The 114,116-nt window shown below is 71.7% G+C and carries 92 protein-coding genes, 8 pseudogenes and 2 riboswitches (2 of these 102 cut by a window edge); of the genes and pseudogenes, 67 read left to right on the top strand and 33 right to left on the bottom strand.

Going from position 1 to position 114,116, the window contains the following annotated elements:
* A protein-coding gene (locus tag BLV72_RS14035; RefSeq protein WP_093462608.1) for a serine/threonine-protein kinase crosses the window boundary here: on the bottom strand, window positions 1-1,791 show its 5' portion. The gene continues 72 nt to the left of window position 1, outside the view; 1,791 of the gene's 1,863 nt are visible here — the first part of the coding sequence; its start codon is at window positions 1,789-1,791; the stop codon falls past the left edge of the window.
* A 122-nt stretch (window positions 1,792-1,913) separates the two neighbouring features.
* On the opposite strand from BLV72_RS14035, the gene BLV72_RS14030 reads away from it, so the two are divergent.
* The 4 genes from BLV72_RS14030 to BLV72_RS14015 all read left to right on the top strand — a co-directional run bounded on the left by BLV72_RS14030 (window position 1,914) and on the right by BLV72_RS14015 (window position 5,951).
* A complete protein-coding gene (locus BLV72_RS14030; protein WP_093462607.1) occupies window positions 1,914-3,230 on the top strand; it encodes a PspC domain-containing protein in 1,317 nt (438 codons plus the stop codon).
* Window positions 3,227-3,523, top strand: coding sequence for a hypothetical protein (locus tag BLV72_RS14025; RefSeq protein ID WP_093462605.1), 297 nt, complete (start codon window positions 3,227-3,229; stop codon window positions 3,521-3,523). The genes BLV72_RS14030 and BLV72_RS14025 overlap by 4 nt, the downstream gene beginning before the upstream one ends.
* A gap of 212 nt (window positions 3,524-3,735) precedes the next feature.
* Window positions 3,736-5,013 carry an ATP-binding protein gene (locus tag BLV72_RS14020; RefSeq protein WP_093462604.1) on the top strand — a complete coding sequence of 426 codons (1,278 nt, stop codon included), beginning with the start codon at window positions 3,736-3,738 and terminating at the stop codon, window positions 5,011-5,013.
* A 134-nt stretch (window positions 5,014-5,147) separates the two neighbouring features.
* Window positions 5,148-5,951 (top strand): LuxR C-terminal-related transcriptional regulator, encoded by an 804-nt coding sequence (locus tag BLV72_RS14015; protein ID WP_093470333.1) that lies wholly within the window; start codon window positions 5,148-5,150, stop codon window positions 5,949-5,951.
* Window positions 5,952-5,979: 28 nt separating this feature from the next.
* On the opposite strand, the gene BLV72_RS14010 is transcribed toward BLV72_RS14015, so the two are convergent.
* Window positions 5,980-6,831: a helix-turn-helix transcriptional regulator gene (locus BLV72_RS14010; protein ID WP_093462602.1), complete on the bottom strand. Its 852-nt coding sequence runs from the start codon at window positions 6,829-6,831 to the stop codon at window positions 5,980-5,982.
* An 86-nt stretch (window positions 6,832-6,917) separates the two neighbouring features.
* On the opposite strand from BLV72_RS14010, the gene BLV72_RS14005 reads away from it, so the two are divergent.
* Entirely contained in the window at window positions 6,918-7,724 is an 807-nt protein-coding gene (locus BLV72_RS14005) for an SDR family NAD(P)-dependent oxidoreductase (RefSeq protein ID WP_093462601.1), read from the top strand.
* A 58-nt stretch (window positions 7,725-7,782) separates the two neighbouring features.
* On the opposite strand, the gene BLV72_RS14000 is transcribed toward BLV72_RS14005, so the two are convergent.
* Window positions 7,783-8,769, bottom strand: coding sequence for an SDR family NAD(P)-dependent oxidoreductase (locus tag BLV72_RS14000; protein ID WP_093462599.1), 987 nt, complete (start codon window positions 8,767-8,769; stop codon window positions 7,783-7,785).
* 232 nt (window positions 8,770-9,001) lie between these two features.
* Complete coding sequence (locus BLV72_RS13995; protein WP_093462598.1) at window positions 9,002-10,030, bottom strand: C40 family peptidase; 1,029 nt, start codon at window positions 10,028-10,030, stop codon at window positions 9,002-9,004.
* A gap of 334 nt (window positions 10,031-10,364) precedes the next feature.
* On the opposite strand from BLV72_RS13995, the gene BLV72_RS13990 reads away from it, so the two are divergent.
* The gene (locus BLV72_RS13990) at window positions 10,365-10,718 is read left to right on the top strand and encodes a hypothetical protein (RefSeq protein WP_093462596.1); all 354 of its coding nucleotides are present in this window, start codon (window positions 10,365-10,367) and stop codon (window positions 10,716-10,718) included.
* Between the two features lie 199 nt (window positions 10,719-10,917).
* On the top strand, window positions 10,918-11,634 hold the full coding sequence (locus BLV72_RS13985) for a L,D-transpeptidase (RefSeq protein WP_244320758.1): 717 nt from the start codon (window positions 10,918-10,920) through the stop codon (window positions 11,632-11,634).
* 83 nt (window positions 11,635-11,717) lie between these two features.
* Here BLV72_RS13985 and BLV72_RS13980 read toward each other — a convergent pair whose 3' ends face one another.
* Window positions 11,718-12,872, bottom strand: coding sequence for a C40 family peptidase (locus BLV72_RS13980; RefSeq protein WP_093462593.1), 1,155 nt, complete (start codon window positions 12,870-12,872; stop codon window positions 11,718-11,720).
* An 8-nt stretch (window positions 12,873-12,880) separates the two neighbouring features.
* A riboswitch (cyclic di-AMP (ydaO/yuaA leader) is annotated at window positions 12,881-13,050 on the bottom strand.
* Window positions 13,051-13,223: 173 nt separating this feature from the next.
* On the opposite strand from BLV72_RS13980, the gene pcrA reads away from it, so the two are divergent.
* Window positions 13,224-15,698, top strand: a complete 2,475-nt coding sequence (gene pcrA / locus BLV72_RS13975; RefSeq protein WP_093462592.1) for a DNA helicase PcrA — start codon at window positions 13,224-13,226, stop codon at window positions 15,696-15,698.
* 97 nt (window positions 15,699-15,795) lie between these two features.
* On the opposite strand, the gene BLV72_RS13970 is transcribed toward pcrA, so the two are convergent.
* Together BLV72_RS13970 and BLV72_RS13965 are read right to left on the bottom strand one after the other, a co-directional pair.
* A complete protein-coding gene (locus BLV72_RS13970; protein WP_093462590.1) occupies window positions 15,796-17,526 on the bottom strand; it encodes a M23 family metallopeptidase in 1,731 nt (576 codons plus the stop codon).
* A gap of 231 nt (window positions 17,527-17,757) precedes the next feature.
* On the bottom strand, window positions 17,758-18,552 hold the full coding sequence (locus BLV72_RS13965) for a lipase family alpha/beta hydrolase (RefSeq protein WP_093462589.1): 795 nt from the start codon (window positions 18,550-18,552) through the stop codon (window positions 17,758-17,760).
* 529 nt (window positions 18,553-19,081) lie between these two features.
* Here BLV72_RS13965 and icmB point away from each other — a divergent pair.
* Window positions 19,082-19,492, top strand: a complete 411-nt coding sequence (gene icmB / locus BLV72_RS13960; protein ID WP_093462587.1) for a coenzyme B12-dependent isobutyryl CoA mutase small subunit — start codon at window positions 19,082-19,084, stop codon at window positions 19,490-19,492.
* A 402-nt stretch (window positions 19,493-19,894) separates the two neighbouring features.
* Here the strand turns inward: icmB and BLV72_RS13955 are convergent, their stop codons facing one another.
* The gene (locus tag BLV72_RS13955) at window positions 19,895-21,586 is read right to left on the bottom strand and encodes a DUF5691 domain-containing protein (RefSeq protein WP_093462585.1); all 1,692 of its coding nucleotides are present in this window, start codon (window positions 21,584-21,586) and stop codon (window positions 19,895-19,897) included.
* Entirely contained in the window at window positions 21,583-23,031 is a 1,449-nt protein-coding gene (locus BLV72_RS13950) for an SWIM zinc finger family protein (protein WP_167746353.1), read from the bottom strand. Before BLV72_RS13950 ends, BLV72_RS13955 begins: the two co-directional genes overlap by 4 nt.
* Before the next feature lie 137 nt (window positions 23,032-23,168).
* Here BLV72_RS13950 and BLV72_RS13945 point away from each other — a divergent pair, with 137 nt between their 5' ends.
* The 8 genes from BLV72_RS13945 to BLV72_RS13910 all read left to right on the top strand — a co-directional run bounded on the left by BLV72_RS13945 (window position 23,169) and on the right by BLV72_RS13910 (window position 35,220).
* Window positions 23,169-24,323, top strand: a complete 1,155-nt coding sequence (locus BLV72_RS13945) for an ATP-binding protein (protein ID WP_208905627.1) — start codon at window positions 23,169-23,171, stop codon at window positions 24,321-24,323.
* The gene (locus tag BLV72_RS13940; protein ID WP_093462582.1) at window positions 24,320-26,827 is read left to right on the top strand and encodes a DUF5682 family protein; all 2,508 of its coding nucleotides are present in this window, start codon (window positions 24,320-24,322) and stop codon (window positions 26,825-26,827) included. The genes BLV72_RS13945 and BLV72_RS13940 overlap by 4 nt, the downstream gene beginning before the upstream one ends.
* A complete protein-coding gene (locus tag BLV72_RS13935; RefSeq protein WP_244320757.1) occupies window positions 26,824-28,146 on the top strand; it encodes a VWA domain-containing protein in 1,323 nt (440 codons plus the stop codon). The genes BLV72_RS13940 and BLV72_RS13935 overlap by 4 nt, the downstream gene beginning before the upstream one ends.
* Before the next feature lie 200 nt (window positions 28,147-28,346).
* Window positions 28,347-29,204, top strand: coding sequence for a hypothetical protein (locus tag BLV72_RS13930; protein WP_093462581.1), 858 nt, complete (start codon window positions 28,347-28,349; stop codon window positions 29,202-29,204).
* Window positions 29,205-29,301: 97 nt separating this feature from the next.
* Complete coding sequence (locus BLV72_RS13925) at window positions 29,302-30,663, top strand: hypothetical protein (protein WP_093462579.1); 1,362 nt, start codon at window positions 29,302-29,304, stop codon at window positions 30,661-30,663.
* 338 nt (window positions 30,664-31,001) lie between these two features.
* Window positions 31,002-32,174 (top strand): ADP-forming succinate--CoA ligase subunit beta, encoded by a 1,173-nt coding sequence (gene sucC / locus BLV72_RS13920; protein WP_093462578.1) that lies wholly within the window; start codon window positions 31,002-31,004, stop codon window positions 32,172-32,174.
* A gap of 21 nt (window positions 32,175-32,195) precedes the next feature.
* A complete protein-coding gene (sucD, locus tag BLV72_RS13915; RefSeq protein WP_059143572.1) occupies window positions 32,196-33,080 on the top strand; it encodes a succinate--CoA ligase subunit alpha in 885 nt (294 codons plus the stop codon).
* A 211-nt stretch (window positions 33,081-33,291) separates the two neighbouring features.
* Entirely contained in the window at window positions 33,292-35,220 is a 1,929-nt protein-coding gene (locus BLV72_RS13910; protein ID WP_143059775.1) for a cell division protein PerM, read from the top strand.
* Window positions 35,221-35,556: 336 nt separating this feature from the next.
* Here the strand turns inward: BLV72_RS13910 and BLV72_RS48745 are convergent.
* Window positions 35,557-36,311: pseudogene (locus BLV72_RS48745) on the bottom strand (hypothetical protein).
* Between the two features lie 329 nt (window positions 36,312-36,640).
* Between BLV72_RS48745 and purN the strand changes: the two are divergent.
* The 15 genes from purN to BLV72_RS13830 all read left to right on the top strand — a co-directional run bounded on the left by purN (window position 36,641) and on the right by BLV72_RS13830 (window position 54,961).
* Window positions 36,641-37,297 carry a phosphoribosylglycinamide formyltransferase gene (gene purN, locus BLV72_RS13900; protein WP_093462575.1) on the top strand — a complete coding sequence of 219 codons (657 nt, stop codon included), beginning with the start codon at window positions 36,641-36,643 and terminating at the stop codon, window positions 37,295-37,297.
* On the top strand, window positions 37,294-38,856 hold the full coding sequence (purH, locus tag BLV72_RS13895) for a bifunctional phosphoribosylaminoimidazolecarboxamide formyltransferase/IMP cyclohydrolase (RefSeq protein ID WP_093462573.1): 1,563 nt from the start codon (window positions 37,294-37,296) through the stop codon (window positions 38,854-38,856). Before purN ends, purH begins: the two co-directional genes overlap by 4 nt.
* A 122-nt stretch (window positions 38,857-38,978) precedes the next feature.
* Complete coding sequence (locus tag BLV72_RS13890; protein WP_093462572.1) at window positions 38,979-39,866, top strand: bifunctional methylenetetrahydrofolate dehydrogenase/methenyltetrahydrofolate cyclohydrolase; 888 nt, start codon at window positions 38,979-38,981, stop codon at window positions 39,864-39,866.
* The gene (locus BLV72_RS13885) at window positions 39,856-40,326 is read left to right on the top strand and encodes a DUF3017 domain-containing protein (RefSeq protein WP_244320756.1); all 471 of its coding nucleotides are present in this window, start codon (window positions 39,856-39,858) and stop codon (window positions 40,324-40,326) included. The genes BLV72_RS13890 and BLV72_RS13885 overlap by 11 nt, the downstream gene beginning before the upstream one ends.
* 401 nt (window positions 40,327-40,727) lie before the next feature.
* Window positions 40,728-41,804, top strand: a complete 1,077-nt coding sequence (locus tag BLV72_RS13880; protein ID WP_093462570.1) for a helix-turn-helix domain-containing protein — start codon at window positions 40,728-40,730, stop codon at window positions 41,802-41,804.
* Between the two features lie 280 nt (window positions 41,805-42,084).
* Window positions 42,085-43,074, top strand: a complete 990-nt coding sequence (locus BLV72_RS13875; RefSeq protein WP_059143564.1) for a malate dehydrogenase — start codon at window positions 42,085-42,087, stop codon at window positions 43,072-43,074.
* A gap of 162 nt (window positions 43,075-43,236) precedes the next feature.
* Window positions 43,237-45,003 carry a hypothetical protein gene (locus tag BLV72_RS13870; RefSeq protein ID WP_244320755.1) on the top strand — a complete coding sequence of 589 codons (1,767 nt, stop codon included), beginning with the start codon at window positions 43,237-43,239 and terminating at the stop codon, window positions 45,001-45,003.
* The gene (locus tag BLV72_RS13865; RefSeq protein ID WP_093470330.1) at window positions 44,990-45,454 is read left to right on the top strand and encodes a hypothetical protein; all 465 of its coding nucleotides are present in this window, start codon (window positions 44,990-44,992) and stop codon (window positions 45,452-45,454) included. The genes BLV72_RS13870 and BLV72_RS13865 overlap by 14 nt, the downstream gene beginning before the upstream one ends.
* A 1-nt stretch (window position 45,455) precedes the next feature.
* Window positions 45,456-46,250: a hypothetical protein gene (locus BLV72_RS13860; protein WP_244320754.1), complete on the top strand. Its 795-nt coding sequence runs from the start codon at window positions 45,456-45,458 to the stop codon at window positions 46,248-46,250.
* 214 nt (window positions 46,251-46,464) lie between these two features.
* Window positions 46,465-47,295 (top strand): serine/arginine repetitive matrix protein 2, encoded by an 831-nt coding sequence (locus BLV72_RS13855; protein WP_244320753.1) that lies wholly within the window; start codon window positions 46,465-46,467, stop codon window positions 47,293-47,295.
* Between the two features lie 224 nt (window positions 47,296-47,519).
* Window positions 47,520-49,022 carry an aldehyde dehydrogenase family protein gene (locus tag BLV72_RS13850; protein WP_093462562.1) on the top strand — a complete coding sequence of 501 codons (1,503 nt, stop codon included), beginning with the start codon at window positions 47,520-47,522 and terminating at the stop codon, window positions 49,020-49,022.
* A gap of 205 nt (window positions 49,023-49,227) precedes the next feature.
* Window positions 49,228-50,814 carry a GMC family oxidoreductase gene (locus tag BLV72_RS13845; protein WP_093462560.1) on the top strand — a complete coding sequence of 529 codons (1,587 nt, stop codon included), beginning with the start codon at window positions 49,228-49,230 and terminating at the stop codon, window positions 50,812-50,814.
* Window positions 50,814-51,914 (top strand): quaternary amine ABC transporter ATP-binding protein, encoded by a 1,101-nt coding sequence (locus tag BLV72_RS13840; protein WP_208905626.1) that lies wholly within the window; start codon window positions 50,814-50,816, stop codon window positions 51,912-51,914. Before BLV72_RS13845 ends, BLV72_RS13840 begins: the two co-directional genes overlap by 1 nt.
* Before the next feature lie 46 nt (window positions 51,915-51,960).
* Window positions 51,961-53,982: an ABC transporter permease gene (locus tag BLV72_RS13835; RefSeq protein WP_093462558.1), complete on the top strand. Its 2,022-nt coding sequence runs from the start codon at window positions 51,961-51,963 to the stop codon at window positions 53,980-53,982.
* 1 nt (window position 53,983) lies between these two features.
* Window positions 53,984-54,961, top strand: coding sequence for an ABC transporter substrate-binding protein (locus BLV72_RS13830; protein WP_093462556.1), 978 nt, complete (start codon window positions 53,984-53,986; stop codon window positions 54,959-54,961).
* A gap of 105 nt (window positions 54,962-55,066) precedes the next feature.
* Here the strand turns inward: BLV72_RS13830 and BLV72_RS13825 are convergent, their stop codons facing one another.
* Complete coding sequence (locus tag BLV72_RS13825; protein WP_093462555.1) at window positions 55,067-55,834, bottom strand: isocitrate lyase/PEP mutase family protein; 768 nt, start codon at window positions 55,832-55,834, stop codon at window positions 55,067-55,069.
* Between the two features lie 12 nt (window positions 55,835-55,846).
* Window positions 55,847-56,329 carry a carboxymuconolactone decarboxylase family protein gene (locus tag BLV72_RS13820; protein WP_093462553.1) on the bottom strand — a complete coding sequence of 161 codons (483 nt, stop codon included), beginning with the start codon at window positions 56,327-56,329 and terminating at the stop codon, window positions 55,847-55,849.
* Window positions 56,330-56,375: 46 nt separating this feature from the next.
* Between BLV72_RS13820 and pdxR the strand changes: the two genes are divergently transcribed.
* Together pdxR and BLV72_RS13810 are read left to right on the top strand one after the other, a co-directional pair.
* Complete coding sequence (gene pdxR, locus BLV72_RS13815; RefSeq protein WP_093462552.1) at window positions 56,376-57,932, top strand: MocR-like pyridoxine biosynthesis transcription factor PdxR; 1,557 nt, start codon at window positions 56,376-56,378, stop codon at window positions 57,930-57,932.
* Between the two features lie 309 nt (window positions 57,933-58,241).
* Window positions 58,242-58,526: pseudogene (locus BLV72_RS13810) on the top strand (glutathionylspermidine synthase family protein); the annotation flags it as partial.
* Between the two features lie 140 nt (window positions 58,527-58,666).
* On the opposite strand, the gene rocD reads toward BLV72_RS13810, so the two are convergent.
* Window positions 58,667-59,887 carry an ornithine--oxo-acid transaminase gene (rocD, locus tag BLV72_RS13805; RefSeq protein WP_093462551.1) on the bottom strand — a complete coding sequence of 407 codons (1,221 nt, stop codon included), beginning with the start codon at window positions 59,885-59,887 and terminating at the stop codon, window positions 58,667-58,669.
* A 32-nt stretch (window positions 59,888-59,919) separates the two neighbouring features.
* Window positions 59,920-60,017, top strand: a riboswitch (ZMP/ZTP riboswitch).
* Between the two features lie 39 nt (window positions 60,018-60,056).
* On the opposite strand from rocD, the gene BLV72_RS13800 reads away from it, so the two are divergent.
* Window positions 60,057-61,328, top strand: coding sequence for a serine hydroxymethyltransferase (locus BLV72_RS13800; RefSeq protein ID WP_093470328.1), 1,272 nt, complete (start codon window positions 60,057-60,059; stop codon window positions 61,326-61,328).
* A 305-nt stretch (window positions 61,329-61,633) separates the two neighbouring features.
* On the opposite strand, the pseudogene BLV72_RS46590 reads toward BLV72_RS13800, so the two are convergent.
* A pseudogene (locus BLV72_RS46590) lies at window positions 61,634-62,155 on the bottom strand (RNA polymerase sigma factor); the annotation flags it as partial.
* A gap of 76 nt (window positions 62,156-62,231) precedes the next feature.
* Here BLV72_RS46590 and trpS point away from each other — a divergent pair.
* Both trpS and BLV72_RS13785 read left to right on the top strand, forming a co-directional pair.
* A complete protein-coding gene (trpS, locus tag BLV72_RS13790) occupies window positions 62,232-63,245 on the top strand; it encodes a tryptophan--tRNA ligase (RefSeq protein WP_059143642.1) in 1,014 nt (337 codons plus the stop codon).
* Window positions 63,246-63,481: 236 nt separating this feature from the next.
* Complete coding sequence (locus BLV72_RS13785; protein ID WP_093462549.1) at window positions 63,482-64,078, top strand: 2'-5' RNA ligase family protein; 597 nt, start codon at window positions 63,482-63,484, stop codon at window positions 64,076-64,078.
* An 85-nt stretch (window positions 64,079-64,163) separates the two neighbouring features.
* Here the strand turns inward: BLV72_RS13785 and BLV72_RS13780 are convergent.
* Window positions 64,164-64,388, bottom strand: a pseudogene (locus BLV72_RS13780) (SDR family NAD(P)-dependent oxidoreductase); the annotation flags it as partial.
* 168 nt (window positions 64,389-64,556) lie between these two features.
* Here BLV72_RS13780 and BLV72_RS13775 point away from each other — a divergent pair.
* Complete coding sequence (locus BLV72_RS13775) at window positions 64,557-65,582, top strand: YihY/virulence factor BrkB family protein (protein ID WP_244320752.1); 1,026 nt, start codon at window positions 64,557-64,559, stop codon at window positions 65,580-65,582.
* Window positions 65,583-65,674: 92 nt separating this feature from the next.
* Here the strand turns inward: BLV72_RS13775 and BLV72_RS13770 are convergent, their stop codons facing one another.
* Window positions 65,675-67,108 (bottom strand): D-alanyl-D-alanine carboxypeptidase family protein, encoded by a 1,434-nt coding sequence (locus BLV72_RS13770; protein ID WP_425288373.1) that lies wholly within the window; start codon window positions 67,106-67,108, stop codon window positions 65,675-65,677.
* On the opposite strand from BLV72_RS13770, the gene BLV72_RS49785 reads away from it, so the two are divergent.
* Both BLV72_RS49785 and BLV72_RS13765 read left to right on the top strand, forming a co-directional pair.
* Complete coding sequence (locus tag BLV72_RS49785; RefSeq protein WP_043241427.1) at window positions 67,107-67,358, top strand: SCO4848 family membrane protein; 252 nt, start codon at window positions 67,107-67,109, stop codon at window positions 67,356-67,358. The genes BLV72_RS13770 and BLV72_RS49785 overlap by 2 nt on opposite strands.
* A 46-nt stretch (window positions 67,359-67,404) precedes the next feature.
* Window positions 67,405-68,703, top strand: coding sequence for a metallophosphoesterase (locus BLV72_RS13765; RefSeq protein WP_093462545.1), 1,299 nt, complete (start codon window positions 67,405-67,407; stop codon window positions 68,701-68,703).
* Window positions 68,704-68,739: 36 nt separating this feature from the next.
* Here the strand turns inward: BLV72_RS13765 and BLV72_RS13760 are convergent, their stop codons facing one another.
* The 6 genes from BLV72_RS13760 to BLV72_RS13730 all read right to left on the bottom strand — a co-directional run bounded on the left by BLV72_RS13760 (window position 68,740) and on the right by BLV72_RS13730 (window position 74,434).
* Complete coding sequence (locus BLV72_RS13760; protein WP_093462543.1) at window positions 68,740-70,089, bottom strand: VanZ family protein; 1,350 nt, start codon at window positions 70,087-70,089, stop codon at window positions 68,740-68,742.
* Between the two features lie 210 nt (window positions 70,090-70,299).
* The gene (locus BLV72_RS13750; protein ID WP_093462542.1) at window positions 70,300-71,091 is read right to left on the bottom strand and encodes a succinate dehydrogenase iron-sulfur subunit; all 792 of its coding nucleotides are present in this window, start codon (window positions 71,089-71,091) and stop codon (window positions 70,300-70,302) included.
* On the bottom strand, window positions 71,091-72,845 hold the full coding sequence (gene sdhA, locus BLV72_RS13745; protein ID WP_059143546.1) for a succinate dehydrogenase flavoprotein subunit: 1,755 nt from the start codon (window positions 72,843-72,845) through the stop codon (window positions 71,091-71,093). The genes BLV72_RS13750 and sdhA overlap by 1 nt, the downstream gene beginning before the upstream one ends.
* A 24-nt stretch (window positions 72,846-72,869) precedes the next feature.
* Window positions 72,870-73,340: a succinate dehydrogenase hydrophobic membrane anchor subunit gene (locus tag BLV72_RS13740; protein WP_037953443.1), complete on the bottom strand. Its 471-nt coding sequence runs from the start codon at window positions 73,338-73,340 to the stop codon at window positions 72,870-72,872.
* 5 nt (window positions 73,341-73,345) lie between these two features.
* Complete coding sequence (sdhC, locus tag BLV72_RS13735) at window positions 73,346-73,726, bottom strand: succinate dehydrogenase, cytochrome b556 subunit (protein WP_014061379.1); 381 nt, start codon at window positions 73,724-73,726, stop codon at window positions 73,346-73,348.
* A 156-nt stretch (window positions 73,727-73,882) separates the two neighbouring features.
* Window positions 73,883-74,434 carry a 2-oxo-4-hydroxy-4-carboxy-5-ureidoimidazoline decarboxylase gene (locus BLV72_RS13730; RefSeq protein ID WP_093462540.1) on the bottom strand — a complete coding sequence of 184 codons (552 nt, stop codon included), beginning with the start codon at window positions 74,432-74,434 and terminating at the stop codon, window positions 73,883-73,885.
* Window positions 74,435-74,689: 255 nt separating this feature from the next.
* On the opposite strand from BLV72_RS13730, the gene BLV72_RS13725 reads away from it, so the two are divergent.
* From BLV72_RS13725 to BLV72_RS13710, 4 genes and pseudogenes are all read left to right on the top strand, one after another.
* Window positions 74,690-76,336 (top strand): beta-N-acetylhexosaminidase, encoded by a 1,647-nt coding sequence (locus BLV72_RS13725; protein ID WP_093462539.1) that lies wholly within the window; start codon window positions 74,690-74,692, stop codon window positions 76,334-76,336.
* A 334-nt stretch (window positions 76,337-76,670) separates the two neighbouring features.
* The gene (locus tag BLV72_RS13720) at window positions 76,671-77,735 is read left to right on the top strand and encodes a DUF4328 domain-containing protein (RefSeq protein WP_093462537.1); all 1,065 of its coding nucleotides are present in this window, start codon (window positions 76,671-76,673) and stop codon (window positions 77,733-77,735) included.
* Between the two features lie 60 nt (window positions 77,736-77,795).
* Window positions 77,796-78,478: pseudogene (locus BLV72_RS13715) on the top strand (RNA polymerase sigma factor).
* Entirely contained in the window at window positions 78,478-79,623 is a 1,146-nt protein-coding gene (locus BLV72_RS13710; protein ID WP_093462536.1) for a hypothetical protein, read from the top strand. The pseudogene BLV72_RS13715 and the gene BLV72_RS13710 overlap by 1 nt, the downstream one beginning before the upstream one ends.
* 237 nt (window positions 79,624-79,860) lie before the next feature.
* Here BLV72_RS13710 and BLV72_RS13705 read toward each other — a convergent pair whose 3' ends face one another.
* Entirely contained in the window at window positions 79,861-80,760 is a 900-nt protein-coding gene (locus BLV72_RS13705; protein WP_093462534.1) for a L,D-transpeptidase family protein, read from the bottom strand.
* A gap of 135 nt (window positions 80,761-80,895) precedes the next feature.
* Here BLV72_RS13705 and BLV72_RS13700 point away from each other — a divergent pair, with 135 nt between their 5' ends.
* Window positions 80,896-82,485 carry an acyl-CoA mutase large subunit family protein gene (locus BLV72_RS13700; RefSeq protein ID WP_093462533.1) on the top strand — a complete coding sequence of 530 codons (1,590 nt, stop codon included), beginning with the start codon at window positions 80,896-80,898 and terminating at the stop codon, window positions 82,483-82,485.
* Between the two features lie 65 nt (window positions 82,486-82,550).
* A complete protein-coding gene (locus BLV72_RS13695; protein ID WP_093462531.1) occupies window positions 82,551-82,766 on the top strand; it encodes a hypothetical protein in 216 nt (71 codons plus the stop codon).
* Window positions 82,767-82,875: 109 nt separating this feature from the next.
* Here BLV72_RS13695 and BLV72_RS13690 read toward each other — a convergent pair whose 3' ends face one another.
* Window positions 82,876-83,592 carry a B3/B4 domain-containing protein gene (locus BLV72_RS13690; protein WP_093462530.1) on the bottom strand — a complete coding sequence of 239 codons (717 nt, stop codon included), beginning with the start codon at window positions 83,590-83,592 and terminating at the stop codon, window positions 82,876-82,878.
* 120 nt (window positions 83,593-83,712) lie between these two features.
* On the opposite strand from BLV72_RS13690, the gene BLV72_RS13685 reads away from it, so the two are divergent.
* Window positions 83,713-84,966: an alpha/beta hydrolase family protein gene (locus BLV72_RS13685; RefSeq protein WP_093462528.1), complete on the top strand. Its 1,254-nt coding sequence runs from the start codon at window positions 83,713-83,715 to the stop codon at window positions 84,964-84,966.
* A gap of 29 nt (window positions 84,967-84,995) precedes the next feature.
* Here BLV72_RS13685 and BLV72_RS46580 read toward each other — a convergent pair whose 3' ends face one another.
* Entirely contained in the window at window positions 84,996-85,142 is a 147-nt protein-coding gene (locus BLV72_RS46580; protein ID WP_107119206.1) for an SCO1431 family membrane protein, read from the bottom strand.
* Between the two features lie 131 nt (window positions 85,143-85,273).
* Here BLV72_RS46580 and BLV72_RS13680 point away from each other — a divergent pair, with 131 nt between their 5' ends.
* From BLV72_RS13680 to BLV72_RS13665, 5 genes are all read left to right on the top strand, one after another.
* Window positions 85,274-86,689 (top strand): amidase, encoded by a 1,416-nt coding sequence (locus BLV72_RS13680; protein WP_093462527.1) that lies wholly within the window; start codon window positions 85,274-85,276, stop codon window positions 86,687-86,689.
* Between the two features lie 81 nt (window positions 86,690-86,770).
* Window positions 86,771-86,902, top strand: a complete 132-nt coding sequence (locus tag BLV72_RS51045) for a hypothetical protein (protein ID WP_280143010.1) — start codon at window positions 86,771-86,773, stop codon at window positions 86,900-86,902.
* Window positions 86,903-87,159: 257 nt separating this feature from the next.
* Window positions 87,160-87,516 (top strand): hypothetical protein, encoded by a 357-nt coding sequence (locus tag BLV72_RS13675; RefSeq protein WP_143059773.1) that lies wholly within the window; start codon window positions 87,160-87,162, stop codon window positions 87,514-87,516.
* Window positions 87,513-89,600 (top strand): bifunctional polysaccharide deacetylase/glycosyltransferase family 2 protein, encoded by a 2,088-nt coding sequence (locus BLV72_RS13670; protein ID WP_093462524.1) that lies wholly within the window; start codon window positions 87,513-87,515, stop codon window positions 89,598-89,600. The genes BLV72_RS13675 and BLV72_RS13670 overlap by 4 nt, the downstream gene beginning before the upstream one ends.
* Before the next feature lie 17 nt (window positions 89,601-89,617).
* Entirely contained in the window at window positions 89,618-90,733 is a 1,116-nt protein-coding gene (locus tag BLV72_RS13665; protein ID WP_244320750.1) for an LCP family protein, read from the top strand.
* Between the two features lie 222 nt (window positions 90,734-90,955).
* Here the strand turns inward: BLV72_RS13665 and BLV72_RS13660 are convergent, their stop codons facing one another.
* On the bottom strand, window positions 90,956-91,213 hold the full coding sequence (locus BLV72_RS13660; RefSeq protein ID WP_093462522.1) for a DUF397 domain-containing protein: 258 nt from the start codon (window positions 91,211-91,213) through the stop codon (window positions 90,956-90,958).
* Window positions 91,210-92,022, bottom strand: coding sequence for a helix-turn-helix domain-containing protein (locus tag BLV72_RS13655; RefSeq protein WP_093462521.1), 813 nt, complete (start codon window positions 92,020-92,022; stop codon window positions 91,210-91,212). The genes BLV72_RS13660 and BLV72_RS13655 overlap by 4 nt, the downstream gene beginning before the upstream one ends.
* A gap of 116 nt (window positions 92,023-92,138) precedes the next feature.
* Between BLV72_RS13655 and BLV72_RS13650 the strand changes: the two genes are divergently transcribed.
* Complete coding sequence (locus BLV72_RS13650) at window positions 92,139-92,633, top strand: ATP-binding protein (protein ID WP_093462519.1); 495 nt, start codon at window positions 92,139-92,141, stop codon at window positions 92,631-92,633.
* On the opposite strand, the gene BLV72_RS13645 is transcribed toward BLV72_RS13650, so the two are convergent.
* The gene (locus BLV72_RS13645; protein ID WP_093462518.1) at window positions 92,569-93,405 is read right to left on the bottom strand and encodes an NAD(P)H-binding protein; all 837 of its coding nucleotides are present in this window, start codon (window positions 93,403-93,405) and stop codon (window positions 92,569-92,571) included. The two genes, BLV72_RS13650 and BLV72_RS13645, sit on opposite strands and share 65 nt — an antisense overlap.
* Window positions 93,406-93,515: 110 nt before the next feature.
* On the opposite strand from BLV72_RS13645, the gene BLV72_RS13640 reads away from it, so the two are divergent.
* The 4 genes from BLV72_RS13640 (at window position 93,516) to BLV72_RS13625 (ending at window position 96,052) form a co-directional block, all read left to right on the top strand.
* A complete protein-coding gene (locus tag BLV72_RS13640) occupies window positions 93,516-94,406 on the top strand; it encodes a LysR family transcriptional regulator (protein WP_167746352.1) in 891 nt (296 codons plus the stop codon).
* A 93-nt stretch (window positions 94,407-94,499) separates the two neighbouring features.
* On the top strand, window positions 94,500-94,742 hold the full coding sequence (locus BLV72_RS13635; protein WP_093462515.1) for a type II toxin-antitoxin system VapB family antitoxin: 243 nt from the start codon (window positions 94,500-94,502) through the stop codon (window positions 94,740-94,742).
* A gap of 2 nt (window positions 94,743-94,744) precedes the next feature.
* On the top strand, window positions 94,745-95,161 hold the full coding sequence (locus tag BLV72_RS13630) for a PIN domain-containing protein (RefSeq protein WP_093462513.1): 417 nt from the start codon (window positions 94,745-94,747) through the stop codon (window positions 95,159-95,161).
* Window positions 95,162-95,287: 126 nt separating this feature from the next.
* Window positions 95,288-96,052 (top strand): alpha/beta hydrolase, encoded by a 765-nt coding sequence (locus tag BLV72_RS13625; RefSeq protein WP_093462512.1) that lies wholly within the window; start codon window positions 95,288-95,290, stop codon window positions 96,050-96,052.
* Window positions 96,053-96,117: 65 nt separating this feature from the next.
* Here the strand turns inward: BLV72_RS13625 and BLV72_RS13620 are convergent, their stop codons facing one another.
* The gene (locus BLV72_RS13620) at window positions 96,118-96,849 is read right to left on the bottom strand and encodes a FadR/GntR family transcriptional regulator (protein WP_093462510.1); all 732 of its coding nucleotides are present in this window, start codon (window positions 96,847-96,849) and stop codon (window positions 96,118-96,120) included.
* Window positions 96,850-96,981: 132 nt separating this feature from the next.
* On the opposite strand from BLV72_RS13620, the gene BLV72_RS13615 reads away from it, so the two are divergent.
* The 4 genes from BLV72_RS13615 to BLV72_RS13600 are packed head-to-tail and all read left to right on the top strand — an operon-like array spanning window position 96,982 to window position 100,805.
* Window positions 96,982-97,494: a gluconokinase gene (locus tag BLV72_RS13615; RefSeq protein WP_093462509.1), complete on the top strand. Its 513-nt coding sequence runs from the start codon at window positions 96,982-96,984 to the stop codon at window positions 97,492-97,494.
* Between the two features lie 19 nt (window positions 97,495-97,513).
* Window positions 97,514-98,911, top strand: coding sequence for a GntT/GntP/DsdX family permease (locus BLV72_RS13610; RefSeq protein WP_093462507.1), 1,398 nt, complete (start codon window positions 97,514-97,516; stop codon window positions 98,909-98,911).
* A 37-nt stretch (window positions 98,912-98,948) separates the two neighbouring features.
* Entirely contained in the window at window positions 98,949-99,719 is a 771-nt protein-coding gene (locus BLV72_RS13605) for a glucose 1-dehydrogenase (RefSeq protein WP_093462506.1), read from the top strand.
* A gap of 54 nt (window positions 99,720-99,773) precedes the next feature.
* Entirely contained in the window at window positions 99,774-100,805 is a 1,032-nt protein-coding gene (locus BLV72_RS13600) for an L-idonate 5-dehydrogenase (protein WP_093462504.1), read from the top strand.
* A gap of 499 nt (window positions 100,806-101,304) precedes the next feature.
* On the opposite strand, the gene BLV72_RS13595 is transcribed toward BLV72_RS13600, so the two are convergent.
* Window positions 101,305-102,837, bottom strand: a complete 1,533-nt coding sequence (locus BLV72_RS13595) for an FAD-dependent monooxygenase (protein ID WP_093462503.1) — start codon at window positions 102,835-102,837, stop codon at window positions 101,305-101,307.
* 67 nt (window positions 102,838-102,904) lie between these two features.
* Between BLV72_RS13595 and BLV72_RS13590 the strand changes: the two genes are divergently transcribed.
* The 4 genes and pseudogenes from BLV72_RS13590 (at window position 102,905) to BLV72_RS13575 (ending at window position 107,410) form a co-directional block, all read left to right on the top strand.
* Window positions 102,905-103,561 (top strand): TetR/AcrR family transcriptional regulator C-terminal domain-containing protein, encoded by a 657-nt coding sequence (locus BLV72_RS13590; RefSeq protein WP_093462501.1) that lies wholly within the window; start codon window positions 102,905-102,907, stop codon window positions 103,559-103,561.
* A gap of 158 nt (window positions 103,562-103,719) precedes the next feature.
* Window positions 103,720-104,715, top strand: a complete 996-nt coding sequence (locus tag BLV72_RS13585) for a trypsin-like serine peptidase (RefSeq protein WP_093462500.1) — start codon at window positions 103,720-103,722, stop codon at window positions 104,713-104,715.
* Window positions 104,716-104,832: 117 nt separating this feature from the next.
* Window positions 104,833-106,247, top strand: a pseudogene (locus BLV72_RS13580) (CoA transferase).
* A 234-nt stretch (window positions 106,248-106,481) separates the two neighbouring features.
* Window positions 106,482-107,410: pseudogene (locus BLV72_RS13575) on the top strand (aminoglycoside phosphotransferase family protein).
* A gap of 22 nt (window positions 107,411-107,432) precedes the next feature.
* Here BLV72_RS13575 and BLV72_RS13570 read toward each other — a convergent pair.
* The 3 genes from BLV72_RS13570 to BLV72_RS13560 are packed head-to-tail and all read right to left on the bottom strand — an operon-like array spanning window position 107,433 to window position 111,018.
* On the bottom strand, window positions 107,433-108,635 hold the full coding sequence (locus tag BLV72_RS13570) for an acyltransferase family protein (protein WP_093462498.1): 1,203 nt from the start codon (window positions 108,633-108,635) through the stop codon (window positions 107,433-107,435).
* Window positions 108,632-110,041 carry a polysialyltransferase family glycosyltransferase gene (locus BLV72_RS13565; RefSeq protein ID WP_093462497.1) on the bottom strand — a complete coding sequence of 470 codons (1,410 nt, stop codon included), beginning with the start codon at window positions 110,039-110,041 and terminating at the stop codon, window positions 108,632-108,634. The genes BLV72_RS13570 and BLV72_RS13565 overlap by 4 nt, the downstream gene beginning before the upstream one ends.
* On the bottom strand, window positions 110,041-111,018 hold the full coding sequence (locus tag BLV72_RS13560; protein ID WP_093462495.1) for a glycosyltransferase family 2 protein: 978 nt from the start codon (window positions 111,016-111,018) through the stop codon (window positions 110,041-110,043). Before BLV72_RS13560 ends, BLV72_RS13565 begins: the two co-directional genes overlap by 1 nt.
* Before the next feature lie 223 nt (window positions 111,019-111,241).
* Here BLV72_RS13560 and BLV72_RS13555 point away from each other — a divergent pair, with 223 nt between their 5' ends.
* Together BLV72_RS13555 and BLV72_RS13550 are read left to right on the top strand one after the other, a co-directional pair.
* Window positions 111,242-112,567 (top strand): DUF6716 putative glycosyltransferase, encoded by a 1,326-nt coding sequence (locus BLV72_RS13555; RefSeq protein ID WP_208906025.1) that lies wholly within the window; start codon window positions 111,242-111,244, stop codon window positions 112,565-112,567.
* Window positions 112,568-112,941: 374 nt separating this feature from the next.
* A pseudogene (locus BLV72_RS13550) lies at window positions 112,942-114,116 on the top strand (cytidylyltransferase domain-containing protein) (it continues 42 nt past the right edge of the window).

Below are 114,116 nucleotides of genomic sequence, written 5' to 3'. Positions count from 1 at the left end.
GCCGCTCAGGTAGATCGCGTACTCCTTCTCGCCCTCCTTGCCGAAGCCGAGGTCGATCGCGCGGTACATCCGGACCTCGCCGCGGAACTTGAACTCCCAGATGGCGGCCGGCAAGCCCTGGTACTTCGTCTCCTGCAGCCGCAACCGCTCGTAGATCGGGTACTCCTTCTTGTCCTTGAACCCGACCTCGAGGTCCTCGAAGTGCTGGACCTGGTCACCGGAGGCGAAGTCCAGGACGTTGATCCGCAGGCCGACCAGCCCGTTGGGGTCGAGGTAGCGGACCTCCTGGGTGCGGTCGACCGTGTTGCCGTCGGGGTCGGACTTCTCCTGGCGGGACCAGCCGTCGGGGATGGGCAGCGAGAAGCCGAACTTCTTCTCGGTGACGATGTGGTAGCCGGACGGCGGGGTGTACGGCTTGTTCGCGGCGGACGACGGCGTGTCCGTGGCGGAGGACTGACCTCCGCCGTTCTTCCGGCCGTTGTCGTGGTCCAAGCCGAACAGATAGACGCCGCCCGCCACGGTCACGACCGCCAGGGAGGCCGCCACGGCCGTCCGTACCGCCTTACGGCTCTTGTGCGGCGGAGTGGGCATGGGCGTCGGGGTCGTCATCGACGGCGTCGACGCGGTGAACGGTGTGGACGTGGGCGGGGTGTGCTGCTGGCCGGGGATGTTCGCGGTGCCAGAGGTGTGCTGCGGGCCCGGCGTGTTCCCGGTGCCCGGCGGGGGGTGGTGCGGAAGCCGTGGGTCCGAGGGGTGCGGAGTGCTCGGTGTGTGCGGCGCGTTCGGCCCGCTCGGCGTATGCGGCGTGCTCGGTGTGTGGGCCGTGTGTGAATACGGGGTCGATGTCGTGGGCGGGTTCGGCGAGGCGGGCGAAGTGGTGCTCGTGGTCCCGCCCGTGGCCGCGCCGGGCTCCCGTCGCGTCGACAGATTCATGGTCGCGTCGAGCGGCGGCGTCGACAGCGATGTCGTCTCCGCCTCCGCCGCCGGCATCCGCAGCGCCCGTTCGGTCTCCTCCGCCGAGGGCCGCAGCTCCGGCTCCTTCGCCAGCAGGCGCTCGATCAGCGGACCCAGCGCCCCCGCCTGTTTGGGCGGGTCCAGCGGATCGACGGCGATCGCGTAACCCGTCTCGATGGCCGTGGCCTTGCGGAACGGCGGCCGCCCCTCGACCGCCTGGTAGAGCGTCGCCCCCAGCGCCCAGAGGTCCGACGCGGGGCCGGGCTTGCGGCCCCTGACCCGCTCGGGCGCGATGTAGTCGATGGAGCCGACGACCTCGCCGGTCTTGGTCAGTGTCGAGGTGCCGGTGGCCATCGCGATGCCGAAGTCCGTGAGCACGACCCGGCCTTCGGGGCCGAGCAGCACATTGCCGGGCTTGACGTCCCGGTGCAGCACCCCGGCCGCGTGCGCGGCGCGCAGGGCGGCGACCATGCCGCGGCCGATGCGGGCGGCCTCGTCGGGGGCGACCCGTCCGCCGTTCTTCAGCAGGTCGGCGAGGGTCGTGGAGGGCACGTACTCCATGACGATGCAGGGCAGTCCGTAGTGGTCCACCACGTCATGGACCACGACCACATTGGGGTGGGTGATGCGGGCCGCGCTGCGCGCCTCGCGACGGGTGCGTTCGTGCAGCGTCGTCAGCTCGTCCTCGGCGAGGTGCGGAGAGACGTAGAGCTGCTTGACCGCCACCTGGCGGCCCAGCAGTTCATCCTCCGCGCGCCACACCGTGCCCATGCCGCCCCGGCCGATCTTCTCGACCAGGCGGTAACGTCCGGCTATCAGGTGGCCTTCGTCCGACACCGCTGTCCCCTCCCACACGTTCGATGCGACACGATAGCCGCCGTGACCCTTGGGGGGATCTCAGGGAAGACCTAGGGGCATGCCGGATGTCGCGGGTACGGCCCTGTTGTCACCATGGAGGTATGACCGAAGCACCCACCGTGGCGGACGAGGCCGAGGCAGCGTCCGGTTCCCGCCTGTCACCGACGCCACTGCGGCGCAGTCGTGACCATAAGGTGATCTCGGGGGTGTGCGGAGGGCTCGGCCGGTACTGCGATCTGGACCCGGTGATCTTCCGGGTGGTGCTGTCGGTGCTGGGCGTCGCGGGCGGCCTCGGCCTGATCGTGTACGGCTTCTGCTGGCTGCTGATCCCGTTCCACGGCGAGGACGAGAACGAGGGGCGCAGGCTGCTCTCGGGGCGGGTCGAGGGCCCGGGGCTGACGGCGGTGCTGGTGGCGCTGGTGGGCTGCGGGCTGTTCCTGTCGATGCTCAACAACGGCGGCGTCATGTACTTCTCGTTCATGCTCGCCCTCGCGGCGGCCGGCGCGGGCTACTGGTCGCACCACCGCCGCCAGGCGGTGAGCGTGGGCGCGGTGGACCCGGCCACGGCCCAGGCGGTCGCCGACGCACCGCCCGAGACCAAGGCCCCGCCCACGCGCGGCGGCCCCGCCCCGTCCTGGTGGCGCGATCCGATCGTCAAGGACGGCACGACCGGGCCCCTCGGCTTCGCCGCGGGGTCCGGTGCCGGATCGCGTACCGGCTATCTGTGGGGGCCGGACGACGGCCCGTACGACAAGGCGGAGGCGAAGGCGGAGCGGGCCCGCCGGGTGCGGGACCGGGCGTCGATCGGCGGCTGGGCCTTCCTGGTGGCGGTCGCCGCCGCCGTGGTGGGGGCGCGGGCGGGGTGGTCCTCCCAGCCGCTGGGCACCAGCCTCGAGATCGGGTTCGCCTGTGCGCTGGGCGTCTTCGGGCTGGCCCTCGTCATCAGCTCCCGCTGGGGCCGCGCCGGTGGCGGCACGGTGTTCCTCGCGCTCCTTACGAGCGGGCTGCTGGCGGGCGCGGCGGCCCTCCCCGATTCCGTCACCCCCGACTGGGCCCGCCGCACCTGGGCCCCGACCTCCATGAGCTCCCTGCGCGGCGGCTATGAGCTGGGCGGCGGCGTCGCCGAGTTGAAGCTGGACCGCCTGTCCCTGGAGGCGGGCAGCACCGTCTCCAGCCGGGTGGAGATGGGCGCGGGCAAGCTGGCCGTGACGGTCCCGCGCGATGCCCGGGTGAAGCTGGACATCGAGGTCGGGATCGGCGACATCTGGCTTCCGGGCGAGAAGACCAACAACGTCGACATCGGGCCGGGCCGGGAGCGCAAGCTCACCCTGGGCCCGGCGGGCGGCGGTAAGGCCGAGGGGACGGTCTCGCTGAAGCTGGAGCTGGGGCTGGGCACCGTGGAGGTGAAGCGATCATGAGGCGCCATTCATTCGGTCGTTCGTTCGACCACTCGCTCGGTCACTCGGCCCCCGACCGGACCCGCCATGCGTTCGAGCCGGGCAAGCTGGTGGCCGGGCTGGCGATCCTGGGCATGGCCGCCGCGTACGGGATGGACGCGGCCGGAGAGTGGGACGTCCGCCCGGAGATCGCCCTCCCGGCGCTCCTGGGCGCCCTGTGCGTGGCGGCCCTGACCTCGGCCCTCACCTACGCCCTCCGCCGCCGGTCGCGGCGTGCGACGCCTGAGGAGGGTGTGGCCGAGAGCGGGGGCTGAGGGCGCCCGCGGGGGCGGTGGCCGGGCGCGTGTATGGGTGTGTGGGGATGTGTGTGGATGCATGGGGCCTATGTGGATGTGTTGGGGGGCTGCGGGGCGGGGCCCCGGGGCGCTGGGGTCGGGGCCCCGGGGAGGGGCCCCGGGGCCGGGTCGGGGAACGATCAGGGGCGACCCTGATGCCCACTGTCCGCCGGACGTGTGACGATCGAGCCATGACCGCCGCCGTGCCCCCTACGACCCCCGAGCCACCCCCGCGCAAGCTCTACCGCAGTGCCGAAGGCCGCCTGCTCGGCGGTGTGGCGCGAGGGCTCGCGGGGCATCTCGGGCTTCCGGTCCTGTGGGTGCGGATCGTCTTCGTCGCGCTGTTCATGGCGGAGGGGTTCGGCGCGCTCGTCTACGCGCTCTTCTGGTTCATCGTCCCGCTCGGCGTCGGCGGCGTGGAGACGATGACCACCCGCCCCCTGACCACGGTGGGCCCCGACGGCCGCCGCCGGATCCTGGCCCGCAGGCCGGAGCGGGGCCAGATCATCGCGCTGGTCGCGCTCTGCGTCGGCATGGGCATCTTCATCCAGGGCTTCCACCTCGGCCGCGCCAACACCTACATCTGGCCGCTGCTCCTCATCGGCGCGGGTGTCGCCCTCTTCTGGCGCCAGGCGGACAACGCGCGCCGCGCCCAGTGGGTCGAGCTCAGCCGCAGCAAGCGGGTCCTGCCGCTGGCCCGCGGCGCCACCGGGGTCGTGCTGGTGGCGGCCGGGGTGTCCGGGATCGTCGTCCTGCAGGGTTCGGCCAAGCATCTGGGGGCCGTGCTGCAGGCGGCCCTGGCCGTTCTCGTCGGCATCGCGCTGCTGGTGGGCCCGTATGTGGTGCGGATGACGCAGGACCTCTCCGAGGAACGGCTGATGCGCATCCGCGCGCAGGAGCGGGCGGAGGTGGCGGCCCACGTCCATGACTCCGTGCTGCACACCCTCACCCTGATCCAGCGGAACGCGGAGGAGCCCCGCGAGGTGGCCCGGCTCGCCCGCGCCCAGGAGCGGGAGCTGCGCGCGTGGCTCTACCGGCCGGAGGGCACCGGCAAGGACGAGGCCGAGGAGCCGGACACCCTCGCGGAGGCGGTGAAGAAGACGGCGGCGGAGGTCGAGGACCACCACGGCGTCCCGATCGAGGTGGTGGTGGTCGGCGACTGCCCGCTGGACGAGAAACTGGGCGCACAGATACAGGCGGCGCGCGAGGCGATGGTCAACGCGGCCAAGTACGGTGGCGACGGCGGGGCCGTCCAGGTCTTCGCCGAGGTCGAGGGGGCCACGGTGTTCATCTCCGTGCGCGACCGCGGCCCCGGCTTCGACGTGGACGCGGTGCCGGAGGACCGGATGGGCGTACGCGAGTCGATCATCGGCCGGATGCAGCGGAACGGCGGCACGGCCCGGCTGAGATCAGCGCCGGACGGGGGCACGGAAGTGGAGCTGGAGATGGAGAGGGCGGCGACGACATGACCGACGCGTATGGCCTGCCGGCCGGTAACCGAGGCGGCGAGGGAGGCCCCGCCGCGCCAGGTGGCATCCCGGCTTTCGGGGGCAGCTCGGCCTTCGGCGGACCTCGTGCCATGGGGGCCTCGGGTGGCGTGCCCATGGCGGGCGGCGCCTCCGCGGCGGGCGGTGTCCCCACGGGGGGCGGAGCTTCCGCGGCGGGTGGCGTTCCCGCGCCCGGTGGCGTTCCCGCGCCTGGGCCGGCCGGGGCCGCAGGCGCCGGGGCCGACGACGCCGCCGTGCCGCGCCGCGTGCGCGTCGTGCTCGTCGACGACCACCGGATGTTCCGTACCGGGGTGCAGGCCGAGATCGGCGAGACGGCCCGGACCGGCGTCGAGGTGGTCGGCGAGGCCGCCGACGTCGACCAGGCCGTGACCGTGATCACCGCGACCCGCCCCGAGGTCGTGCTGCTCGACGTTCACCTCCCCGGCGGGGGCGGCGTCGAGGTGCTGCGCCGCAGCGCCTCCCTGATGGCCGACCAGGAGCGCCCGGTGCGCTTCCTCGCGCTCTCCGTCTCGGACGCCGCCGAGGACGTCATCGGGGTCATCCGCGGCGGTGCCCGCGGCTATGTGACCAAGACCATCACCGGCACGGACCTCGTCGACGCGATCTTCCGGGTCTCGGAGGGCGACGCGGTCTTCTCGCCGCGCCTCGCCGGTTTCGTCCTCGACGCCTTCGCCTCCACCGACGCTCCGCCCGTGGACGAGGACCTGGACCGGCTCACCCAGCGCGAGCGCGAGGTGCTGCGCCTCATCGCGCGCGGTTACGCCTACAAGGAGATCGCCAAGCAGCTGTTCATCTCGGTGAAGACGGTCGAGAGCCATGTCTCGGCGGTGCTGCGCAAGCTCCAGCTCTCCAACCGCCATGAGCTGACCCGCTGGGCGACGGCCCGCCGCCTGGTCTGAGCGGGAAACGGGGGCGGACGGCGGCCGCTCAGCCCGGCACCTCCATGCGCTGCGTGCCGATCACCGACAGCAGCCGCAGGGCCTCCTCGGACGGTGAGCCGGGGTCGGCGGTGTAGATGACGACCCGCTGATCCCGGTCGGCGAGGTCCAGCACATCGCAGTTGACGGAGACGGGCCCGACGAGCGGATGGCGGAAGGTCTTGCACAAGGTGGGCCGGGTGCACACGTCGTGCGAGTCCCACAGCCGGGCGAACTCCTCGCTCCCGGCGCGCAACTCCGCCACCAGCTCGGTCAGTTCGGGGTCGTCGGGGTAGCGGGCGGCCGCGGCGCGCAGATTCTCGGCCGTGGCCCGGGCGAACTCCCCCGCGTCCGTCACCCCGTACAGCCGCCGCTCGTCCTGGTACGGCCCGAGGAAGGCGCGGCGGGCCAGGTTGCGGTCCCGGCGCGAGAGGGCGGAGAAGTCCTCCATCAGCGCGGCGGCCAGGTCGTTCCAGGCGATCACCTCGTACATCGCGGAGACCACGATCGCCGCCGCGTTCGGCAGCCGCCGCAGCAGATCCACGATGCTCTGCCGCACCTCCCGCGGGGGCCCGGCCGCGGGGCCCGGCGGGGCGCCCGCGAGATGGTGGAGATGGGTGCGCTCGGCGTCCGACAGGCGCAGGGCCCGGGCCAGCCCGGTCAGCACCTCGCGGGACGGACGCGGGGCGCGGGCCTGCTCCAGCCGCGCGTAGTACTCGGTCGAGATGAACGCCAGCTGCGCCACCTCCTCGCGCCGCAGCCCCGGGGTGCGGCGCCGCGTCCCGGCGGGCAGCCCCACATCGGCGGGGGCGATCCGCTCGCGCCGGCTGCGCAGGAAGGCCGCCAGTTCTCGTCTGTCCACGCCTTCAGTGTGCGGCGCGGCGATGGGCCCAGCCAGGTACTGCCTGTGCCTGGCTGGGCTCCGGCGCCCGCAGCAGGCTCCTCACCATGGACAACACACCGAGCACCACCCTCGACCCCTCGACCACCGCGGCCGGCGGCCTGCTGGCCGGCAAGGTCGCCTTCATCACCGGCGCCGGGCGCGGCATCGGTGCCGCCGCGGCGCGCCTCTTCGCCCGGGAGGGCGCCCGGGTGCTGCTGGCGGCCCGTACGGAGGCCGAGCTCAAGACCGTCACCGAGGAGGTCCGTGCGGCCGGTGGCACCGCGGATCACGTGGTGTGCGACCTGGCCGACGCGGCGAGCGTCCGCGCCGCCGTCGACCGGGCCGTGGAGCTGTACGGCCGGCTCGACGTGGCCTTCAACAACGGTGCGACGGGCCAGCGGCCGGGCCCGATGGACCAGTTGCCGGAGGCCGACTTCGACCACGTCTACGCCGTCAACCTCCGGGGCCCCTGGCTGGCCATGAACGCCGAGATCGCGGCCATCCGCGCCACCGCCGGAACGGGCGCCATCGTCAACAACACCAGCGTCGGCAGCCTCAGGGGCAACCCCGAACTCCCCGCGTACGGCGCCGCGAAGCGCGCGGTCAACAGCCTCACCGAGTCCGCCGCCATCACCTACGGCCCGGAGGGCATCCGCGTCAACGCCATCGCACCCGGGGCCACGCTCACCGAGATGATCCGCGAATGGGAGGCGGAATCCCCCGGCGTCGTCGAGCGGATCACCACCCACGCCCCGCTGCGCCGCGCCGCCGACCCGGACGAGATCGCCCAGGCCGCGGCCTGGCTCCTCAGCGACCGCGCCTCGTATGTGACCGGCGTGGTCCTCCCCGTGGACGGCGGTACCCGGGCCTGAGCTCGCCGGCACCGCCGGCCGGGTGCGGCAGACCGCCCGGGCCGCGCCCGGATGGGCCTCATCCGAGGCCGAACTCCGGCTCGACGCCCGTCAGGTCGCGGCTCGCCGACCACAGGCGGGCCGCGACCTCCGCATCCGCCAGATGGCCTCGGACGGGCCGGAGCCGGGGGGTGCCGCGGAGGCCGAAGATCCTCGGGGCCCATAGCTGTCCGCCGCTGACGGATGGGTCGAGGACCGCCCGTACGGCGGGCCAGGCGGCCGCCTCCTTGCCCTGGACAAGGATTCCGGCGGGCAGCCCGCGCAGCCGTTCGCCGGTCGTGGGGGCGTGGAGGGGCGGGCGGGGCGGGGTGAGGGAGTCGAGCGCGCCACCGGGGTGGGTGACCACGCTCCGCACCGGGCTGCCGGCCGTCCTCAGACGGCGGTCGAGTTCGAACCCGAAGAGCATCTGGGCCAGTTTCGACCGTCCATAGGTGCGGTCCGGCCGGTAGTCCCGGGTGCTTTCGAGGTCGTCCAGGTCCAGCCGCTCGGACGTGGCCGCGAAGCTGCCCGTGGTGACGACCCGGCCCTCGGGGGCGGCCGCGAGCAGCGGTGCCAGCCAGTGGGTCAGCGCGAAGTGCCCGAGGTGGTTGATCCCGAACATCGCCTCATGGCCGTCCCCGGTCTCACGGCGGCCCGGCTGGTCGAACTTCACCCCGGCGTTGTGGACGACCGCGTCCAGACGGTCCGAACGCAGGGCTTCCGCGGAGGCTTTGAGCGAGGCGAGGTCGGCGAGGTCCAGCCGGATATGACGCACCCGGGCGTCGGGGACCCGGGAGCGGATCGAGGCCGCGGCGGCGTCCGCCTTGTCCGCGTCCCGGCTGCCGAGGACGACGGTGGCTCCCGTACCGGCGAGCTGTTCGGCGACGAAGTATCCGATCCCCGCGTTGCCGCCGGTCACCAGAAAGGTCCTTCCCTCGGCACGTGGCAGCCGATGGACGTCCCAGGGCGCGGTCGTGGCTTCGTTCGGGGCTTCGGACGGGGCTTCGGAGGAGGCGGCGGAAGGCATACGGGGGCTCCTGGCGTTCGTGAGGGGCGGCGGGCCGGTGACCGAATGTGGCTGACGCGGCCAGATGTCAGCCTTACGGCCGCGACCGACGCCCCACCGACAGAGCGCCGTCAAACGGTGGCACTCGCCGACAGGCCCCCGTCAGCCGCCGTCTCCCGCCGACAAGTCAGGCATGGGACGGCTCCACCGGCGGGACGGCTCCACCGGCGGGACGGCTCCACCGACGGGACGGCTACGCCGGGCGGGCCGCCCCCGCGAAGGGCATGTCGGCGACGGAGGCCACCCGGACCGGGGCGCCCGGGCGCGGGGCGTGGATGATGCGGCCGTCGCCGATATAGAGGCCCACATGACTGACGCCGGAGTAGAAGAAGACCAGGTCGCCCGGGGCCAGTTGATCGCGTGTGACGCGGCGGCCGGCGTTGATCTGGGTGTAGGTGGTGCGGGGCAGGGCGACCCCGGCGGCGCGCCAGGCGGCCTGTGTGAGCCCCGAGCAGTCATACCCGTGCGGGCCGGTGGCGCCCCAGACGTACGGCTTGCCGAGGGCCGCGTAGGCGTAGGAGACGGCGCGGGCGGCGCGGCCCGCGGTGGGGGAGGCGATGGCGTCGGCACCGGCCTTGTCGCCGTCCTGGGCCGCCAGCAGGCGCTGCCGCTGCTCGAGGGTCAGCCGGTCGAGGAGGCGATCGGCGGCGGCGAGCCGTTGCTGGACGGTCCGCTTGTGGTGGGCGGCCGCCGTCTGGGAGGCGCGCAGAGCGGCGAGGCGGTCGGCCGCCTCGCCGCGGACCTGGCGTAATTTCCGCTCCTGACGGCCGACGGAGACGATCAGGGCGGCCTGGCGGCTCCCCGCGCGCTCGGCGAGCGAGGCGCGCTGAAGGTACTGGCCGGGGGAGGAGGACAGGGCGAGCTGGAGGGCCGGGGCGATCGTCCCCGAGCGGTACTGGGCGGTGGCGAAGGCGCCGAGGGCGTTGCGCGCGGCGTTGAGCCGGGTGGTGCGGCGGGCGGCCTGGTCGCGCAGCGCGTCCAGCGCCGCACGGGCCTTGTCGGCCTTGTCCTTGGCGCCGTTGTACCGCTCGGTGGCCTCCTCGGCCTGCCGCTGGTACGCATCGACCTTCGCCTTCACCTGCGCGGGGGTGAGGCGGTTCTCGGCGTGCCCGGTGCCGTCGAGGAGGGTGGCGGACGCGGCGCCGGTGAGGGCGAGGAGCGCGGCCGCGCGGGCGGTGCTGCTGGTGAGCGAGCGCTGCTTGGGCTTCCTGTGCGACGCCACTGCGGCGGTTCACCTGGTCTTTCTTGGGCATTCCAGGACATTCCGCTGATCCTGGACCCTCGTGGGGAGCGGACGGACAGGTGGCAGTCCGCCGTGAGGCGGGGACCCTCAGTTGACGGGAAGCGGACTGCCACCTGGAGGAGGAAGTTAGGCGGGAAACCGGGGGGCGTGCGGGGGATTGAACGGGAGTGCACGGATTTCGTCGCTCCCGTGACGGCGGCTGATCGCCCGGCGAGTGGGGTGGTCGGGAGTGTGGGGCGGCCGTGACCGAAGCGTCGATAGGGGCCCACCCGAGTGCCGGGTGATGATATGCGCGCGGTTAGTCTCCGGAGCCATGGACGTACTCATTCACGTGTTCGTCGGCCTGCACATCGTCGGCATCGGCGCGCTGCTCGGCGGCTTCTTCTCGCAGCTCAAGGCGATGGGCACGGGCGAGGCCCGGATGACCCCGGCGATGCTGCACGGCGCGCTGACCATGCTGGTGACCGGCGCGGCGCTGGTCGGGCTCAATCAGGCCGACGACAACAGCGTCGACAACATCAAGATCGGTGTGAAGCTGGCGCTGCTGATCGTGGTCCTCGGCCTGGTGTATGTGAAGCGCGACGAGGAGAAGGTAGAGTCTGCCGCCTTCGGCGCGGTGGGTGCCTTGACAACGGCAAATATTTTCATCGCCGTGCTGTGGACCTGACGAGCTGATCATCTGAGGTAATCACGAGACAATTCCGACACCTTTTCGACACGATCCTGAGGCAACCGTTTGCACTCGTGAGCTGTCCTGGTAAAGAGCGAGGCAGTCGAGAGGAGTGGCCATGGGGGCAGTGGGGGCAGTCAGAAGCAGGCATGGTGGGCGTGGCCGACGCGCGGGCCTCGTGCTGGGGCTGGCGGGGATGACGGTGCCGCTCGCGGTCGCCGTCGCCGGTCCCGCGCAGGCTCAGGCACGGCCGGCCCAGGCACGGCCGCTGGGCAGGTCGGCCGGATCGGTGACACCGGCGACCATGGCCGCGTCATCGTGTACGACCAGCGTGGGGCCGTACCAGAGGCAGGCCGAGCGGTTCCTGGGCCGCCCCGTGGACGGGCGGCAGTCGCGGGCGGACTGTCTCGCGATCCAGAAGTTCCAGGTCAACCACGGCATCAGCCCGACGATCGGCTACGCGGGCCCGATCACCTGGGGCGTGATGAGCCTGATCAACACCCAGAAGGCGGCCGGACACAACCCGAACGCGGCGAAGAAGTGCCCGACCAACAAGGGCCGCATCGCCTGTGTCGACCTCACCCGGCAGCTCAGCTGGATCCAGGACGGCTCCCGGCTGGTCTACGGGCCGGTGCCGGTGCGGTCCGGGCGGAACGGCTTCGAGACCCGCACCGGGCTGAAGAAGATCTACTGGCGGAACATCGACCACTGGTCGACGCTCTACAAGGTCGCCATGCCCTACAGCCAGTTCTTCGACGGCGGTCAGGCGTTCCACTCGATCGCCGGGAGCGTATGGTCCCCGCCCGGCTCCCACGGCTGCGTCAATATGCGCACGGGCGAGGCCAAGAAGTACTGGAGCCTGCTGAAGAACGGCGACGACGTGTACGTCTACGGGCGCAAGCCCGGCACGTGAGCCGATGAGGTGACGGATGCCGCTGCCCGGGGCCCCGGCCCCGGGCAGCGGCACGCCAAGGGCCGTGCGGCCCCCGTGCCGCCCTACGCGGGCCGCACGCTCCCGTAGATCGGCATCTCGGTGATCGGCGCCTTCTTCACCACATCGCCCGGCTTCGGCGCGTGGATCATCATCCCGTCGCCGATGTAGAGGCCGACATGGCTGATGTCGTCGTAGAAGAAGACCAGATCGCCCGGCTGGAGTTCGGACGTCGAGACGCGCGTACCGGCCTTCACCTGGTCCCAGGTGGTGCGCGGCAGCGAGATCCCGGCCGTCTTCCAGGCCGCCTGCGTCAGCCCTGAGCAGTCGAAGGAGCTGGGGCCGGTCGCGCCCCAGACATACGGCTTGCCGAGCTGCGACTTCGCGAAGGCGATGGCCTGGGCCGCCTTGGAGCTGTTGGCCGGCGCCGAGGGCGTCGTCGAACCGGAGCTGCTGTCTCCGTTCTGCTGCTCCTGCTTCTTGCGCGCCGCCTCCTGGCGCTGCTTCTCGGCGAGCGCGGCCGCCTTACGGCGGGCCTCTTCCGCCTTCTTCTTCTCGATCGCCGCCAGCCGCGCCTTCTCCTTGGCGGTCAGATTCGCCAGCAGCCGCCGGGCCTCGGTCAGCTTGTCCTGGACGGTCTTCTTCTGGGTCTTCAGCTGCTTCTGCGACGCGGTCAGCGAGGCGAGGCTCTCGCTGGCCTTACCGCGCTCCTTGGCGGCGCTCGCCTGCTGCTTCTGGAAGTCGTCGACGGCCTGCTTCTGCCGACCGGTCAGCCGGTCGATCAGATGCGACTGGTCGAAGACGTCCTGCGGATCGTTGGAGAACAGCAGGGTCGCGGCGGAGCGGGCCATTCCGCCGTCGCGGTACTGGGCGGCGGCGTAGGCGCCGAGCGTGCGCCGCGCCTCGTTGAGCTTCTCGGTGCGCTCGGCGACGGAGTCCAGCAGCTTGTCGACCTTGCCCCGCTGCTGATCGGCCCGCTCCTTGGCGGCGTTGTAGCGCTGGGTGGCGCTCTCCGCCTGGTGGTAGAGGGTGTCGACCTTCTCCTTGACCTTCTCGATCGACGGGGCGGCCGGCTTGGGGTCGCCCGGCGCGGCGTTGGCCGTCTGGGAGAGGAGGGTGACGGATGCGAGAGCGGCCGTGGTGAACCCGACGGCCGTACGGCGGCCGTGACCGGTGAGCGGGGCCGGTATTCGGCTCCGCGGCTTGCGGTGCGACGCCAAGGGAGGCGACTCCTTCCGTGGACCGCCTACCGGGTTAGCTGTCGGGTTCGGGCGGTACGGAAGGTTGCCCTACGGCCGTGTCCGGGCGGCACCTGCGTGCCACGCCGTTCGGGCCGATTCACCCCGGTGTTGCGTTGTCGGGTCCCCGGCTCCGGGCGCCCTACGGCGGTGCCGGACTCGGCGGAGGCCGCCCGTGCCGACGTGGTTCGCCGACGGATCTTCCGGGCCGCCTGACGCAGGACGGTAGCCAACACGTGGGGCTCCTGTGAAGACTGGTGGCCGTTTTGCCCGAAACCGTTTCGTGATGTTCGGGCATCGGCTGTCAGTGGGGCGGCCTAGACTCGGGGAGCGATGAGCAGCCTCTTTGACGACAGCTTCCTGGCGGACCTCGGGCCTCCTTCGAACGAGGAGCCACCGCCGCCGCCCGAGGATTCGGCGCACCCCGGCCCCGACGGTGCCGAGGACGTGCCGCATCACCTGTTCAGCGGCGGCTTCGACGCGCCCGTGCCCCGGGAGGCCCATTACCGGGACGGCGCGGCGCGGCCCGTCGTGGACCCGTCCGCCCTGCTCGAGGGGTTGAACGAGCAGCAGAGAGCCGCCGTGGAGCACACCGGCTCGCCGCTGCTGATCGTCGCGGGCGCCGGCTCCGGCAAGACCCGGGTGCTCACCCACCGCATCGCCTATCTGCTCGGCGCCCGCGGGACGCACCCCGGCCAGATCCTCGCCATCACCTTCACCAACAAGGCGGCGGGCGAGATGAAGGAGCGGGTGGAGGAGCTCGTCGGCCCGCGGGCGAACGCCATGTGGGTCTCCACCTTCCACAGCGCCTGCGTCCGCATCCTGCGCCGCGAGTCCAAGAAGCTCGGCTTCACCTCATCGTTCTCGATCTACGACGCCGCCGACTCCAAGCGGCTGATGTCGCTGGTCTGCCGGGATCTGGATCTCGACCCCAAGCGGTTCCCGCCGAAGTCCTTCAGCGCCAAGATCTCCAACCTGAAGAACGAGCTGATCGACGAGGAGACCTTCGCCGGACAGGCGACGGACGGTTTCGAGAAGACGCTGGCCGAGGCGTATGCGATGTACCAGGCGAGGCTGCGCGAGGCCAACGCGCTGGACTTCGACGACATCATCATGACCACGGTCAATCTGCTCCAGGCGTTCCCGGACGTGGCCGAGCACTACCGCCGCCGCTTCCGGCACGTCCTGGTGGACGAGTACCAGGACACCAACCACGCGCAGTACACCCTCGTGCGCGAGCTGGTGGGCACGGACACCGAGGAGACCACGGCCGCCGAGCTGTGCGTGGTGGGCGACGCCGACCAGTCGATCTACGCCTTCCGGGGCGCCACGATCCGCAACATCCTCCAGTTCGAGGAGGACTACCCCACCGCGCGGACGATCCTCCTCGAGCAGAACTACCGCTCCACCCAGACCATCCTGAGCGCGGCCAACGCGGTCATCGAGCGCAATGAGAACCGCCGCCCGAAGAACCTGTGGACCGAGGCCGGCGCCGGGACCGAGATCACCGGCTATGTGGCCGACACCGAGCACGACGAGGCCCAATTCGTCGCCGACGAGATCGACCGGCTGACCGACGCGGGCGACGCCAAGGCCGGTGACGTGGCGGTCTTCTACCGGACCAACGCCCAGTCCCGTGTCTTCGAAGAGATCTTCATCCGGGTCGGGCTGCCGTACAAGGTCGTCGGCGGCGTGCGCTTCTACGAGCGCAAGGAGGTCCGGGACGTCCTCGCCTATCTGCGGGTGCTGGCCAACCCCGAGGACTCCGTCCCGCTCCGCCGGATTCTGAACGTGCCCAAGCGCGGCATCGGGGAGCGCGCGGAGGCCATGATCGACGCGCTGGCGCTGCGCGAGAAGATCACCTTCCCGCAGGCGCTGCGCCGGGTCGACGACGCGTACGGCATGGCGGCCCGCTCGGCCAACGCCGTCAAGCGGTTCAACACGCTCATGGAGGAGCTGCACACCATTGTGGAGTCCGGGGCGGGCCCGGCGACCGTCCTGGAGGCGGTGCTGGAGCGCACCGGCTATCTGGCCGAGCTCCAGGCGTCCACCGACCCGCAGGACGAGACCCGGATCGAGAACCTGCAGGAGCTCGCGGCCGTGGCCCTGGAGTTCGAGCAGGACCGCGGCGAGGAGAACCCCGGCACCCTCGCGGACTTCCTGGAGCAGGTCGCGCTCGTCGCCGACTCCGACCAGATCCCCGACGAGGACACCGACGGCTCCGGCGTGATCACGCTGATGACGCTGCACACGGCGAAGGGCCTGGAGTTCCCGGTCGTCTTCCTCAGCGGCATGGAGGACGGCGTCTTCCCGCATATGCGGGCGCTCGGCCAGACCAAGGAGCTGGAGGAGGAGCGGCGGCTGGCCTATGTGGGTATCACCCGGGCCCGCGAGCGGCTCTATCTGACCCGCTCGACCATGCGCAGTGCCTGGGGCCAGCCCGCGTACAACCCGCCCTCCCGCTTCCTGGAGGAGATCCCGGACCAGTATGTCCGGTGGCGGCGCACCGGGCCCGCCACCCCGTCGGCGTCCATGGGCGGCGTCGCCTCGACCCCGCCGTCGGGGCTGTCGTCCAGTCTGTCGTCGTCGCGTTCGCGCACCGGGGGCAGCGGGTTCGCGACCCGGCGGGCCAAGGAGCGTCCGGTGGTCGCGCTGGCCATCGGCGACCGGGTCACCCATGACTCGTTCGGGCTCGGCACGGTGGTGGCGGTGAAGGGCAGCGGGGACAACGCGGAGGCGACGATCGACTTCGGCGAGGAGAAGCCGAAGCGGCTGCTGCTGCGGTACGCACCGGTGGAGAAGCTGTAGCTCTGGCGGCTGGCCGAAGCACTGAGGCTGGAGCGCGCCGGCGGCGCGCTCCAGCGGTCAGGATCCGGGTCGGGGGCGGGGCCGGTCCCGGAGCCGGTCAGGTCGGGTCGAGACCCTTTCCGCGCAGCCAGGGCAGCGGGTCGATGGCCGAGCCACCGCCGGGGTGGACCTCGAAGTGCAGATGGGGGCCGGTGGAGTTCCCGGAGTTCCCGGAGTACGCGATGGTCTCCCCGGCCTTGACGGTGCCGGAGCGGATCTTGGCGCTGCTGAGGTGGCAGTACCAGGTCTCCGTGCCGTCCGGGCTGGTCAGGACGACCATGTTGCCGTAGGCGTCGTTCCACTGCGTCGTCACGGTGCCGTCGGTGGCGGCCATCACGGGCGTCCCGTAGCTCACCGGGAAGTCGATGCCGGTGTGCACGGACATCCAGTTGATACCGGCCTGGCCGAACATGGCGCTCAGACCGTGCTGGGCGACGGGCACCGCGAACTTCGGGCGCAGCGCCTCCTTGCGCGCCGCCTCGGCGGCCTTGCGCTTCTTCTCGGCGGCCTGGCGCGCCTGGAGGTCGATCCGCTCCTGGGTGCGGCTGGCGCGGTCGCGGAAGTCGTCGGCGCCCTCCCGGACCCCGGCGAGCTGGGAGTCCAGCTTGCTGTTGGCCACGGAGGGCTTCACGGGGGCCGCCGCGGTGTCGGGGGCGGCCTGAGTGGTGGACTCGTCCTTCTTGTCGCTTCCCACGCCGCTGACCGAGGCGGCGGCCACGGCGGTGACGCCCAGGGCGCAGACGGAGGGGACGGCGACGGTGAGGAGCGCGGAGCGCTTGGGACGGGGCGAGGGGGTACGGCGGCGGCCGCGGCTCGCCTCCCGGCGGGGGGAGGGGGCGGATTCCCGCACGGCCGCCGCCTCGGGTTCAGGTTCCGCTTCGGGGGCCGGATCGTACGACTGGTCGGGCTCGTGGACCGGATCGAAGACGGCGGTGTGCTCGAAGCCGCCGGTCTGCTCGAAGGCGTTGGCCTCGTAGGCGTTCGACTGCTCGAATGCGCCGGTCTGGTCGAAGGAGTTGGGCTCGAACACGGCCGTCTGCTCGAAGCTGTTCGCCTCGTGTTCGGGCTGGTGCTGATCGAACCCTGTTTGGTCGAACCCTGTTTGGTCGAGCCCGGGGTGGTGGTCCAGCCCCTGCTGGTCGAAGCCCGCGTGGTCGAGCCCCGGCTGGGTCAGCCCCGAGTGGTCGTAATGCTGCCCCTCGTCCACGGTCCCGTAGGCGGTGGTGTCCCAGAACTGGGTCTGGCCCGTGTCCACGCCCGAGGTGTACGCCTCGGCCTCGTACCCCGCGCCTTGGTCCCACTGTTGGCCCGGCATCTCGGTGTGGCCGGTGGCGCCCGTGTCCCACGCGCCGATGTCCCACTGGGCGCCGGTTTCGGCGTCCTGCTGGGCGGGGATACCGGTCGGCAGGTGATAGCCGGCGGCGGCCCACATCGCGGTGGTGTCGTAGGAGCCCGAGTCGTACTGAGTGGTGTCGTAGTGGGCCGTGTTGTAGTGACCCGTCTCGTACGACCCGGTCTGCTGCTGGTCGACCGCGGCCCACTGCGAGGCGTCGTACTGACCGCTGTGGGCGCCCTGCGCGTCGTCGTACGCGCCCGGGAGCGTGCCGAAGAGCGGGTCGCCGTCACCGTAGGCCGTGGCCAGGTGGGCGAAGCTGCCGGTGGAATAGCCGTCGTACCCGGCGTAGCCGTGCGCTGTGTCCTGTCGCTGACCGTAGGCCTCGTCGTACGGATACGAGGCGTCAGGAGCGGGGACGGTCGGAGGGGCCCCCGACGGGTGACGGTCGTTCACCACCAACTTCTCTTTCGCCTCGGCTGCAGGAGAATTAGCGGCGACTGTACCCGGCGGTACGCGGCAGCGACAATCTTCCGTGAGTTTTGAGCAGCACGGCAAAGGGCATTTGGCCGTCTTTCGGCTGACTGTACGCAGTTCCTTGGCCGGGTGTTCGATTGGCGTTCGGCAATTTCGGGCCCGCTGAACTACCGCGAGGGGCTTTGTGCCGCCGTTCGGCGGTCCCTCGTCTCATGCCACCGAGACCGTGCCGGAGGCGTCCGTCGGCGCCTCGTCGGCGGCATCCAGGGCCTCGCGGATCCGTATGGCCACGGAGGAATGCACCGCCAGGGCGAGATGTCCGATTCCGTTGACGCGGATGTTCTGCGAGATCACATCCGGATGGTCTATCCGGGCCGTCTCCGCCGGGATCATCAACTGATCCACATCGCTCCAGAAAGCGATGAAACGCGTACGGCAATCAGGGGCAGGTTGCCGCAACTCCGTTATCACCTCGGAGTCCGGGCACATCTGGCGCACGAGTGGATGTGCGGACAACAAGGGCGCGATACGGGTGCCGCTGTGCGGGGTGCCGAGCGTCACCAGGGTGTGGACGCGGGCGTCCCCGCCCAGACGCTGGACGTAGTAACGGGCGATCAGACCGCCCAGGCTGTGCCCGATGACATCCACCTGGCCATGGCCGGTGCGGGCGCAGACCTCCTCGACGTGGCGGCCGAGCAGCGCGGCGGCGGTGCGCAGGTCGCACAGCAGCGGCGAGTAGTTGAGCGCCTCGATGTGCAGCCGTCCGTGGCGGCCGAGCGAGCGGCGCAGCGGTACGAAGACGGACCGGTTGTCGATGAAGCCGTGGAGAAGCAGGACGGGTCGGCGGGCCCGGCCGCCCGTGGGCAGGCACGCCGCCGCGCCGGGCGGCGGCGGAGCGGGCGGGCGCTCCTGGCGCAGCCCGGTCGGGTAGAGCAGCAGATGCCCGGCGAGCAGCGCCAGGTCGAGGGCGATGGCCCGGAGCTGCCGGATCTGTACGAGGCCCATGGCGGCCGACCTCCCGCAATGCGGCGCACAGGAGGCGGCTGGAGGCTCCCCCCCGTATGCCCTCATGGGCAGCCGGTCGTTTCGGTCGCGGTCATGGCCCCAGTCCTGAGCCCCGGTCATGAGTCCTGGTCAGGGCGTCGGTCAGGGCGTGGGTCATGGCGACTTCGGCCATGCGGTGGCCCGATGTCCTCCGGCACCGCACGGGGAAGGGTGCTGTGACCGCATGACGCAGGACCGCCCGTCGCACCGCGGCGCCATGCGGCTCTCGACGGCGCTGCGCGGTGCGACGGTCCCCGCTGCGGCTCCCCTGGTGTGGCCGGCCCGAAGCGTATGCGGCCTCCGCGCGGTGGATGCGCGGCGTGCGCGGATGCGGATGCGGGTACGGGTGCGGCCTTCAGTGAACGTGTCCCACGTGTGATTTCCCCCTCGCGGCGCGCCGCGAAACTGCCGGGTAGGGGATGCTGGAGATAACGTTCGTTCACGTCGATGCGGGCGAGGGCTCGAAGGGCTCGAGGGCTTGGAGGCTGCGATGGGTGTGACCGGTCCGATCCGTGTGGTGGTGGCCAAGCCGGGGCTGGACGGCCATGACCGCGGGGCGAAGGTGATCGCGCGGGCGCTGCGCGACGCGGGCATGGAGGTCATCTACACCGGGCTCCACCAGACGCCCGAGCAGATCGTCGACACCGCGATCCAGGAGGACGCCGACGCGATCGGGCTCTCCATCCTGTCCGGTGCCCATATGACCCTGTTCGCCAAGGTGCTGGAGCTGCTGCGGGAGCGCGAGGCGGAGGACATCAAGGTCTTCGGCGGCGGGATCATCCCCGAGGCGGACATTCCCCCGCTCAAGCAGCAGGGCGTCGCGGAGATCTTCACCCCGGGCGCGACGACGACGGCCATCGTGGAGTGGGTGCGCGAGAACGTCCGCCCGGTAGCCGCCTGACCTGCCGGTTTGCGGCAGGGCGGGCGTGGGGCGTACGGCGCTGGGTCGTCCGGTGGTGGGCAGTGTGCGGTGCCGGGCTGTGCGGCGCTGGGCCGTGCGGTGCCGGGCCGTTGCGCGTCGGCCGTACGGCGCCACGTTGTGCCGCGGTGCCACCTGGCCGCGTGGGGGTGAACGTCTGGCTCCCAGCCCGCAGCCTGATGCCTGCAGTCCGCAGCCTGATGCCTGGACCAGCCTCCGAGCACCTGGGCCACGGAGCATGACCGGCTCGGGCACGGCAGGGCCCCGCGCACGACCGGCGGTCAGGGCATCCCGGGCCCCGAGCACGCGGGAGGCCAGGGCATCCGCGGGCCCCGGGCACGTCGGAGGCCAAGGCACCCGCGGGCCCCGGGCCCGCTTCGCGGGTCACTCCGGTTCGAGCTCGGCTTGCATGGCCGCTCTCAGCCGGAGCGTGCCCACCAGCCGCTGGAACGCCTCCGCCCAATAGCCCCCGGCCCCCGGCGCCGCCCCCTCCGACTCGTCCGGTATCGCCGTCAGCACCTCGAGCCGATCCGCTTGCGTCGGGTCCAGACAGCGCTCGGCCAGGCCCATGACCCCACTGAAGCTCCACGGGTAGCTGCCGGCGTCCCGTGCGATGTCCAGTGCGTCGACGACGGCCCGGCCCAGCGGCTCGGCCCAGGGCACCGTGCACACCCCGAGCAGCCGGAAGGCGTCGGACAGGCCGTGGGACGCGATGAACTCGGCCACCCACTCCGCCCGCTCCCGGGCGGGCAGCGCGGACAGCAGCTTCGCCGGGTCCCGCCAGGCGGCGGGCGCCGCCTCCCCGGCGGTGACCGGCGCCACCGCCGGGGTGCCGAGCAGCGCGCGGGACCACTCCGCGCTGCGCTGCCGCACCGCGGCCCGGCACCAGGCCGCGTGCAGATCCGCCTGCCAGCCGTCCGCGACGGGCAGCGCCACGATCTCGGCGGCACCGCGTCCGCCGAACCATGCGCTCCAGCGGTCCAGCGGGGTCGCCTCCACCAACTGGCCCAGCCACCACGACCGTTCCCCCCGGCCGGAGGGCGGCTTGGGCACGATGCCGTCGCGCTGCATTCCGCTGTCGCACTCGTCCGGCGGCCGGACGGTTATCCATTCGGCGGCGGTCACCTTGTCAGTGGTCGGCTCGCCGGTGGCAAGCTCGCCGCCGGTCAGCTCACCGTCGGTCACCTCGTCGGTGGTCAGCGACACACAGCCCCGCGACCGCTCGGCCATGCGCGCGGCGAGCGCGGAGCCGGGGAGTGCGGAGAGCAGCTCGGCGGCGGTCGCCCGGACGTTCCGGCTGCGGTCGGACAGCGCCTGTTCGAGGAACGGCTCATCGGACGGGGAGAGGTCGTCGCGCAGCGAGTCCAGGAACATCAGCCGGTCCTCGGCCCGCTCGGTCGACCAGGTGCCGCTGAGCAGGGCCAGCCCCGCCGCCGGGTCGCGGTGGCGCGCCGCCGCCAGCAGTGACACCCGCTCGGCGAACAACCCCTCCTCCCACAGCCGCTGTTCATCCTCCGGGCCGGTGGCCGCCCCGGACGGCTCCGGGAGCGCTGTGGAAGCCCGGCCCGCCGTGCCCCGCAGCGCGAATTTCCACTCCGGGTTGAGCCGGGCCAGCCACAGCGCGCGCGGACCGCCGAGCGTCAGTGCCTCGGGCCGCAGATCGGTGCGGGCACGGGCCGCGTCGAGAAGCGCCGGGAGCAGCGCGTCGGGCACGCGATAGCCGTGGTGATTGGCCAGGGCGAGCCACTGCGGCAGCAGCTCGGCGAGGTCGGGCGCGGAGCGCGGACCGCCGCGCCCCGGCGCCGAACGGTCGGCGAGCAGCATCGCCAGCCTGCTGCGGGCGGCCGTGGGCAGCGCCGGACGCGGATCCCCGGGCGCCCGGCCGGGCCCCGGCCGGGCGGGCGCGGGCCGCAGCCCGGCCCGCCGCCGCACGGTGCTGAGCGCGGCCGCGTCCAGCAGGGCGGACGGTACGTCCTGCCCGGGGCGCGGCGCGACGGGCGGGGTGCGCCGCTCGGTGCCGAGCAGCGCGGCCGCGACGAGGTCGTCCCAGGACGCGGTGGTGGTCGTAGTGGTCAACGGATGCCTCCCTGCGCTGCCGTGTCGAGAAGCGAGACGGGGGTGGGGTCCCAGGCCGTGAGGGGAGAGAAGCCGCGATGGCCGCACTCGCCGAAGACGGTGACCGGGCCACCGCCGGATATGGCCATCAGCTGCCATAGATCGGTGCGCCCCGCACAGCGCGGATCGACGGGCAGCGCCGAGCCGCTCCGCTCATCCGCCAACTGCCATCCGCTGTCCCCCGGGACCGGCACCACATCGGCGAGCACGACCGGCCAGCCGTCCAGCCACGGATCCTCCCCGAGCGCCGCCCCATAGGCCGCGAGCGCGGTGTCGACATCGCACCCCTCGGGGGCAGAAGGCGCCGAGGAAGACGGGGCATGCGGCAACTCCTCGTGCCGGGTGCCGATCGCGGCACGCAGGGGCCGGGCCGCCGGGTAATACGTGAGGTCGGCGTCGAGGACCAGGCCGGTGGGCAGGGCGAGCTCCGGGGACTGGCCGGGGGCGCTGAAGGAGAGCAGCAGCGCCATACGGTGTGTGCGCTCGCCCCGCAGCCAGATCCTGCGGGTGGTCAGCCTGCCGTCCGTGCCGTCCTGGCGGCCCAGGACCAGCCAGCGGTCCCGGATCGGCTCCCCGGTCGCCAGCAGCTCGGCCACCGGCGTGGTGAGGCCCACGCGGGTGCGCGTGGTGGCGGCCAGCTTCTCCGGGAGGCGGTCCAGGTGGAGGAAGCCCTGGTTGAGGAGGTGGGCCAGCGCGCACTCCTCCAGCAGCCGGGCGGGCCACCCCGGACCGGACGACGGAATCGCGGCCAGCTCCCGCACCCGGGTCTCGAGACCCGGAGCCTGAGCGTCGACCATCCGGGCGGCCGTCTCGTCCCACGCCCCGTACCCGGCACGGTCGGCGGAGGCCAGACCGTCGCGGAGCAGATCGGCGAGCCGCCGCTCCAACTCCGTGGCGCCCGCGGCGATGCGCTGGGCCCGCCGCTCGGCGCGGCGGCGGGCCGCCTCCGGATCGGCCGCGCCTCCGCTCTCCCCTTTCTCCCCTCTCCCCGGCCCGTCCGCCGTCTCGCCGCCGCGGCCCGGGCCCCCATCCCGGGCCGCGGCGGCGAGCTTCCCGGCCCGCTCCCGCCGGTCGCCGAGCCACTGCTCGGCCCACTCCGGTGGCTCCCCGCCCCCGGGCACGCCCCCCTCGCCGGACGCCCACAGCAGCAGCAGGCCCAGCGCGTGCTTGCACGGGAATTTCCGGCTCGGGCAACTGCAGCGATATCCGGGCCCGTTCAGATCGACGATCGTTTGGTACGGCTTGCTGCCGCTGCCCGAACACAGCCCCCACACCGCCTGGCCGTGCGCCCCCGCGCCCGACCATTGGCCGGCCGCGGCGAGCTTGCCGCCCGCCGTGCGTGACGTGGCGTCAGGAGCCAGGGCCAGCACCTGCTCCGCCGTCCAGCGTTCCCCCTGCGGATTCATGTCTGCGACGGTACGGGCACCCACTGACAATCGCCCTGACCTGGGCGTCAGTTGACCGGGGCCCGGTTGTCAGTGGGGTGGTGCAGGGTGGTTCACACGTCCGGAAACGGAACGAGGAAACAAGTCGTGGGGGAGCTGTGACCGTCACTGTGCCCGGAACCGAATCCACCGACAGCAGCGGAGCGGCAGGGCCCACCGAGGCCGCCGGAGCCGCGGAAGCGCTGCGTCCACACGCGGAGGACGCCTTCGCCGACGAGCTGAGCGCACTGGCCGCAGCCGACGACCGTCCGCGCCCCGCGCGGTGGCGGCTCTCGCCGTGGGCGGTCGCCACCTATCTGCTCGGCGGCACGCTGGCCGACGGCACCGTGATCACACCCAAGTACGTGGGCCCGCGCCGCATCGTCGAGGTCGCCGTCACCACCCTCGCGACCGACCGCGCCCTGCTGTTGCTGGGCGTGCCCGGCACCGCCAAGACATGGGTCTCGGAGCATCTGGCGGCCGCGGTCAGCGGTGACTCGACCCTGCTGGTCCAGGGCACCGCCGGGACACCCGAGGAGGCCATCCGGTACGGGTGGAACTACGCCCAGCTCCTCGCCCACGGCCCGAGCCGCGACGCGCTCGTGCCGAGCCCGGTGATGCGCGCGATGGCGGAGGGCATGACCGCGCGCGTGGAGGAGCTGACCCGCATCCCGGCCGATGTGCAGGACACGCTGATCACCATCCTGTCCGAGAAGACGCTGCCGATCCCGGAGCTGGGGGAGGAGGCCCAGGCGGTCCGCGGGTTCAACCTGATCGCGACCGCCAACGACCGCGACCGCGGGGTCAACGAGCTCTCCAGCGCCCTGCGCCGCCGTTTCAACACGGTCGTGCTGCCGCTGCCCGCGACCCCGGAGGACGAGGTCGACATCGTCTCCCGCCGCGTCGCCCAGATCGGCCGCTCGCTGGAGCTCCCGGAGCTCCCGGAGGGCGTCGAGGAGATCCGCCGGGTGGTCACGGTCTTCCGCGAGCTGCGCGAGGGAGTGACCGGCGACGGCCGTACGAAGCTCAAGTCGCCCTCCGGCACGCTGTCCACGGCCGAGGCCATCTCCGTGGTCACGGGCGGCCTCGCCCTCGCCGCCCACTTCGGCGACGGCGTGCTGAGGGCGGGCGATGTGGCCGCGGGCATCCTGGGCGCGGTCGTCCGCGACCCGGCGGCCGACCGCGTCATCTGGCAGGAGTACCTGGAGACGGTGGTCCGCGAGCGCGACGGCTGGAAGGACTTCTACCGCTCGTGCCGAGAGGTGACCGCATGACGGGCGCCCCGCGGGCGCGGGCCGCCGGCCCGCTGCTGCTGGGCGTGCGTCATCACGGGCCCGGGTCGGCGCGGGCGGTGCGGGCGGCGCTGGAGGCGTGCGCACCGCGTGTGGTGCTGATCGAGGGGCCGCCGGAGGCGGACACGATCGTGCGGCTCGCCGCCGAGAAGGACATGCGCCCGCCCGTCGCACTGCTCGCCCATGCCGCGGACGACCCGGGGCGCGCCGGATTCTGGCCGCTGGCCGGGTTCTCCCCGGAGTGGGCGGCCATCCAGTGGGCGCTGGCCCACGAGGTCCCCGTACGGTTCATCGACCTCCCCGCGGCCAACTCGCTGGCCATGTCGGCGAAGCAGACCCCGGCGGCCGCACCCGCTCCGGCGGGGCCGCTCGAACCGGCCGCCCCGCTCGAACCGGTGGACCCGGGCGACCAGGCCGCTCCGGGCGCCGGCTCCGCCGAGCGGCTGCGCGTCGATCCGCTGTCCGTTCTCGCCGAGACGGCCGGATACGACGATCCGGAGCGCTGGTGGGAGGACGTCATCGAGCACCGCGGCACCGGCGGCGCGGGGGCGTTCACGGCCGTGGCGGAGGCCATGGAGGCGCTGCGCGCCGAGTACGGGCACGGTGGGCACGAGGACGACGCCGTGCGCGAAGCCCATATGCGGCTGCGGCTGCGCGAGGCGCGGCGGGAGTTCGGGGACGAGGTCGCCGTCGTCTGCGGGGCCTGGCACGTACCGGCGCTGGGGGAGCGGACCACCGCGACCGCCGACCGGAAGCTCCTCAAGGGGCTGCCCAAGGTCAAGGCCGAGATCAGCTGGGTGCCGTGGACGCACAGGCGGCTGGCCCGGCACAGCGGATACGGGGCGGGCATCACCTCGCCTGGCTGGTACGACCACCTCTTCCACGCCCCGGACCGGCCCGTTGAGCGCTGGCTCACCAAGGTCGCCGGGCTGCTGCGGGCCGAGGACTTCGCGGTGTCCTCGGCCCATGTCATCGAGGCCGTAAGGCTCGCCGAAACGTTGGCCGCCATGCGCGGACGTCCGCTCGCCGGGCTCGCCGAGACCCTCGACGCAGTAAGGGCGGTGATGTGCGAGGGCTCCGATGTGCCGATGGCGCTGGTGTGGGACCGGCTGGTGGTCGGCGATGTCCTGGGCGAAGTGCCCGAGTCGGCTCCGGCGGCGCCGCTCCAGCGCGACCTGACGCGCACCCAGCGCTCACTGCGGCTCAAGCCCGAGGCGCTGGAGCGCGAGCTGGAGCTGGACCTGCGCAAGGAGACCGACGCCGGGCGCAGCCGCCTGCTGCACCGGCTGCGCCTGCTCGGGGTCGACTGGGGCAGCCCGGCCGTCTCCCGCGGCAGCACCGGCACCTTCCGGGAGACCTGGCGGCTGCGGTGGGAGCCGGAGCTGTCGGTGCGGATCGCCGAAGCCGGGGTGTGGGGCACCACAGTGCTGTCGGCGGCCACCGCCAAGGCGGAGACCGAGGCCCGCAGCGCCAAGGGGCTCGCCGAGGTGACCGAGCTGGCCGAGCGCTGTCTGCTCGGCGCGCTCTCCGGGGCCCTTCCCGTCGTGATGCGCTCGCTCGCCGACCGGGCCGCGCTCGACGCCGACGTCGGCCATCTCGCCCAGGCCCTGCCCGCTTTGGTGCGTTCGGTGCGTTACGGGGACGTACGGGGCACCGACACCGCCGCGCTCGGCGAGGTCGCGGTGGGGCTGGCCGAGCGGATCCTGGTCGGGCTGCCGCCCGCCTGCGTCGGCCTCGACGCCGACGGCGCCGCCGAGATGCGCGGTCATATGGAGGCCGTGCACCGGGCGATCGGACTGCTGTCGGAGTCGGAGTCGGAGCCGGAGACCGGGATACAACCAGAGGCAGGGACCGGGACAGAACCGGAGACCTGGCCGGCGGCAGAGGCGCAGCCGCAGCCGCGCGCGGCCGGGTCCGGCGCCGCCGGTGGCCTGCGGGGGCGCTGGGCGGCCATGCTGCGTTCCCTCGCCGGGCGGGACGGCACCCCCGCCACTCCCGGGCTGATCCGGGGCCGCGCCGCGCGGCTGCTGCTGGACGATGCCCGGCTCGCCGAGGACGAGGCGGCCCGGCTGATGGGGCTCGCGCTCTCGCCCGGCACCGAGCCGCCCGAAGCGGCCTCCTGGATCGAGGGGTTCATCGGTGGCGGCGCGGGTGGCGGCATGCTGCTCGTCCACGACGAGCGGTTGCTCGGCCTGGTCGACCGCTGGCTGATCTCCGTTCCGGCCGAGGCGTTCACCGACGTCCTGCCCCTGCTGCGGCGCACCTTCTCCGCGTACGACACGGGCGTGCGCCGCACCCTGGGCGAGCTGGTCCGCCGGGGCCCCGCGGCCGAGGGGCACTCCGGCGGCCAAGGCGCCCCCGCCGCGCCCGGCTTCGGCCCCGGGCTGGACCCGCACCGCGCGGCGGCCGTCGTCCCGACGGTGCGCCTGCTGCTGGGCCTAGACCCGGACCCGCACGGCAACGACACCATGGAGGCAGCCCGATGACACACGGCGACCCTCACGGCGACGGCGACCCTCACGGCGATCCCGGCCTTCATGCCGACGCCGGCCTTCACGGCGACGCCGACCACGACCACGACCACAACCCCGGTCGCGGCCAAGGCGATCAGGAACGGCTGCGGCGCTGGCGGCTGGTGCTCGGCGGCCAGGGCGCCGACGGCACCGGCTGCTCGCTCAACGGGACCGACACCGCCATGGACCGCACCCTCGAGGCCCTCTACGGCTCCGGAGGCGGTGACGGCCACGGCGGCGGTGGCACGGTCGCCGGGCGCAGTGGCGGCCCTCAGGGCGCGGCGAGCGGTGCGCGCTCCGGCGGGCTCGGCGGCTCCGCCCCCCAAGTGGCCCGCTGGCTCGGCGACATCCGTACGTACTTCCCCACCTCCGTCGTCCAGGTCATGCAGCGCGACGCCATCGACCGGCTGGGGCTCGCCGCCCTGCTGCTGGAGCCGGAGATGCTGGAGGCCGTGGAAGCGGACGTCCACCTCGTGGGCACCCTGCTGTCCCTCAACAAGGCGATGCCGGAGACGACCAAGAACACCGCTCGGGCCGTCGTCCGTAAGGTGGTCGAGGATCTGGAGAAGCGGCTGGCCACCCGCACCCGCGCCACCCTCACCGGAGCGCTCGACCGCTCCACCCGGATCAGCCGCCCCCGCCACCGGGACATCGACTGGGACCGCACCATCCGGGCCAACCTCAAGAACTACCTGCCCGAGCACCGTACGGTCGTCCCCGAGCGGCTCATCGGATACGGGCGGGCGGCGCGCGGGGTGAAGAAGGACGTGGTGCTGTGCGTGGACCAGTCGGGGTCGATGGCCGCGTCCGTGGTCTACGCCTCGGTCTTCGGCGCCGTGCTCGCCTCGATGCGTTCCCTCGCCACCCGGCTGGTCGTCTTCGACACCTCCGTGGTCGACCTGACCGATGAGCTCGACGATCCGGTGGACGTCCTCTTCGGCACCCAACTCGGCGGCGGCACCGACATCAACCGGGCGCTGGCCTACTGCCAGTCGAAGATCACCCGGCCCGCCGACACCGTCGTCGTCCTCATCAGCGACCTCTACGAGGGGGGCATACGCGAGGAGATGCTGGGGCGCATCGCCGCGATGAAGGCGTCCGGGGTGCAGTTCGTGACGCTGCTCGCGCTGTCCGACGAGGGGGCGCCGAGTTACGACCGCGAGCACGCGGCGGCGCTCGCCGCGCTGGGCGCGCCCGCCTTCGCCTGCACCCCCGATCTCTTCCCGGAGGTGATGGCGGCGGCCATCGAACGACGCCAACTACCCATACCGGACATGATGATCCATCCGTGATCCGGGGCTTGCGCCGACCCCTGTGGGTCGTGCAAGGATCAACCCCGTCGCCCAGGACGTGAATCCAACCATCCGGTTAGCGATGTCGTCCTGCTCAGTGCGGCCTCAAAGCCATATCGCCACGCTTACGTGCCCGTTGTACGCCTCGTAGGTACGCCCCGTACTCAGGGAAGGCCCCGCTCGTGTCTGTCGTGTCCGCCATGCCTGTCACCGTGCGCCTGCCGCGCACGGTGGCCGCGCGGCGGGCGCTGCTGGCGGCGCTCTTCCTCGGCGGCTTCCTGGCCCTGGCGTTCCTCTTCGGCGGCAGCGCTCACGCCGCCGAGCGGAGCGGACAGGGCGCTGCCGGCGGCACGTCGGCCGGCCGTCCCGCCGTCTCCGGGCTGCTCGACCCCTCGGGTGTCGAGCGGGCGCGGCAGCAGGTGGAGCGGCACGCACCGCCCGTGGTCGGGCGCACCACGCACACGGCACAGGATGTCGTACAGAAGACCGTGCGGCCCATCCAGGAGCCGGTCGAGCGGGAAGCGCAGAAGATCACCAAGCCGATCGACGATCTGGTCGGCGACGCCACGAACGGCGAGCTGCCGGTGCGGCTGCCCGGCGTCGGCCTCGGTGAGGCGATCGGCCTGGGCTCCCCTGGCTCCGGGGCGAATCACGGCCCGGCCGCCGAGCACCACGCGGCCAAGGCCGAGCCGGTGACCGTGCACAAGGCGGCGCCCGCCGCCGCGAAGCCGATAGGGCCCGTGGCCCACACCCCGGCCGTCACCACGCACCATGACGCGGCCGCCTCCCACGCCGGGCACGGGCCCGTCGTCCGGGTGGCAGCCTCCGGCACCGGTCCGGACGGTGGCGCCCCGGCGCCGCTGCCCCTTCCGCGGTCCCCGCTCGGGGCCACCTCCCAGTGCACCGGCGACAGCGGCGCTTCCCGTGGTGGGAACACCCAGGCCGCTCTTCCGCCGTCCGGCGCGGCGTCGTTCGGGCTGAAGCCCGGCACGGTCCGCGCGGAGAGCTCGGCGCCGACGCGCGAGCGGTTCAACGAAGTCCTCGAATTCCCCGGCTAGGGCAGACCTCACCCCCGTCTGTAGAGACCTGCCGCGCGGGGGCGGGTCAGGTCTGCCCGTCCGACACCCCTCTTGACTTCGAAGGACTTCCTCCACCATGCGCAACAACGTTCGCCGCTCCATCCTCGTAGCCGCTGCCGCCACCGGTATCTGGGCCTTCGGTTCCGCCGCCGCCAGCGCCGCCGAGAACCCGGCCGTTCCCGCCACCGACGGTGTCACCAGCACCGTGGACGGCCTCACCAAGACGGTCGACGGCGTGACCGGTGGCGTGGCCGACACCTCCAAGGTCACCGACACCGCGAAGAAGACCGTGGACGGCGCCGCCTCCACCGTGGACGGCGTCACCGCCCCCGTGCGGGACCGGGTCCCCGGCGCCGCCAACCTGCCGCGGGTCTCGGACGTCACCAAGACCGTCGAGGGCACCACCGACGGCCTCACCGGCGACGCCGCCAAGCCGGAGAAGGTCGTCAAGAAGGCCCACAAGGCCGTCAAGGGCCTCGAGAAGACCGTCAAGAAGACCACCGACCTCGACCTGCCCACCGGCGAGGTCCCCGGCGTGGTGCCCAGCCTCCCCGGCCTCGGCTCGCTGCCGACCCTGCCCGACACCTCCACCCTGCCCACCGGCTCGCTGACGGACGTCGAGGGCGTCACGGGCAAGCTGCCCGTCCAGCTCCCCGCCACCCCGAAGCTGCCCGCCGCCCCGGGTTCGGCCAATGACCTGCTCGCCAGCCTCTCCGGCGCCGGCATCCGCCCGGAGGAGCTGACCGGCAAGGTCCAGGGTGCCGTCGGCACCACCACCAAGCCGGTCGTCGACGGTGTGGCCTCGGACGTGCTGCCGCCCGCCGTGCACCGCATCGTGGTCAAGGTCGTCCCGGTCGCGCAGCGGACCGTGGGTGACACCGGCGCACTGGCCGGCGACGCCGTGGCCCGCACCACCCCGTACGTCGGCGTCGTGACCGGCAGCGCCCAGGGCTTCGCGCTGGGCACCGTCTCCAACGTGGTTCCGGCCGCCCAGGACACCGCCGACCGCCTGGTGCCGGTCGTGGTGAGCGTGCCGTCCACCGCCATCCCGTTCGCGCAGGACCTGGCGGGCACCACCGTGCCGTTCGCCCAGGACCTGGCCCTGGGCACGGGCGCGGACGCCCAGACCACCGTGGGGAACGTCGCGGACGGTGCGCTGAGCCTGCTCCCCGCGCTGCCCACCGACCTGGCCGACGCCGCCAACATCCCGGCCCTCCCGGTCCTGCCCGCCGACCTGCCGACCGTTCCGGCTGACCTGCCGCAGCTCCCGGCCGAGCTCCCGCAGCTCCCGGCCGACCTGCCGACCGTTCCGGCTGACCTGCCGCAGCTCCCGGCCGAGCTCCCGCAGCTCCCGGCCGACCTCCCGCAGGTTCCGGTGGACCTGCCCTCCGTCCCGGCCCAGCTGCCGACCGTTCCGGGCACGCTCCCGACCGTCTGATCGCCCCGGCGGGCGTACGGCGGTCACGCCATGAAGGCCGGAAATCAGTAAAACCGTAAGGCGAGCGTCATCGACCGGGCAGCCCTCGTTGGGGAGGGGGCTGCCCGGTTGTCGTATGGAGATAGATGGAAACGGTCGCGATCTGTGACCGTAATCACCGCTCCAGTGTGATCTGCGATTTAGGGCCGCACGTCCTGCGGAGATAACCTGCGAGACGGACATGCCGCGTACCCGGCGAACGTGTGCCGCCCTCGTTACAGATCGCGTCCTCACGCTGCCCCCGCGGCACGCCCGCGCAGATAACGACCGCGATATCCATGGAAAAGGGACGGACGCGCGTGGACCTGTTCGAATACCAGGCGAGGGACCTCTTCGCCAAGCACGGTGTACCGGTGCTGGCCGGTGAAGTCATCGACACGCCTGAGGCGGCGCGCGAGGCAGCTGAGCGCCTGGGCGGCCGCGCGGTCGTCAAGGCGCAGGTGAAGGTCGGCGGCCGCGGCAAGGCCGGTGGCGTCAAGCTGGCCTCCGACCCGGCCGACGCCGTGGAGAAGGCCGGCCAGATCCTGGGCATGGACATCAAGGGCCACACGGTCCACAAGGTGATGCTGGCCCAGACCGCGGACATCAAGGAGGAGTACTACGTCTCCTTCCTGCTGGACCGCACCAACCGCACTTTCCTCGCCATGGCCTCCGTCGAGGGCGGCGTGGAGATCGAGGTCGTCGCGGAGCAGAACCCCGAGGCGCTCGCCAAGATCCCGGTGGACGCCATCGAGGGTGTGACCCAGGAGAAGGCCGCCGAGATCGTCGCCGCCGCGAAGTTCCCGGCCGAGATCGCGGACCAGGTCGTCGAGGTCCTGCAGAAGCTGTGGGTTGTCTTCATCAAGGAAGACGCGCTGCTCGTCGAGGTCAACCCGCTGGTCAAGACCGAAGACGGCAAGATCATCGCGCTGGACGGCAAGGTCTCGCTGGACGAGAACGCCGCCTTCCGCCAGCCGGAGCACGAGGCGCTCGAGGACAAGGCCGCGGCCAACCCCCTCGAGGCGGCCGCGAAGGCCAAGGGCCTCAACTACGTCAAGCTCGACGGCGAGGTCGGCATCATCGGCAACGGCGCGGGTCTGGTCATGTCGACCCTCGACGTCGTCGCCTACGCCGGTGAGAACCACGGCAATGTGAAGCCCGCCAACTTCCTCGACATCGGTGGTGGCGCCTCCGCCGAGGTGATGGCCAACGGTCTCGAGATCATCCTCGGCGACCCGGACGTCAAGTCGGTCTTCGTCAACGTCTTCGGTGGCATCACCGCCTGTGACGCCGTCGCCAACGGCATCGTCCAGGCCCTGGAGCTGCTGAAGTCCAAGGGCGAGGACGTCTCCAAGCCGCTGGTCGTGCGCCTCGACGGCAACAACGCGGAGCTGGGTCGCAAGATCCTCACCGACGCCAACCACCCGCTCGTTCAGCAGGTGGACACCATGGACGGCGCGGCCGAGCGTGCCGCCGAGCTGGCTGCGAAGTAAGGGACGAGGTCACCAGAAACCATGGCTATCTTCCTCACCAAGGAAAGCAAGGTCATCGTCCAGGGGATGACCGGGTCCGAGGGGCAGAAGCACACCCGTCGGATGCTTGCCTCGGGCACCAACATCGTCGGTGGCGTGAACCCCCGCAAGGCCGGCACCACCGTTGACTTCGACGGCTCCGAGATCCCGGTCTTCGGCTCCGTCAAGGAGGCCATCGACGCCACCGGCGCCGATGTCACGGTCATCTTCGTCCCGGAGAAGTTCACCAAGAGCGCGGTCATCGAGGCGATCGACGCCGAGATTCCGCTCGCCGTCGTGATCACCGAGGGCATCGCCGTCCACGATTCGGCGAACTTCTGGGCCTACGCGGGCAAGAAGGGCAACAAGACCCGCATCATCGGCCCGAACTGCCCGGGTCTGATCACGCCGGGTCAGTCGAACGCGGGCATCATCCCGGCCGACATCACCAAGCCCGGCCGGATCGGTCTGGTGTCGAAGTCCGGCACCCTGACCTACCAGATGATGTACGAGCTGCGGGACATCGGCTTCTCGTCCTGCGTGGGCATCGGCGGTGACCCGATCATCGGCACCACCCACATCGACGCCCTCGCCGCCTTCGAGGCCGACCCCGACACCGACCTGATCGTCATGATCGGCGAGATCGGCGGCGACGCCGAGGAGCGGGCCGCGGACTTCATCAAGGCCAACGTCACCAAGCCGGTCGTCGGCTATGTGGCGGGCTTCACCGCGCCCGAGGGCAAGACGATGGGCCACGCGGGTGCCATTGTCTCCGGCTCCTCCGGCACCGCTCAGGCGAAGAAGGAGGCCCTCGAGGCCGCGGGCGTGAAGGTCGGCAAGACCCCGTCCGAGACCGCGCGCCTGGCGCGCGCCGCCCTGGCCGGCTGACGCCGCCACGGCTCGACGCCACGGGCCCGCACCACCCTGGGTGGTGCGGGCCCGCGCCGTTCCCGGGGCGACGGATACCCGGGGGGCGGACATCGGCAAGCCACCCATCCGTCCCACAGCACCATAAAAGACGCATAAGCGGACTAGCCGCGACACGGCGACCAAACCCTTGATGTGAGGATGAAACGGCTGTTATTGGCAGCATGGTCACGTGACGCAAACGACCGATCGCAGTCCGTCGGTGTCCTCACGTGACCGTTCCGCGCCCCGGCGCTCCTCCGCCATCAGGGAGGCGTTCCTCGGCGGTGTGGTCGCCGCGGGGCTCGGCCTCGGTACGCTCGCCGTGGTCGTACTGCTGCTGTGGATCACCTCCTCGTCCCCCGACAGCAGCCCCGACGGGGCCCTGCATGTCGCCGCCGACCTGTGGCTGCTCGGCCATGGCGCCGACCTCGTGCGCACCGAGACGCTCTCCGGCCACACCGCGCCCGTCGGGCTGACCCCGCTGCTGCTCGGCATGGTGCCGTGCTGGCTGCTCTACCGGGCCGCCCAGCACGCCGTCTACCAGGCGGAGCCGGAGGAGGGCGAGGGGCGGAAGGGGCAGTGGGTGCCCGAGGGCTCCGTTGCCGATCCGGAGTCCGTCGTCGATCCGCGCACCGCCTTCGCCTGGGTGACCGGCGGCTATCTGCTGGTCGGCACCGCGGCCGCGCTGTACGCCTCGGGCGGGCCGCTGCATGTCGACCTGCTCAGCGCGCTGCTGCATCTGCCGGTCGTCGCGGCGGCCATCGCCGCCGTCGGCGTGTGGACGGCGAGCGGACGGTACCCGCTCCGCCTGCCCGGACGGGTGAACGCCGGACTGCGGCGGCTCCCCGGCATCGGCTGGACCGTACGGACGGCCGCGTCCCTGGCCGCCTCCCTGGCCGCGCGCAGCTGGTGCCGGCGCCACCGGCTGACCGCGGCGCTGCGGGCCGGGACCAGCGGTCTCGTCGTTCTGCTCGGCAGCGGTGCGCTCCTTACGGCGACGTCGATGCTGAGCCACGCGGGCGCCGTACAAGTGACATTCCTCAACCTCAGCGATGTGTGGTCGGGGCGGTTCGCGGTGCTGCTGGTGAGCCTGGCGCTGCTGCCGAACGCCATCGTCTGGGGCGCCGCGTACGGGGTCGGCGCGGGCTTCACGGTCGGCGGCGGCAGTGTGGTCGCGCCGCTGGGCATCACCTCCTACCCCCAGCTGCCGCACTTCCCCCTGGTCGCCGCGCTGCCCACGGACGGCCCCGGCGGTCCGCTGGTCTGGCTCACGGGGATCGCGGCCGGGGTGTCGGTGGCCTGGTTCGTCGGGGTCGCGGCGGTGCGGCGCCCCGGCAAGGGCGAGCCCAGGCCCCCCTGGGGCTGGGGCGAGACGCTGGTGCTCGCCGGGCTGGCGGCGGGCGGCTGCGCGGCCGCGATGGCGCTGCTGGCCGGGGTCTCGGGCGGCCCGCTGGGCATCGGCATCCTCGCCGACCTGGGGCCGAGCTGGTGGCGTACGGGCATGATCACGCTGGCCTGGACGGGAGTGATCGGGGTGCCCGGTGCGGTGGTGCTGCGCTGGTACCGGTTGTGCGTTCCTACGAGGGCCTCCTGGCCGGAGTGGAAGGCGACGCGGGCGGTGCGGCGGGCGTCCCGCGCACAGGCCCGCAGGGAGGCGAAGGAGGCTCGTGCGGTACGGGCCGCGGCCAAGGCGGAGGCTCGTGCGGTGCGGGCCGCGGCCAAGGCGGAGGAGGCGGAGGCCCGGGCGGCGATGCGGCCCGCGGTGGCCTCGCCCATGGAGTCCGCCGAGGTGCGCGAGGCGATGGCCGAGCCGTGGTGGCAGTGGCTGCGGCCGTCGGGCGCCCACCGCAAACGGAACCGGGACCGGAAGCCGGAAGCCGGGGCTGGTGCGGAGGCGGGGGCGGGGGCGGGGCGGGAGACGGGTGTCAGCACGATGGCCGGGCTCGCGACCCCTGCGGGTACCCCGGACGCCGCCGGGACGGCGGACCGCCCACGCCGCTGGACGCTGAACCGCAAGCGCACCCCCGAGCCACACCCGCACCCGCAGTCGCCCCTCGAGCCCCAGCCCGGGACCCCGGATCTCTCACCCCCACCGGACGACACCCGCCGCGAACCGTAAGGCGGGCGGGGCGGGGGCGCGGTGGGTCCGGGGTGTGTGGTGGATGGTGGGTGCGGGGCCTCCGGGGCGGCGCCCTGGAATGCAGCCCCTCCGGCGTTTGAGGAGCGGGGCCCGGGGCGAGCCCCGCCGGGGCCCGGGGCGAGCCCCGCCGGGGCCCGGGGCGAGCCCCGGCGGGGGCGAGGGGCGGAGCCCCTTTCCGCGCGGCGGAGCCGCATATTGATGCTGCGGGAAGGGGCGGGGTGGGGGCTGTCGGCCGGAGGCGCCCACGGTCCGCACTGGCTGTTCGGCCCCAGGGCCGGTCGTTGGGTGGGCGCCTCGTCGGCGAGGGTGGTGCCGTCAGTCCTGGGTGCTCAGCAAGGGGCGGAGCTGCTCGGGAAGCAGGGTTTCGCAGTCATGGCGGGAGCTCTGGGTGAGGGCGTCGTCCACGCACGTGTAGTAGTCGTCGTAGACGACCTGGAAGCTGAACGTCGCCGCGACGATGGCGAGCGCGAGCCCGCCCGTCACCAGGCCACTGATCGCCGCCGTCGCCTGCGGCTTCGCGCTGCCGGGGGCCGGCAGCGCCGCCGGGGTGGCACCCGGGGCGGGGGCGGGGCGTTCAGGGGCGCGGCAGCGGTCGGGGGCGGCGTTGTGCGGCGCGCCTTGGCCCGCAGCGAGCTGATGCCCCAGTACAGGGCCAGCGTCCCGAGCAGCAGCGCGATCTGCGGCAGGCTGAAGAGCGCGAAGAAGAACGCCCACATGCCCGCGAGCAGCGCGTACCGGGCGCGCCGCTGGGCCGGGTCGTTGGGGTCCCAGCGCGGGCCGCTGGGACCGGTGGGGCGGTTGGAGCCGGGGCCGGTGCCGAAGCTGCCGCCCTGGCGGCTGGGCTGGCGGCTGCTCCACTGGCTGCCCCAGGCCGGAGGCTGCTGCGGCCGCTGGTCGTCCTCGCCGCTCTGCCCGTCGGCGTCGTCCGGCCGGGGCTGCCACGGCTGGTCGGGCCTGCCCTCGGGCGGCGGGGCGAACGGATTGTCCTCGTGCTGGTCCCCGTTCTGCCCGCCGGGGGCCGAGGAGGACGGCGACTGCTGCTCCCGGAGCAGCGGCGTCGTACGCGACATGCGGGCGCGCCTCATCGCCGCCCCCCGGTCGTGGCGGGAGGCGGAGTGAGGTGATGAGCCGCGCGGCGGCGTCGGTCCGGCATGTGGAGTGTGTCTTCCCCTTGTGTCGTCGTCCTGCACGCCGGGGGCGGCGGTCGTTCCCGCGGCGTCAGTTGGATGCGCAGTCCAGACGCTACCTCCCGTGCCCGCCCCCGTCCCCTGGGGGCCGCTTCGTGTGCCGGTATCGTTGCTGACGGTCGGCGGCTTCGTAGAGTTCCCCGGAATTGATGAGTCCGCGACCTTGTACGACCACACAAACGGCAGCACCGCCCGCGAGAAAGAGCCCCGCCGTGGCCTCCCCGCCTTCCCCCGTCAGCCCTGCCCGCCCCCGGCGCCCGGTCCGCCTCGTCGTACTCGTCTCCGGTTCCGGTACGAATCTGCAGGCGCTGCTCGACGCCATCGCCGCCGAGGGCGTGGCCCGCTACGGCGCCGAGGTGGTGGCCGTGGGCGCCGACCGCGACGGCATCGAGGGCCTGGCGCGCGCCGAGCGCGCCGGGATCCCCACGTTCGTGTGCCGGGTCAAGGACCACGCCGACCGCGCCGAGTGGGACGCGGCGCTGGCGGAGGCCACCGCCGCCCATGAGCCGGACGTGGTCGTCTCGGCCGGGTTCATGAAGATCCTGGGGCCGCGGTTCCTCGCCCGGTTCGGCGGCCGCTGCGTCAACACCCACCCCGCGCTGCTCCCGAGCTTTCCCGGTGCCCATGGCGTACGCGACGCGCTCGCGCACGGTGTCAAGGTGACCGGATGCACCGTCCACTTCGTCGACGACGGCGTCGACACCGGCCCGATCATCGCCCAGGGCGTGGTCGAGGTCCGGGACGAGGACGACGAGTCCGCTCTTCATGAGCGGATCAAGGAAGTCGAGCGCTCGCTGCTCGTCGAGGTCGTGGGGCGTCTGGCGCGTCACGGCTACCGCATAGAGGGACGAAAGGTAAGGATCCCGTGACCGCCGAAGGTACCAAGCGGCCCATCCGCCGCGCGCTGGTCAGCGTCTACGACAAGACGGGTCTCGAGGAACTGGCCCGAGGGCTGCACGCGGAGGGTGTCCAGCTCGTCTCGACCGGCTCGACGGCCGCGAAGATCGCCGCCGCGGGCGTCCCCGTCACCAAGGTCGAGGAGCTGACCGGCTTCCCCGAGTGTCTCGACGGCCGCGTCAAGACGCTGCACCCGCGCGTGCACGCGGGCATCCTGGCCGACCTGCGGCTCGACTCGCACCGTGCGCAGCTCCAGGAGCTGGGTGTGGAGCCCTTCGAGCTCGTCGTGGTCAACCTGTATCCGTTCCGCGAGACGGTCGCCTCGGGTGCCTCGCCGGACGAGTGTGTGGAGCAGATCGACATCGGCGGGCCCTCCATGGTCCGCGCCGCCGCCAAGAATCACCCGTCCGTGGCCGTGGTCGTCAACCCCGAGCGGTACGACGACGTCCTCAAGGCCGCCGCGGACGGCGGTTTCGACCTGGAGGGGCGCAAGCGGCTGGCGGCCGAGGCGTTCCAGCACACGGCGGCGTACGACGTGGCGGTGGCCAACTGGTTCGCGGATGACTACGTGGCGGACGACTCCTCCTTCCCGGAGTTCCTGGGCGCCACCGCCATCCGTAAGAACGTGCTGCGCTACGGCGAGAACCCGCACCAGCCGGCCGCGCTCTACTCCGACGGCAGCGGTAAGGGGCTCGCGGAGGCCGAGCAGCTGCACGGCAAGGAGATGTCGTTCAACAACTACACCGACACCGAGGCCGCCCGCCGGGCCGCGTACGACCACACCGAGCCCTGTGTCGCGATCATCAAGCACGCCAACCCGTGCGGGATCGCGGTCGGGGCGGATGTCGCCGAGGCGCACCGTAAGGCGCACGCCTGCGACCCGCTGTCGGCCTTCGGCGGTGTGATCGCCGTCAACCGCCCGGTGTCGGTCGCCATGGCCGAGCAGGTCGCCGAGATCTTCACCGAGGTGATCGTCGCCCCGGGGTACGAGGACGGCGCGGTCGAGGTGCTGGCCCGTAAGAAGAACATCCGCGTGCTGCGCTGCGCGGACGCGCCGGCGGACCTCGCCGAACAGCGCCCCATCGAGGGCGGCCTGCTGCTGCAGGCCAAGGACCGCCTCCAGGCCGAGGGCGACGACCCGGCCAACTGGACCCTCGCCACGGGCGCGGCGCTGGACGCCGACGGCCTCGCCGAGCTGGCCTTCGCCTGGCGCTCCTGCCGTGCGGTGAAGTCCAACGCGATCCTGCTCGCCAAGGGCGGCGCCACGGTCGGCGTCGGCATGGGCCAGGTCAACCGCGTGGACTCGGCGAAGCTGGCCGTCGAGCGGGCCGGTGTCGAGCGGGCCGCCGGTTCGTACGCCGCCTCCGACGCCTTCTTCCCGTTCCCGGACGGCTTCGAGGTGCTGGCCGAGGCGGGCGTCACGGCCGTGGTGCAGCCGGGCGGCTCGGTCCGTGACGAGCAGGTGGTGGAGGCCGCCCAGAAGGCGGGCGTCACCATGTACTTCACGGGCACGCGCCACTTCTTCCACTGAGTGACGCCGAGCGAGCACAGGAGGCCGCACCCCGACCGGACCACGGGGTGCGGCCTTCGCCGGTCCGGCACCGACCGGCCCCTGATTGGATCCGACGTCCCCGCATCCGGGAGGATGAAGCCATGACCGCCCAGATTCTCGATGGCAAGGCAACCGCAGCCGCGATCAAGTCCGATCTCGTCAGCCGCGTGGAGGCGCTCAAGGCCAAGGGCATCCATCCCGGCCTCGGGACGGTGCTGGTGGGCGAGGACCCCGGCAGCAAGTGGTACGTCGCGGGCAAGCACCGCGACTGCGCCGAGATCGGCGTCGACTCCCTCCGGCGCGACCTGCCCGAGACCGCCACCCAGGAGGAGATCGAGGCGGCGGTGCGGGAGCTCAACGAGGACCCGGCCTGCACGGGCTACATCGTCCAGCTGCCGCTCCCCAAGGGCATCGACACCAACCGGGTGCTGGAGCTGATCGACCCGGCCAAGGACGCCGACGGACTGCATCCGATGAACCTCGGCCGGCTGGTGCTGGGCGAGAGCGGCCCGCTGCCGTGCACGCCCCAGGGCGTCATCCAGCTGCTGCGCCACCACGGTGTGGAGATCAACGGCGCGCATGTGGTGGTCGTCGGCCGGGGCATCACCGTCGGCCGGTCGATCGGGCTGCTGCTGACCCGGCGCTCCGAGAACGCCACGGTCACCCTCTGCCACACCGGCACCCGCGACCTGCCCGGGATCCTGCGCCAGGCCGACATCATCGTGGCGGCCGCCGGAGTGCGGCATCTGATCGGGCCGGATGACGTGAAGCCGGGCGCCGCGGTGCTCGACGTGGGCGTCAGCCGGGACGAGCACGGCAAGATCGCCGGCGATGTGCACCCCGGTGTGGCCGAGGTCGCGGGCTGGCTCTCGCCGAACCCGGGCGGCGTCGGCCCGATGACCCGCGCCCAGCTGCTGGTCAACGTGGTGGAGGCCGCGGAGCGGAACGCGAAGGCGGACGCCGACGCCGGTGCCGGCCATGACGGCTGAGGCGAGCGAGCCGGCGGCCGGGGAACAGCGGCAGGCGCCGCCGGCGCAGCCTTCTGGCCCCGCCCGGCTCATCCGTAAATCGCGCCGCTTCCCGCTGATCACCCGGGACACCGCGCGTCCGGAGGGCGGTGGCCGGGCCGCGCCCGGTGCCGCTCCGGCGCCCGCCCGGCAGTGGCCGCTGCTCGCGGTGATGGGCGGTGTGGGCCTGGGGCTGCTGATCGTCGCCCTGGACGCGTTCCGGGCCGGCACGGTGGTGATCGGGCTGTCCCTGCTGGCGGGCGCCTTCATACGGTGGGCGCTGCCCGAGGTGGGGATGCTCGCGGTGCGGTCGCGCTTCACCGACATGCTGACCTACGGGCTGCTGGGCGCGGCGATCGTGCTGCTGTCCCTGATGGCCCAGCCGGATCCATGGGTATCGATCCCGTTCCTGGATGACGTGGTGCATTTCACGGTGCGCTAGCCGATGGCATGAAACGGCGGCCCGTCCTCTCCCCCGTGGAAGGACGGGCCGCCGTCGTTGTGGCCGGATCCGAACGGTCCGGCGGCGGTCCGCCCTCTCCCCCGAAGAAGGACGGACCACCTGGTGATCAGGGTTGTGCGTGGACTGTGCCGGAGCAATGACCGTCAGAACCCTGTGGCGCGGAAGTGACCGTTCCAGCACGAGATCTCGGCCGTGCAACGGCGAGCGGGGCGCGGCGGAGTACACACCGGTGCACGAAATGCTCCGATGCGCCCCCGCCCGAGGAGCTGACATCCTGGGGCAAGGCGTCCCTTTGGGTAGTCAGTTCGGGGCCCGGGGACGCCAACAGGGGGCGTAGCGCGGGGGATTGACAGGCACGTGCGGGGGGACAGGGGGAGGCAATGCCTCGTTGGAGGGACCTGCCGGAGGGACTCGATCCGCAGGTACAGGAGTTCACCGGTCAGCTGCGCACGATCGTCGAGCGCAGCGGGCTGAGCGTCGTCGCCGTCGCCGACCGCACCGGCTACAGCAAGAGTTCATGGGAGCGCTATCTGGGCGGACGGCTGCTGCCCCCGCAGGGCGCGGTGGAGGCCCTGGCCGAGGTCACGGGCGCCGATGTCCATCACCTCAGCACGCTGTGGGAGTTGGCGGAGCGGGCCTGGAGCCGCTCCGAGATGCGGCACGACGTCACGATGGAGGCCATCAGCGTCGCGCGGGCGCGGGCCGCCGTCGAGCAGTTCGACCCGGCGGCGCAGGGGGTGGGCGTCAGGAAGAACGGCCGTCCCTCGCAGAAGAGCCGGCCGAGCGTCGAACTGCCCGTACCGGATCAGCCGTTGGTCGCGACCGCTCCGGTGTTCTCGGCTCCCGCGGCGTCGGCCGAGCGGGCACCGGGCTCCTCCGGTCCGCAGTCGCCTGCCTTGTCCCCTTCGTCACCGTCATCGTCGTCCCCCTCACCTTCCGGGACGGGACGGAAGCGTGTCGCGCTGTTCACCGGGGGCCTCGTCGGAGCGCTCTTACTCGTCGCCGGCGCCGTCCTGCTGATCGATGCGGGCGGCGACGGCGAGAAGCGTGGGGAGCGGCCGACTACCGCACCGGCCACCAGCGCGCGTCAGCCGCCGGCGGGCGTGAAGTGCGCCGGGGAGGACTGCACCGGTCAGGATCCGCAGGCCATGGGGTGCGGCGCCGCCGCGACGACCACCGCGGACGCCACCGTCGGCACCGCGTATGTCGAGGTCCGCTACAGCAAGACCTGCCGGGCGGCCTGGGCCCGTATCACCCGGGCGGCCCCGGGTGATGTGATCCAGATCAAGGCGCCGGGCGCGCAGGGTGGCGCGGAGCGCGCGCAGCACAGCAGGGTCGACGCCGACGGCGACGCCTACACCAAGATGATCTCGGTGGACGCCACCGCGCGGACCACCGCGTGCGCCACTCTCACGGGCGGTACGCGCGGCTGCACGGCCCCCGGCGCCCAGGGGTGAGCGCGGGTGGGGGAGCCCGTCCGGGGGAATTCGGAAACAGGGGGAATGAGCCGGGGGAATCGGGGCAGGCGGTGTCCGAGCCCCCCACGGGTGCGGCACTGGGCGGCCGCCTGCACTCCCCCTCCTGGCAGGCGGCCGCCAAAGTGCGCGAGGTCTGAACGCGCGGTGAGCGGTTACACAGTGGCCCGAGAGAACCTGGGCCAGGTGCCGTCGGATAGCCTGACGCAGGTATCTCGACACCAAGAGATCTTGGACTGACAACACAGCGCAGGAGACCGCCATGACCCGCACTCCCGTCACCGTCACCGTCACCGGCGCGGCCGGCCAGATCGGCTACGCGCTGCTCTTCCGCATCGCCTCCGGTCAGCTCCTCGGCGCGGACGTGCCGGTCAAGCTGCGTCTCCTGGAGATCCCGCAGGGGCTGAAGGCCGCCGAGGGCACCGCGATGGAGCTCGACGACTGCGCCTTCCCGCTCCTCCAGGGCATCGACATCTCCGACGACCCGAACGTGGGCTTCGACGGTGCCAATGTCGCCCTGCTCGTCGGCGCCCGCCCGCGCACCAAGGGCATGGAGCGCGGCGATCTGCTGGAGGCCAACGGCGGCATCTTCAAGCCGCAGGGCAAGGCCATCAACGACCACGCCGCGGACGACATCAAGGTTCTGGTCGTGGGCAACCCGGCCAACACCAACGCGCTCATCGCGCAGGCCGCCGCGCCGGACGTACCGGCCGAGCGCTTCACCGCGATGACCCGGCTGGACCACAACCGCGCCCTGTCGCAGCTCTCGAAGAAGACCGGCGTCCCGGTCGGCGAGATCAAGAAGCTGACGATCTGGGGCAACCACTCCGCCACCCAGTACCCGGACGTCTTCCACGCCGAGGTCGCGGGCAAGAACGCCGCCGAGGTCGTCAACGACGAGCAGTGGCTGGCCGACACCTTCATCCCGACCGTCGCCAAGCGCGGTGCCGCGATCATCGAGGCGCGCGGCGCCTCCTCGGCCGCCTCCGCCGCCAACGCCGCCATCGACCACGTCCACACCTGGGTCAACGGCACCGACGCCGACAACTGGACCTCCGCCGGTGTGGTCTCCGACGGCTCGTACGGGGTGCCGGAGGGCCTGATCTCCTCGTTCCCGGTCACCGCCGCGAACGGGAAGTTCGAAATCGTCCAGGGCCTGGACGTCAACGAGTTCTCGCGGACCCGCATCGACGCGTCGGTGAAGGAGCTCGAGGAGGAGCGCGAGGCCGTGCGGGGTCTCGGCCTGATCTGACGCGCCCCACCGAGGCCGTTTCCGAGGGGTCACACTCCGGTTTTCACTCCGGAGTGTGACCCTTCGGCTATTCGCTGTAATTGTGCGCCATCTTCCCCTAGCGTGGAGGTAGTTGCTACGGCCTCGGGGGGAAACATGGCCAACAGGCGCGATGATCATTCTTTGGGCGATCACTCCGCTCATCTGCCGCGGCCGCGGCCGGACTCTTCACCGCTCGTTCCCTCTCCTTCTGCCGCCGACGATGCGTCCCCCTATGCCACCAGCGAGGCCACCCGGCTGCTGTGCGCGGGCGCCTATCTGGACGACGACTTCCGGGACGCGGTCCTGGACGAGCTGTATGTCCACGAGGAGCGGGCCGTGGCGCCATCGCTGGGCATCGACGCGGCCCGGGTGCTCGCGCACGCGCTGCGCGCCCGCCGTCTGGAGGCATGCTGGACCGCGCTGCTGGTGTCCTTATGGGTGCTGCACTTTCTGCTGGCGCAGGGCTTCTTCTATCTGTTCCTGCTGTCCTGCGCGCTGCTTCTGCTGGCGGCCTGGGCCAGGGGCGGCGCCATGGGCCCCTTCCGCGCCGACTATCCCGGGGCCGACGGGGTCACCGTCACCCGGCGGCGGGCGGCCGCGGTGCTGCGGGTGCTCGGCTGTCTGATCCTGCTGTCCTATGCGGTCTCCGCCGTGACGCAGGCGTTCACGGGCGAGCCCGGTACGAGCGGGCTGCAGGACTTCGCACCGGCCCTGGCGGCCGGGTCGGACACCAGCGCCGCCTGGTTCGCGCTGGTGATCCCGGCCGTGATGGCCACCGCGGTCGCCCTGCACCGTGAGCATGTGGCCCGGGTGCTGGCCACCGACCTGGAGCCGGAGACCTTCGCCGACCTCGCCGCGGACCCGGCGGAGCGGTTCGAGGGCGGGCGCTTCCAGCGGGTGCGGGCCCTGATCCGCCGCGAGCAGCACTCACCGGTGATCCTCTACCACGATCGGCACCCCTTCCTCGGCGCGGGCATCGCCCATGACACCTGGACCCTCGCCGTGGAGCTGCGGCCGCGCGAGGGTGGCGATCCGGTGCCGCTGGACAACCGCGTGATCCTGGAGCGGATCCGCCCGCTGGTCGAGAAGTTGCGCACCTCATCGACCCAGGGCACCGCCGCCGTCCAGGGCACCGTCCGGCCCGTCGCCGCGAGCCGCGACCGGTTGCGCGGCCTGGAGCTCGACGAATGCGTCTTCCTCAAGGTCACCGGATTGCGGAGCCGCTCCTTCGTGCCGTACGGCGAGGCGGACTTCGCGCGGGAGCGGGCGGAGGCCGTCGAGGAGGGCGGAGAGATCCGCCGGCACTTTCTGCGCATCCGCGTCGGCGCATGGCGGGAAGAGGTGGTCACCACCGTCTTCGTACGGGTGCATACGCAGGGCGGCATGCTGATGCTGGAGTTCGCGCCGCATGTGCTGCGCCCGATCCGCCCGGACTTCCGGGCCGTCGACCGGCTCTCCGACTCGCATCGCCGCGGTGGACTGCCGGGCAAGGCGGTCTGGGCGCTCGGGCGGACGCCCACGGCGGCGGGCCGGGCGGTCATCCACGCCTTCCGCTCGGCCGCCTTCGTCTGGCGGATGTACGCGGGGGGTTATGAGGCGGCCATCCCCGACGGGCCCTGGATCTCGGTGCGGGAGCTGGGCAGCGACGTCGGCGCGTCGCTCTTCCAGGAGATGGATGTCAGCCGCTATCTGAAGAGCGTCGAGGACCGGGTGGCCAATGGGGTGCGAAGGGCGCTCGACGAAGCCGGCTGGGAGACCGGCGAGTTCGAGCAGAAGGTCATCAATGTGAGCGGCGGCGGGGTCTTCATCGAGTCCGCGGCGAACAGCGCCTTCGGCTTCGGTGACCACAACACCATCAGCAACACCACCGGAACCAATGGAGCGGGAGGCGGCCATGGCGATGGCTGATACGGAGGACGGCAGCGGCGTGGGGGGCGGCGGTGCGGACCACACGGCGGGCACGACCGGTGGCGGCGCGGGCCCGGCGGGCGGCGGCGGGCGGACCTTCGGGGACATCAGGTTCGGCAAGGTGAGCGGCAGTGCCATCGGCATCGGCGACCACAACCACATTGTGAACGGACGGCAGGGGGACGCCCCCTGCGATCCGGCCTATCAGGAGCTGCTGGAGGCCGTTCGGCAGCTCGCCGAGGATCTGCGACGGGTGGTCCCGAGCCCGGAGGTCGGCGCGCTCTCCGATGAACTGGACCAGACCCAGGACGAGATCCAGCGCACCGGCCGGGCCGGGGCCGGCCGACTGGCCAGGATCCGGGTGATGTTGCAGGACGCGAGCGCCGGCGTCGGCATGCTCGCCTCCGGCGTCGCCGTCGGACAGGCGGTCGGCGCGCTCCTGGGCGGCTGAGATGAGCACACCGGGCGGCGAGGGGGGTCGTCGATGGGACGAGGAGGCCCAGCGGTGGGTGGGGGAGGGCGCGGAGCCGCCCGTCCCGGGCCGACGACCACCCAATCCGCATCTGGGCACGGTGCTTCTGGCGGTGCTCGCCGTGGTCCTGGTCGGCGGGATCGGCGTCGGCGCCTGGAAGTTGGTGTCGGGCGGCGGGGATGACAAGCCCCGGGCGGACGGCGGTTCGCCGTCGGCCTCGTCCTGGTCACCGTCGGCCGAGCAGCCCTCGGCGGTGCCGTCGGGGCCGTTCTCGGAGACGACCTCGGCGCCGCCGTCGGTGTCCGTGGACAGCACACAGGCGCCGCCGGCGGGCTATGTGCGCACCACCGACGCGGAGGGGTTCCGGCTGGATGTGCCCAGGGGCTGGCAGCGGGTCAAGCGGGATACGGGGGTGTTCTACGAGTCGTCCGACGCGAGCAGTCTGATCCAGGTCTTCGCGCTGACCGAGCCCGACGTCACCCCGTATGAGGCGCTGCGCCAGGCGGAGGCGGGGCTCAAGAAGAACCCCGGCTACCAGCGGTACGAGCTGAAGCGGCTCGGCCCCGGCGACGACGCGGACGCGGAGCTGGAGTACGGCTATCGCAGCGCCAAGTACGGCCCGCGCCGCATACTCGACCGGGCCTTCACCGGCCCGGACCAGGTGCAGTACGCGGTGCTGGTCGCAGGCCCGGCCGACGACTGGCCGCAGCAGCGAGAGCGGCAGCGCATCGTGCTGGCGTCCTTCTGCCCCACCGCCTACTGCCCGGCCACCTGACCGGGGGCAGGCGGGGGCGGGCACATTCGGCGGCAGGCAGCGCCGGGCACGGATCGGCGGCGTCCGGCGCCAGACACAGTGCGGCGCACCTGAGGCGACATATCCGTATCGGTGGGGTGACCGAGGGTGGGGAGGCCCTCGAACCGGGTACACCGATGTCGGCCGACGCGGCTTGTCGGCTTATGGGAGCAGAGTTCCACTATCGGGGGGATAGATGAGCATGCATGACGGGGGAGTGCCGGGAGCGCCAGGAGCGCCGGGAGAGCCTGGGCAGGACGCCCGGCGGGCGCTGCGGGCGTTGGCGGTGACGATCTTCCTGGCCGTGGGGATCGCGTTCTCCGGCTGGGTGGCCTTCGGCGGCGACGGCACTTCCCGCCATCAGGCGGGCCCGCTGCCCTGGGACCAAGAGAGCCCCACGGCCACGCCGAGCGCGGAGGCCTCCCAGCCGAGCGATCTCTATCCCTCGCCCGGCCCCGAGACCGGCGGGCCCACCGGTCTCCCGACCGATCTCCCCACGGACCTGCCGACCGGGGCGTCCCCGTCCGCGACGCCCTTCGGCACCCCGTCCTCCCCCTCCCTGACCGGTGCCGCCCCGCCCGCGGGCTACAGCACCCAGTCCGACCCCGCCGGATACCACCTCGCGGTCCCGGACGGCTGGGAGCGGACGAGCGAGGGCCCCAGCGTCTACTACACCTCGCCCGACGACAGCACCGTGATCCAGGTCTTCGAGCTGCACGGCCCCGAGTCGACGCCGTACGAGTCCGCCCAGGAGGCCGAGCGGATCGCCTCCACCCACCGCGACTACGAGCGGCTCGCCCTCACCCGGCTGGGCTCGGCCACCCTGGACCCGGCACAGCTGGAGTACACGTACCAGTCCAAGAGCGACGGCCACCGCCGGATACTCGACCGCCGCTTCGCCGCCCCCAACGGCACGATGTACGCGGTGCTGGTGATCAGTCCCTCCGGGGACCGGGCGGAAGCGCGGGAGGTCCACCAGGCGGCGGTGGACACCTTCTGCCCGACCGCCTACTGCACGGCTTCCTGACACGGACTGCCTACCGCATCGCTTTCTGACACCGGCCGACTAGGTGCATCAGCTCTTGACAGATCGGCCGATCATGACCCGGGGAGCCGTCTTCGCCTTCGGATCACGTGAGCCGGCCCACTTTCTCTTGCGAATCGCGCATAGGTTCCCGCCTTCCGGTTAGGGGTCCATGTTGCTGGCTTGGACCAGCGGTAAAGCACGCAGAACCGGAAGGCAGAATTCACGTGGCGGCAGTCGAGACCATTCATGTGGACGGGACGTGGCAGGCAGCCGCGTCCGGGGCGCAGCGGGAGGTTCTCGACCCCGCGGACGCCAAGACCCTCGCCGTCGTCGCGGAGGGTGGTGTCGAGGACACCGACGCGGCGGTCGCGGCCGCGCGTCGCGCCTTCGACCAGGGCCCCTGGCCCGGGACGCCGGTGGCCGAGCGGGCGGCGCTGCTGCGCCGCGTCGCCGAGCTGCTGCAGCGCGACCGCGAGACGATCGCGCTCATCGAGAGCCGTGACACCGGCAAGACCCTGGAGGAGGGGCGGGTCGACGTCGACGACGTGACCAATGCCTTCCGCTACTTCGCCGACCTGGCCGCCGGCGAGTCCGCCGGGCGGGTCATCGACGCGGGCACCCCCGATGTGCACAGCGTCGTGGTCCATGAGCCGGTCGGCGTCTGCGCGATGATCACCCCCTGGAACTATCCGCTGCTCCAGGCCAGCTGGAAGATCGCCCCGGCGCTGGCCGCCGGGAACACCTTCGTGATCAAGCCCAGCGAGGTGACCCCGCTGTCCACCGTCCATCTGGTGCGGCTGCTGGCCGAGGCCGGGCTGCCGGCCGGGGTGGCCAACCTGGTCACCGGCACGGGCGACCCCGTGGGGGCCAGGCTGTCCGAGCACCCCGATGTGGACCTGGTCTCCTTCACCGGCGGGCTGATCAGCGGCACCAAGGTCGCGCAGGCCGCCGCCCCGACGGTCAAGAAGGTCGCGCTGGAGCTCGGCGGCAAGAACCCCAATGTGGTCTTCGCCGACGCCTGCGCCACCGCCGAAGGCTTTGACACCGCCGTCGACCAGGCCCTGAACGCCGCTTTCATCCACAGCGGCCAGGTCTGCTCCGCCGGTGCCCGGCTGATCATCGAGGAGTCGGTGCGCGAGCGGTTCGTGGCCGAGCTGGCCCGCCGCGCGGAGAAGATCAAGCTGGGCCGCGGCACCGAGGACGGTGTCGAATGCGGTCCGCTGGTCTCGGCCCAGCAGCTGGACAAGACCGAGGCGTATGTGGCGTCCGCCCTGGAGGAGGGCGCCCTGCTGCGGTGCGGTGGCAAGCAGCCGGAGCCCAACGAGGTCCGCCCGGCCACCGGCTACTTCTACCTCCCGACCGTGCTCGACCAGTGCCATCGCGAGATGCGGGTGGTGCGGGAGGAAACCTTTGGGCCGATTCTGACGGTCGAGTCCTTCCAAACCGAGGACGAGGCCGTCACACTCGCCAATGACACGGAGTACGGACTGGCCGGCGCCGTCTGGTCCGCCGACACCGCGCGGGCGCGCCGCGTCGCCGCCCGGCTGCGGCACGGCACCGTGTGGATCAACGACTACCACCCCTACCTTCCGCAGGCCGAATGGGGCGGTTTCGGCAAGTCCGGGGTCGGGCGCGAGCTCGGTCCCGTGGGCCTTGACGAATACCGCGAGACCAAGCACGTCTACGAGAACCTGCGACCGAGCCCGGTGCGCTGGTTCGCCGGCTGACGCCCCGCCGCCGGGCCCGCCCGGGGCTCGGCCGGGCCCGGACTCGTCCCCCGGGGCCCGGGCCCGGCCGCACCCGGTCACGGCGACCGGCGGAGATCGGCCCGTGGACACCGAGGCACCCAGCAACACCCCCACCCCAGGGGCGGCAGCCCCCGTCCCGCACCGGCGCGAGCCGTTTGGGTAAGACCGCGAGGAGTAACCCCACATGTCCGTACCTGTCGTATACGACTATGTCGTCATCGGCGGCGGCACCGCAGGATCGGTGATCGCTTCCCGGCTCACCGAGGACCCGGACATCCGTGTCGCCGTCATCGAGGGCGGACCGTCCGATGTCGACCGGCCCGATGTGCTGACCCTGCGCCGCTGGCTCGGCCTGCTCGGCGGGGACTTGGACTACGACTACCCCACCACCGAGCAGCCACGCGGAAACTCGCATATCCGGCACAGCCGGGCGCGGGTGCTCGGGGGGTGCTCCTCGCACAACACCCTGATCTCCTTCAAGCCGCTGCCGGGTGACTGGGACGAGTGGGCCGAGGCCGGCGCCGAGGGCTGGGACGCGCAGTCCATGGACCCGTACTTCCAGCGGCTGCGCAACAACATCGTCCCGGTGGACGAGAAGGACCGGAACGCGATCGCGCGGGACTTCGTCGACGCCGCCCAGGCCGCCGCCGGGGTGCCGCGGGTCGAGGGGTTCAACAAGCAGCCGTTCCATGAGGGCGTCGGCTTCTTCGACCTCGCATACCACCCGGAGAACAACAAGCGCTCCTCGGCGTCCGTCGCCTATCTGCACCCGTTCCTCGACCGGCCCAACCTCCGTCTGATGCTGGAGACCTGGGCGTACAAGCTGGAGCTGGACGACACCGGCCGGATCACCGGCGTCCATGTGCGCACCAAGGACGGCGAGGAGATCGTCGTGCGGGCCGAGACCGAGGTCCTGGTCTGCGCGGGCGCCGTGGACACCCCGCGGCTGCTGATGCACTCCGGTATCGGGCCCAAGGCCGATCTGGAGGCGCTGGGCATTCCGGTCGTTCACGATCTGCCGGGCGTCGGCGAGAATCTGCTCGACCACCCCGAGTCGGTCATCGTGTGGGAGACGGACGGCCCGATCCCGGACAACTCCGCGATGGACTCCGACGCGGGCCTGTTCATCCGGCGGGACCCCGAATCCCGGGGCCCTGACCTGATGTTCCACTTCTACCAGATCCCGTTCACCGACAATCCGGAGCGGCTGGGCTACGAAAAGCCCGAGCACGGCGTGTCGATGACCCCCAACATCCCCAAGCCGCGCAGCCGCGGCCGGCTCTACCTCACCAGCGCCGATCCGTCCGTCAAGCCCGCCCTCGACTTCCGTTACTTCACGGACGAGGACGACTACGACGGCCGCACGCTGGTCGACGGCATCCGGGTCGCGCGGGAGATCGCCAAGACCGAACCGCTGGCGAGCTGGCTCAAGCGCGAGGTGTGCCCGGGCCCGGAGATCACCTCGGACGAGGAGATCAGCGAGTACGCCCGCAAGGTCGCGCACACCGTGTACCACCCGGCGGGCACCTGTCGAATGGGTGCCCCGTCGGACCAACTCGCCGTGGTCGGCCCGGATCTGCGGATCCGGGGTCTGAACGGCGTTCGTATCGCCGACGCGTCCGTCTTCCCGACGATGCCGGCCGTGAACCCGATGATCGGAGTCCTGATGGTGGGCGAGAAGTGCGCTGAGCTGCTGTTCGAGGATCGCGACCGGGAACGGCACAGGCCCGACGACCGGGCTGCCACACTCGCGCCGGGAGGTGAGGCGTGATGGCCACGACCCTGGTCCCCGAGACGCCCGACACCCCCAAGACTCCCGAGAGCGGCGAGCGCGCCCCGGTGTTCTCGGTCCGCGACCTGTGGAAGGTCTTCGGCCCCAAGGCCGAGCGCATCCCCGGTTCCGCCGAGGCGGAGCTGCCCGCCGGCGAGCTGCGTGCCCGCACCGGCTGCACCGCCGCCGTCCGCGAGGTCTCCTTCGACGTCCAGCCGGGCGAGGTCTTCGTGGTCATGGGGCTGTCCGGCTCCGGCAAGTCCACCCTCGTCCGCTGCCTCACCCGGCTGATCGAGCCCACCTCCGGGACCCTGAAGATCGACGGCGAGGACGTCCTGGCCATGGACAAGGCCCGGCTGCGCGATCTGCGCCGGCACCGCGCCGCCATGGTCTTCCAGCACTTCGGACTGCTGCCGCACCGCTCCGTCATCGACAACGTCGCCTACGGCCTGGAGATCCAGGGCATGGGCAAGGCCGAGCGCCGCGCCAAGGCCGCCGAGGTGGTGGAGAAGGTCGGTCTCACCGGTCTCGAGCGCCGCCGCCCCGGACAGCTCTCGGGCGGTCAGCAGCAGCGCGTGGGCCTGGCCCGGGCGCTCGCCGTCGACCCCGAGGTGCTGCTCTTCGACGAGCCGTTCAGCGCGCTCGACCCGCTGATCCGCCGCGATATGCAGGAGGAGGTCATCCGCCTGCACCATGACGAGGGCCGGACGATGGTCTTCATCACCCACGACCTCAGCGAGGCGCTGCGGCTCGGCGACCGCATCATGCTGATGCGCGACGGCGGGATCGTGCAGCTCGGCACCCCGGAGGAGATCGTCGGCTCCCCGGCGGACGACTACGTACGGGACTTCGTCCGCGATGTTCCGCGGGAGCAGGTGCTGACCGTGCGCCGCGCCATGCGCCCCGCGACCTCGGACGAGCAGGACGGCGGGCCCGCGCTGGCGCCCGGCACCACGGTCGCCGACGCGATCGAGGCCGTGGCCCGCACCGGCGGCCCCGCGCGCGTCGTGGACGACGGCCGCTGCCTGGGCGTCGTCGACCACGCCTGTCTGCTGAGCGTCGTCGCGGGCCTGGACGGCAAGGAGGTGGCCGCGGCATGACCACCGCCTCGACCCTCTCTCCGCCGGGCGGCACCGGGGGGCGCGTATGAGCGCCACGGCCACCCGCCCCTCCACCGACCCCGCCACCGACCCGGCCGCCACCGGGACGGCGGCGGCCGAACCGCGCCCGTCCCTGCTGAGCTCCGCCGTCCGCAGCCCCGCCGCGCGCAAGCTGGCGGCGCTCGTGGTGATCGCCGCCGTGCTCATACCGCTCGCCCACGCCAAGTGGGCGAGCGGTAGCTGGCCGCACGCGCTGACCGTCGATGTGTCCGGGCCGCTCGGCGACGCCAGCGACTGGATCCTCGACAACCGCGACAGTCACTGGATCTTCCTCTACTTCTTCGGCCACATCAGCAACGTCATCATCATTGGTGTCCGCGCCGTCTATGTGGCCCTGCTCGCCCTCGGCTGGGCCGGTGTCACCGCCGGGCTGACCCTGATCGCCTGGCGGGTCGCCGGGGTGCGGATCGCGGTCACGACCCTGGTGTCCTTCGCCATCTGCGGACTGCTGGGCATGTGGGTGCCGACGATGCAGACGCTCGCGCTGATGGTCATCGCCGTCACCGCCTCCGTCGTCATCGGCGGACTGCTGGGCCTGGCCGGCGGCCTCTCGGAGTGGGCGTTCCGGGCGCTGCGGCCGGTGCTCGACACCATGCAGGTGCTGCCCGCGTTCGCGTATCTGCTCCCCGTCGTGATGATTTTCGGCAACGGCGTGCCCGGCGCGGTGCTGGCCACCGTGATCTACGCGGCTCCGCCCATGGCCCGGCTCACCGCCCTCGGCCTGCGCGGCGCGGACGCCGGGGTGCTGGAAGCGGTGACCTCGCTGGGCGCGACCTGGCGGCAGCGGCTGCTGTCCGCCCGGCTGCCGCTGGCCCGCAAGGAGCTGCTGCTGGGCATCAACCAGACGATCATGATGGCGCTGTCCATGGCCGTCATCGCCTCCGTGATCGGCGGCGGCGGTCTCGGTGACCGCGTCTACCAGGCGCTGTCCAGCGTCGACGTCGGCAAGGCGCTCGCCGCCGGCCTCCCGATCGTGCTCCTCGCCGTTGTGATGGACCGCACCATCGGATCGGCGGGCGAGCGGCTCGGCACGCCCCCGGCCGAGGGCGGGCACCGGCTGCTGCGCGGCTGGCCCGCGTGGGCGGGGGTCGCGGTGGTCACCGCGGTCATCACCGTCGTCGGACGGCTGACCGGCTCCCAGACCTGGCCGACCGGCTGGACCGTCGCCATCGAGGAGCCCGTCAACCAGTTCAAGGAGTGGATGGTCGACCACCTCTACACCGGAGTGCCGGTCGTCGGCGGCACCGCCGACTGGGCCGCGGACTACGTCAAGTGGATTCTCGACCCGCTGCGCGAGGGGCTGCAGGGCCTCCCGTGGTACGCGGTGCTGCTGATCGTCGCGGCCCTGGCCTGGCTGATCGGCACCTGGACCACCGCGCTGACCGCCACCGCCGCCATGGCCGCGATCGGTGTGCTCGGCGTGTGGGAGCCGTCCATGGACACCCTCTCCCAGGTGCTGGCGGCCGTCTTCGTCACGCTGGTCCTCGGTTTCGCGATCGGCATCTGGGCCGCGCGCAGCACCCGGCTGGAGCGGATGATGCGACCGGTGCTGGACATGTTCCAGACCATGCCGCAGTTCGTGTACCTGATCCCCGTGGTCGCGCTGTTCGGCGTCGGCCGCGCCCCCGCGGCGGCCGCGGCCATCGTCTACGCGCTGCCCGCCGTCATCCGCATCACCACCCAGGGGATCCGGAACGTCGACCCGGCCGCGCTGGAGTCGGCGCGTTCGCTCGGTGCCACCCAGGGACAGCAGCTGCGCCAGGTCCAGCTCCCGCTGGCCCGCCCGGCGCTGCTGCTCGCCGTCAACCAGGGCGTGGTGCTGGTGCTGGCCGTGGTCGTCATCGGCGGTCTGGTCGGCTCGGGCGCGCTCGGCTACGACGTGCTGTTCGGCCTGGCACAGGGCGATCTGGCGACCGGTCTGGTGGCGGGTACGGCGATCGTCTGCCTGGGGCTGATGCTCGACCGCGTCACCCAGCCGACCTCGCGCCGCGACAGGAAGGGGGCTTGAGATGGCTCGCACCCGTATTCAGCTGCTGACGGCCGCCGCCGGGATCGCCGCCGTGTTCACCGCGACCGGCTGCGGCGCGGCGGACATGACCAAGCAGTCCTCGCCGTACGCCAATGTGGGCGGGGCGAAGAGCGTCACGCTCTCGGTCCAGTCGTGGGTCGGCGCCCAGTCCAATGTCGCGGTCGCCCAGTATCTGCTGGAGCATGAGCTGGGCTACCGCGTCGACACCGTCCAGGTGGACGAGATTCCGGCGTGGGACGCGCTCAGCCAGGGCCGGGTGGACGCGATCCTGGAGGACTGGGGCCACCCGGAGCAGGAACAGCGCTACGTCAAGGACAAGAAGCTGATCGTGCCGGGCGGCGGGCTCGGCGTCACCGGCCATATCGGCTGGTGGGTGCCGAAGTACTTCGCCGACAAACATCCGGACGTGCTGAACTGGAAGAACCTCAACAAGTACGCCAAGACCTTCAAGACCGCCGAGAGCGGCGGCAAGGGCCAGCTACTGGACGGGTCCCCGTCCTATGTCACCAATGACAAGGCGCTGGTGAAGAACCTGAAGCTGAACTACCAGATCGTCTTCTCGGGTTCGGAGGCGGCGCAGATCACCCAGATCAAGCAGTTCGCCAAGGGCAAGAAGCCGTTCCTGACGTACTGGTACGAGCCGCAGTGGCTGTTCAACCAGGTGCCGATGGTCGAGGTCAAGCTGCCCAAGTACACCGACGAGTGTGCGAACGAGGGCACCAAGGACCCCGAGTCCATCGACTGCGCCTACCCGACCACACCGCTGCAGAAGTACCTCAACGCGGACTTCGCGAAGCAGGGTGGGAAGGCGTCGGCGTTCCTGAAGAAGTTCCACTGGACCAAGCAGGACCAGAACGAGGTGTCCGAGCTGATCGCCTCGAAGGGGATGTCGGCCCAGGACGCCGCGAAGAAGTGGGTCGAGGCGCACCCGGACGTCTGGAAGAAGTGGATGCCGTAAGGGCGGAGCTCCAGCCGTGGACATACGCGGTGGACCCCGCTTCGTCCGGATGCACGCATGCGCGGGACGGAGCGGGGTCCAGCCGTTTTACGGGACGGGTCTGTATTACGGAGCGGGGTCCAGCCGTTTGACGAGGTTCCCCGCCTCGGCCATGGTCTGGCGGAGCAGCCGGGGGCCGAAGGTGATCCGGGTGGCGCCCAGCCGGCCCAGCTCACGCGGGGACGGGCCGTCCGGGTCGAACGCCGCCGCGTTGAGCGGGGCGTCGATGGCGGCCGCCAGGCGGGGCAGCAGCTCCGGGGGCGCCAAGATCGGGTACACGCAGTCCGCGCCCGCCTCCACATAGAGCCGTCCGCGCTCGACCGCGGCCGCGACCGCGGTCTGGGGGTCGAGGTCCGGGCCGCCGCGGACGAAGGTGTCGACACGGGCGTTGATCACCAGATCCTCGCCCGCCTCGGCCCGCACCGCCGCCAGCCGGTCCGCCTGGCGCGCGGGCTCCACCAGCCCGCCGGTCGCGTGGTCGGAGTCCTCCAGGTTGCAGCCCACCGCGCCGGTCTCCAGCAGCCGCTCGACCAACTCCTTGGGGGCGAGGCCGTAGCCGCTTTCGACGTCCGCGGAGACGGGGACGTCCACCGCCCGGATGATCCGGGCGATCGCGGCGAACATCTCCTCCGGCGGGGTGTGGCCGTCCCGGTGGCCGAGGGAGGCCGCGATCCCCGCGCTCGGCGTGGCGAGGGCGGGGAATCCCGCGTCGGCGAAGACCCGGGCCGAGGCGGCGTCCCAGGGCCCGGGGAGCACCAGCGGATCACCGGGCTCCCGGCCGTGGTGCAGCGCGCGGAGCACCCGGGCACCGTCCGTGGTCGCGGGTGCCGTCATGGCGGACCCGCCTCAGTGGCCCGCGGGCTTGTAGGCGCCGGGAACCATGCGGGTGGTGACCCCGATGCGGTTCCAGGCGTTGATGGTGAAGATCAGGGCGATCACCTGCGCCAGCTCCTTCTCCTCGAAGTGCTTGGCGGCGCGCTCGTAGACCTCGTCGGGGACGAAACCGTCGGTCAGGACCGTCACGGCCTCGGTCAGGGCGAGGGCGGCCTGCTCCTTCTCGGTGTAGAGGTCGCCGGCCTCCTCCCAGGCGTTGAGGAGGTAGAGGCGCTCCTCCGACTCGCCCGCCGCGCGGGCGTCCTTGGTGTGCATGTCGATGCAGAAGGCGCAGTGGTTGAGCTGTGAGGCACGCACCTTGACCAGCTCAGCCAGTACCGGGTCCAGGCCCTTACGGGCGGCCGTGTCCAGGCTGACCATGGCCTTGTAGACCTCGGGGGCCGCCCCGGCGAACTCCATCCGGGGGCCATGTGCATGAGAAGTTCCGGTCGTCATGCCTCCACGCTAGAGGCCCGGCGGCCCAGGAGTATGGTCCATTTCCATGGCAGATTCATGGGCCACTCGAAGAGGCGGTCCCGGACAGCGGACGACCGGATCCGAACAGCGGACGACCGGCTCTGGACGGCGGACGGGCGATTCCGGGCGGCGAACAGACAGCTCCGGTCGGCGGACGGACGGCCGCAGCGGGCTGGGCACGGATCTGCATCTGGATCTGCCGCCGGGCGGCGGGAGCGGGGTGCGGGGCGCGCTCATCGGCGCCCTGCGCGACGCCGTCCGCAGCGGGCGGCTCGCCCCGGGCACCCGGCTGCCCTCCTCCCGTTCCCTCGCCACCGACCTCGGCATCGCCCGGAACACCGTCGCCGACGCCTATGGGGAACTGGTCGCCGAGGGCTGGCTGACCGCCCGGCAGGGCTCGGGCACCCGGGTCGCCGAACGCGTCGTGCCGCCCGAGCCCGCCCCGCCGCGCACACCCGCGGCCGCCACCCGGCCCACCTACGATCTGCGGCCCGGCGAACCCGATGTCTCGGCCTTCCCCAGGACCGCCTGGCTCTCCGCGGCCCGGCGCGCCCTGATGGCCGCGCCGAACGACGCCTTCGGCTACGGCCACCCCGCCGGACGGCCCGAGCTGCGGCGGGTCCTGGCCGGCTATCTGGCGCGCGCCCGCGGGGTGCGGGCCGCGCCCGAACGGATCGTGGTGTGCGCGGGGTTCGTCCAGGGGCTGGCCCTGCTCAGCAAGGTGCGGGAGAAGGCCGGACACCGTGAGGTGGCCGTGGAGTCCTACGGGCTCGACGCCCACTGGAACGTGATGCGCGGGGCCGGACTGCGCACCGTACCGCTGCCGGTCGATCAGCAGGGGGCGCGGACGGCGGAGCTGGACCGGTCGGCCGGGCTGCGGAACGTCCTGCTCACCCCGGCGCATCAGTTCCCCATCGGTGTGCCGTTGGACCCCGACCGGCGCGCCGCCGTGGTCGACTGGGCCTCGCGGGTGGGCGGACTGGTGCTGGAGGACGACTACGACGGGGAGTTCCGCTACGACCGTCAGCCGGTCGGGGCACTGCAGGGGCTCGACCCCGAGCATGTGGTCTATCTGGGCACCGCGAGCAAGAGCCTGGCGCCCGCGCTGCGGCTGGCATGGATGGTGGTGCCGGACCATCTGATGGACGACCTCCTGGCGCTCAAGAGAACGGGGGAGTGGGAGTCGGGAAGGCTGGACCAGTTGACGCTCGCGGAGTTCATCGACTCCGGGGCGTACGACCGTCATGTGCGCGGTATGCGGATGCGCTACCGGCGCCGCCGCGACCAGTTGGTGGCGGCGCTCGCCGAACGCGCCCCGCGGGTACGGGTCACCGGCATCGCGGCCGGGCTGCACGCGGTGCTCCAACTGCCGCCGGGCACCGAGCAGTCCGTGGTGCGGGGCGCGGCCTGGCAGGGCCTGGCACTGGACGGGCTGTCCCGCTACCGCTACCGCGAGGAACAGGGGCAGAAGCAGCAACAGGAGCCGGGCGGGCAGCCCGATGCGCTGGTGTTCGCCTATGGCACCGCACCCGACCACGCCTTCGCGGGCGCCCTGGAGGCGCTGTGCCGGGTGCTGCCCTGAAGCCATGCGTTTCGGCGGCCTGAAGGCACACGTGAGGCCACACGCTTCGGCCGAGCCCCGCCGTCCCTCTGCGCGGCAGCTCTCCCTAGGGTGGACGGTTGCGGCCTCGGGGAGACCGGGGAGACGACGGCCTCGGGGGACAGGAACGGGGACACGGGGATGGAAGGAAGACGACGCGGCGACTGCGGTCGAGCACGGTGATCCTGGGCGGTATGGGCGCGCCGGCGGCGGCGCTCACCTCCTGTGGTTCGGAACCGGACAAGCGCTGTGTGGACCGGAACGGCTATGACGCGGTGAACGGATACCGGGCTCGACGGCCCCCGGGAACTGGCCCGTACCACCGGCTACGTGGCCAAGCCGCTGCTCGGCCGGGAGGGGGCCGGGGTCACCGTGCGTCCGCCGGGCGAGGAGCCCGTCCTCCGCGATGAGCCGTGCTGCTACCAGGAACTGGCGCCGCTGCCCGACTTCGACGGCAACCGGGTGGTGCTCGGCACCTGGGTCGTCGAGGGCGAGGCGGCGGGACTCGGCATCCGCGAGTCGGCGGGGCTGGTGACGGATGAGTACGCGCGCTTCATCCCCCATGCGATCCTCTGAACCACAGTGATCCTCTGAACCACAGTGATCCTCTGAACCACAGTGATCCTCTGAACCACAGTGATCCTCCGACCCACGCGGGGCCCCCGAGCCGTACCGGGCCTCTGACCAGCGCAGGTCCACCGAGGAGCCGTACCGGGTCATTCGGCCAGCACCGCCCTGAGTTGGTCCAGCGCCCACTCCAGATCCTCCTCGCCGATCACCAGGGGCGGGGCGATCCGGATGGTGGCGCCATGGGTGTCCTTGACCAGCACGCTGCGGTCCATGAGCCGCTCGGAGATCTGCCGCCCGGTGCCCCGTGACGGATGGATGTCCACCCCCGCCCACAGCCCCCGGCCACGCACCTGCTCAACTCCCCTTCCCACGAGCAGCCCCAGCTCCCGGTGGAGCAGCTCGCCCAGCGTGGCCGAGCGCCGCTGGAACTCCCCGGTCCGCACCATGGCGATGACCTCCAGGGCGAGCGCGCAGGCGAGCGGGCTGCCGCCGAAGGTGGAGCCGTGCTCCCCGGGGCGGTGCACCCCGAGCACCTCGCGGGAGGACACCACCGCCGACACCGGCACCACTCCGCCGCCCAGCGCCTTGCCCAGCACATAGACATCGGGGACCACCCCCTCGTGCTCACAGGCGAAGGTGGTGCCGGTACGCCCGAGGCCCGACTGGATCTCATCGGCGATGAACAGCACATTCCGCTCCTGGGTCAGCTCCCGGACCCCGGCCAGATAGCCGGGCGGTGGCACCACCACCCCGGCCTCGCCCTGGATCGGCTCCAGCAGCACGGCGACCGTCTCCTCGGGCGCGGCGTCGAGCGCCGCCTCCATCGCCGCCAGCTCCCCATACGGCACGATCGAGAACCCGGGGGTGAAGGGGCCGTGGTCGGCACGGGCCTCCGGATCGGTGGAGCAGCTGATGAGGGTGATCGTCCGGCCGTGGAAGTTGTTCCCGGCGGCGATGATCCTGGCCCGGCCGTCCGGTACGCCCTTGATCCGGTAGCCCCATTTGCGGGCGGTCTTGATGGCCGTCTCCATCGCCTCCGCCCCCGTGTTCATGGGCAGCACCATCTCCATGCCGCACAGCTCGGCCAGCTCGGAGCAGAAGGCGCCGAAGCGGTCGTGGTGGAACGCGCGGGAGGTGAGGGTGACCCGGTCCAGCTGCGCCTTGGCGGCCTCGATCAGCCGGCGGTTGCGATGTCCGAAGTTGAGCGCCGAGTATCCGGCGAGCAGATCGAGATACCGGCGGCCCTCGACATCGGTCATCCAGGCGCCTTCGGCGGACGCGACGACGACCGGCAGCGGATGGTAGTTGTGCGCGCCATGGGCCTCGGCGGCGGCGATGGCCCGCTCCGCGGAGCGTCCCGGTCCCATCTTGTCCTCCTTGTCTCACTAGCTAGAGTGGGGGTGCGCACCGTGACTGGCGAGCCGAGCGTGGAACCGACCACGAGGAAGCGATGCGCGGCCTCAGCGCCACGAGGTGCCGCCCGCCTGGGCACCCCGGGACACGACCGGACCGTCACCGATCGCCCCGGAGGACTCGATGAGCCTGCCCCTGACCCATCCCGCACTGTCGGCCGCCGACCCCGAACTCGCCTCCCTCGTCGGCTCCGAGGAGCTGCTGCAGTCCGAGACCCTGCGCCTGATCCCGAGCGAGAACTATGTCTCCGCCGCCGTCCTGGAAGCCTCCGGGACGGTGCTGCAGAACAAGTACAGCGAGGGCTACGCCGGCCGCCGCTACTACGAGGGCCAGCAGGTCATCGACCAGGTGGAGACCCTGGCGATCAACCGGGCCAAGGCCGTCTTCGGCACCGAGCACGCCAATGTGCAGCCCTACTCCGGCTCGCCCGCCAACCTCGCGGTCTATCTGGCCTTCGCCCAGCCCGGTGACACCGTGATGGGCATGTCACTGCCCATGGGCGGTCATCTCACCCACGGCTGGGGCGTCTCCGCCACCGGCACCTGGTTCCGCGGAGTCCAGTACGGGGTGCGTCAGGACACCGGCGCGATCGACTTCGACCAGGTGCGCGAGCTGGCCCTCCAGGAGCGGCCCAAGCTGATCTTCTGCGGTGGCACGGCGGTGCCCCGCACGATCGACTTCGCCGCCTTCGCGGAAATCGCCCGCGAGGTGGACGCGGTGCTCGTCGCCGATATCGCGCATATCGCCGGTCTGATCGCGGGCGGTGCCCACCCCTCGCCCGTTCCGTATGCCGATGTCATCTCCACCACCACTCATAAGACGCTCCGGGGCCCGCGCGGCGCCATGCTGATGGCGCGCGAGACCCATGCCAAGGCCATCGACAAGGCCGTCTTCCCCGGGCTGCAGGGCGGTCCGCACAACCAGACCACCGCCGCCATCGCGGTGGCCCTGCACGAGGCCGCCCAGCCCGCCTTCCGTGACTACGCCCATGCCGTGGTCGCCAACGCCAGGGCGCTCGCCGAGGAACTGCTCGCCCGCGGCTTCGATCTGGTCTCCGGCGGCACCGACAACCATCTGATCCTGATGGACCTGACGCCCAAGGAGGTGCCCGGCAAGGTCGCGGCCAAGGCCCTGGACCAGGCCGGGATCGTGGTGAACTACAACACCGTCCCCTACGACCCGCGCAAGCCCTTCGACCCCTCCGGCATCCGGATCGGCACCCCCTCCCTCACCTCGCGCGGTCTGTCCACCGAGCACATGCCCGCCGTGGCCGACTGGATCGACCGCGGGGTGACCGCCGCGAAGAGCGGTGACCAGGGCGCCCTCATCAAGATCAGGGCCGAGGTGTCCGAGCTGATGGCGGCCTACCCGGCTCCCGGTCTGCCGACCGGCTGACGCCGCCCGCGGGCCCCTGCCCGGCCTCCAGGCCGGGCAGCGGCCGCCACCACTGCTCCTCCCGGATCCGGTCGTCGGCCACCGGCACCGGCAGGCCCACGATCCGGGCGAGCACCCGCTCGACCAGCGTCTCCCCGCCCGCGCGCGACACGCCGTGCCGCGACGGTCCGCCGGACGGCGGTATCTCCAACGCCCGCCCGAGTGCCCGCAGCTCTCCGGGCAGCCCTTCCTCGGCCATCTCCTTCGCCTCCCCACTCGGTCCCATCAGCCGTCCACCGCGTCTCCTCGGCGGTCTCCGACGGCCCCAGCAGCCGCTCCAGCCGTCTCAGAGCGCGGCTCAGCCGTGATTTCACCGTGCCGCGAGGCCAGCCCAGCGCCTCCGCGGTCTCGCCCTCGTCCAGATCCAGCAGATAGCGGTAGATCACCACCCGCCGCTGCGGCTCGCTCAGCTCCTCCAGCGCGGTCAGCAGCCGCTCCCGCCGCTCGCCCGCCAGCGCCACGGCCGCCGGATCGGCGGACTCCGGTATCACCGGCTCGGCCCCGGACAGCAGCGCTCCCTCCCGGTCCACCGCCGTCCGCCTCCGGCGCGCCGAACGCACCGCGTTACTCGTCTCATGGGCGACGATCCGCAGCAGCCAGGGCCGGAACGCCGCCTCGCTCTCGAACCGCCCCAGCGCGAGATACGCCTTCACAAAGGCGTCCTGCACCACATCCTCGGCATCCGCGCCCGCCCCGAGCAGCCGGGCGGTGCGGTGCGCGATCGGCGCATGGGCCCGCACCAGCTCGGCATATGCCTCGGTGTCGCCGGCCCGCACCCGCGCGATGATCTGTGCTTCACGAGTCCTCACACCTTTCATACACCGGCGGACGGAGTCTGGTTCCACACCTGAGAGAATGGGTGCCATGGCCCTCGATCGTCCCCGTGCGCTCTCCGGTATCCAGCCCACCGCAGGTTCCTTCCACCTCGGCAACTACCTCGGTGCGATCCGGCAGTACGTCGCGCTGCAGGAGACCCACGACGCGTTCTACACCGTGGTCGACCTGCACGCGATCACCGTGCCGCAAGATCCGGCGGAGCTGCGCGCCAACAGCCGGCTCGCCGCCGCCCAGCTGCTCGCCTCCGGCCTGGACCCGGACCGCTGCACGCTCTTCATCCAGAGCCATGTGCCCGAGCACGCCCAGCTCGGGTGGGTGATGAACTGTCTCACCGGCTTCGGCGAGGCGTCCCGGATGACGCAGTTCAAGGACAAGTCGGCCAGGCACGGCGCCGACCGGGCCACCGTCGGCCTCTTCACCTATCCGATCCTGCAGGTCGCGGACATCCTGCTCTACCAGGCCAACCACGTCCCGGTCGGCGAGGACCAGCGCCAGCACATCGAGCTCACCCGGGATCTGGCCGACCGCTTCAACGGCCGCTTCGGCGAGACCTTCACCGTCCCCGAGGCGTACATCGTCAAGGAGACCGGGAAGATCTACGACCTCCAGGACCCGACGATCAAGATGAGCAAGTCGGCGTCCACGCCGAAGGGCATCGTCAGCCTCCTCGACGAGCCCAAGGTCTCCGCGAAGAAGATCAAGAGCGCGGTGACCGACCTCGAGACGGAGATCCGCTACGACGAGGAGAAGAAGCCGGGCGTCAGCAATCTGCTGACCATCTACTCCACCCTGACCGGCACCGCCATCCCGGAGTTGGAGCGCCGTTACGAGGGCAAGGGTTACGGCGCGCTCAAGACCGAGCTCTCCGAGGTGCTGGTCGAGTGGGTCACGCCGTTCCGCGAGCGGACCCAGGAATACCTCGCCGACCCCGCGACGTTGGACGGGATCCTGGCCAAGGGCGCCGAGAAAGCCCGAGCTGTCGCCGCCGAGACGCTGGCCGCCGCCTACGACAAGGTGGGCTTCCTGCCCGCGGTGCGCTGAGCGGCACGTCGAGCGTCGTCCACACCACTCGGTGAGCACGGCGCACCCCGCGCACGTATGGATACGGACCCCGCGCGGACAGCGGAACACACCGGTCCGGCCCCCTGACCAGGGGGCCTGTGAACGGTGTGGGGAAGAACCGAGGAATCTGGCCGCGAAGGCGGCGCAGCCGCCACACTGACACGGGTGCAGCGGCCACAACTCAGCAGCCCGGGAGGGCCAGGAGGGAGAACGCAGTGGGGACCGTAACGCTCGGCGTTTCGATCGCGGTCCCGGAGCCGTACGGCAGCTTCCTCCAGGAGCGGCGCGCGGGCTTCGGGGACCCGGCCGCCCATGGCATCCCCACTCACGTCACCCTTTTGCCGCCGACCGAGGTCGACACCTCGGCGCTGCCCGCCGTGGAGGACCATCTGGCGCGGGTCGCGGCCGAGGGACGGCCGTTCCCCATGCGGCTGGAGGGCACCGGCACCTTCCGGCCGCTCTCGCCGGTCGTCTTCGTCAGGATCGTCGAGGGCGTGGAGGAGTGCGCGGTGCTGCAGGAGCGGATCCGGGTGGAGTCCGGGCCGTGCGCGCGGGAGCTGCAGTTCCCGTACCACCCGCATGTCACGATCGCGCACGGCATCGACGAGGAGGCGATGGACCGGGCGTTCGTCGAGCTCAAGGAGTACGAGGCCGCCTGGACGATCACCGGCTTCGCGCTGTACGAGCAGGGGGAGGACGGGGTCTGGCGGCTGGACCGTGAGTACCCGTTCGGGTCGGACGAACTGCCGGACGCCGCTTCGCCCGTGGTGCCTCGTCAGGCTGATCTCTGGCGTCCGGCGGCGCCGCGGTAGGTGCGGCGCGGTGCGGGGTTGCGGTGCGTTGGTCGTCCGCGGGTTCGTGGTGGCTGGTCGCGCAGTTCCCCGTGCCCCTATTGGGGACGACCATCACATGGACGCCCGCACCCCGCAGCGCCTCGCCCAGCCCCTGGGCGAACGCGTCGAGCCCGGCCTTGGCGGAGGCGTGGATGAAGTCGGTGCGGCGGACCCGTCCCGCGGCGGCCGAGGAGAGCACCACCAGCGAGCCGTGGCCCTGGCGGCGCATGGCGTTGGCGCAGATCAGGGCCGAGGAGACGGCGCCGGTGTAGTTGGTCTGGGCGACGCGGGGTGAACGTATCCTCCCGATACGGGGCATATGGAGTGATCGTGCCCCCGTACTCACGGGCTCACCGAAAAGAGTGATGAGCGGAGCGGCTGTCCGGGGAACCCGGATATCCATATCGCGCACCGGCGCGCCGAGGAGTGACACCGCGCGGAAGGGTACTTGCTGATCATGGAATCGTTGACCCGGCTGCCTGTCATCGGCCCCGCGATGGCCTGGCTGATGCGCACCCATGCCTGGCGTACCTACGAACGGCTGGACCGCGTCCACTGGACCCGGCTCGCCGCCGCGATCACGTTCACCAGCTTCATCGCCTTCTTCCCGCTCATCGCCGTCGGCGCGGCCATCGGCGCGGCGACGCTCAGCCAATCGCAGATGGCCCAGGTGCAGAAGAAGATCGCCCAGCAGATCCCCGGTATCTCCGGCCAGCTCGACCTGGGCGCACTCGTCCAGAACGCCGCCACGATCGGAGTCGTCGCGGGCGCCCTGCTGCTGTTCACCGGCATCAGCTGGGTGGGCTCGCTGCGTGAGTGCCTGCGCGCCGTATGGGAGCTGGAGGAGGACCCCGGCAACCCGCTGGTGCGCAAGGTCAAGGACGGCTTCGTGCTGATCGGGCTGGGCGGTGTGGCGCTCGTGTCGTTCGCCGTGTCCGCCTTGGCCGCCACCGCCGTGGGCCGGATCGCCCGGCTCATCGGCATCCCCGAGAACGGGATCGGCGGCTGGCTGCTGCGGATCGCCGCGTTCGCCATCGCCGTCTGCGCCGACCTCGTGCTGCTGAGCTACGTTCTGACCTGGCTCCCCGGCGTGCAGCCGCCCCGCCGTACGGTCGTGGTCGCCGCGCTCATCGGCGCGATCGGCTTCGAACTGCTCAAGGTGCTGCTCAGCAGCTATCTGAAGGACGTGGCGGCCAAGAGCATGTACGGGGCGTTCGGGGTGCCCATCGCCCTGTTGCTGTGGATGAACTTCACCGCGAAACTCACGCTGTACTGCTCCGCCTGGACCGCCATCCCGCCCGCCGCCCAGGCCGAGCACGAGGCCGAATGGGCGGCCGAGGCGGACAAGGCCCAGCCGTTCGAGGCGGACAAGGTCGAGCCGTCCGAGCCGGACAAGGCCGAGCCGGACCGCGCCCGGCCGTCCGAGCCGGAGGTCGGAAAGCACCGCGCCCGCGGGCCCGAAGGCCCGCAGGCGGCGGCGTGACGGCGACCGTAAGAGGCCCGGCTCGGCCGTAAGGGCTCGCTCAGTGGGCTCGCTCAGTGGGCTCGCTCAGTGGGCTCGCTCGGTGGGCTCGCTCAGTCGCGCGAGCGGCGCCGCACCAGCTCCGGCAGCGGCCAGCGGCGGTGCACCCCGAAGGCCACCGCGCCCAGCAGCGCCAGGGAGCCGCCCGCGATGCCCACCGCGGTCCACGCCCCGCCGGAGCCCCCGTCGTCCGTGGAGACGGACGCCTGGGCGTGCTTATGGCCGTTCTCGCCGCCGGCCGAGGGGTGGCTCGCGCCCGCCGCGCCGGGCCGGACGAGGGTGCCGACCGGGTTCACCGAGCCCGCCGCCTTGAAGCCCCAGTCGAAGAGCCTCGCGGTCTCCTTGTAGACCTCGTTCGCCTCCTTCTCCTGCGGATTCATGACGGTGACCAGCAGCACCCGGCTTCCGCGCTGGGCGACCCCGGTGAAGGTGGCGCCCGCGTTCGTGGTGTTGCCGTTCTTGACCCCGGCGATGCCCTTGTAGGGCTCGACGCCGAAGCCGGTCAGCAGCCGGTTGGTGTTCTGGATGCCGAAGCTGGAGCGCTTCTTCTTGCCCTTTTCGAACGTGCCGGGGAACTGCGCGGTCGCCGTCGAGCAGTACTCCCGGAAGTCCGCCTTCTGCAGCCCCGAGCGGGCGAAGAGGGTCAGGTCGTACGCACTGCTGACCTGGCCCTTCTCGTCGTAGCCGTCCGGTGTGACCACATGGGTGTCGCGCGCGTTCAGATGCTTCGCGTGTGCCTGCATCTCCCTTACGGTCGCCGGGACACCGCCGTTCATGGCGGACAGCACATGCACCGCGTCGTTGCCCGAGCGCAGGAAGACGCCGAGCCACAGGTCGTGGACCGAGTAGGTGTAGTTCTCCTTGACCCCGACCAGGCTGCTGCCCTCACCCATCCCCTCCAGGTCGGACAGCTGCACCTTGTGGGTCTTCGTCTTCGGCATCTTCGGCAGCAGCGTGTCCGCGAACAGCATCTTCAGCGTGGACGCGGGCGGCAGCTGCCAGTGGGCGTTGTGCGAGGCGAGCACATCACCGGACTCGGCGTCGGCCACCAGCCAGGACTTTCCGCTGAGCTCCTTGGGCAGCGCGGGCGCGCCCGCCTTGGGGTCCACCTGGGTCCCGGGGCGGCCGAGCCGCTTCCCGCCCACCGTGGACATATGGGCGGGCGGCTTGACCGCGTCGGTGGCACCGCCCGGCTGGTCGGCGGCGTGCGCCGGGGCGGCGGCGAGCGGCCCGCACAGCAGGAGGGCGGCGGCGGTGGCGGCCAGCGGCGCGGCGGCGCGGCGGGCGGGGGTACGGCGACTGCTCTCGCGGGTGCTCTTGCCGGTGCTCTTACGGGTGCGGTCTCGGACGTGAGTGCTGGTGAAGGAAGGTGTGGGCACGGAGGTGAACGTACCTGGCGTCGCTGAGGAGAGCGACAGCAGCGCCGACGTATTGACGGCAGACCCCCGCGTGGAGGTATCCGGGGCCGTGCCCATACTGGAACCCATGAAGCTCAGCCGCCCCGTGTCCTGGTTCCTGCTCGCCTTCGGGGTCTGGAGCTGGGTCATCTGGTTCACCTTTGTCAAAAATTTGTGGAAGGACGCCAGCGGACTCGCCTTCGACGACTCCGGCGACCCCACCACGTACTTTTGGGTGCATCTGCTGCTCGCGATCACCTCGTTTCTCTTGGGGACGGCGATCGGGGTCATCGGGTTGCGTGGGGTGCGCGCTCTGCGTCGAAACGACGCCTCCGAGTAGCCGTTCCAGGTAGCCGTCGGGTAGTCGCTAGGGGAGGGGACCGGGGATGGTCGTGCTCTACGTCCTGATCGCACTGGCCGTCGTCGGTCTGCTGACCGGCGTCCACTGGTATGTGTGGCGGCGGCTCGTCGGCGACACGACGGCGCGCGGGGGGTGGGCGCGCCGTACGGGCACGATGGCCGCCTTCGTACTGCCGCTGATGAGCGTCGGCGCGGTGATCTCGGGCCGCGCGGGCGCGCCCTTCCCGCTCCAGCGCGTCCTGGCCTGGCCGGGCTACCTCTGGCTCGCCCTGCTCCTGTACCTGACCCTGGCCCTGCTCGTGGGCGAGGCGGTACGGCCTCTGCTGGGCGCTTGGCTTGGCCGTCGCAAGCCTGCCGAACCCGCTGATGTGCGGTCGACCGAGAGACCGGCGGCGGCCGCGGATGAGGCTGCCGCCGGGCGGACAGCGGATGCCGGTTCGGCGGTGACCGCCGTCGCCCCCGCTCCGGCGGCCGTGCGCACGGACGGCCCGGCGCCCGCCGCCTCCCGGCGGCTGTTTGTCGCCCGGGCCGTGGCCGTCGGGGCCACGGCCGTGGCTGCCGGAACGGTGGGGTACGGGACGTACACCGTGCTGCGCGGGCCGCGGGTCAAGAGGATCACCGTGCCGCTCGCCAAGCTGCCGCGCCGGGCGCACGGCTTCCGGATCGCCGTCGTCAGCGATATCCACCTCGGGCCGATCCTGGGCCGCGCCCACACCCAGCGGGTCGTCGAGGCGGTCAACCACACCAACCCCGACCTCATCGCCGTCGTCGGCGACCTCGTGGACGGCAGTGTCGCGGACCTCGGCCCGGCCGCCGAGCCGCTGCGCGCGCTGCGCGCCCGCCACGGCAGCTACTTCGTCACCGGCAACCACGAGTACTACTCGGGCGCCGACGCGTGGCTGGACCATGTGCGCGAGCTGGGCCTGCGACCCCTGGAGAACGAGCGCACCGAGCTGCCCGGCTTCGATCTCGCCGGGGTGAACGACGTCGCGGGCGAGAGCGAGGGCCAGGGCCCCGACTTCGGCAAGGCGCTCGGCGGCCGCGACCGCTCGCGTGCCTCCGTGCTGCTCGCCCATCAGCCGGTGGTGATCCACGACGCGGTGAAGGCGGGCGTCGATCTCCAGCTGTCCGGCCACACTCACGGCGGTCAAGTGTGGCCCGGCACCTATGTGGCCGAGCTCGCCAACCCCACCGCCGCCGGCCTCGAGCGGTACGGCGACACCCAGCTCTATGTGACCCGCGGCGCGGGCGCCTGGGGCCCGCCGGTACGGGTCGGGGCGCCACCGGACGTCACCGTGGTGGAGCTGGCCTCGACCCGTACCTGATCGTCTGAGCGCCCGCCGTCCCCGCCCCACCCCGCGTCAGCGGGAGTCGGCGGCGGACCGCTGAACCTCCGCCGAGCCGGTGGGACCGACGGGACCCGTGCCGACCAGCGGACGGTCGAGGTCCCCCGCCGGTGCGTCGTCGGCAGCCCGATCCGCTGTCACCGCCACCGGCCCCGACCGGCCGGCGGCCTGTGCGTCGGCCCGCTTGGCGCGCCGGTGCGGCAGCGGGGCGTTGCGTATGCCCGAGATGCGGTCGTGCGGGGTGAGTCGGTGCGGGTGGCGCAGCGTCTTCCGTACACAGGTGGCGGTCAGCGTGCACCCGGCCGTCACCGCGAGCAGCTGGACGGGACTCAACGCCGTAAGGACCGCTGCCGCGCCCTGGGCGCCCGAGTCGCGGACGGTGGCGAACAGACCGGATGGCCACGGCTCGTGCAACAGGGTCAGCATGGCCAGGAACAGCCCCGACAGGAACGGCATCACCAGCGCCCCGATCAGCAGCGCGCGTAGGGTCAGCCGCCAGGGCACCAGCGGGCCGCCATCGTCCGCCACCAGCTTCAGCAGCAACAGCCGCTTTCCTGGGGTCGCGCCGGTCGCCAGCGGCAGGAGGATAAACCAGGCCACGAAGATTCCGACCGGTATCCATGAGGGGGCCGCGCCGCCCTGATAGGTCATCACGGCCGCGGCAAACACCGATGTGACGACGTATCCGGCCACATCCACCACCAGCGCCGTCAGCCGCCGCCCGAACGGCACCGGACGTGCCGCCAGCGCCTGCCCGTCCAGCGCCTCCAGCGGGGGCAGCATCCGCGCGACCGGCCCGGCCAGCAGCCAACCGACCGCCGCTCCCGCCGTGTTGACGATCAGGTCGTCCACGTCGAAGAGGCGGTACGGGCAGCTGTAGAGACCCCACACCCCGGTCCACTGCGTCAGCTCGAAGGACATGGAGACCACGAAGCCGATCACGGCGGTGGCGCGCAGCGAGCGCCCGAAGTGGTAGCGCAGGAAGACGCCGAGCGGCACAAGCAGCAGCAGATTGAAGAGGGTTCCGGCGACGGCGGGGTTCTGGAGGACGAGCGAGTTGAGCCCGACCTTGTGGTGGGCCTCCTTCCAGATGTCGCTGAAGGTGTTCCCGGGCATCCACTGCGGATGGGCGACCATCGCGAACCGCTCGCACATGTCGCCGGTCTGCTTCGGCAGCGGCACGATCGTCATGCAGAAGGCGGTGAGCGAGTAGTAGAGGAAGCCGTACAGCGACAGCGTCCGCCCCCGGGACATCACGCCATGACGGCGGTACAGGACGACGGCTGTCGGCAGCAACAGTAAGAGTGCCAGCAGCGGGAAGAGCGCGGCGGCGGTCTTGATCGGCAGAAGGTAGGCGATGGCCATGTGCAGGACTATACGCCATGTGTATACATCGCATGTATAGCGAGGCAGAAACAGAGGCAGAGGCAGAAACAGAGGCAGAGGCAGAGGCAGGGGCAGAGGCAGGGGCAGAGGCAGGGCGAACACGGCGAGGGCCCCGCCCCCGGAATCCGGGAAGCGGGGCCCTCGCCCAAAGGCTTGGAGCCAAAGGCTCCGTCGCTCAGAAGCGGCAGCTCAGAAGCGGCGCGTGATCAAGGCGCGCTTGACCTCCTGAATGGCCTTGGTGACCTCGATGCCCCGCGGGCACGCCTCGGTGCAGTTGAAGGTGGTGCGGCAGCGCCAGACGCCGTCCTTGTCGTTCAGGATCTCCAGCCGCTGCTCACCGCCCTCGTCGCGGGAGTCGAAGATGAAGCGGTGCGCGTTGACGATCGCCGCGGGGCCGAAGTACTGGCCGTCGTTCCAGAACACCGGGCATGAGGAGGTGCACGCGGCGCACAGGATGCACTTGGTGGTGTCGTCGAACCGCTCGCGGTCCTCGGCGGACTGCAGCCGCTCACGCGTCGGCTCGTTGCCCGTCGTGATCAGGAAGGGCATCACATCGCGGTACGCCTGGAAGAACGGCTCCATGTCCACGATCAGGTCCTTGAGGACCGCGAGCCCCTTGATCGGCTCGACCGTGATGGGCTTCGACCCCTTCCCATCGTGAATATCGGTGATGTCCTTGATCAGCGTCTTGCAGGCCAGCCGGTTGCGGCCGTTGATCCGCATCGCGTCGGAGCCGCAGATGCCGTGGGCGCAGGAGCGGCGGAAGGTCAGAGTGCCGTCCAGCTCCCACTTGATCTTGTGGAGACCGTCGAGGACGCGCTCCTTCGGGTCCATGTCGATCTGGAAGTCCTCCCAGACCGGCTGGTCCGAGACCTCCGGGTTGAAGCGCCGGATCCGGAAGGTGACGGTGATCAGGTGCGAGGCGGTGGCGCCGGCCGCCTCGGGGGCCTGGTCGGACTTCTCGAGGGTGGGAGTGCTCATCAGTACTTACGCTCCATCGGCTGGTAGCGGGTCTGCACGACCGGCTTGTAGTCGAGGCGGATGGACTCGGAGCCGTCCGCGCCCACCTCTCGGTACGCCATGGTGTGCCGCATGAAGTTGACGTCGTCGCGGTTCGGGTAGTCCTCGCGGTAGTGGCCGCCGCGCGACTCCTTGCGGGCCAGCGCCGAGATCGCCATGACCTCGGCCAGGTCGAGCAGGTTGCCCAGCTCGATGGCCTCCAGCAGATCGGTGTTGAACCGCTTGCCCTTGTCCTGGACGCTGACGTTCTTGAACCGCGCCCGCAGGTGGCCGATCTCCTCGACGGCCTCCTTGAGCGTCTGCTCGGTGCGGAAGACCATGACGTTCTTGTCCATGGTCTCCTGCAGCGCCTTGCGGACCTCGGTGACCCGCTCGGTGCCGGTCGCGTCCCGCAGGTTCTCCACCTGGCTCTGGACGAACCCGGCCGGGTCCTCCGGAAGCTCGACGAAGTCGGCCCTGGCGGAGTACTCCGCGGCGGCGATGCCGGCCCGGCGGCCGAAGACGTTGATGTCGAGCAGCGAGTTGGTGCCCAGGCGGTTGGCGCCGTGCACCGAGACGCAGGCGACCTCGCCGGCCGCGTACAGGCCCGGGACGACGGTGTCGTTGTCCGCCAGCACCTCGCCCTGGACGTTGGTCGGGATGCCGCCCATCGTGTAGTGCGCGGTCGGCTGGATCGGGATCGGGTCCGTGTACGGCTCGATGCCCAGGTAGGTCCGCGCGAACTCGGTGATGTCGGGCAGCTTGGCGTCGAGCTGCTCCGGCGGCAGGTGGGTCAGGTCCAGATAGACGTGGTCGCCCTCCGGACCGCAGCCGCGACCTTCACGGATCTCCGTGTAGATCGACCTCGACACCACGTCTCGCGATGCCAGGTCCTTCATGACCGGCGCGTACTTCTCCATGAAGCGCTCGCCGTCCTTGTTGCGGAGGATGCCGCCCTCACCGCGGGCGCCCTCCGTCAGCAGGATGCCCATGCGCCAGATGCCGGTCGGGTGGAACTGGAAGAACTCCATGTCCTCCAGCGGCAGCCCGCGCCGGTAGGCGACCGCCTGGCCGTCACCGGTGAGGGTGTGCGCGTTGGAGGTCACCTTGAAGAACTTGCCGCAGCCGCCGGAGGCGAAGACGACGGCCTTCGCCTGGAAGACGTGCAGCTCGCCGGTGGCCAGCTCGTACGCCACCACACCGGCGGTGCGCTTGACCCCGTCGACCTCGGTCATCAGGAGGTCCAGGACGTAGAACTCGTTGAAGAACTCCACGCCCTCCTTGACGCAGTTCTGGTACAGCGTCTGGAGGATCATGTGGCCGGTGCGGTCCGAGGCGTAGCAGGACCGGCGGACCGGGGCCTCGCCGTGGTTACGGCTGTGGCCGCCGAAGCGGCGCTGGTCGATGGTGCCGTTCGGGGTGCGGTTGAACGGCAGGCCCATCTTCTCCAGGTCGAGGACGGAGTCGATGGCCTCCTTCGCCAGGATCTCGGCGGCGTCCTGATCGACCAGGTAGTCGCCGCCCTTGATCGTGTCGAAGGTGTGCCACTCCCAGTTGTCCTCCTCGACGTTGGCGAGGGCGGCGGCCATGCCACCCTGTGCCGCGCCGGTGTGGGAGCGGGTCGGATAGAGCTTGGTGAGCACCGCGGTGCGGCTGCGCTTGGTCGACTCGATGGCCGCGCGCATTCCGGCCCCGCCGGCGCCGACGATGACGGTGTCGTACTTATGGATCTTCATGAGTGGATACCTCAGCCCCGGGGCCTAGCGGATGTTCGGGTCGAAGGTGAAGATCACCAGAGTGCCGAGCACGATGGTGAATCCTGCCGCCGTGTAGAGCAGCGCCTTCAGCCACAGGCGGGTGTTGTCCCGCTCCGCGTAGTCGTTGATGATCGTGCGCAGGCCGTTCGCGCCGTGCAGCGTGGCGAGCCAGAGCATGATCAGATCCCATGCCTGCCAGAACGGCGAAGCCCAGCGGCCGGCCACGAAGGCGAAGCCGATCTTGGTGACACCGCCGTCCAGCACCAGCTGGATCAGCAGATGGCCCAGGACCAGGACGACCAGCAGGACGCCGGACAGGCGCATGAAGAGCCAGCCGTACATCTCGAAGTTCGTACGGGTCGCCCTGGGCGTCTTGCGGGTACGGGCCCGCGGCGGCTCGATGACCGGGGCCGGATGATCCACGTCGTACGCGCTGACCGCGTCGCTCGCGGGGGTGGTGGTCTCGGCGGACATGTGCGTCAGCTCCCGAACAGTTCGCGCAGCGTGTGCTGGAGGATCGGGTAGAAGGCACCGGCCATCAGCACGACCCAGATACCGACGACGCCCCAGAGCATCTGCCGCTGGTACCTCGCTCCCTTGGACCAGAAGTCGACGGCGATGACACGAAGGCCGTTGAGCGCGTGAAACAGGATGGCGGCCACGAGGCCGTACTCCATCAGGTTCACGACGGGATTCTTGTAGGTGGCAACCACGTTGTCGTACGCCTCGGGCGAGACGCGGACCAGCGAGGTGTCCAGCACATGTACGAACAGGAAGAAGAAGATGAGGACGCCGGTGACTCGATGAGCCACCCAGGACCACATGCCTTCCCGGCCGCGATACAGCGTTCCAGCCGGCACGGAAAAACCCTCCGGAAGCGGATTTGGGGCCTGCCGGCTTCACGGTCGGTCGGGCCCGGCCGGGTACGGTCCACCGGCCCTGGACATCGTACCGACGTGCTGTCGGCAGGTTCGTCCGGGGGGCTCAGGTGTGATCTATCAAGCACGAACGGGCGATCATGCGATACGGAACCCGGATAGATCCGGCAAAGGGGAGGTGTTCGCGGCCAGCCGGACGAGCCTGCCGCGGGCGATGCGCCGCAGCTCCTCCGCGGTGTTGTCGCGCTCCCGCTCCCGCTCGTTGCCCAGCCGGTCCCGGATCCCGGTCAGCAGCCGGTCGAGCCGCTCCTCGGGCCGCAGACCATCCAGACAGATGACGAAAACGTGACCGAATCGACGCTCGTACGCATCGTGGGCGGCCTGGAGCGCGGTGTGGGCGGCCGGCGACCCCAGGCTCTCCGCGGGCGGCAGCTCATGACCGACGACCGACTCGTCCGCGAGCGCCTCGTCCAGATCGGCCGGGGTGAGGTCGTAGCTGGCCTCGTCCCCGGCGGCCAGCAGCGCCTCCAGATCGGGGTACGGGCGGTGGGTCACGATCAGCCGGGCCCAGCGACGGCTGCCGCAACAGGCGAGCAGCGCGGCCTCGGCCGCGTCGGCGGTGGCGGTGTTGAGCCGGTCGAGGCGGGAGGCGGCGGCGCGGGACCTGGACAGCGTGGACTCCTCGGACACGCATGAGACACGCGGGGAACGGGCGCCGCGCCCGGGAGCGGCGGACACCCGGGTCAGGCGTGGGAGACATGGGCTGGGCGCGTGAGCAGTTCACGTTAACGAGGGGCGGGGACGGGGGGCCCGGGGGGAACGCGATATCACCCGAACGGGGAGGTTTTACTGCATGCGGTGGACGGCATTCGGGGCGCAGGGTGTTTTTCGGTCACAAGACGGCCGAATGCCCGAAGCGGGGAGGGCCTAAGGAGGTACACCGCCATGGGATTGCCGCTCAGAGCCACCAAGGCGTCCTGCGTCCGCGGGCTCATCGCGGGTGCCGTCGCCACCCTCGTCCTGGCGGCCCTCGGCTGCCAGCAGACGGACGGCGGCCAGGGCCAGGCCGGCACCCGCTCCTCGCCGGCGCACTCCGCGCACGCCACGACCGCCACCTCGGCGCGGTCCCCCTCGACCACCCCGCCGCACGGCACGGCGGCCTCCGCCCCGCCCCGCACCATCCCCTCCGTCCGCGAGTTCACCCCGACCACGGGCCCTGGCTGGCGGCCCGGCAGCGGCAGCCGGGTGGTGGCCGACCTCGACGGCCCGCTCGCCGACGAGGCCCACATGATCGCCACGGAGCTGGGGCTGCGCACCGCCTCCGGCACCCCCCGCACCGGTGATCTCTCCCTCGCCCTCAAACCGGGGCAGAGCGGTGGTCGCGAGGCGTACACCCTGACGGTCGGCGGCGGCCGCGCCCGGATCACCGGCCCGGCCGACGCGGGCGTCTTCTACGGCACCCGCACCGTGAAACAGGCCCTGCGCTCCGGCGGCCGCCTCCCCGAAGGCGTGATCCACGACCGGCCCGGCCGCGCCCAGCGCGGCCTCAACCTGGACATCGCGCGCAAGTTCTTCTCGGCCCGGTGGATCGAGGCCCGGATGCGCGAGATGGCCGACCTCAAGCTCAACCAGCTCGCCCTGCACTTCTCGGACGATCAGGGCTTCCGCATCCAGAGCACCAGCCACCCCGAGATCGTCTCGGCCCAGCACCTCACCAAGGCCCAGGTCCGGGAGATCGTCGCGCTCGGACAGCGGCTGCACATCACCGTCATCCCCGAGATCGACTCGCCGGGCCACCTCGGCGCCGTCATCAGGGCCCATCCGCAGCTCCAACTGCGCAACGCGGGCGGCACCACGTTCCAGGGGTCGGTGGACATCTCCCAGCCGGCCGCGGCCCGCATCGTCGATCAGCTGATGCGCGAGTACGCCCCGCTCTTCCCCGGCCGCTGGTGGCATCTGGGCGCCGATGAGTACCTCGCGCTGACCGTCGAGGACCCCCAGGCGTCGTTCCCGAAGCTGGTGGCCGCCGCGAAGGCGAAGTACGGCCCCAACGCCCGGGTGCAGGACCTGGTCACCGGCTGGCTGAACGACCGGGCCCGGCTCGCCCGGCAGCTGGGCAAGCAGCCCAAGGCGTGGAACGACGGCTTCTTCGCCGGCGGCGTCGTCAAGCCCGACAAGAACATCGAGGTCGAGTACTGGACCGGACGGCTGAAGGAGACGGCACGGCAGCCGCTGGAGTACCTGAAGGAGGGCCGCAAGGTGGTCAACCTCAACGACTCGTACCTCTACTACGTCCTCGGCGAGCCCGGCGGCTTCACCTACCCGACCGGCGAACGCATTTACGAGAGTTGGTCCCCCGCGGTCCTGCGCAGTTCCACGCCCGTCGCCGACAAGTCCCTGACCGGACCGAACCGGATCCTCGGTGCCCGCTTCGCCATCTGGGGCGACCGGCCCGAGGCCCAGACGCCCGCACAGGTGGCCCAGGGCATCCGGCTGCCGCTCGCGGCGCTGGCCCAAAGGGTGTGGGATCCCGGGAAGCCGCCGCTGAGCTGGTCCGACTTCACCCGGCTCGCCGAGCGGCTCGGGGTCTGAGCGCGGGACCCGGGCGGGAGAGAGCGGGAGAGAAGAGAGAGAAAGGGAAAGGAAGGACGGTCGGGGCCGCCACCCCCCACAGGAGAGGCCCCGACCGTCGATCAGGGAGAGCCGTCAAAGGCTCGCACCCCTTACAGCGTCGCACGCCTCGATTGCGTCACACCTCCCCTTGCACGAAACCGGGGACTTCACCCCGCGTCCAGGGTCCGTTCCGCTCTGGACTTGACCGGTCGGATGCCCGTAACGTGCAGGTCCGCGCTCTGGGCGCGGTCGGAGGCTTTATTTTCTCGCGTGGCCCGCAGCGGGTCACGTTCCCAGGGGGACTCAAAAGACCATGTATCCGTGTGGGAACTGCCGCGCTGTCGCCGTCGGCCCCGACGGGCGCTGTGCCGCATGCGGGACGTACCAGCAGCAGCTCCAGCAGCCCTCCGCGCCGCCGCAGCAGCCGTCCGTCCCGCCGCAGATGCCGCCGACACCCGGCGGCTACCCGGCTGCCCCGCCCATGGGCATGCCGACCGGCGGGGTCGATCTGCGGCGCGGGCTCTCCACCACGCTCGTCGCGCTGTTCGGCGTGGCGCTGCCGGCGCTCATCTTCCTCTTCGTGGGGCGTTCCGGCCAGTACAGCGTGATCGGGGACATGCTGGACGCGGTCGAGGGCAAGTCCGTCTCCATCACCGAGGAGGACCTCAACGACGCCGACGACCTGTTCACCACCGCACAGGTCATCTACTCGCTGCTCACCGTCGCGATCGCCGTGGTCTGGGCGATCTGGTTCCGGCGGCTGCGGCTGAACGCCGAGGTCTTCGCGCCCGGCCAGCACCGCTTCAGCAGCGGCTGGGCGGCCGGTTCATGGTTCACCCCCGTCGTCAACTTCTGGTTCCCCAAGCAGATCGCCAACGACATCTGGCGCGCCAGCTCCCCGCAGGGGCCGCACGCCGTCAGCCGCGGTCTGCTCAACGGCTGGTGGGTCACCTGGATCGTCGCGCTGATCACCAACGCCATCGGCGGCATCCGCTACAACCTGCTGCGGGGCAAGGTGGAGGGCGACGACTACGCCCCCTCCCCCTCCGAGGCCAAGAGCGACATCGAGAGCCTGCACTCCATCCTGGCCTTCGACATGTTCGCGATCGTGATCTTCATGGCCGCGGCGGTCCTCGCGCTGCTGCTGGTCCGGCAGATCACCGCGATGCAGGAGCAGCGCGCCTCGCTGCCCCCGCAGATGGGCGGACCGGCGCCGTACGGCATGCCGGCGCCGAACCCGTACGGCGCCCCGGCGCCCGGACCGGCCCCGTACGGTGCCCCGGCCCCCGGGCCCGGCTCGTACGGTGCCCCGCAGATGCCACCGACCCCGCCATCCGGCCAGCCCGGTCAGCAGTACCCGCCCTACGGGCAGGGCTAGCCCGCGGCTACGCCGGAATCGACTGGACCACGGATTCTCCGAGTGGGGCAGGAAGAGAGCGTGCAGGCGGACGACGCGGAACTGACCGCCGCGGTACTCGCGGCGCAGGAAGGGGACGAGACCGCCTTCCGGACCGTCTACCGGTCCGTGCACCCTCGCCTCCTCGGCTATGTGCGCACGCTGGTCGGTGACGGAGACGCGGAGGACATCACCTCCGAAGCATGGCTGCAGATCGCCCGCGACCTGCAACGCTTCAGCGGAGATGCCGACCGTTTCCGGGGCTGGGCGGCCCGAATAGCCCGCAATCGCGCACTGGACCACATACGGATGCGCGGCCGCCGCCCGGCCATCGGCGGCGATGAGTCGGAGCTGGAGTTCCGCGCCTCCGACGCGGACACCGCCGGTGAGGCGATGGAGGCCCTCGGCACCGGCCGGGCGCTCGGGCTGATCGCCCAGCTGCCGCAGGACCAGGCCGAGGCGGTGGTGCTCCGGGTGGTCCTCGGCCTCGACGCCAAGAGCGCGGCCGCGGTGCTGGGCAAGCGGCCGGGGCGGTGCGTACGGCCGCCCACCGGGGTCTGCGGCGGCTCGCGGACTTGATCGGCCCGGCGGCGGGCGACGATCCGGCGGTGCTCGAGGGGATCCCGGGGCAACGTGAGTCACACGGCGGCGGAGCAACCAAGCCGGGTGCGGCGAAGTCTGCTGGTGTGACGGATTCACGCGCGCCAACGCAGAAGGACATGTGATGGCCGAAGACCACCGCTACAGCTGGCTGGATGACAGTGCCGCGGAGCGGTTGCTTCGCGGCGAACCGGTCGAGGGGCAGCCCGGGGCTCCCGACGGCCGGGGCGACGAGTCATATGCCGAAGCGGAGCGGTTGGCGGCCGTACTCAGCGCCGTCGCCGGGGCGGGCCGCCCGGCGGCCCCCTCCGACGCGTCCGCGCTTCCGGGCGAGGAAGCGGCCATGGCCGCCTTCCGGGCGGCCCGGGTCGCCGTCGAGGCCGAAGCGGAAGCCGTCGCCGAGCCGGGGGTGGCCCGGCGGCCGCAGCGGATCCGGATGTTCAGACAGAGACAGCCGCGGCTGCGCCGCCCCCTGCGGGCGGGCATGATCGCGATGGTGGCCGGCTGTGCGCTGAGCGGTTTCGCGGTCGCGGCCGCGGCGGGTGTGCTGCCCACCCCGTTCGGGCCGAGCCACCACACTCCTGGCCCCTCGGTGAGCATGTCGGACGCCGGACCCGGCGGGGAATCCGCCCATCCGGAGATCTCCGAGGACGGCGGAACGACGGCGCCCGGCTCCAGTGGTTCAAGCGACAACGATGCCAGCGATGTGGGTTCGAACGGCGCCCAGGGCGGAACCGTCACTTCCGGTCCGGAGGGCGACGACACGGGCAAGGACGGGAAGTCGAAGGGCCCCTCGTCGAAGGGGAAGCACGGCACCTCGGGATGGGCCCTCCGCATCTGCCCCCGTTACCTGACCGCGGAGTCGGCGGGCGTGGACCTCGACAAGAAGTCGCTGAAGAAGCTCACGGAGGCGGCCGGCAGCGAATCCGCCATCCACGGCTACTGCACCCAGGTCCTCGCCGACGACGGCGCGGACGCCCCGCGCAGCGACGACAGCACGGACAGCGGTTCGGACAACGGCGGCGGCAACAGCGGGTCCGATGGCTCCGGCTCCGGTGACAGCGGCGGGTCGGACAGCGGTGGTTCGGACGGCGGCGGCGATTCGGGAAAAGGTGGCGGGGACGACACCACAGTCCCCCAGCCCCCGCCACCGCCGAGCGACACCACCGGCACCACCGGCACGCCGAGCGCCACTACGACACCGACGCCCGCAAGTGACTCCACGGCGTCAACCGACCCGGTGACGGCTACGGAAACGGGTGCCGACTGAGGCTCCGGCACCCAGGTGTGACGTTTTTTTCAGCGGTGACGCTGAAAGAAATGGGCCGACTGGTCATCGGCCGCGCGGGAGCCGAGGTTCCCCCCGTACCGACGGCTCCGCGCATTCGGCGCGGGCAGAGCACGTTCCCCCGGCTCTGCCCGCGCCGCCCCTCTTTGCGCCTAAGTCGGCGCCGCTCTCGCGGACCGGGTACTCGCCATCGGAGTTCCGCAATTGATGGTTGCGGGCCTACTTGTAGACCACGACCTTGTCGCCCGCCTCGACCTTGCCGAAGAGCGCAGCGATCTTCTTCTTGTCCCGCACGTTCACACAGCCGTGCGAGGCACCGCTGTAGCCGCGGGCGGCGAAGTCCGACGAATAGTGCACCGCCTGGCCGCCGCTGAAGAACATCGCGTACGACATCGGGGTGTGATAGATCGTCGACACATGGTCGCGGCTCTTGAAGTTGACCTGGAACAGCCCCTCCCGGGTCGGGGTGTACTCCGAGCCGAAGCGCACATCCATCGCCGACACCACCCGCCCGTTGACCATCCAGGCCAGGGTGCGGCTGCTTTTGCTGATGCACAGCACCCGGCCGGTCAGGCACCGCGGATCCGGCTTCGCCAGCGGAAGAGTGGTCGGCGGATAGAGCTGGTCGTGCGTGGGCGTCTTGGTCGCCGAGCGCAGTGAGGTCCAGGTGCGCCGGCTCACCGAGCCGGTGACCGAGAGGCCGTGGCCCCGCTGGTACGCGCTGACCGACGCCTGCGTGATCGTGCCGTAGTAGCCCGTCGGGTTCCGGTTGAAGAGGCCGAGCGCGCGCAGCCGCGCCTGGAGCTCGCGCACCCGGTCCCCGCTGGTGCCGACCGCGATCACGGGCGGGGCCACCCTCGGCGCGGTGTGCCGCGGTGTGACGGGCGTCGTGGTGCGCGGCGGGGGCGCCACGACCCGCTTGGGCTTGGGCTTGGCCTTGTGCGTGAACGTGCGATGCGGCCGGGGCGTCTCCCGCGCGGGTGCGCTCGTACTGGCCCTGGCCTGCGGTCTCTCCTGCCCCCGGCCGTCCACGGTCGCTTCCCCCGCCCGGCACCCCGCGACCAGTGCCGCCGCCGTGGCCGTGGCCAGCGCCGTGCCGACCACCGCTGTCCGGTGCATCTGAACCCCCCACTCCCTGATCTTTTTGCTCTGAATGCTTCCCGAAGCTGCCAGGAGGCGAACATCGACGCATGCTGTGAGCAAGGCCCCGTACCGGGAGAACGCCCGGTATCAGCCACCAGGAGGCGTGGAGACATGGCGCGCGAGTCGGAGTCGGGATTCCCCGTCGAGCCGGTGTACGGGCCCGGCGCGCTCAGCGGCTGGGATGCGGGCGGGCGGCTGGGCGAGCCGGGGGAGTATCCCTTCACCCGCGGGGTCTATCCGACGATGTACACCGGCCGCCCCTGGACGATGCGGCAGTACGCCGGGTTCGGCACCGCGGCCGAGTCCAACGCCCGCTACCGGCAGCTGATCGAGCACGGCACCACCGGACTGTCGGTGGCCTTCGACCTGCCGACCCAGATGGGCTACGACTCCGACGCGCCCCTCGCGCACGGTGAGGTCGGCAAGGTGGGCGTGGCCATCGACTCGATCGAGGACATGCGGGTGCTGCTGGGCGGCATTCCGCTGGACCGGGTCTCGACCTCCATGACCATCAACGCGCCCGCGGCCCTGCTGCTGCTCCTCTACCAACTCGTGGCCGAGGAGCAGGGCGTGGCCGGGAGCCAGCTGACCGGCACCATCCAGAACGACATCCTCAAGGAGTACATCGCCCGCGGCACCTATATCTTTCCGCCCGGCCCCTCGCTGCGGCTGGTCGCGGACATCTTCAAGTACTGCAAGGCCGAGCTGCCGAAGTGGAACACCATCTCGATCTCCGGCTACCACATGGCGGAGGCCGGGGCCTCGCCCGCGCAGGAGATCGCCTTCACCCTGGCCGACGGCATCGAGTACGTCCGTACGGCCGTCGCGGCGGGGATGGACATCGACGACTTCGCACCCCGGCTCTCCTTCTTCTTCGTCTCCCGCACCACGCTGCTGGAGGAGGTCGCCAAGTTCCGGGCCGCGCGCCGGATCTGGGCGCGGGTGATGCGGGAGGAGTTCGGCGCCCGCGATCCGAAGTCCCAGATGCTGCGCTTCCACACCCAGACCGCGGGCGTCCAACTCACGGCCCAGCAGCCCGAGGTGAATCTCGTACGCGTCGCCGTCCAGGGCCTGGCCGCCGTGCTCGGCGGCACCCAGTCGCTGCACACCAACGCCTTCGACGAGGCCATCGCGCTCCCGACCGGCACCTCCGCCCGGCTGGCGCTGCGCACCCAGCAGGTGCTGGCGTACGAGACCGATGTGACGGCGACCGTGGACCCCTTCGCGGGCTCCTACGCCGTCGAGTCGCTGACCGACGCCGTCGAGGCGGCGGCTGTCGATCTGATGCGGCGGGTCGAGGACCTGGGCGGTGCGGTGGCCGCCATCGAGCGGAACTTCCAGAAGGAGGAGATCGAGCGCAGCGCCTACCGGATCGCCCGGGAGACGGACGCGGGGACACGGGTGGTGGTCGGCGTCAACCGCTTCCAGCTCGAGGAGGAGGCGCCGTACGAGCCGCTGCGGGTGGACCCGGAGATCGAGGCCCGGCAGCGCGACCGGCTCGCCCGCTTGCACGCCGAACGCGACCGGTCGGCGGTGGGCGCGGCGCTCTCCTCCCTGCGGAAGGCCGCCGAGAGCGAGCCGGGCACGGCCAATGTGCTGTACCCGATGAAGGACGCGCTCGCGGCGCGGGCCACGCTTGGTGAGGTGTGCGATGCGTTGCGGGAGGTGTGGGGGGCGTACAAGCCGGTGGACGCGTTCTGAGGGCGCCGGAGTCGGTCGGGGGCCGGCCCGGGGCCGTTGTCAGGGGGTTGGGTGACACTGGAGCCATGTCGTCGTCACCCCGCCGTGCCTGCCCGGTCTGCACCCGTGAGATCGCGGTCGTCGGTGGGCGCTTCGCCCGCCATGACCCGCCGGGGCGGCGCTCCGCCCTTGAGCTGATCTCCTGCCCCGGTTCGCGGCGGATCGCGCCGCTGCTGACCACGCCGCCGAAGCTCTTCGGAGTGGACGAGCCGCCGACGCCGGGGCAGCAGTCGCTGTTCTAGGACGCGCCAGGTCTGCCCCTTCCCGCAGCGTCGATATGCGGCGGAGCCGCATATCGACGCTGCGGGAAGGGGCGGGTAGGAGAAAGACCCCGCCGCCCCAGCGGCCCCGCTACGCCGCCGCGCCCACCAGCCTGGAGGCGAGCGTCACCCCCGGGCCGGCGTCCGTCAGGGCCGCCATCAGCTGGTCACCCGCGGCCTTCAGCGCCGTGTCGTCCATCGGCCCCAGCGCATCCAGCACGAACATCGCCCGGGTAGTGGCATGGGTGAGCCGGGTGCGGGTGCATTGGCGCCAGTTCCAGCGGCGGCAGGTGACGCCCGCCTCGTCGCGCCAGACCACCTCGCCGGGCGACGGGTGCTCCACCACGGGCTCGCCCCCGGCCGTCGTCTCGAAGGGCTCGTCGCCCTCGGCACGCACGAGCCGGGCCGCGCCCACGTAGTGGTCGAGGTCCTCGCCGCCCAGGGGGATCACCTGCGCGACCGAGATCGCGTTGTAGATGTCGGTCAGCCGGTCCACCCGGGGCAGCCCGGCGGGTGCCCGCCGCAGCAGCGCCTCCGCGCTGGGTCGGGTGCGCTGGGGCTTCGCCCCGAAGGCGCGGAACGCCTCGCGCCAGGCGGCCAGATGCGGATGCTCCTCCACCGGCCCGTCCCCGAACCGCTCCCGCGCCGCCTGCTCCGCGTCGGCCAGCAGCCGCTCGCTCAGCTCGTCGCTCGGCCCGGGACGCAGCCCCTCGGCGGTGATGAGCAGCGCCCGGTAGTCGGGGCGCAGGGCGTGCACGGCGGGGTCGATGGCGGCGGAGTCCAGCCAGCCTGCGGCGTCGTTCGTCATGCGGTCCACTATGGCATACGGTGAAGTGCAGTGTGATGTACGGGCCTGAGGTCAACCCCACCCCGGAGACGGTGGGCGGCCCGATAGTGGCGTACGGCCGGGAACGGCACGCTCTTCGGCATGACCACACGTACTTTCGACTCCGGCCCCCGCCGCCGGGCCCTCCTGGCCGCCACCGCCCTCGCCACCCTCGGCGTGGGCATGGCCCAGCCGAAGGCGGTCGCCGCCCCGGCCGCGCGGCGGGTGCGGCTGACGCTGCCCGCGCCCACCGGGCCGTACCCGGTGGGCACCGTCTCCCACCGCCTCGTCGATCCGGGCCGGCCCGATCCCTGGGTCGCCTCCCGACCGTCGCGCGAACTGATGGTCAGCGTCCGCTATCCGGCTCGGGACGTCGAGCGGTATCCGCGCGCCGCGCAGCTCCTGCCCGGCGAGGCGGCCGGTTTCGATCGGCTGAACAACTTCGGGGGCGTGCCACAGGGCCGTATCGACTGGGCGGCGACGCGCACCTTCGCCCACCAGGGGGCCCCGCCCGCGCGGGCGCGCCGGGGCGCCGGGCGTCCGGTGCTGCTCTACTCGCCCGGCGTCGGCGACCCCCGCTCGCTGGGCACCACGCTCACCGATGAGCTGGCCTCGCGCGGCTACGTCGTGATCTGCGTCGACCACACCTACGACGGGTCGGCGGTCGAGTTCCCGGACGGCCGGGTCGAGACCAGCAGGCTGCCGGAGGAGTACGAACGCGCCAAGCGCGAGGGCACGGTCGTCGAACTGCTGCGGAAGACCTGTGCCGTGCGGGTGGCGGATCTTCGCTTCGTCCTCGACCGGCTGGATGCGCTCGTCGCCCCGATGCCGCTCGACCGGTCCGCCATCGGCGCGTTCGGGCAGTCGGCGGGCGGCTTCGCGGCCCTTCAGGCGATGCACGACGACCGGCGCATCGCGGCGGCCGTGAATCTGGACGGGGTGCTGGCCTATGTCGAGGGGGACCAGGACCCCGGCCCCCTCTCCACGGTCGCCGCGGACGGGCTGGACCGTCCCGTGCTGACCATGGGCAAGGACGGAAACGACCACCACACCGTGCCGTCGTGGGCCGCGCTGTGGGAGCACAGCTCGGGCCCGCGCCTCGATCTGACGCTGCTCGGTTCGGACCATGCGACCTACACCGACGCCACGTCGATGCTGCCGCGGATCGCCGTGCGGCTCGGCCTGCCGGAGAAGGTGGTGACCGACGCGATCGGCACGGTCGACCCGGAGCGGGCGGTGGCCGTGCAGCGCGCGTACGTCCCGGCGTTCTTCGACCGCGAGCTGCGCCACCGCGATGACGCGGGGCTGCTGGATGGGCCGTCGGCCCGCTACCCGGAGGTGCGATTCGTCGACTAGGCCCCGATCCGAGCCCGGGCCGAGTACCCCTAAAACAGTCCGAGCTGGGTCGTGAGCAAGGCGAGGACGACGACGAGCGACCAGCCGAGCAGATGCTCCAACAGGTGATCCTCGCCGTCGGAGGGGCCTCCGGTGCGGGAGTGGAGGCCGATACGGCGCGCCGCGATGTCGGTCATGCGGGTGTCCTCTGTGCTCAGCGATGATCGTGATGAAAGTGATGAAACGGGTCATCACCGTTGCCCAGGGTGCGCGGAGCAGCCGCCAGGGGTAAAGGGGAAGTGGCCGAACTCACCCGAGGAGGACCACGGTGACCAGCGTCATTCCCAAGGGTCTGGGCGAGCAGATCCGCGCCCTGGCCGGAGGCGAGGTGACCTCCCATGCGCTGGTCGAGCAGGCGCTCGAGCGCATCGCCGAGACCCAGCCCACCCTGAACGCCTTCCGCCGTATCCGCGCCGAGGCCGCCCTGCGCGAGGCCGCCGAGGCCGACCGGCGGCTGGCGGCGGGGGAGCGGCTGCCGCTGCTCGGGGTTCCGCTCGCGGTCAAGGACGATACGGATGTGGCGGGCGAGCCCACCGCCTTCGGCTGCTGCGGCGACTTCCCGGCCAAGGTCGAGGACGGCGAGGCGGTGCGGCGGCTGAGGGCGGCCGGGGCCGTGATCGTCGGCAAGACCAACACCCCCGAGCTGGGCCAGTGGCCGTTCACCGAGGGCCCCGCCTTCGGCGACACCCGCAACCCCTGGAACCCGGAGTACACCCCCGGCGGCTCGTCCGGCGGCGCCGCGGCCGCCGTCGCCGCCGGGCTGGTCCCCGCCGCGCTCGGCTCCGACGGCGCGGGCTCGGTCCGCATCCCCGCCGCCTGGACGCACCTGATCGGCATCAAGCCCCAGCGCGGCCGGATCTCCACCTGGCCGGACGCCGAGTCGTTCAACGGCATCACCTGCAACGGCCCGCTCGCCCGTACGGTCGCCGACGCGGCGCTGCTGCTGGACGCCGTCAGCGGCAACTGCGAGGGGGATCTGCACTGCCCGGAGCCGGTGGATGTGCTGTCCGCGGTGGGCCGCGACCCGGGGCGGCTGCGGATCGCCCTCTCGTTCAAGACGGCCTTCACCGGCACCCCGAAGAGGCTGGACCCGCTGGTGCGGGCCTCGGTCGTCCGGCTCGCCGGGCGGCTGGCGGCCCTCGGCCATGAGGTCGTGGAGGCCGAGCCGCGCTACGGGCTCGTGGGCTTCTCGTTTCTGCCGCGTGCCACGGCCGGGCTCTTCGAATGGTCCGGCCGCGTCCCCGATCCGCTGCTGCTCGACATCCGCACCCGCCACGCCGCCCGCAACGGCCGGCTGCTGGGCGGCGCCGCGCTGCGGTGGGCGCGGTCGTACGAGGAGCCGCTGCGGCGCCAGGTCGGGGCGATCTTCCAGCGCTTCGACGTCATCCTCTCCCCGACGACGGCCACGCCCCCGCTGCGGATCGGCGCCATGGCCGCGCTGTCGGGGTGGCAGACCGATCGGGCCATGATCGCGGCGTGTCCGTACGCCTGGCCGTGGAACGTGCTGGGGTGGCCCGCGATGAACGTCCCCGCCGGGTTCGCCGACCCCGAGCGCACGCTGCCGCTGGGCGCCCAGCTCCTCGGCCCGGCCAACAGCGAGCCCGTGCTGATCTCGCTGGCGGCCCAGCTGGAGGCCGATCAGCGGTGGTACGAGCACCGGCCTCCGGTCCAGCCGTCGGTGTGACGTTTTGAGGCCGCCGGGCGCCGTAAGGCGTGAGCCGACTGGTCATCGTCCGTACTCGTACCGACGATGCCGGGAGGCGACATGAGCGGGGAGTTCTGGCGGACGATCCAGCTGGCCATGGAGAAGGACAACTGGACGGCCCGTCTTGTCGTAGTGAGCTGCGTGACGGCGGCTGCCGTGCTCGGCATCTGCCTGATCGGCGCTACCAGGTGATCAGGATCGGCGGCCGCGCGGCGTCGGCGTCGGGCTGGATGTCGTCGTGAGCCTTGTCTCATTTTCGCTGGTGCCCCAACTCGGCGCCCATGGGCGCCGGGAGGGGCGTCGGCCCCTGCTGCCGAGGGGTCCGCCGGGCCTCCGGGCCCGGCGGCTCTCTGGGTAGAAAAGCCCAGGTCAGGTGGGCCTCTATCAGTAGGGAGGGCTTGGTCGCGGCCGGTCGGCGGTGGGCGGAGCTCTGGCTAGACTTCCGCCACATGGTGACGACAGTGGCCGAAAAGAGACGGCGGCGGAGAAAACAGACCGGGCAGATATTCGTCAACGCCTCCGGTGGGCGGCGCCAGCTTCTGGCGTTCGTGGCGCTGGCCGTCGGCTGTGCCTGCCTCGGTTATCTGCTGCTTCTCGGCACGGCCCTGTCCGGGGTGCTGTGGCAGGCCGACCGGGAGCCGCCCAGGACCGTCGAGCGGTCCACCACGGGCGACACCAACGGCACCACAGGCGGTGCCGCCGGCGGCGACCAGGCCGCCGGACACTGGCCCAGCACCTACTCCTACGGCGCCGAGGTGACCGAGCCCCTTGCCGATGCCGAGCCGTCCAGGGGCGGCCCCTGGTGAGCCCCCGGCACGCACACCGCCCCGAGCCGCGTGGCCATTGGCTGTTGCTGATCATCGTCGTCTCGGCCGTCGCCGCCGCGCTGGTCTTCGAGGGCTGGACCACCCATGAGGTCGCCTCCCAGCCGACGCGCCGCCCCTGCACGAGCCCCATGCCGAAGGCCGCCGACACCGGGAAGCCGGTCGTACGCATCGGAGGCGGCGGCAGCACGGTCGAGACGGCCGGGATGCCGGACCGCACCGTCGCCCTCACCTTCGACGGGGGACCCGACCCCGTATGGACCCCGCGCCTGCTGGACCTGCTGCGCGGCCACCACGCGCACGCCACCTTCTTCCTCTCCGGCGCGCAGGCGGTCCGCCACCCCGAGCTCGTCAAGCGGATCCGTGCCGAGGGGCATGAGATCGGTTCCGGCGCCTACACCGGATCCGATCTGGGCTCGGCCTCGTCCCCGCGCACCCGGCTGGAGCTCTCCCTCACCCAGACCGCGCTCGCGGGCACCGCCGGCATCAACACCAAACTCCTGCGGCTGCCGCTCACCACCCAGGCCGACACGATGTGCGGCGGTGAGTGGACGGCCGCCCGGCGCGCGGCCGATCAGGGCTATCTCCTGGTCGCGGCGGACCGGCCGCTGCGGAAGCCGGAACGGGGCGTCGTCCGGCAGTACAGCCAGAACGACACGGGCTACGCCGAGGCGAACAAGCTCCTCCGGAACCGGAAGATCGAGAAGTTCACCACGGTGTCCGAGGGGCTCGGCGGCCCCCCGGTCAACACTCCGGTGTCGACCGTCGGCCGCCTGCAGGGCGAGGCGCTGATCCAGGTCCAGGGCATCGGGCACATCTTCGTCCAGGCCATGACCTGGGTCCTCGGCATCGCGGGCGCCCTGGCCCTGCTCCGACAGGGGCTGCTCGTCTTCTTCGCCCGGGCCCATGTGCGGCGCCTCCAGCGCGTCCGGCCCGGCGCGCCCTGGCTGCGCGAGGTGGACGAGCCGGTGACGGTGCTCATCCCCGCGTACAACGAGGAGGCGGGCATCGAGTCCACCGTCCGTTCGCTGCTCGCCTCCACCCACTGGCAGCTCCAGATCATCGTGATCGACGACGGCTCGACGGACCGGACGGCCGACCTCGCCACCTGGATCGACGACCCCCGGGTGCTGGTGGTCCGCCAACCCAACGCGGGCAAGGCCGCCGCCCTCAACACCGGCCTCGTCCATGCCCACCACGACATCGTGGTGATGGTCGACGCCGACACCGTCTTCGAACCGGACGCCATCCACCGCCTCGTCCAGCCGCTCGCCCACCCGGCCGTCGGCGCGGTCAGCGGCAACACCAAGGTCGGCAATCGCCGTCGGCTGCTGGGCAAGTGGCAGCACCTGGAGTACGTCTTCGGGTTCAACCTCGAACGCCGGATGTTCGAGGTGCTGGAGTGCATGCCGACCGTGCCCGGCGCGATCGGCGCCTTCCGGCGGGACGCGCTGATGGGCGTCGGCGGAGTCAGCGAGGACACCCTCGCCGAGGACACCGACCTCACGATGGCCCTGTGGCGGGCGGGCTGGCGGATGGTCTACGAGGAGACCGCCATCGCCTGGACCGAGGTCCCGACCTCCCTGCGCCAGCTGTGGCGCCAGCGGTACCGCTGGTGCTACGGCACGCTCCAGTCCATGTGGAAGCACCGCCGCGCCCTCCGCGAGGTCGGCCAGGCCGGACGCTTCGCCCGCCGGGCGCTGCCCTATCTCTTCGTCTTCCAGGTCGCGCTGCCGCTGCTCGCCCCGATCGTGGACGTCTTCGCGCTGTACGGCGTGCTGTTCGCCAATCCCGTGGAGTCGATCGGGGTGTGGCTCGCCTTTCTCGTGGTGCAACTGCTCGGCGCGGGATACGCGTTGCGACTGGACAAGGAGCGGCTGACGGCGCTGTGGGCGATGCCCCTGCAGCTCTTCGTCTACCGGCAACTGATGTATCTGGTGATCATCCAGTCCGTGGTCAGCGCGCTGTTCGGCACGCGGTTGCGGTGGCACCGCATCCACCGCTCCGGTTCGGCCGCGGACCGGCTGACCGCCCAGCCCGCCGAGCGCCGTCTGTCATCCAACTGAGGAGGTGAGGGAGAACGATGTCCCACGACTGGCCGGGCAACGGCAACGGCAACGGCAACGGCAACGGCAATGGCAATGGCAATGGCTACGGCTACGAGTCCGGCCATGACGACGAGTACGACGCGGGCTACGGTGAGCCCGCGCCCCGCCGCCGGTGGCCCCGGCGGTTGCGGCGCACGGTGGTCGTCCTGCTCGCGGTGGCCCTGGTGGGCGGCGCCTCCACCTACGGCTGGGCCTGGTCCAAGCTGAACACCGACGTCGACTTGGGCAAGGTCGAGCACCGTCCCGCGAAGGGCAAGGGCACCAACTACCTCGTCGTGGGCTCCGACAGCCGCGACGGGCTCTCCGGCCGGGACAAGAAGAGCCTGCACACCGGCTCCGCCGAGGGCCGCCGCACCGACTCGATGATGGTGCTGCACACCGGCGCCCACGGCGCGACGCTGATGAGCCTGCCGCGCGACTCCTGGGTGACCATCCCGCCCTACACCTACCCCATGACCGGTAAGCGCCCCGGGCCGTCGAAGAACAAGCTCAACGCCGCGTTCTCGGCGGGCGGTCCCGAACTGCTGGTGCGGACCATCGAGCACAACACCGGCCTGCGGATCGACCACTACGCGGAGATCGGCTTCGCGGGCTTCGTGAACGTCGTCAACGCGGTCGGCGGCGTCCATCTCTGCCTCGACAAGCCCATCAAGGACAAGAAGTCGGGCGCCGACCTGAAGGCAGGGTGTCAGACGCTGGACGGCCACCAGGCGCTGGCCTTCGTCCGCCAGCGCCACCAGGAGGCCAAGGGAGACCTCGGCCGCAGCCAGAACCAGCAGAAGTTCCTGTCCGCGCTCGCGCAGCAGGCCGCACGGCCGAGCCAGGCCCTCGTCCCGTGGAAGGTCTTCCCCACCGTGGGCGCGGGCCTGGACACGCTCATCGTGGACAAGGGCATGGACCTGCGGACGCTCATGGCCATGTTCAAGGCGATGAAGCGTGTCGCGGGCGGCAGCGGCAACCGGCTGAACGTCCCCGTGGCTGGTCGTGGGATCGCCACGTCCAAGGGCAGCGCGCTGAAGTGGGACGAGGGGCGGGCGAAGTGGCTCTTCGAGCGGCTGCGGAACGATCAGCCGGTGGGTCGCCGCGGGTAGGGGGTGCGCGGGGGTCTCTCCCCTCCCCGCCCCTTCCCGAAACTGGGGCTCCGCCCCAGACCCCGGGTTGGGGCTCTGCCCCGGGCCCTGGGGTGGGGCCCGCCTCAGACCTCGGACCGGGGCTCCGCCTCAGGCCCCGGGGTCCAGGGGCGAAGCCCCTGGTTTCGGGAAGGGGTGGGGAGGGGAGCAGCCCGCCGCAGGCGTCACGGCCCGTCGGGGCCCCTAGTTGTTGCTGGCGTAGTGGACGAACGCGGTCCAGGAGGCTGGGGTGACGGCGAGTCGGGGGCCGTTGGGGTTCTTGGAGTCGCGGATGTGGATGGTGCCGCGGGTGAGGGTGGTGGCGACCTCAACACATGAGGGGCCTTCATTGCTGCTGTAGCTGCTCTTCGTCCAGGCGACCTCGACGCACGAGGGGCCGTCGTCCGTGCTGTAGCTGCTCTTTATCCACTGCGGTGCGGAATCAGAGGGCTTGAGGGTCATGTCTCTCCCAGCACTTTCTCGATGAAGGCACGTGACTCCCGTGGTGTGAGAGCCTGCGCCCGGATGATCCCATACCGAATGTCCAGGATCTGGGCGTCTTTGGGATCGGCGATCACTCGGCTGATGATCTGGATTTCGCTCAGGCCGACCGTCGCCGCGTCTTTGAGCCTGAGCAGCCGGAACGAACCGCCGAGACCGGCGTTTTCCTCTCGGTTCAGAGGCAGGACCTGGAGGTCCACGTTCCGCAACTGACTCACCTCCAACAGGTGTTCGAGTTGCCGTCGCATCACCATTTTGCCCCCGATGGGGCGGCGCAACGTCGCTTCGCACTGCACGAAGTTGAAGATTGGCCGAGCTGTGGTGACGTCGATGATTTCCTGGCGGGCCATGCGCGCAGCCACCCGCTGCTCTACCTCTTCGTCCGTGAACGCGGGGCGTCGTTCACGGAACACAGCTGTCGCGTACTCATCGGTCTGCAACAGGCCATCGATCACCGAGTTGTTGTAGGCGCCCAGCTCGACGGCTTCGGCCTCCAACTTCGCGATGTCCCGAACCTTCTTCGGGTAGCGGGCCTCCGCAACATCCTTCTTCATCGCGGCGATCTTCCCGCCAGCCTCAAGAACCCGATCCGCGTTCTCCAAGAACTCCGGGCTGGGGATGCGCCGGGCCCGTTCGACGGCCGAAACCTGCTCCTCGCCGTAACCGATCGCCGCCCCCAACTCGGCCTGTTTCAGCCCGGCCGCTTCCCGCCACAATTTGATCTGACGGCCGACCGTCCTCAGGACCGCGCCGCTCTCCTCATCCTCCATACGGGACCACCTCCCACCCGGCGCCGCCGGACAGGCCCGGACCAGGGCCGGACAGTCACTGCCCGTATCGGCGTCGCTACTTTTCAGCCTATTCGCGCGCGGCCACTCTGAGTGACGTGAGCCAACAAATCACTCGAACCGACACTTCCGTTTCGCCCTTCACCGTCCTGCTCTCGGCCACCCGCAAGGGCGCCCGCCTGGCACGACTCCTCGGGACGGAACGCATCCGCTCGTGGGGCCTGCCGCATGAGACGGCGGCGTTGATCATCGCCGAGCTGGCTGCCAACGCCGCGCTGCACGGCCGCGTCCCGGGGCGGAACTTCCGGCTGACACTCAGCGTCACCGGGAACACCCTCCGTATCGAGGTCCGGGATCCCCGGGTCGAACGGCTGCCGACCGTGCGCCCGGCCCCCGAGCCCGAGGCGCCACGCGAGTGCGGGCACGGGCTGTTGCTGGTCGAGGAGTTGGCCGACCGCTGGGGCGTCGTACCCGAGCTGATCGGCAAGACGGTATGGGCCGAGCTCGACGGCACGCCGTGTACGGGGCTCACCGGAACGAAGCGAGATTCTCGGTGGCCCACTGGCGGAACGTACGGCCGGGGCGGCCGGTGATCCGCTCGGCGGAGCGTGACGCCTCGATCCGCCGGTCGGACATCTGGGCCCAATAGTCCAGCACCGCAGCGACGAGCGGCGCGGGAACGTGGGTGCTCAGGTGGGCGGCCGCCTGCTCCGGAGCCGGTGCGCGCAACTCGATCTCACGGTTCAGCAGGTCCCCCAGGATCCGCGCCTGGTCACGGAAGCTGAGCACCTCCGGGCCGCCCAGGCTGATCGTCTCGCCATCCAGCGTGTGGCTGGTCAGGGACGCCTCGGCGACATCGATGATGTCGTGGGGGTGGATGACGTCCAGGCACGCTTCCGGATATGCCTGCTCGACCGGGCGGTCGGCGCGGATGGATTCCGCCCAGCCCAGGGTCATGGTGGCGAACCCGCCGGGGCGTAGCACGGTCGAGGTGAGGGGCGCGGCGCGCAGCGCCCGTTCCACCAGCAGGTGGTGGCGGGCCAGCGCGTTGTGTTCGGCGTTGCGGAGGTTCACCGAGTCGGACGAGAGCAGCACCATCCGTCGCACTCCGGCCGATATCGCCGCGTCCAGAAACTCCTCGATCCCGGTGGGCTCGGCGTAGAGGAATACGTCGGTCACTCCGGCCAGAGCGGGCGCGAACGTCGTCGCGTCGGCGAGGTCGAGCGCGACGGCCGTGACGCCGGGGGGCGGGTCGGCCTGCTCCGGGGCGCGGCTGGCCGCCCGGACGTCGTGGCCGGATGCGGACAAGCGGTGCAGCAGACCGGCGCCGATGCCGCCACGGGAGCCGGTGATCAAGATGGTCATGTCGGTACCTCCGGTCGGACAGGGATGCGCTGTCCACCCTGCGTCGGCTCATGAATCGCGTCCAACGAATGGTTTCGCTCGCAGCCATCACCACGTGCGATAGTTCTGGTATGGAGCTGCGGCAACTGGAGTGCTTCGTCGCGGTGGCGGAGGAGTCGAGCTTCACCCGCGCCGCGGCTCGGCTGCACCTCGTGCAGTCCGCGGTCTCGGCGACGATCGCCTCCCTGGAGCGGGAGTTGCACACCCAGCTGCTGTGGCGCACGTCCAGGCGGGTCGGGCTCACGGAAAGCGGATACGCGCTCCTGCCGAAAGCCCGGGTGGCCCTTGACGCCGCCCGTGCTGCGCGCGCCGCCGTCGAGGAGGTCAGCGGCACTGTCCGGGGGGCTCTGCGCGTCGGGACGATGAGTTCACTCGGGCCGATCGACCTGCCCGCCATGCTGGGGAGCTTTCACCGGGAGTACCCGGCCGTCTCCGTGCACCTCGCCACGGCGGCCTCGAGCGGCGGCTCCCCCGGGCTTCTTAACGCGCTCACCGAGGGGAGGCTCGACCTCGCGTTCGTCTCGTTCCCGGTCGGCCCTCCGGCCGGCGCGCACCTGAGAGAGCTCACGTCCACACCGTTGGACCTCGTCGTTCCGGCCGGCCACCGCCTCGCGGGCCGCACCGAAGCGGGGATGTCCGAGCTGACCGGTGAGGCATTCATCGACTTCCCGCCCGGTTACGGCAACCGCGCCGTGACCGATCGCGCGTTCACCGCGGCGGGGCTCCACCGTCATGTTGCCATCGAGATCACCGACATCACGGCGGGCGCCGACTTCGTCCGCCACGGGCTGGGCGTCGCTCTGCTGCCCCGTGGCGTCGTCGGGCCGCATGACGATCTCACCACGCTGCCCATCACCGGCGCCGAGCTCGACTGGCCGATCTCCCTGGCCGTCCCCGACAACCGAACTCCGAGCACGGCCGCCCGGGCATTCGAGCAGTTCGTCGATCGGCACCTGACGTGACGCGGCGGCCCGCCAGGTAAGGCTCTGGGCCCCCGAGGCGGCAGGACCGCACCGCATCGCATCGCATGCGAAGCCCATCCCTCGGAGGTTCCGATGTCCGCCGCTCAGATCGACATCGACGACGACGCTCTCGCGGAGGCCATGCGGCTGTCCGGCGCCAAGACCAAGAAGGAGATGGTCAACATCGCCCTCCGCGAGTACGCGGAGCGCCGGACGCGAACCGAGGCGCGCTTGCGTCACCTCGAGCAGGCCCAGCAATGGGACGAGGAAGGCTTCTGGCGGCGCCACGAGGCCGAGAAGGGCGGCTCCGAGCGTACGGAGAAGGGTGCGGCCTGACCGTGATCCGCTACCTCGCCGACTCCACGGCCGCCTGGCGTCTCCAGCGTGACCGCAAGCTCAATGATCTATGGGGCCATGAGCTGGACGAGGGGGCCATCGGCTCGTGCGCTCCGCAGCGCACGGAGTTCCGGCAGTCGGCGCGGGGTCTGGATGAGTACGACGGGATGACGGAGATGTTCGCGGACCTGTTCCCGGACGTCGCGGTCCCGAAGGGCGCCTGGAAGTGGATCGAGACCGGCCAGTACCGTCTGGCCCAACGGGGGCGGCATCAAAGCCTGTCCGCGGTCGACTGGCTGATCTGCGCGACGGCCGCACACCACGGCCTCGTCGTGTTGCACGACGACGCCGACTTCCGCGCGGCCGCGCGTCTCCTCTCGGACCTCGCGGAGCGCAACGTCTTCGCCGCTCCCCGCTGAGATCGGAACCCCCGGGCGAGGTAGCGGGCGAGCAGGCCGCGCAGGTCCCCGGTCGCGAGCGCGCGCTGGAACGAGTTCAGCGCCGCCCGGGTCTCGATCGCGACCACCCCGAACGGAGTTCCCGCCATGCCAACCGTTTTCGTCCACGGCTTCCCTGAGACGCCGGAGATCTGGGAGCCGCTGCTCGTCGAGCTCGAAAGCATCGCTCCCGCTCGCCCTGCCCCGATCCGCCTGTCCCCGCCCGGTTTCGGGGCACCCTTGCCGACGGGGTTCGGCGCGACCGTCGGTGATTACCGGGACTGGCTCATCGACGCATTGGAGCGGTTCGCCGAACCCGTCGACCTGGTCGGGCACGACTGGGGCGGCGCACACACCCTCAACGCGGTGATGGCCCGCCCGGGCCTCGTGCGCAGTTGGGCCAGCGATGTGATCGGCCTGTTCGACCCGGACTACGTGTGGCACGAGTTCGCCCTGAGTCAGCAGGAGCCACAGAGCACGGGACCGGACGCGGCCGTCCCGTTCGGCCCGGACCTCGCGGTGCGGGTCGCGATGCTCGTGAAGCTCGGCATGGGCGAGCCCGTCGCGAGGCGGGTCGCGGTGGGCCAGGACGAGGCGATGGGGCGGGCCGCGCACTCGCTCTACCGATCAGCCGCCCAACCGGTGATGGCCGAGCTGGGCCGGAACCTCGAACGCGCGGCGCAGCGGCCGGGCCTCGCCCTGCTCGCCACCGAGGACCACTTTGCCGGGACCGTCGCGCAGCGGTGCCGCGCGGCGCGGCGGGCCGGCGCCGGGACCGCGACGCTGGGCGGGCTCGGCCACTGGTGGATGACCCAGGATCCCGGCCGTGGTGCTCAGGTGCTCACCGATTTCTGGGACTCGCTGGACCGCTGACGTGAACCGGGCCTGGCAGACGCGGGGTTCACGCGGAGGCGCTCCGGGCGCGGGCCTCGCTGCCCTCAGGGCGCCAGGATGTCCAGCTCCCGCAGGGCCCCCACCGTGATCTCCCGCGTATAGCGCTCCGCCGCCTCCGCGTCGCCCGCGCGGACGGCTTCGGCCACGCGGACGTGGAGGGTGACCGCCTCCGGGTCGGGGTCGGTGAACATGACACGGTGCTGGGTGCGGCCGGTCAGGACCTCGGCGACCACGTCGCCCAGGCGGGCGAACATCTCGTTGCCCGAGGCGCGCAGAACCACGCGGTGGAAGGCGACGTCGTGGATCAGGTACGCGGGCAGCTGCTGGCCGCGTGAGGTGGCGACCATGTTGAGGGCGTGCTCGGTGAGCTCGGCGCACTGCTCCGGTGTGGCGTGCTCGGCGGCCAGCGCGGCGGCGGCGGGTTCGATGGCCGAGCGGAGGGCGGTGAGGGAGCGGAGCTGGCGGGGGCGGTCGGGGCCGGCCAGGCGCCAGCGGATGATCTGGGGGTCGAAGACGTCCCACTCCTCGGTGGGGCGCACCGTCACCCCGACCCGGCGGCGGGATTCCACCAGGTGCATGGACTCCAGGACCCGCACCGCCTCCCGGACGACCGTGCGCGAGACGTCGTAGCTCCGCTCCAGCTCATCGGTGCGCAGGACGGTTCCCGGCGGATAGTCGCCCCCGGTGATCGCGGGGCCGAGGGACTCCAGGAGCCGGTCGTGCAGCCCTCGGGGCCTGGGCCTCTGACCACGGCCCTGGGGCCCCTGTTCGTCCATGCGCTCAGCCTACGCGGCCGCCCACCCATCAAATAAGTATGACTTTTAAGTCACGGACTCTTGAATACGTCGTATCTGTGGGGTTGAGTGTCCCCGGCGCCGAGGTCGAAGAAGACAGCGAGGTTTCACACAATGCACGCCCCCCAGGTTGTCGTGGTCATGGGAGTGTCCGGAACGGGCAAGACCACGGTCGGCCCCCTGCTGGCGGAGGAGCTCGGCGTCCCGTATGCCGAGGCCGACGACTTCCACCCACCGGCCAACATCGCCAAGATGTCGGCCGGGACCCCGCTGGACGACGACGACCGGCGTCCCTGGCTGGACGCCATAGGTGCCTGGGCCCACGACCACGCCGAGGGCGGGGGCGTGGTGAGCTGCTCCGCGCTCAAGCGCAAGTACCGCGATCGGCTGCGGTCCGCCGCGCCCGGCATCGTCTTCCTCCATCTGACCGGCGACCGCGAGCTGATCGCCGGGCGGATGAAGGAGCGCAAGGGCCACTTCTTCTCCGGGGAACTGCTCGACTCCCAGCTCGCCACGCTCGAATCGCTGCAGCCGGACGAGTACGGCGTCGCCGTGGACGTCGGCCCGGAACCCGAGCTCATCACCGAGCGGGCCGCCGCCGAACTGCGGCGGCTCGAACACCAGTAACGCAGGTTAGGAAACCCCCGTGACCAGACTCAGCGTCGAGATGCTGGCAGCGGACACCGTCGACCCGATCACGTCGGCAGGTCACGCACAGCTCGGCATAGCCGTCCTCGTCGGCATAGCCGTTCTCGTCCTCCTCATCACCCAGACCAAGCTGCACGCGTTCCTGTCGCTGACGATCGGCTCACTGGCGCTCGGCGCCGTCGCGGGAGCCCCGCTCGACAAGGTCATCACCAGCTTCTCGGCCGGCCTCGGGTCGACCGTCGCGGGCGTCGGCGTGCTGATCGCGCTCGGCGCGATCCTCGGCAAGCTGCTCGCCGACTCCGGGGGCGCCGACCAGATCGTCGACACCATCCTCGCCAAGGCGAGCAACCGGACGATGCCCTGGGCGATGGTGCTGATCGCGGGGATCATCGGGCTGCCGCTCTTCTTCGAGGTCGGCATGGTGCTGATGATCCCGGTGGTGCTGCTGGTCGCCAAGCGCGGCAACTTCTCCCTGATGCGGATCGGCATCCCGGCGCTCGCGGGCCTGTCCGTGATGCACGGCCTGGTGCCGCCGCACCCCGGCCCGCTCGCCGCGATCGACGCGGTCCACGCCGACCTGGGCATCACTCTGGCGCTCGGCGTCCTCATCGCCGTGCCCACCGCCATCATCGCGGGCCCGGTCTTCTCACGCGTCGCCGACCGCTGGGTGCACGTCACCCCGCCGGACCGGCTGATGCCCACGCGGCCGTCGGAGGAGCTGGAGCGGCGTCCCGGATTCGGCGTCACCGTGCTCACCGTGCTGCTCCCGGTCGTGCTGATGCTGATCAAGGCACTGGTCGACATCGTGGTGGACGACCCGGAGAACACCGTCCAGCGGGTCGCCGACGTCATCGGCGCTCCCCTGATCGCGCTGCTGGCCGCCGTGATCGTGGGCATGTTCACCCTCGGCCGGGCCGCGGGCTTCACCAAGGACCGGATCTCCTCCACCGTCGAGCACTCGCTCGCCCCGATCGCCGGAATGCTGCTGATCGTCGCCGCGGGCGGCGGCTTCAAGCAGACGCTGATCGACATCGGTGTCGGCAAGATGATCATGGACATCTCGCAGGACTGGAACGTCTCCGCGCTGCTGCTCGCCTGGCTGATCGCGGTCGCCATCCGCCTCGCCACCGGCTCCGCGACGGTGGCCACGATCTCGGCCGCCGGGCTGATGACCCCGCTGGCCGCCGATATGTCGAGCACCCATGTGGCGCTGCTGGTGCTGTCCATCGGCGCAGGGTCGCTCTTCTTCAGCCATGTCAACGACGCGGGGTTCTGGCTGGTCAAGGAGTACTTCGGGATGAGCGTGGGGCAGACGGTGCGGACCTGGTCGGTGATGGAGTCGATCATCTCCGTCGTCGGGCTCGTCTTCGTCCTGCTGCTGTCGCTGGTGATCTAGGAACTGGTGACTTGAGCACCGGAGGGGTACGCACGTCATGACGACACATCCGCTCTTCGACATCGCGGACCGCACCGCGCTGGTCACCGGCTCCAGCCGGGGCATCGGTCACGCCCTCGCGCGCGGTCTGGTGGAGGCCGGCTGCACGGTGGTGCTCAACGGGCGCGATCCGCACGCCCTCGAGAAGGCCGCAGCCGAGCTCGGCGGCGTCGACGCGGGGGTGCACACCGCCGCGTTCGACGTCACCGACGGCCCGGCCGTGGCCGCCGGTGTCGCCGATGTCGAGGAGCGGGTGGGCCCGCTCGACATCCTGGTCAACAACGCCGGGATGCAGAACCGGGCGCCCCTGCTGGAGTTCACCGACGACGCCTGGCGGCAGATCCTGGACACCAACCTCACCAGCGCCTTCCTGGTGGGCCGGGAGGCCGCCCGGCGGATGACCGAACGCGGCCACGGCAAGATCGTCAACATCTGCTCCCTGCAGAGCGAAGTGGTCCGCCCCGGAATCGCCCCCTACGCGGCGACCAAGGGCGCGCTGAAGATGCTCACCAAGGGCATGTGCGCGGACTGGGGCCGGTACGGCATCCAGGTCAACGGGCTCGGCCCCGGCTATATCGAGACCGAGCTGACCCGGCCGCTGGTCGAGGACGAGGAGTTCAGCGCCTGGGTGCGCGGCCGGACCCCGGCCGGGCGCTGGGGCCGCACCGAGGACCTGGTCGGGGCGCTGCTCTATCTCGCCTCGCCTGCCGCGGACTTCGTGAGCGGCCAGGTGCTGTACGTCGACGGCGGCATGACGAGCGTGCTGTGAGCCCTGACGGGCTCTGAACCACGAGAAACCGCGTGAGCTTGAGGAGGCTGGGCGATGGTGCTGGGCTGTGTGATCCACGGGCAGGGTGATCTGCGGATCGAGGAACTCCCCGAGCCGGAACCGGCGCCGGGGCAGGCGCTCGTGGCGATCCGGTACGGCGGGATCTGCGGATCGGACCTCCACTACCACCGGCACGGCGGGGTGGGCGACTTCCGGCTCCAGGAGCCGATGGTGCTCGGGCACGAGGTCGTCGGCACGGTCGTGGCGTACGGCGAGGGCGCGACCGGGCCCGCGGTCGGCACCCCGGTCGCCGTCCACCCGGCCACCCCGTGCGGGGTGTGCCCGGAGTGCTCCGACGGCCGCGCCAACGTCTGCCGCGACACCCGCTATCTGGGCAGCGCCGCGCGCACCCCGCATGTCCAGGGCGGCTTCGCCTCCCGGATCGCCGTCCCGGCGGCGCAGCTCCGGGCCCTGCCCGAGGGGCTGGAGCCGCGCCGGGCCGCGCTCGCCGAACCGCTGGCCGTGGCGCTGCACGCGGTACGGCGGGCGGGCGCGGTGAAGGGCCGCCATGTGCTGGTCACGGGCGCCGGTCCGATCGGCTGTCTGACCGTCGCGGCGGCCCGCGCGGCGGGCGCGGCCACCATTACGGCGACCGATCTGCTGCCCCGCGCCCTGGAGTTCGCGGCGGCGGCCGGGGCGACGGCCTGCGTACGGGCCGACGATCCGGACGACCCGAACTGGCCCTCGGACGAGATGGACGTCGCGATCGAGGCGTCGGGTGTGGCTGCAGGGCTCGACACCTGTCTGCGCCGGGTGCGGCGCGGGGGTGTGGTGGTGCAGCTCGGCATGCTGCCGCCCGGGCAGAGCCCGTTCGCCGGGAATCTCTTGGTCGCCCGGGAGATCGAGCTGCGGGGCGCGCTGCGCTTCCATGCCGAGTTCGACGATGCGTTGCGGTTGTTGGCGGCCGAGCCGTCGTTCGACGCGCTGATCAGTGGGGTGCGGCCGGCGCGGGAGGCGGTGGAGGCGTTCGGCCAGGCTGCTGACCGCAGTCAGTCGTGCAAGGTGCTGCTGGACTTCGCCAACTGATCGGCCCTTTGCGGGCGGGCCGGGGGCGGCTGCTGTTCGTGGTGGGTGCGGGTTCCGCTGTGTGCGGGTGCGGGTTCCGCTGTGTGCGGGTGCGGGTGCGGTGGTGGTTGCTGGGGTGCTTGGTGGGGGCGGGTCCGGCTTGCGGGTGCGGGTGTGTGGGTGGTGCGCTTGCTGTTTGTGGTGGGTGGCGGGTGCGGGGCCTCCGGGGCGGCGCCCTGGACCGTATATTTACGGCGCCGTTGGCCGGGGGCGTTGTGTTGGTCGGGGATTGGCGCCACAAATACACGTAAGCGTCCAGGACACCACCCCTGCGACCCCGCCCCCTCCCGTCTCGTCGGCGGCTCCCCGTCGGTGGCGTGAATTCAGCCCCTCCGGCGTTTGAGGAGCGGGGTCCGGGGCGGAGCCCCGGCGGGGACGAGGGGTGGAGCCCCCTCGTCTCGGGAAGGGGTGCCTGCCCCCTTTCGCCGCCTTGCGGCTGCCCGTCGTCCTCGGTTCGCGCTCAGCGAGTGGGCCGTACCCGCGCGCCCTCCGTCGCCCAGCAGACATAGCCGTCCGGGCGGATGAGCAAGGCGGCCGGGCCCGGGCCGTACGCGGCGGCGAGGTGGCCGTCCGCGTCCAGGAGGTCGGGGTTCGGGCCGCCGATGCGGATGGTGCGCAGGCATTCGGCCGCCGCCAGGGTGGCGGCGAGGCCCCCGAAGTCGGTGGTCGGCGGTGTCGCGCCGCCGAGGACCAGCAGCGTGAAGTGCGGCCCGCGCAGCATGTCGAAGAGGCGGACACGCGTCCCGTCCGGCAGTGCGCACGGCGCGTCCGGGGCCCGGTCGCCGGCCCCCACCTGGCCCGGCTGGTCGCGGTCGTCCACCGCGAGCGGCCCGTCCCGGTAGGAGAGCTCCAGCTGGTGGACCTCCTTCGCGCGCCGCGCCCCCTTGGCGTCGCCCGCGCGGTGCGCCCGGTGGATGCGGGTGCTGATGCCGAGCACCCCCGCCGCGACCGGCAGCCGCTCGGCCTCGTAACTGTCGAGCAACGCCGGGTCCGCGCCGTGCCGCAGCACCTGCCCGAGCTTCCAGCCGAGGTTGTACGCGTCCTGCACGCTGGTGTTCAGGCCCTGGGCGCCCGCCGGGGAGTGGATGTGCGCGGCGTCGCCGACCAGGAACACCCGGCCCGCGCGGAAGCGGTCCGCCATCGCCGCACGCGGGGTGAACACCGAGGCCCACCGCACCTCGCGTACGTCGGAGGCGGCGAGGGCGGTGCGATCGGCGATCAGCTGCCGTACCGCCTCGGGGGAGGCGTCGGGGACGGCGTCCGGGTCGTCGTACTGCGCGGTGACCTGGAAGTGGTCGGTCCCCGCGAGCGGGCACAGCGCGATGCCGCCGCCCTTCGCATGCCACCACACGTGCCAGTGGTCGCGGTCCAGGCCCCGCTCCGCGCCGTCGATCACCACGTCCGCGACCACTGACGGCGCCGGGTCGACCGCCTCGCCGGTCATGCCGATGCCGAGCGCCTTCCGTACGGTGCTGCGGCCGCCGTCGGCCGCCACGAGGTAGGCGGCGCGCACCGTGCCCGCCGAGCCGTCGGCGTACGTGAGGTGCGCCGTGACACCGTCCCCGTCCGGCTCCAGGCCGGTGAGCGCGGTGCCGAACTCGACGCCGCCGCCCAGCTCTTCCAGCCGCGCGTGCAGGATCTCCGCGGTTCGCCACTGCGGCAGCATCAACGCCTCGTGGTACGGCCGGTCCGGCGTCGGCTCAATGCGCTCCATCATCTCGAAGGTGCCGAGCCGCCGCTCGTCCTCCCACCTCATCATCGGCGGGTACGGGCCGCCCGCCGCCCGCATCGCCTCGCCGACGCCGAGGTCGTCGAAGACCTCCTGGGTCCGGGGCTGGAGCCCCTTGCCACGCGAGCCCGGGAACAGGCCCTCGCCGCGTTCGACGACCCGCGCCCGCACCCCGCGCCGGGCCAGGTCGACGGCGAGCGTGAGCCCGGCCGGACCGGCCCCGGCGATCAGTACGTCCGCGTCCTTAACGTTGTTAAATTCCATGGGGAGAGCGTGCACTTAACGTCGTTAAATTGTCAAGGAGGTTCGTGCGAGCAGGGAGAATGACCGGATGGTGACGACGCGACTCGACCGGACCCTCGTGGTGGACACCGCCTTGCGGCTGCTGAACGAGGTGGGTCTCGAAGGGCTGACCCTGCGCCGCATCGCCAAGGAGCTGAACGTCCAGGCCCCCGCCCTGTACTGGCACTTCAAGAACAAACAGGCGCTGCTCGACGAGATGAGCACCGCCATGTTCCGGCGCATGGTCGAGTCGCATGCCGATCTCGACGCCCTGACCTGGCAGGAGCGGCTCATCGAGGTCCAGCGCGGTCTGCGCCGGGCGCTGCTCGGCTACCGCGACGGCGCGAAGGTCTTCAGCGGCAGCCGGTTCACCGGAACCGACCACGCCGTGTCGCAGGAGGACCATCTGCGCGCCTTCGTCGCGGAGGGCTTCACCCCGGGCGCCGCCGCCCGCGCCACGTTCATCGCGTTCAGCTTCACGCTCGGCTTCGTGATCGAGGAGCAGTCGGTCGAGCCCAGGCCGGGCGAACGGGTGTCCGGTTACGAGGTCGCCGAGCGGGAGGCACGCATGGCCGCCGAGGGGTATTCACTGGCGGCGGCGGTGAGCGCGGACCTGTTCCAGGACTACGAGGCGCGCTTCGAGGAGGGGGTGCGGACGATCGTGGCGGGCATCGAGGCGACCCTGGCGCCGACGGGCTCGCGTTAGGGGCGCGTTGAGGGGCTGCCCTGGCTAGGGGGATCCCTAATTGTGACGTCCGACACCATGGCAGGTCTGGACCAGTCGTGGCACTCTACCGGCGACCAAGCGTCGGACAACGTTGTCCGAGGCTCTCGGGTACCTCCAACGGACTTGGAGCTCACCGCATGAGACGTGTCGCCACCTTATTCAGCGCCCTCACTCTCGCCACCCTCGGCTGGACCGCCGGAACCGCCGCCCACGCGGCCCCCGCCCCGTCGCCCTCCGCCGGGGGAGCCGGAACTTCCGTCTCCACCGAGGAGCAGCGCGCCGCCGTCCGCTTCTGGACGACGGACCGGCTGCGCGCGGCCCAGGACGTCACCGCCCTGCCCGCCGCCCGCACCGCGAAACTCGCGACCGCCCCGCCCACCACGGGCGAGCGGGTGAGCGTGCCCCCGCTTCCGGGGCCCGCCGCCGCCACCTCCGCGCCCTCGACCCGGGCCACGTCCCCCACCGCCTGGACCGGCGGCGGCCTGATCAGCACCACGGCGGGCAAGGTCTTCTTCCAGAACGCCTCGGGCGGCACCTTCGCCTGCTCGGCCACCGTCGCCAACAGCGACAACCGGTCCGTCGTGCTCACCGCCGGCCACTGCGTCGTGGACGCGGCCACCGGCACGGGCTACCGCAACTGGGTCTTCATCCCGGGCTACACAGGCGGCAACCGCCCCTACGGCACCTTCTCCGCCCGCAGTCTCTTCTGGGAGCCCCAGTACGTCTCCACGCGGGGCAACGCCAACTGGGACTACGCCTTCGCCGTCATGAACACGTTGAACGGCCGCACCCTGGCCGAGACCGTGGGCGCGCAGGGCATCGCCTTCAACTCGCAGACCGGCCGCCATGTCCACTCCTTCGGCTACGGAGGCTCGGCCGCCGAGGGCAATGGCGAGCGGCTGAACCACTGCGAGGGCAATGAGTTCCCCGACGCGGGCCGCCCCGGCTCCACGATGTGGGGCATCGACTGCGTCCAGACCGGAGGGTCGAGCGGTGGCGGCTTCCTCGCCGACTTCTCGGGCGGCGGGGGCTATCTGATCGGCAACATCAGCGTCAGCGCCGGTGCGAACGAATACCACCCGACGCTGGGCAATGAGGCCCTCGACCTCTACCGGCGGGCGGGCGCCGCATAGGTCCACCGCTGGGCTCGCCACCCATTGTGTACGGCCCGCCCTCTCCGTCCCCGACCAGGAGGAGGGGGCGGGGCACTCGCCGTTGGGCGGTCCGGTGCGGCGGCGCACAATGAGCGCATGACGAGGAGCGACGCACCACCGGACCCCGCCACCGCCCACGCCTGGACCGCCCTCGGCGGTGATCCGGCGCTGCTGGGGAACGTGGCGTACCGCGCGGTGAGCGGGGGACTGACTGCCCGGCTGCCCGTGGCCGAGCTGGCCCGCGCCACCGTGGGCGTGTGCTCGCTGGCCGCCGCCGAACTGGGCGCGCGGCGCTCCGGCGGGGCCGTTCCGGAGGTACGGGTCGACGAGGGTGCCGTGGCCACCGCGTTCGTCAGCGAACGGCACCTTCGTATCGACGGCCGGAAGCCCACCAACTTCGCCCCGCTGTCCGGCTTTTGGCGCGCGGCCGACGGCTGGGTCCGTACGCACGCCAACTACCCGCACCACCGGGCCCGGTTGCTCGCCGCGCTCGGCCTGCCCGGCGACAGTGGGCCGGACGAGCTCGCGGCGGCGCTCGCGGCCCGGCCCGCCCGGGCGATCCAGGAGACCGTGTACGCGGGGGGCGGGCTGGCCGTGGCCGTGGCGGAGCCGGGTGGGAGCGAGATCCCGCTGGGCGGGCTGCCGTTGGTCGAGTCCCGGCGGATTGGGGAGGGCGCGCCGCGTCCGCTCCCGCGCCCGCTTCCGGAGGCGGCCCTGCCCGCGAGCGGGGTGCGCGTGCTCGATCTGACCCGGGTCATCGCCGGGCCGGTGGCCACCCGCACCCTGGCCTTGCTGGGCGCCGATGTGCTGCGCATCGACTCCCCGGGGCTGCCCGAGGACCCGGACGCACACGCCGACACCGGCTTCGGCAAGCGCTCCGCCGCGCTCGATCTGGGCGCGCCCGAAGGCCGCCGGACCTTCGAGACGTTGCTCGCCGACGCCGATGTGGTGGTCACCGGCTACCGCCCCGGCGCGCTCGACCGTTTCGGCCTCGCCCCGGACGCCCTGCTGGAGCGCCACCCCGGGCTGATCGTCGCCCAGTTGTGCGCATGGGGCTGGGCCGGGCCCTGGGCCGGGCGGCGCGGATTCGACAGTCTGGTGCAGGCGGCGACCGGGATCGCCGTGGTCGAGGCGAAGGCCGGGGCGGACGCCGACGCGGACGCCGATGCCGACGGTCACCCTGGTGTGCTGCCCGCCCAGGCGCTTGACCACGGCACGGGCTATCTGTTGGCGGCGGGGGTCTTGCGGGGGTTGACGGAGCGGCAGGAGGTGGGTGGCGGGGGCATCTGCGGCTTTCGCTGGCGGGTACGGCGTCGTGGCTTCTGCGCGGTATCGCTCCCGTGCGCCGGGATGACGGCTCCGCTTACGATGCGGCGCCCTGGTTGGCCGAGACCGGGTCGGGCCTGGGAGTTCTGCGCTACGCCCGCTCCCCGATCGCTACCCCGGACGGACCACTGGACTGGGCCCGTCCACCTGGCCGCCTGGGCGCCGACGCCCCGCGTTGGCTCTGAGCTCGGGCAGGGGCGGGGTGGGGGACAGCCTGCCCGGCCCTCGCCGTTGCCAAGGGCTTCGCCCCCCGGGCCCGGGGGCTGGGGCAGAGCCCCAGTTCGGGAAGGGGCGGGGAGGGGAGCAGCCCGCCGCAGGCGTTACGCAACCCCCTGACACCCTCCACGCCAAATTGAGTTGCCGCTGAGCCCTCTCCCGGCGCGTAGTGGTGTCCCACACGACTCATGAACGGGGTGCCGATGAGCGCGAGCGCTATGCATGCCGACGAACGGCCCATCGACGTGGCTCTCGTACGGCGGTTGCTCGCCGCGCAGTTCCCGCGGTGGCGGAGTTGCCCATGGAGCGGTTCGCCTCGTCGGGCACCGTCAACGCGCTGTTCCGGCTCGGCGGCGATCTCGCCGTACGGTTGCCGCGGATCGCGGGTGGTGCCGGGGACGTGGAGCGGGAGCACCGCTGGCTGCCGCGGCTTGCCCCGGCGCTGCCGGTTCCCATTCCCGCGGTGCTCGGCAAGGGCGTGCCGGGGGACGGTTTCCCCTGGCCGTGGACCGTTCACCGGTGGCTCGACGGGGAGAATCCGCGGGAGGGGCGGGTCGCCCGGCCCGGGCGGCTTGCCGCCGATCTCGCGGAGTTCATCGGCGCGTTGCGCCGGATCGAGCCCGCGGACGGGCCGCCCGCCTACCGGGGCGGGCCGCTGCGGGAGGTCGACGAGGAGACTCGGGCCGCGATCGGCCTCCTGCACGGGACGGTCGACACGGGGGCGGCTACCGCGGCGTGGGAGGAGGCGCTGGCGGCGCCCGGGTGGGACGGGCCGCCGGTGTGGACGCACTCCGATCTGATGCCGGGCAATCTGCTGGTCGCGGACGGGCGGCTGAGCGCCGTCATCGACTTCGGGACCGCCGGAGTGGGCGACCCGGCCTGCGATCTGATCCCGGCCTGGAATCTGCTTCCGGCCTCCGTGCGGGAGGACTTCCGCACCGCGCTCGGCGCGGACGACGCCACCTGGGCGCGGGGTCGGGGCTGGGCCCTGAGCATGGCGCTCATCCAGCTCCCGTACTACCGCGAGACCAATCCGACGATGGCGGCCAACGCGCGCCATGTGATCCATGAGGTTCTGGCATCAAAGAGGAGGGCTCCCCGCGCCGTCGAAGCCGGCGAGGGGAGCCCCTGACCCCTGAGAGTGCGTCGCGCCCTTACAGCCGCACCGTGGTCAGCGAGCGCTTGATCACCGGGGTGAGCTTCTGTTCGACGAAGCGGTAGAGCAGCCACGCGAGGCCCAGCATCACCAGCACGGTCAGGGCGAACGTCCCGTAGGAGGGGATGCCCAGCTTCTGGTGGAGGACCCAGACGACCACCCAGCCCAGATGCTCATGGACCAGATAGAACGGGTAGGTCAGCGCGCCCGCGACGGTCAGCCAGCGCCAGTTCGCCCAGTTCAGCTTGGAGAGCGCGATCAGCGTCACCGCCACGTAGCCGAAGGCGACCACGCCGATGATGCCGACGGCCGAGCGGTAGGAGAAGGCGTCGATGTTGGCCGGGTGCCACAGCTCGCGGATCGCGTAGTGCTGGCCGATCAGGAAGCTGATCCCGATGATGCCCCAGGACAGGGCGTCATGGCCGAAGCGGTGGAGCAGGTAGATGCCCATGCCGCCGATGAAGTACGAGGAGTACTCCGGCATCAGGACGACGTCCAGCAGCGGCAGGTTCGCCGCCTCGGCGAACGCCGAGCCCAGCGTCCAGACGGCGCAGAAGAGCACCACCCGGTGCCGGGTCGCGCCCGGCAGCACCACGAACAGCGCGAAGAGGGCGTAGAACCGCAGCTCGGCCCAGAGGGTCCAGCACACGCCCAGCACCCGGTCCACCCCGAGCGGCTGCTGCAGCATGGTGAGGTTGACCAGCGCGTCGCTGGGCGACACCGCCTTGTAGGTGACCCAGGGGAGCGCGAAGACGGCGGTCACCAGGATGATCGCGACCCAGTAGGCGGGGTAGAGGCGGGAGACGCGCGAGGCGAAGAAGGAGCGCAGCGGCCGTCCCCATCCGCTCATGCAGATGACGAAGCCGCTGATGATGAAGAAGATCTGGACGCCCAGACAGCCGTAGGCGAAGGTGCTGGACAGGGTGGGGAACTGGGCGCGGGGCGAGGAGCCCCACGCCTGGGCTATCTCACCGTCGCGGCCGCCGTAGTGGTACGCGGCCACCATGAGCGCGGCGAGCAGCCGCAGCCCGTCCAGCGCGCGCAGCCGCACCGGATGGCCGCCGCCGCGCGCGGCCGCCTTGGCGGTGCGCTCGGCGGATCGCTCCAGAGCGAGGTCGGGGGCGCGCGGCGGCGTCGGCGTGGGAGCCGTCGCCGCCGCGGGGGATATCGGCCCGGGGTCGGGGGCGGGCGGCGCGCTCATCCGGTGACCGTCCGCTTGAGGGCGGCCCGCTTGATGGCCCGGGCCCGGCGGGCGACCTTGCGCACCGTCTCGTTGCGCGGGATGAAGGCGAGCTGCGAGGGGACGGCCCCGGGCAGGGCGAGCGCGGTCAGTCGGCGCTTCTTGAAGTAGCGCCAGGTCTGGTTGTCCAGGTGGGCGGCCAGATAGCGCTCGGTGGCGGGCCGCAGATCCGGGTAGATCTTGGCCTGCATGCAGAAGCCGACCGCGGTGATCAGTCCGGTCAGCCGCTTGCCGGCCCGCTCGTCGACCGGCTGGGCCGCGGCCACCGCCTTGTGGTCCTCGAGGTCGGGCAGCAGCGCGTCCACGATCGTCACCGGCATGCGGTTGCTGTTCTGGTACGGGGTGAGCCGCTCCAGCAGCGTATCGGTGCCGATCCGGGACACCGGCAGTCCGTAGAAGACGTCGGCGGTGAGCAGCGCGGTGGAGAAGCAGCCGATGACCAGGGCCGGACTCATCCGCTGGTACAGCACCTCGGCCAGGACCGGGGTGTCCATGACGGTCAGCTCCGCGCCCAGCTCCGCGGCCTTCTTCTCCAGCATCCGCGACCAGCGGGCCGGGGCGGTGGGGTGCGGCTTGAAGACGACGGTGCGGTGGCCCAGCGCCACGGCGCCGCGCAACATCCGTACATGCAGCTCTTCCTCCTCCTGCGGAGTGAGGATGTCCAGCGCGGACAGATACTGCCCGAGCATCAGCGCCGGACCGTTGCCGACGGCGATCCGCTCGCTGGCGGAGACGACACCGCGCGGGGCGGCGTCGGCGATCTCGGTGAGCACCTTGGTGAACACCTCGGTCGGCAGGATCTCCGGTTCGACGCCGAACTCGGTCAGCAGCAGCGGCCGCAGCCCGGGCACCAGGTCCAGGTGGAGCAGCCGGCGGATGCGGGTGCCGATCAGCGGGTCCAGCTTGTTGCGGGTCGGGCCGTAGCTCATCAGACCGTCGGCGTAGACGTCGATGGGCGCGCCCTGGAAGACATTGGCGACCGCCATCGCCGGGTTGACCTGGATGGACTCCAGGACCAGCTCGATGTTGTCGTCGCCGAGGTTCCACAGCAGCCGCAGATGGCGCTCCCACAGCGGGGCGTCGTCCACGCGCGGGGCCCAGCCGCCGGGGTGGAACGGCGAGATCGTCTCGTTCCAGGAGAGCACCCGGTCGAAGCGGCCGCGCAGCCGCTCGAAGCCGGGCATCTCGTCGACCGGCGGGGTGGTCTCCGGCGTCGCGGCGTTATTGCTGATCAGCAGGATCCGGCGGTCGGCCGGGCCGACACTGTCCGCGTCGATCGCGGCCGCGAGGGTCGCCGCCCCGTACAGGGTCGAGGCGAGGAAGATCTGGGTGCGCTTGCGCTCCGCCAGCGGCTTGTAGGCGGACATCAGGCCGCCACCTCCGCCCCGGCGGGCCGGCGCTTGACTCGCCGCAGGCGTGCGGCGCGCTCGTAGTCCATGGAATCCAGTGCGTCCTTCAATACGTCCTGGGGCATGCGTTTCATCGCCGCCGCCGACATGGATCGGAGTTTGCGGGCCACTTGTGGTTCGAATCTCTCGATGTTGCCCAGGTGGTGGGAAATGATCGCGCAGTAGGTGCGGACGGCCTTCGGCAGTAGTGCGTCGGCGTCGCGGTCCCGCGCGGTTTCCTCGATGACCTGGTCGAATGCGCGAATGAAGTCGAGCTGGCGCACATCCCCGATCTGGGTGAGCGAGGAGGAGACGCCGCGCCGGTAGAACACCCCGTGCACGCCGAGGACGGCGAAGCTGCGGGCCTCGCGGTGCAGCCGCCAGATCCAGGGCCGGTCCTCGGCGGTGCGCAGCCCGTGGGTGAAGTGCAGCAGCCCCTCGTCGGCCAGGCGGCGGTGGTACATGCCCGCCCAGGCATAGGGGTAGTCGACGGAGGTGGAGCGGTCGGCCGGGAGGATCGCGTCCCGCGGGTTCATCACCACATTGCGGCGGCCGTGCGGCACCCGGGTGATCGAGCGGGCTCGCGCGGTGCACTGGACGTGGTCGGTGCGGACGAAGTCGCACCCCAAGTCCTCCATCGCCGCGAGCATGTGCTCGTAGTAGCCGGGGGCGAGCCAGTCGTCGCCGTCGAGGAAGGTGATGTACTCGCCGGTGGATGCGTCCAGGCCGGTGTTCCGGGCGGTGGCCAGCCCACCGTTCTTCTCATGCCGTACGTAGACGGCCCCCGGAAGGTCGCGTTCGGCGCGCTCCAGGATCTCCGGCGTCCCGTCGGTGGCACAGTCGTCGACGAGAATGAATTCGAAGTCCTCACGCGCGTTCGCGCGCAGACTTCTGAGCGTGTCGGGGGCATAGGTCTGCACGTTGTAGAACGGCACGATGACGGAGAGCTTAACCACGCGGGTGACGCTAGGTCGCTGGTCGGCATTCGTCTTGACCTAGGGTGTACGTAGAGGTGAACGAAACACGTCGGAACGGTTAACCCGCCGCTCCAGCCAGCCGATTCTCCAATCGTCGACGTGCTGTTAACCCTTTGTTGCTCTTGCGTTGGGCCATGAATCGACAACGCTTCCTAGCGTCTGCGACGTGTCCTCACGTACCAAATCCCCTGTGCGAGTCGCCGTGCTCGCCGACTCCGACACCCGGTGGAAATGGGGCGCGCTCACCGCGCATCGCCTCGTACCGGACGAGTCGGGTTCAGCCTCGGGCCGTCGCCTCGACGGCTTCCTGCTGCGCGGCCGCGCCACGCCGACCGCCCGGCAGCTCACCGAGGTCGGGGTGCGCGCCGACGCGATGCGCGAGGTCACGGGCGTGGAATTCGTACGGGCCGTGGACCGTGAGCGCTATGACGTGATCGTGCTCTCCCTGGTCGGCGGCGCCGTCCAGGCCATGCTGCACGGACTGCGCCACGCCTGGCAGGACGACGAGCGCCGCCCCGTGGTCGTCACCGGCTATGTCGGTGTCGTCTACGAGAAGCTGGCCGACGGCCTGCTGCTGCGCCATGGCGCCGATGTGGTGCTGGCCAACTCCCGCCATGACGCGGACCGCTTCCGCGACGTCTACACGGGCGTCGGCGCCGACGGGAACAGCGTCGTCGAATGCGCGCTGCCCTTCCTCGGCGGCGACCGCTACGACCCGAAGGCGCGGCTGGCGCGGAAGTACCCCGGCGGCACGGTCGTCTTCGCCGTCCAGCCCTCCGTCCCGGACAACCGCGCCGACCGCACCTATCTGCTGCGCCGCGCGGTGGAGCACGCGCGCCGCCATCCGGACCGCGAGGTCGTGGTCAAGCTGCGCAGCAAGCCGGGCGAGCACACCACGCATATCGAAGAGCTTCCCTACCAGAAGCTGATCGCCAAGTTCGGCGACGATCTGCCCGCCAACTTCCGGCTCGCCTACGGGAACATGGGCGAGGTCCTGGACACCGCGGACCTGCTGGTCACGGTCAGCTCCACGGCCGCCCTGGAGTCGCTGCACCGCTCCATACCGACCGCCGTCCTCACCGACCTCGGGGTGCGGGAGACGCTCGGCAACCACCACTTCCTCGGCTCCGGCGCTCTCGCCTCCTGGGACCAGCTCGACGCCGGGCACCTGCCGGAGCCGAACGCCGAGTGGCTCAGCCGCCAGGGCGTCGCCGCCGACGGGCCGTACGAGACCTGGTTCGACGCCGCGCGGGACCGGGTCGCCGAGCTGGCCGCCGCACCGACCCTCCCGCCGCTCGCCCCCTTCTACACCCCCACCACCGCGCCCGGTTATCTGCCCGGGCGGCTCGCCCGGTACGGCTTCGAGCCGGACGGCTCGCCCCGCCCCGGGGCCTCGGCCGAGGACGAGGCGCAGGTCTCGGCGCTGCGGCGGGTGGTGCGCAACACGATGCGCGAAGCGGCCCGCGGTGCCTACCGCCACGGCGTGCAGCGGGTGGCCCCGGTCATCCGGCGGATGGGGGAGCTGTGAGGGACGTGAGCGACGTGCGCGCGGCCGCCGGGTCGCAGCCGACGACGATGCCCGCACTTCTGCGCCGCGCGGACGGAGAAGCGAGCGAGAAGACGGCTGTGAGCGACGTGCGCGCGGCCGCCGGGTCGCAGCCGACGACGATGCCCGCACTTCTGCGCCGCGCGGACGGAGAAGCGAGCGAGAAGACGGCTGTGAGCGACGTGCGCGCGGCCGCCGGGTCGCAGCCGACGACGATGCCCGCACTTCTGCGCCGCGCGGACGGAGAAGCGAGCGAGAAGACGGCTGTGAGCGACGTGCGCGCGGCTGTGAGCGGCGCGAATCAAGAGGAGGCCGGGACGGCCTCGATCACCTCTGCAACCCCTGAAGGAGCCGCCATGACCGCCCCGAGCCCGTGCGTGCTCGCCGTGATCCCCGCCCGCGGCGGGTCGAAGGGCGTCCCCGCGAAGAACCTCGCCGCCGTGGGAGGCGTGCCGCTGGTCGTTCGCGCCGTCATGGAGTGCCGGGCCGGCCGGCTGGTGACCGATGTGGTCGTCTCCACCGACGACGCCGGGATCGCCGCCGCCGCCCGCGGTGCGGGCGCCGTGGTCATCCAGCGGCCCACCGACATCGCCGGTGACACCGCCACCAGCGAGGCCGCGGTGATCCACGCCATGGACGCGTACGAGGCGTCGCACGACATCACCGTCGACGTGGTCCTGCTGGTGCAGTGCACCAGCCCGTTCATCATCCGCGAGGACATCGACGCAGTGGCCGCGGCGGTCGCCGAGAAGGGCGCCGACACCGCCCTGACCGTGGCCCCCTTCCACGGCTTCGTCTGGCGCGAGGGGAGGGCGGCCAAGGAGACGCGGCGGACGGTGGCGACGGCGTCAATCACGACAAGTCCTACCGCCCGCGCCGCCAGGACCGCCCCCAGGACTTCCTGGAGACCGGCGCCGCCTACGCGATGGACGCCCGCGGCTTCCGCGAGGCCGGGCACCGCTTCTTCGGCCGCACCGACCTGGTGCGCACCGACCCCGCCCGGGTGCTGGAGATCGACGATCCGCACGATCTGGCCCGCGCCCGCGCGCTCGCCCCGCTGCTCGACGCCGAGCGGCCGGGCGCCCTCGCTCACCTGCCGACACGTGACGACATCGACGCGGTGGTACTCGACTTCGACGGCACCCAGACCGACGACAGGGTGCTGGTCGACTCAGAAGGACGCGAACTCGTGGCCGTGCACCGCGGCGACGGGCTCGGGATCGCCGCCCTGCGCCGCGCGGAGCTGGCGCTGTTGATCCTGTCCACGGAAAAGAACCCGGTCGTCGCCGCACGGGCCCGCAAACTCCAGGTCCCCGTGCTCCACGGCATCGACCGAAAAGATCTCGCACTGAAGCAATGGTGCGAGGAGCAGGGCATCGCGCCGGAGCGCGTGCTCTACGTCGGCAACGACGTCAACGACCTCCCGTGCTTCGGCCTTGTCGGCTGGCCCGTGGCGGTCGCAGGTGCGCACGACGTCGTGCGCGGCGCTGCACGTGCGGTCACCTCCACCCCCGGAGGAGACGGCGCGATC

Origin of the sequence: Streptomyces melanosporofaciens (assembly GCF_900105695.1) — a bacterium.
GTDB classification, from domain to species: domain Bacteria; phylum Actinomycetota; class Actinomycetes; order Streptomycetales; family Streptomycetaceae; genus Streptomyces; species Streptomyces antimycoticus.
Note: the sequence above shows the minus strand (reverse complement) of the source record. Positions and strands in the feature narration are given on the sequence as shown.

Coding starts and splice junctions, on each gene's coding strand:
- BLV72_RS14015 (WP_093470333.1), top strand. CDS start 5,148: ATGGCGGGCGGCGCCTCCGCGGCGGGCGGTGTCCCCACGGGGGGCGGA.
- BLV72_RS13830 (WP_093462556.1), top strand. CDS start 53,984: ATGGCTCGCACCCGTATTCAGCTGCTGACGGCCGCCGCCGGGATCGCC.
- BLV72_RS13740 (WP_037953443.1), bottom strand. CDS start 73,340: ATGTCCGCCGAGACCACCACCCCCGCGAGCGACGCGGTCAGCGCGTAC.
- BLV72_RS13840 (WP_208905626.1), top strand. CDS start 50,814: ATGGCCACGACCCTGGTCCCCGAGACGCCCGACACCCCCAAGACTCCC.
- BLV72_RS51045 (WP_280143010.1), top strand. CDS start 86,771: ATGAGCGGGGAGTTCTGGCGGACGATCCAGCTGGCCATGGAGAAGGAC.
- BLV72_RS13685 (WP_093462528.1), top strand. CDS start 83,713: ATGACCACACGTACTTTCGACTCCGGCCCCCGCCGCCGGGCCCTCCTG.
- BLV72_RS13725 (WP_093462539.1), top strand. CDS start 74,690: ATGGGATTGCCGCTCAGAGCCACCAAGGCGTCCTGCGTCCGCGGGCTC.
- BLV72_RS13615 (WP_093462509.1), top strand. CDS start 96,982: ATGCACGCCCCCCAGGTTGTCGTGGTCATGGGAGTGTCCGGAACGGGC.
- BLV72_RS13865 (WP_093470330.1), top strand. CDS start 44,990: ATGGCGATGGCTGATACGGAGGACGGCAGCGGCGTGGGGGGCGGCGGT.
- BLV72_RS13570 (WP_093462498.1), bottom strand. CDS start 108,635: ATGAGCGCGCCGCCCGCCCCCGACCCCGGGCCGATATCCCCCGCGGCG.
- BLV72_RS13565 (WP_093462497.1), bottom strand. CDS start 110,041: ATGTCCGCCTACAAGCCGCTGGCGGAGCGCAAGCGCACCCAGATCTTC.
- BLV72_RS13990 (WP_093462596.1), top strand. CDS start 10,365: ATGGACGTACTCATTCACGTGTTCGTCGGCCTGCACATCGTCGGCATC.
- pcrA (WP_093462592.1), top strand. CDS start 13,224: ATGAGCAGCCTCTTTGACGACAGCTTCCTGGCGGACCTCGGGCCTCCT.
- BLV72_RS13600 (WP_093462504.1), top strand. CDS start 99,774: ATGGTGCTGGGCTGTGTGATCCACGGGCAGGGTGATCTGCGGATCGAG.
- BLV72_RS13750 (WP_093462542.1), bottom strand. CDS start 71,091: ATGAGCACTCCCACCCTCGAGAAGTCCGACCAGGCCCCCGAGGCGGCC.
- BLV72_RS13820 (WP_093462553.1), bottom strand. CDS start 56,329: ATGACGACCGGAACTTCTCATGCACATGGCCCCCGGATGGAGTTCGCC.
- BLV72_RS13965 (WP_093462589.1), bottom strand. CDS start 18,552: ATGGGCCTCGTACAGATCCGGCAGCTCCGGGCCATCGCCCTCGACCTG.
- BLV72_RS13930 (WP_093462581.1), top strand. CDS start 28,347: ATGCCTGTCACCGTGCGCCTGCCGCGCACGGTGGCCGCGCGGCGGGCG.
- BLV72_RS13775 (WP_244320752.1), top strand. CDS start 64,557: ATGGAATCGTTGACCCGGCTGCCTGTCATCGGCCCCGCGATGGCCTGG.
- BLV72_RS13935 (WP_244320757.1), top strand. CDS start 26,824: ATGACACACGGCGACCCTCACGGCGACGGCGACCCTCACGGCGATCCC.
- BLV72_RS13875 (WP_059143564.1), top strand. CDS start 42,085: ATGACCCGCACTCCCGTCACCGTCACCGTCACCGGCGCGGCCGGCCAG.
- BLV72_RS13770 (WP_425288373.1), bottom strand. CDS start 67,108: ATGGGTTCCAGTATGGGCACGGCCCCGGATACCTCCACGCGGGGGTCT.
- BLV72_RS13635 (WP_093462515.1), top strand. CDS start 94,500: ATGTCCGCCGCTCAGATCGACATCGACGACGACGCTCTCGCGGAGGCC.
- BLV72_RS14005 (WP_093462601.1), top strand. CDS start 6,918: ATGGACAACACACCGAGCACCACCCTCGACCCCTCGACCACCGCGGCC.
- BLV72_RS13710 (WP_093462536.1), top strand. CDS start 78,478: ATGGCCGAAGACCACCGCTACAGCTGGCTGGATGACAGTGCCGCGGAG.
- BLV72_RS14030 (WP_093462607.1), top strand. CDS start 1,914: ATGACCGAAGCACCCACCGTGGCGGACGAGGCCGAGGCAGCGTCCGGT.
- BLV72_RS13760 (WP_093462543.1), bottom strand. CDS start 70,089: ATGGCCATCGCCTACCTTCTGCCGATCAAGACCGCCGCCGCGCTCTTC.
- BLV72_RS13605 (WP_093462506.1), top strand. CDS start 98,949: ATGACGACACATCCGCTCTTCGACATCGCGGACCGCACCGCGCTGGTC.
- BLV72_RS13985 (WP_244320758.1), top strand. CDS start 10,918: ATGACGGTGCCGCTCGCGGTCGCCGTCGCCGGTCCCGCGCAGGCTCAG.
- rocD (WP_093462551.1), bottom strand. CDS start 59,887: ATGGGACCGGGACGCTCCGCGGAGCGGGCCATCGCCGCCGCCGAGGCC.
- BLV72_RS13690 (WP_093462530.1), bottom strand. CDS start 83,592: ATGACGAACGACGCCGCAGGCTGGCTGGACTCCGCCGCCATCGACCCC.
- sucD (WP_059143572.1), top strand. CDS start 32,196: ATGGCTATCTTCCTCACCAAGGAAAGCAAGGTCATCGTCCAGGGGATG.
- BLV72_RS14020 (WP_093462604.1), top strand. CDS start 3,736: ATGACCGCCGCCGTGCCCCCTACGACCCCCGAGCCACCCCCGCGCAAG.
- pdxR (WP_093462552.1), top strand. CDS start 56,376: ATGGCAGATTCATGGGCCACTCGAAGAGGCGGTCCCGGACAGCGGACG.
- BLV72_RS14025 (WP_093462605.1), top strand. CDS start 3,227: ATGAGGCGCCATTCATTCGGTCGTTCGTTCGACCACTCGCTCGGTCAC.
- BLV72_RS46580 (WP_107119206.1), bottom strand. CDS start 85,142: ATGACCGACATCGCGGCGCGCCGTATCGGCCTCCACTCCCGCACCGGA.
- BLV72_RS13880 (WP_093462570.1), top strand. CDS start 40,728: ATGCCTCGTTGGAGGGACCTGCCGGAGGGACTCGATCCGCAGGTACAG.
- BLV72_RS13720 (WP_093462537.1), top strand. CDS start 76,671: ATGTATCCGTGTGGGAACTGCCGCGCTGTCGCCGTCGGCCCCGACGGG.
- BLV72_RS13700 (WP_093462533.1), top strand. CDS start 80,896: ATGGCGCGCGAGTCGGAGTCGGGATTCCCCGTCGAGCCGGTGTACGGG.
- BLV72_RS13705 (WP_093462534.1), bottom strand. CDS start 80,760: ATGCACCGGACAGCGGTGGTCGGCACGGCGCTGGCCACGGCCACGGCG.
- BLV72_RS13595 (WP_093462503.1), bottom strand. CDS start 102,837: ATGGAATTTAACAACGTTAAGGACGCGGACGTACTGATCGCCGGGGCC.
- BLV72_RS13665 (WP_244320750.1), top strand. CDS start 89,618: ATGTCCCACGACTGGCCGGGCAACGGCAACGGCAACGGCAACGGCAAC.
- BLV72_RS13800 (WP_093470328.1), top strand. CDS start 60,057: ATGAGCCTGCCCCTGACCCATCCCGCACTGTCGGCCGCCGACCCCGAA.
- BLV72_RS13640 (WP_167746352.1), top strand. CDS start 93,516: ATGGAGCTGCGGCAACTGGAGTGCTTCGTCGCGGTGGCGGAGGAGTCG.
- BLV72_RS49785 (WP_043241427.1), top strand. CDS start 67,107: ATGAAGCTCAGCCGCCCCGTGTCCTGGTTCCTGCTCGCCTTCGGGGTC.
- icmB (WP_093462587.1), top strand. CDS start 19,082: ATGGGTGTGACCGGTCCGATCCGTGTGGTGGTGGCCAAGCCGGGGCTG.
- sdhA (WP_059143546.1), bottom strand. CDS start 72,845: ATGAAGATCCATAAGTACGACACCGTCATCGTCGGCGCCGGCGGGGCC.
- BLV72_RS13585 (WP_093462500.1), top strand. CDS start 103,720: ATGAGACGTGTCGCCACCTTATTCAGCGCCCTCACTCTCGCCACCCTC.
- BLV72_RS13925 (WP_093462579.1), top strand. CDS start 29,302: ATGCGCAACAACGTTCGCCGCTCCATCCTCGTAGCCGCTGCCGCCACC.
- BLV72_RS13695 (WP_093462531.1), top strand. CDS start 82,551: ATGTCGTCGTCACCCCGCCGTGCCTGCCCGGTCTGCACCCGTGAGATC.
- trpS (WP_059143642.1), top strand. CDS start 62,232: ATGGCCCTCGATCGTCCCCGTGCGCTCTCCGGTATCCAGCCCACCGCA.
- BLV72_RS13620 (WP_093462510.1), bottom strand. CDS start 96,849: ATGGACGAACAGGGGCCCCAGGGCCGTGGTCAGAGGCCCAGGCCCCGA.
- BLV72_RS13645 (WP_093462518.1), bottom strand. CDS start 93,405: ATGACCATCTTGATCACCGGCTCCCGTGGCGGCATCGGCGCCGGTCTG.
- BLV72_RS13885 (WP_244320756.1), top strand. CDS start 39,856: ATGACGGCTGAGGCGAGCGAGCCGGCGGCCGGGGAACAGCGGCAGGCG.
- BLV72_RS13860 (WP_244320754.1), top strand. CDS start 45,456: ATGAGCACACCGGGCGGCGAGGGGGGTCGTCGATGGGACGAGGAGGCC.
- BLV72_RS13890 (WP_093462572.1), top strand. CDS start 38,979: ATGACCGCCCAGATTCTCGATGGCAAGGCAACCGCAGCCGCGATCAAG.
- BLV72_RS14000 (WP_093462599.1), bottom strand. CDS start 8,769: ATGCCTTCCGCCGCCTCCTCCGAAGCCCCGTCCGAAGCCCCGAACGAA.
- BLV72_RS13660 (WP_093462522.1), bottom strand. CDS start 91,213: ATGACCCTCAAGCCCTCTGATTCCGCACCGCAGTGGATAAAGAGCAGC.
- BLV72_RS13825 (WP_093462555.1), bottom strand. CDS start 55,834: ATGACGGCACCCGCGACCACGGACGGTGCCCGGGTGCTCCGCGCGCTG.
- BLV72_RS13855 (WP_244320753.1), top strand. CDS start 46,465: ATGAGCATGCATGACGGGGGAGTGCCGGGAGCGCCAGGAGCGCCGGGA.
- BLV72_RS13950 (WP_167746353.1), bottom strand. CDS start 23,031: ATGAATCCGCAGGGGGAACGCTGGACGGCGGAGCAGGTGCTGGCCCTG.
- BLV72_RS13675 (WP_143059773.1), top strand. CDS start 87,160: ATGGTGACGACAGTGGCCGAAAAGAGACGGCGGCGGAGAAAACAGACC.
- BLV72_RS13765 (WP_093462545.1), top strand. CDS start 67,405: ATGGTCGTGCTCTACGTCCTGATCGCACTGGCCGTCGTCGGTCTGCTG.
- BLV72_RS13835 (WP_093462558.1), top strand. CDS start 51,961: ATGAGCGCCACGGCCACCCGCCCCTCCACCGACCCCGCCACCGACCCG.
- BLV72_RS13655 (WP_093462521.1), bottom strand. CDS start 92,022: ATGGAGGATGAGGAGAGCGGCGCGGTCCTGAGGACGGTCGGCCGTCAG.
- BLV72_RS13625 (WP_093462512.1), top strand. CDS start 95,288: ATGCCAACCGTTTTCGTCCACGGCTTCCCTGAGACGCCGGAGATCTGG.
- BLV72_RS13590 (WP_093462501.1), top strand. CDS start 102,905: ATGGTGACGACGCGACTCGACCGGACCCTCGTGGTGGACACCGCCTTG.
- BLV72_RS13940 (WP_093462582.1), top strand. CDS start 24,320: ATGACGGGCGCCCCGCGGGCGCGGGCCGCCGGCCCGCTGCTGCTGGGC.
- BLV72_RS13845 (WP_093462560.1), top strand. CDS start 49,228: ATGTCCGTACCTGTCGTATACGACTATGTCGTCATCGGCGGCGGCACC.